The sequence below is a fragment of the Acidovorax lacteus genome, from assembly GCF_039540375.1.
Lineage (GTDB): Bacteria > Pseudomonadota > Gammaproteobacteria > Burkholderiales > Burkholderiaceae_C > Acidovorax_G > Acidovorax_G lacteus.
In genome coordinates this window covers 1-94204 of record NZ_BAABEX010000024.1, presented here as the reverse complement: position 1 = coordinate 94204, position 94204 = coordinate 1, and the positions used below count along the sequence as shown (strand labels likewise).

The window sequence follows — 94204 nt, the reverse complement described above, 5'->3', positions numbered from 1 at the left end:
AGGTGGGCGAGGCCGTGACGCAGATGGACCAGGCCACGCAGCAGAACGCGGCGCTGGTCGAGGAGATGGCAGCGGCCGCGGCCAGCCTCAAGAGCCAGGCCGAAGAACTGGTGGATGCCGTGGCCTTCTTCCGGCTGGACACCACAGGCCATGCGCAGACCGGACTGCCCGCGCCGGTGGCACCCCACGCGCTGGGTATGAACCGTGCGCGGCTGGCCTTGGCTGGGGCACAGAACACAGCCCTGCACTGAGCTGGCCCGGCCGACATCGGCCACTGCCGCCAGGGCCCGCGCGGCGCGGCTCAGTCCTCGGCCGGGCGCGACGGAAAGCGCACGGCAAAGCGCGCGCCGGGCGGCTGCTGACCGGGGTGCGCGTCCTCCAGGCTCACTTCGGCCCCGTGCTGGCGCGCGATCTCGCGCACGATGGGCAGGCCCAGGCCCGAGCCATCGGCTTCACTGCCCAGGGCGCGGTAAAAGGGCTGGAACACGAGTTCGCGCTCGGCCTCGGGCACGCCAGGGCCGGAATCCTCCACCTGCAACAGCAGCATCTGGCCAAAGGTGTCGGGCAGCACGCGCGCCGTGACCACGCCCGGACGGCCCGGCGCAGACGGGGTGTAGTTGATGGCGTTGTCCACGAGGTTGCGCACCAGTTCCTTGAGCAGCGTGGGATTGCCGTCCACCCACACGCCGGGCGCGCCCGGCTCGGCACCGTCGTAGCCCAGATCGATCTGCTTGTCGAGCGCACGCGGTACCGAGTCGCGCACCACGTCGATGACCAGCCGCGCCATGTCGCAGGGCTGGCGCGCGATGCGAATGCCGCCGCCTTCGGCCCGCGCCAGGGCCAGCAACTGGTTGACGGTGTGCGTGGCACGGATGCTGGAGCGTCCGATCTGCTGCAACGAGCGCTTGAGCTCTTCGGTGCTCGTGCCTTCGCGCTGTGCCAGGTCGGCCTGCATGCGCAGCCCGGCCAGTGGTGTCTTGAGCTGGTGGGCGGCGTCGGCCAGAAAGCGCTTTTGCGTGGCCAGCGAATCGTGCAGGCGCGTGAGCAGGTCGTTCACCGACGCCACGAGTGGCGCGACTTCCAGCGGCACGGTGCGATCGTCCAGCGGCGAGAGATCGTCCGGGCTGCGCTCGCGGATGCGCTGCTCCAGCTGGTGCAGCGGCTGGATGCCGCGCGCCAGCGCCAGCCACACCAGCAGCACCGCCAGCGGCAGGATCACGAACTGCGGCAGCATCACGCCCTTGATGATTTCCGTGGCCAGCACGCTGCGCTTTTCGCGCGTTTCGGCCACCTGCACCAGGGCCAGCGGCTGCTGGGCGGTGGGCACGCGCACCCAGATGTAGGCCACACGGATTTCAATGCCGCGCAGCTCGCCGTCGCGCAGGCGGACCTCGCCGGGCTGGGGCTGTTCGTCGGGTGCTGGCGCGGGCAGCTCGCGCTCTCCGGCCAGAAACTCGCCACCCGGCCCGATCACCTGGTAGTACACGGTGTCGGACTCGTCGGCGCGCAGGATTTCACTGGCCGGTTGCGGCAGGTTGAACTGCACCTGCCCCTGCTGCACCACGATGAGCTGCGCCAGCGCATGGGCGTTGTATTCGAGGGCGCGGTCGAACGGCTTGTTGGCCAGGCCCTGGGCCACCAGCCAGGTGAGCGCCAGGCTCACGGGCCACAGCAGCAGCAGCGGCGTGAGCATCCAGTCCAGGATCTCGCCGAACAAAGACCGCTGCTCGCGCTGGAAGATCTTCACGGCAGCGGCTCGGCAATCGGGATCAAGCTGCCTGCTCGTGCTTGCAAATCAAGCACGAACAGCTATTATTTTGATAGCAGATGGCTGCCCCGCGGCCGTACGGGGCGCGGGCGGGCTCAGCCCGGGATCTTCTCAAGGCAGTACCCCAGGCCACGCACGGTGGCGATGCGGATCGGCCCGCCTTCAATTTTTTTGCGCAGGCGGTGGATGTAGACCTCGATGGCGTTGTTGCTGACTTCTTCGCCCCACTCGCACAGGCGTTCGACCAGTTGCTCTTTGCTCACCAGGCGGCCTGCGCGCTGCAGCAGCACTTCGAGCAGGCCCAGTTCGCGCGCCGAGAGTTCGACCATCTTGCCGTCGATGGTGGCCACCCGCCCGGCCTGGTCGTACACCAGCGGGCCGTGCTTGATGGTGCTGCTGGTGCCGCCCATGCCGCGGCGCGTGAGGGCGCGCACGCGGGCTTCGAGCTCCTGCAGCGAAAAGGGCTTGGCCATGTAGTCGTCGGCCCCGAAATCCAGCCCCTTGACGCGCTCTTCCACGCTGTCGGCCGCGGTGAGGATCAGCACCGGCAGCGCCGAACCCCGGCCGCGCAGGCGTTTGAGCACTTCCAGCCCATGCAGGCGCGGCAGGCCCAGGTCGAGGATCAGCAGGTCGAACTCGTTGTTGGTCATCAGGGCCGCGTCGGCCTCGGTGCCGCTGGCCACATGGTCCACCACCGCGCCCGAGCCCCGCAGCGTGCGCAGCAAGCCGTCGGCCAGCACCTGGTCGTCTTCGGCGATGAGGATGCGCATGGGTCGTGTCTCCTGTCATGGAACGCGCAGTCGCTGCTGGCGCTCTCTGACGCGGATTCTAGGCGCTGCGCCCGCGCAGGACGGGCTCAGGGCAGTGGCGCCAGCCCGGCCAGCCGCCGCAGCAGCCAGCCCGCAAACGCACGCCAGGGGCGCGGCGGCCGGTGCAGTCCGGTCGCCAGCAGGTGCAGGGGATGCGTGAACATGGAACGCTCCGAGTCAGCGGCGCAGAACCGTCAGGCCGCCGCCGGCTGCGCGTCGGCCACCGCGGGGGTCGGGTCGGCGCTGCCCGCACGGCTCCAGGCCTTTTCGTGGAAGAAGAAGGCCACCGCCTGCACCGTGGGTTCGAGCAGGCTGAGCGTGAGCGATGCCCACAGGTTGCCCGTGACGGCATAGGCCACCATCGCGGCCACACAGATGTGCACGAGGTAGTAGCTGCCGGTTTTCATGAGCATCCGCTGGTTCTGGCGGGCAACACGGCGAAGGGTGGACATGGCGGGCTCCTCGGTCAACGGGGCCTCCGGGGGTCGGAAGCCGATGTAACGAATGCTAGGCATTCGCATTCACAAAGGCCAATTGACTATCGCAAACCAATAGATAGCAACTATTTAACGCATCTCCATCGACGGTACACAGCCTGCCGGATGCGTGGATACGACAGACGGGGACGCGCACCGAATCCCCGTTGCTATGATGGTCATTCGGCCGCCCACCGGCGGTGCGTCCCTTCTTCCCTTTGTGCGGTTGCGCCGCAGCCCAGGAGCTCAGGAGCAGACATGGCCCTCATGGACTTCATCAAGAAACAGTTCATCGACATCATCCAGTGGACGGAGGACGGCGATGGCACGCTGGCCTGGCGCTTCCCGATGCGGGACATGGAAATCCAGACCGGCGGTACGCTCATCGTGCGCGAGTCGCAGATGGCGGTGTTCGTCAACGAAGGCCAGGTGGCAGACGTGTTCGGCCCGGGCACCTACAAGCTCAGCACCCAGACGCTGCCGGTGCTGACCTATCTGAAGAACTGGGACAAGCTGTTCGAGTCCCCGTTCAAGAGCGACGTGTACTTCTTCAGCACGCGCCAGCAACTCGACCAGAAGTGGGGCACGCCCCAGCCCATCACCATCCGCGACAAGGACTTCGGCGCAGTGCGGCTGCGTGCGTTCGGCAACTACGCCTACCGCATTGCCGACCCCAAGCTCTTCCACACCGAAGTCTCGGGCACGCGCGACCTGTACCCGGTGGCCGACCTCGAAGGCCAGCTGCGCGGCACGGTGCTGCAGCACATCAGCAATGCCATTGCGGCCAGCGGTGTGCCCTTCCTGGACCTGGCTTCCAACCAGATGATGTTTGCCCAGGCACTGGCCCAGGAGCTGGGCCCGGTGTTCGCCAAGCTCGGGCTGGCGCTCGAAAACGTCACGGTGCAGAACGTGTCGCTGCCCGAGGAACTGCAAAAGGTTCTCGACCAGAAGATCGGCATGGGCATGGTCGGCAACGACATGGCCAAGTTCATGCAGTACCAGACCGCCCAGTCGATTCCGAAGTTTGCCGAGGCCAGTGGCGGCGGCAGCGGCATCGCGGGCGACGCCATGGGCCTGGGTGCGGGCGTGGCCCTGGGCCAGGTGCTGGCGCAAAACCTGCAGGCCGGCCTGCAGGGTGGTGGCACGGCGGCACCGGCCGCAGCGGCTGCCGCCCAGGCGGAGCCCGTGGGCGTGCGCCCCGACGAGGTGATGGCCACGCTCGAAAAGCTGGGCGACCTCAAGGCCAAAGGCATCCTCACGCAAGAGGAATTCGACGCCAAGAAGGCCGAGCTGCTCAAGAAGCTGGTCTGAAAACGGTGTAAGCCCGCGCCCCACCGCCGTGCGCTGACCGCGCGCCCGCTGGCCCCGGCCGTGCCGGGCCCGCGGGCGGCACCTCCACCGGCGGCCTGCGGGCTTTACGCCCCTGGTCCATGGCCCAAGACAATTCCCAGCGCGCCTACCGCGCGCCCTGCCCGGGTTGTGGCGCTCCGGTCGAGTTCCGCAGCGCCCAGTCCACGCACGCCGTGTGCGGCTACTGCCAGAGCACGGTGGTGCGCAATGGCGACGTGCTGGCGCGCGTGGGCAAGATGGCCGAGCTCTTCGACGATCACAGCCCACTGCAGCTCATGGCCAGCGGGCGCATCGCGGAGGGTGGCAAGGACACGCCCTTCACCCTGATCGGCCGCCTGCAGTACAAGAGTGAGGCCGGGGTCTGGACCGAATGGGTGGCCTTCCTGCAGGACGGGAGCATGGCCACGCTGGGCGAGGACAATGGCGCCTACGTTTTCACCCGCCCCATCGACCCGGGGCGCGTGCTGCCGGAAGCCGCGCGCTTTCGCCTAGGCACCACCACGGCCATCAACGGCACGCCCTACAGCGTGGCCTACAGCGGCAGCGCCACGCTGATCGCCGCGCAGGGCGAACTGCCCGCGCTGCCCCCACTGGGACAGCCCTTCGACATGGTCGAGCTGAGAAGCGCCGACGGCGACGTGCTCAGCATCGAGTACAGCCGCCAGCCGCCGCAGGTGCAGCGAGGCCGCGCCGTGCGGCTGGAAGACCTGCAGCTCACCGGGCTCAAGGACGAGTCGGTGCGCGAAGGCCAGGGACGCCAGTTCAACTGCCCGCACTGCGGCGCACCGGTGACGGTGCAGCTGTCCACCACCAAGAGCCTGACCTGCGGCTCGTGCCAGAGCGTGATTGCGCTCGACAGCGGTGTGGGCGGCGAGCTGCGCAGCGCGCTGCAGGACGAACCCGTGAGCCCACTGATCCCGCTGGGCCGCGTCGGCCGCCTTGAAGGCGTGGACTGGCAGGTGGTGGGCTTTCAGCACCGCATGGGCGTGGAGCCGGGCGACGACGAGCACTTCGGCTGGGACGAGTACCTGCTCTACCACCGCAAGCGCGGTTTTGCCTTTCTGGTCGACTCGACCGAAGGCTGGAGCATGGTGCGCCCCGCCACCGGCGCGCCGCAGCTGGCGGGCAACGGCCGCACCGCCAAATACCTGGGCCGCACCTACCAGCTGCAGTACACCTACGAAGCCGAAACCACCTACGTGCTCGGCGAGTTCTACTGGCAGGTCGTGCGGGGGCAGAAAACCAGCAACCGCGACTTTGCCAGCGGCAAAAGCCTGCTGTCGCTAGAGCAGTCGCCCAAGGAGATCACCTGGTCGTCCGGCGAGCGGCTCGAAGCCCGCACCGTGGCCGACGCCTTCAAGATCGACAAGCTGCGCAACCCGGCACGCACCGACGACCCGGGCCCCTTCGTAGCGGCCAAGGGTGTGGGCTGCGGCACCCTCATCATCGTGGCCATCGTGCTGCTGTTGCTGGTGATTCTGCTGAGCCGCTGCACACAGTGCGACCCGCGCGTGGAGAATTGCTCGTCCTCGGGCTACCGCAGCTCGGGCGGCTCATACGGCGGCTATTCCTCGGGCGGCGGCGGCCACAAGTAGCGCCCACCGCGCACGCAATCCTGTTCGGAGAACTCCATGACCAAATTCGAATGGCTCCATCCCCTGTCGATCGGCGGCACGCTGCTGTACGCGCTGATGGGCATCGTCATCTTCTGGGTGGCCTTCATCATCATCGACAAGATCACGCCCTACGACCTGTGGCGCGAAATCGTCGAAAAGCAGAACAAGGCGCTGGGCATGGTGGTGGCCGCCATGTGCCTGGGCATCAGCATCATCGTGGCCGCGGCGATCCACTGAGCCCGGCCCGCGCCCCGTGCGCTGCGCCGTCCGGTGACCGGGCGGCCTGCGCCTGCTGCCCATGAGCGATCCCTCCTCCGCGCCCGCTGCAGCGCCTCTGCATCCGATGGCGCCCCCCTCCCCCACCGAGGCGGCGCCCCCCCTGCCCCCGGCAGCCCCCCCGCGGGGCCCCAGCCCCATTGAAGTCGCGCTGCTGGCCAGCGTGTTCGTGGTCGCGGCCTGCGGCCTGCTGTACGAGCTGGCGGCCGGCGCACTCGCGTCCTACGTGCTGGGCGACTCGGTGCTGCAGTTCTCCACCATCATCGGCACCTACCTGTTTGCGATGGGCGTGGGCTCGTGGCTGTCGCGCTACTTCGAGCGGCAGCTGCCCGCACACTTCTGCCGCATCGAACTCATGGTGGCGCTGGTCGGCGGGCTGCTGCCAGCCACGCTGTTCCTGGTGAATGCGTACGCGCCCGGGGCCTTCCGCTTCCTGCTCTACAGCATGGTGATGCTGGTGGGCATGCTCGCAGGGCTGGAGATTCCGCTGGTCATGCGCATCCTCAAGCGCAACGTGGTGCTCAAGGATCTGGTGTCCCAGGTACTGACGTTTGACTACCTGGGCGCGCTGGCGGTGTCGCTCGCGTTTCCACTGCTGCTGGTGCCGCACCTGGGGCTCATCCGCACAGGGCTGCTGTTCGGGCTGCTGAACGCAGTGGTGGCGCTGTGGGCGGTGTGGCTCTTCCGACACGAGCTGCGGCGGCTCAAGGCCCACGTGACAGCCTGCCTGCTGGTGCTGGGCGTCCTGCTGGCCGGCTTTGTGGGGGCCGACGAGATCACCACCCTGGCAGAGGACAAGTTCTACCAGGACCGCATCGTGCTCACGGCCACCTCGCCCTACCAGCGCATCGTGGTCACGCACGGGCGGCTCGGGCACCGGCTGTTTCTCAACGGCAACCTTCAGTTCTCTGAATCCGACGAATACCGCTACCACGAAGCCCTGGTGCATCCGGCCATGGCGGCGCACGGCGCACCGCGCAAGGTGGCGGTGCTGGGCGGCGGCGACGGCATGGCCGTGCGCGAAGTGCTGCGCTACCCGAGCGTGGAGTCGGTCACGCTGGTGGAGCTGGACCCGCACATGACGCGTCTGTTTACCGAACAGCCGCGGCTGGCGCAGCTCAATGGCGGCGCACTGCGCTCGCCCAAGGTGCAGGTGGTCAACACCGACGCATTCCAGTGGCTTCAGCAGACGCAGGACACCTTCGACGTGATCATCGTGGACTTCCCCGATCCGACGAACTTTTCCATCGGCAAGCTCTACACCAACAGCTTTTATGCGTTGCTGGACCAGCGCCTGGCCGCCAGCGGCTATGCGGTGGTGCAGACCACCTCGCCCCTGGTCGCGCGGCGCAGCTACTGGACGGTGGTGACCACCATCGAATCGGTGGGCCTGCGTGCCATGCCGTACCACGCCCATGTGCCCAGCTTTGGCGAGTGGGGCTTCGTGATGGCCAGCCGACGGCCCTGGAGCGCGCCCGATACGTTGCCCGAAGGGCTGCGCTACCTCACACCCCAGGCGCTGGGCCGGCTGTTTGACTTTCCGCTGGACATGCAGCGCGTACCTGCGGAGGTGAACCGCCTGTCCAATCAGGCCCTGGTTCACACCTACGAGCGCGAGTGGGGCCGGGTGACTGGACACTGAGCCCCTCGGTGTCCAGGTCGCAAGGCTTCCGGCAGCGGGTCACCCGGTCAAATGCCAAGGTCCTGCGGGTTCCCGCTAGACTGAGGCAACCACAGGCAACGGCGCTCCTTCACAGGCCTTCACGATGCTGGACCATTTTTTTCTGACCCAGGCTGCAGCGCCTCCATGGCTGTGGGCGGAGCATCAGCCTGGCTTGGTGGCGCTGTCGGTGGCGATGGCGGTGCTGGCATCGGTGCTCGCACTGCAGATGGCCACACTGGCCCGGCGCGCGGACCCGGGCTTGATGCGCCAGATTGCACAAGGCTCCGGCGCGCTGGCACTGGGCGCCGGCATCTGGGCCATGCACTTCATCGGCATGCTCGCCTTCTCGGTGTGCTCTCGAGGCAACTTCGACGCAGGGACAACGGTGGCCTCTATGGTGCCCAGCGTGCTGGCTTCCTGGCTGGCCCTGCAACTGCTGATGCGCGAGCACATCACACGTGCCGCGCTGCTGACCGGAGGCGTGTTTGTGGGTGCGGGCATCGGAGCCATGCACTACATCGGCATGGCGGCCTCGGAATGGATGCCGTTCATGCGGTACGACCCCTGGATGTTCGCCGCCTCGGTGGTGGTGGCGGTGCTTCTGGCCACGCTCGCGCTGTGGGTGCGCTTCGGGTTGGAGAAGGTCGTGCGCTGGTCCCGGCTGCGCCTGAATGCAGCCGCAGGCCTGGTGATGGGTCTGGCGATTTCAGGCATGCACTACACCGGCATGGCGGCACTGCGATTCACGGAAGTCCCAACCGACAACGGCGCGGGCGCAGGGGCTGGGAGCACGCTGGCGATCGGCATCGCTGCCGTCATGGTGGTCATCGGCATGCTGGTGGTGGCCATCAATGTAGGTCTGCGCTACCGGAAGATGTTCCTGCAGGTGCGCCAGAGCGAGTCCCGCCTGCGGGCCATTGCCGATACCGCGGCCGACGGTATCGTGACCATCGACGTGCGCGGCACCATGCTGTCACTCAACCCGGCCGCTGAGCGCATCCTGGGGTGGCGGGCATCCGAGGCGGTAGGCCGCCACGTGGGGATGCTGATGCCAGAACCGGAACGCTCCCGACACGACAGTTTCGTTCAGCGTTTTCTGGCGGGCTCGGGGGTGGGCATTGCGGGCGGCGAAGGCCGGGAGTTGCTGGCGCTGCACCGCGACGGGTCACTGGTGCCTATCCGGCTTTCAGTGGGGCGGGTACAACTGGACGGCGACCCGGTGTTTGTGGGTTTCCTGACCGACCTGCGGCAGCGTCGCGCGATGGAACGAGAGCTGGAGCGCAGCGAGCAGCAATTGCGCTCTCTGATTGGCAACATTCCAGGCGTGACCTTTCGCTGCCAGAACAACGCCAACTGGGACATGCTGTTCATCAGCGATGCTGTCACGACCCTCACGGGGTGGGAGCCTGCGGACTTCCTCAAGGGGAGCATCAACTTCACGCAGCTGACGCACCCCGACGAAGTGGACCGACTGCAGCTGGCCGTATCGGCCGCGATATCCGAGCGACGCTCCTACCATGTGGAGTTCCGAATCACCGATCGGCAGGGGCGGCTGCGATGGGTGTCGGAAAGCGGTCGCCCGGTGCTGGACGACGCAGGCCAGGTCCAGTGGATCGACGGCGTGATCATGGACACGACCGAGCTCAAGCAATACAGCGCCGTCTTTGAGAGCACGGTGCGCGCCATTGATCGCGCGCTCGCCGTGATCGAGTTCGACATGGAAGGCAACGTCCTCACCGCCAACCCCAACTTTCTTGCGCTCATGGGCTATACGCTCGACGAAGTCGTGGGCCAGCCCCACGCCCTGTTCTGCCTGCCCGACTACGCCGGGAGCGAAGCGCATCAGCACCTCTGGCAGCGACTGCGACAGGGTGAGCTGGACGGTGGTGAATACCAGCGCCAGGCCAAGGGCGGCCGCACGGTCTGGATCCAGGCCACCTACAACCCGATCTTCGATGCCGAAGGACGCCCCTTCAAGGTGGTGAAGTTCGCAACCGATCTGAGCCAGCGCCGCGCCATGGAACAGGAACTGCGTACCGCCAAGGACCGTGCGGAGCAGGCCGCCGCAGCCCGCAGCACCTTCCTGGCCAACATGAGCCACGAGATCCGCACGCCCATGAACGCCATCATCGGCTTTACGGAAACCTTGCTGGACTCTGCCCTGGCCCCCGAGCAGCGGCGGCATCTTGGCACCGTGCACCACGCGGCACGCTCCATGCTGCGCCTTCTGAACGATATTCTGGACACGGCGAAGCTGGAGAAAGGGGCCGTGGAGCTGGAAACGGCAGACTTCTCCATCCATGAATCTTGCGAACAGATCCTGGCATCGCTGCGCATCCAGGCGGGTCGCAAGGGGCTGGATCTGCGGTTCGTCTGCAGTGAGACCGTCCCGCCCTATGTGCGGGGCGACGCCATGCGGGTGCAGCAGATTCTGCTCAATCTGCTGGGCAACGCGGTCAAGTTCACCGAAAAAGGGCATATCCTGCTGCGCCTCGACTACCAGGAGGACCTGCTGATCGCCGAAGTCGAAGACACGGGGATTGGCATCGCAGCCGAGCAACTGCAAAAAATCTTCGACCCGTTTGCCCAGGCCGACGCCTCTACGACGCGACGTTTTGGTGGCACCGGGCTGGGTACGACCATCGCACGGCAGCTCGCGGAACTCATGGGAGGCCGTATCGAGGTGCGCAGCACGCCTGGTGCCGGAACGGTGTTCACCGTGCGACTGCCGCTGCCGCGCGGGCAAGCGCCCGACACGCAGCCTTCTGGCACTGGAAGCCTTGCACTGCCTCCACTCCGGGTGCTCGCCGTCGACGACGTGCCGCACAACCTGGAGCTGCTGCAGATTCATCTGGCACGCGGGCAGCATCACGTCACAGTGGCGCGGGATGGCGAAGAGGCCGTACAGGCGTTTCAAGAAGATCGCTTCGACATTGTCCTGATGGATCTTCATATGCCTGGCGTCGACGGACTGGAGGCCACGCGCCGCATCCGAACACTGGAACGCAGCCAGCACCGCAAACCCACCGCAGTGATTGCGCTGTCTGCGAGTGTTCTGGAGCAAGACCGACGCAACGCCAGAGCGGCAGGCATGGATGGTTTTGCCAACAAGCCGCTGGAGCCTGCTCGGCTGATGCAGGAGATTGCCCGGGTGCTGGGGCACGGAGAGTGGGCGACTCCAGCCGAGGGCTCGGCCCAGCAACCAGGGACACCACCAGAGGCGCTCTACCCCACGCCGGCACCAGAGCCCGCAAAGCCCGGCACAGACGCCGTGGACTGGAGTCAGGGCATGCGTTTGTGGGGGGCGATGACACCGCTTCGGGACGCCCTGCAGCGGTTTCTGCGAGACCACGCCTCTGCACCCGCTGCCATGCGGCATCTGCTGGAGACACAAGACCTGGTGGGCCTGCGGAGCCTTGCCCACCGGCTCCATGGGGCAGCTGGCAACCTGGCCATGCCGGGCCTGCGCAGTCTTCTCGGGGCCATCGAAGGCGCCATCGAGCACCGCGACACCTCGGTGCTTGAACCGATGGTTTCGCAGCTAGAACCCGAACTTGTCAGAGTCCGAAAGGCGCTGGAGGCCGAAGTGCGTTCTGCAGCATCTCCAGCACCTGCCGACAGCCCGGCCTTGCAGGCGCTGAGCCCACGCGACCGCGAGGATGCCCTCGAAGCGCTGCGCGCGCTGAGCACTGCGCTCAAGCGGTCCGAGCTGGATGCGGCTCCGCTGCAAACCTTGCTGCAGCTGTTGCCCCCCGATGCGACGCGTCACCTGCAAGACGCACTGGACGCGTTCGATTTCGACACCGCGCTCGTGGTCCTGCAGTCACTCAGTCGTTTGATCGCCCAAGACATGACAGAGCCCACGCCATGACGCTCACGATCGACTCACGCCCACGGTTGCTGCTGGTGGATGACGAACCCACCAACCTGCAGGTGCTGCGCCATGTGCTGCAAGACGGCTACCGTTTGTTGTTTGCCACCGATGGCGAACGCGCCCTGTCCATCGCTCGGGAGCAACGACCCGACCTGATCTTGCTGGACATCATGATGCCCGCACTGGACGGCTACGCCGTGTGCCGTGCGCTCAAGTCGGATGCGGGCACGGCGTCCATCCCCGTGATTTTTGTGACAGCGCTGTCGGATAGCCAGGACGAAGCGGCGGGCTTTGACGTGGGTGCGGTGGACTACATCACCAAGCCCGTCAGTCCCCCGGTGGTTCGCGCACGCGTGCGCACACATCTGTCGCTGGTGCGGCTGGACGAGTTGCGGGAAACCAGGCTCCAGATCGTGCAACGCCTCGGGCGCGCTGCCGAATACAAAGACAACGAAACCGGCACCCATGTCATCCGGATGAGCCACGTTGCGCATGCCCTGGCCATGGCTGCCGGCCTCGGCACACGCTTTGCAGAAGACATCCTCAATGCCGCACCCATGCACGACGTGGGCAAGATCGGCATCCCCGATGCCGTGCTGCGCAAGCCCGGACCTCTGGACGCCGACGAATGGGCGGTGATGCGGCGCCACCCTCAGATCGGCGCCGAGATCATCGGAGATCATCCCTCCGGAGTGCTGCAGATGGCCCGGGACATCGCGGCCGCCCACCACGAAAAGTGGGATGGCAGCGGCTATCCGCATGGACTGCAGGGAGAGCAAATTCCGTTGGCGGCGCGCATCGTCGCCGTGGCGGACGTCTTTGACGCGCTGACATCGCGCCGCCCCTACAAGGCCGCCTGGACGATTGAGCAGGCGCTGGAGCACATCGAGGCCCAGGCGGGCCAGCATTTCGACCCGCGCCTGGTGCCGCTGCTGCGACCCCTGCGACCGCAGCTCGAGGACATTCGCGCGCGCTGGAGCGACTGACCTCCCATGGGAGCCGACCCGCGCCGCCGTGCGCTGCTCACCGCGGGCATGAGCCTGTCGCTGGCCCCTTGGCTCACCGGATGCGACCCCGCCCCACCGGCCCTGACCGGAGGCTTTGCGGGCGCCGACCTGGCCCGCGGCCATGCGCTTCGCGACCTGATGGCATCGGGCGCGCTGCCAGCGCCGGCACGCATCCACCGCGTACGCGCGCTCGTGGCCGGCGGTGGGGTGGCCGGCCTGGCCGCACTGCGTGCGCTGCGCCTGGCCGGCGTGCACGACGCCATGCTGCTGGAGCTGGAAGACACGCCGGGTGGCAATAGCCGGGGCACACAGTTGCAGGGCATGGCCTGCCCGCAGGGCGCGCACTACCTGCCGGTGCCCGGAGATGCGGCCGCCGAAGTGCAGGACCTGCTCGAATCCCTGGGCCTGCGCCAACGCGTGGCCGGCCGTTGGCAGTATGACGAGCGCCACCTGTGCCACAGCCCGCAGGAGCGCCTGCACATGCAGGGCCACTGGCACGAGGGCTTGCTGCCGATGGCCGAAGTGGGAGAGCCCACCCTCGCACAGTACCGCCACTTTGCAGCACGCGTGACAGCGCTGGCGCAGGTCGCACCGTTTCACATGCCCATGCTGACGGCCGCACCGGCGCGGGTCAGCGGCGGCAGTGCGCTGCCTGCGGCACTGCGCACGCTCGATGGCCAGACCTTTGCCCAGTGGCTGGACGCCGAAGGGCTGCACGATGCGCACCTGCGCTGGTACCTCGACTATTGCTGCCGCGACGACTACGGGGCAGGCCTCGCACGCGTGTCGGCATGGGCCGGGCTGCACTACTTTGCCAGCCGCCATGGCTTCCATGCACCGGGCGACGCAGACCCTGCGGGGGGCGAACGCGAGGGCGTGCTCACCTGGCCCGAAGGCAATGGGTGGCTCAGCGCCCGCATGGCCGCGCCCCTCAGTACGGCGGGCCAGGTGCGCAGCGGCTGTAGCGTGCTGCGCATCACCGAGGGGCGGCACCGTGTGCAGGTGGATGCGCTGGACCACGCGAGCGGCCGGGTTGAGCGCTGGGAGGCCGAACGTTGCGTGGTCGCGCTGCCCCTGGCGGTGGCGCAGCGGGTGCTGGCCAGTGCGCCGTCGTTTGTGGCCGCTGCGGCCTCACGCCTGCACACCGCACCCTGGGTGGTCGTCAACCTGGCGCTGTCGGGGCCGCTGGCCGACCGGCCGGGCGCAGCCCCCGCGTGGGACAACGTGCTGTACGCCGACGCCACGCCCGGCGGCCTGGGCTATGTGGATGCAGGCCACCAGCGGCTGGACCCGCGCCCCGCGCCCACGGTGCTGAGCTACTACATCGCGCTGGGCGACGTACCGGGTGCCCGCGCGCAACTCGCCCAGGCACCTTGGCAGCATTGGGTGGACGTGGCCGTGCAGGCACTGGCCGAGCCGCACCCGGACCTGCGCAACCGCCTGACCGGTGCCCTGGTGTGCCGCTACGGCCACGCGATGGCCGTGCCGGTGCCCGGGCTGCTGGGCCATCTGCAAGGTCTGGGTGCCTCGCCGCCGCCCGGCTGGGCCCGTGTGCGACTGGGCGGCGAGCGCCCACGCTGGTTGCCCACACCGCACACCGCGCGGCTCGCGTTTGCGCACAGCGACTGGTCGGGCTACTCGGTGTTTGAAGAGGCGTTCACGCGGGGCCACGTCGCGGGCGCGTGGGCCAGCCGGGCCGAGGCCTGAGCGCTTCGCAGCACCGCAGGTGTCACAGCGCTGCCACGCAGCAACGGCATCGTCACGGCTTTCCGTACTTTGCTGCACCTTCCATGGCCCGTTTCCCTGCCCTTGCCGCCGGCGCTGCGCTTGCAGCAGCCGCCTTGTCTTCCACACCCGCCGGGGCCCAGCAGGCCTACCCCGCCACGCTGGCCGGGCACGCCGTGATGCCCGCCCTCACGCTGCTGGCAGCTCCGCCAGACGCCCCGGCCGACCTGCGCATCAGCGGCAAGTTCACCACCCCGCGCCGCACCGAAGCCGTGGGCACTGTCCCCGGGCTCTCCGGCGGAAGGCCTACCGGCATCGGTCTGCCCTTTCAGGGCCAGCCGGTCCAGGGCCATTCGGGCATCAAGCGCATGGCCGACGGCAGCTACTGGCTGCTGACCGACAACGGTGCCGGGGCCAAGGCCAACTCGCCAGACTTCATGCTGCACCTGAGCCAGTACACGGTGGACTTCAAGACCGGGCAGTTCACGCGGCTCAAGACGGTGTTCCTGCACGACCCCGACAAGAAAGTGCCCTTCCGCATCACGCACGAAGGCACCGACAAGCGCTACCTGACCGGAGCCGACTTCGACCCGGAAAGCTTCCAGTTTGCTGGCGGCGCCCTGTGGATCGGCGAGGAATTCGGCCCCTTCCTCATCAAGGCCGACCTGAACGGCAAGGTGCTCGCGGTGTTCGAAACGCAGGTGGACGGCAAGGTGGTGCGCTCGCCCGACGCGCCCGGCCTGCTGCTGCCCGGCGCACCCGAGGCCAAGCCGCCCACCTTCGAGGTGCGGCGTTCGAAGGGCTTTGAAGGCATGGCGTCGTCGCCCGACGGCAGCAAGCTCTACGCCCTGCTGGAAGGCGCCCTGTGGGACGACAAAGCCCAAGCCTACGAAAGCCTGGCTGGCAAGCAAAGCCTGCGGGTGCTGGAGTTCGATGTGAAAACCGAGCGCTGGACCGGCCGCCACTGGAAGTACGTGCTCGAAGCCAACCACCATGCAATCGGCGACATCAACATGATCGACGCGAACACGGCACTGGTGATTGAGCGCGACAACGGTGAGGGCACAGCCGACAAGGCCTGCCCCGAAGGCCAGAAGCGCAGCGACTGCTTCCATGACCTGGCGAAGTTCAAGCGCGTCTACAAGATCGAGATGAGCGAGGCCAACGTGGGCAACGCTGTCCGCAAGATCGGCTACATCGACCTCATGAACATCCAGGACCCGAAGAGGCTCGCCCGCAAGCCGCTGAACGGCGGCGTGCTCACCTTCCCGTTCTTCACCATCGAGAACGTGGACATCGTGGACGGCACGCACATCGTGGTGGGCAACGACAACAACCTGCCCTTCAGCAGCAGCCGCGAGCCCAACCAGGCCGACGACAACGAACTCATCCTGCTCGAAGTGGGGGAGTTGCTGCGCGCGCGGTGAGGGTACATCCCCCTGAGGCCCTGCGGGCCTCGGTGCCACCGCCGGAGGCGGAGGCTCTTCGGGCACGTCCAAGCCTGCGCAGGCAGGCTTGGAGCCGCGGCCCTCAGCCCCTTCTCTCGAACGGCTGCGCAGTTCGGGAACGGGGACGCAGCCCTCGCAGCGGGACGGCCCTTGCTTGGCTGCTCTGGCTCTTGGGCCGCGCCAGTTGTTGCGGCGGTGACGTAGCCTGCGCTGTTGGGTGCTTGGCTTTGCCGGCCCGGGAGAGCCGCCACATTTCCGTTTGCGCCGTGCGCCACTCTCTCGGGCTGAGCCTGTCGAAGGCGCGCACAGCGCCAGGGCGGGCGCAGCCTGAAGGGCCGTAGGGACTCGGGCCTGGGCCGCGGCCCGCCGCCGCCACGGGTGGCAAAATTCCAGGCTCCGTTCCAACGCGGCTTCTCCGCAGCACGCCACCATGTTCACCGGCATCGTCCAAGCCACGGCAGGCATTGCCGCCATCCACGACCGCGCGGGCCTGCGCACCTTCACGCTCGATTTTCCAGAGGGCTTCTGCCAGGACCTGGCCATTGGCGCGAGCGTGGCCACCGACGGCGTGTGCCTCACGGTCACCGAGATCCTCTCCCCCACGCAGGCCAACTTCGATGTGATGCTGCAGAGCCTGAACATCACCACGCTCGGCAGCTATGTGCAAGGCGACCGTGTGAACGTGGAACGCGCGGCCAAGGACGGGGCCGAGATCGGCGGCCACCCGCTGTCGGGCCATGTCGATTTCACCGGCACGCTCGTCGAGCGCCGCGAGTTCGACAACAACCTTGTGTGGCGCGTGGCCGTGCCCGAGCCGTTTCGGCGCTACGTGTTCGCCAAGGGCTACATCGCCATCCATGGCGCGAGCCTCACGGTGGCCGAGGTGAACCGGCAGGAAGGCTGGTTCGAGGTCTGGCTGATCCCCGAAACACGCCGCGCCACGGTGTTCGAACACAAGCAGGCGGGCGACCGGCTGAACATCGAGATCGAGCGCAGCACGCAGGTGGTGGTGGACACGGTGCGCGAAGCCGTGCAGGAGAGCCTGGGCCGCCTCACGCCCGTGCTCGAAGCACTGCTGAAGGACAAGGGCCTGTCGCTCGACGACCTGGTGCAGCCGCCCAGCCTGCCGCGTGGCTAAGGCCTTCGCACTGGCACACAGCGTGTGAACAGGCCCTGAGCCCTATGGACGCACGGTTCACCGTCCGCCCTCTGACGGCCACCGAACTGCCCGGCCTGCTCGCCGTACAACGTGCCTGCTATGGCGAGGGCTACCTGGAGCCGGCCGAGGTGTTTGCGCGCCGCATTGCCTGCGCCGTGCAATGCTCGCAGGTGGCGATGGCGCAGGGCGTGGTGGTGGCGTATCTGGCCGCCTACCGTTCGCGCCGGGGCAAAGTCACGCCGCTGCACGGAGACTTCGAGGCCACGGCCCAGCCCGACACGCTGTACCTGCACGACATGGCCGTGCATCCCGATTGGGCTGGCCAGGGCCTTGCGCGCGCGCTGCTCGCCCCCGTGTGGGCGCTGGCGCAGCGCGAAGGCCTGGCGCATTCGAGCCTGGTGTCGGTGCAGGGCTCCGAAGCCTACTGGGCCCGCCAGGGCTATGCCGTGGTGGCCCTCGCCGATGCGGAGCAGCGGCAGCGCCTGGCCGGCTACGGACCCGACGCCGTGTACATGGAGCGCAGGCTGTAGCGCCGGGTCCACGGCAGCGCCAGTCTGCGCAGTCCGTCATGGTGCGGACGCGGCCCTTGCGGATAATGCCCGCCATGCCCAACCGCTGGAAACCCAACGTCACCGTGGCCGCGCTCATCGAGCACGAAGGCCGCTTTCTGCTGGTGGAAGAAGACACGGCCGACGGCCTGAAGCTCAACAACCCGGCGGGCCACCTCGACCCCGGCGAATCGCCCGAGCAAGCCTGCGCGCGCGAGGTGCTGGAAGAAACCGCGCACGACTTCGTGCCCCAGGCCCTGGTGGGCGTGTACCTGAACCGCTTCACACGCACCCGCACGGGCGACGACATCACCTACCTGCGCTTTGCATTCGCTGGCCAACTGGGCACGCACCACGCCTGGCGCACGCTGGACGAAGGTATCGTGCGCACCGTGTGGATGACGCCCGACGAGATCCGGGCCTGCGCCGACCGGCACCGCAGCCCGCTGCTGCTGCGCTGCCTGGAGGACTACCTCGCGGGCCGGCGCTTTCCGCTGGAGCTGGTGCGCACCGATCCGTCGGTACTGGCCGCGGCGGGCTGACACAACCCCGGGCCCGCGCCGATGCGCGCACAAAAATACAATCGGGCCATGAGTTCCAGCACCCTGCATCGCGTGGTCGTCGGCCTTTCGGGCGGCGTCGATTCGGCCGTGACGGCCTACCTGCTCAAGCAGCAGGGCCACGAGGTCGTGGGCATCTTCATGAAGAACTGGGAGGACGACGACGATTCCGAGTTCTGCTCCAGCCGCCAGGACTTTCTGGACGCGGCCAGCGTGGCCGACGTGCTGGGCATCGAGATCGAACATGTGAACTTCGCGGCCGACTACCGGGACCGCGTGTTCGCCGAGTTCCTGCGCGAATACCAGGCGGGCCGCACGCCCAACCCCGACGTGCTGTGCAACGCCGAGATCAAGTTCAAGGCCTTCCTGGACCACGCCATGCGCCTGGGGGCCGAGAAGATCGCCACGGGGCACTATGCCCGGGTGCGCCACAACCCGGCCACGGGCTTGCACGAACTGCTCAAGGGCCTGGACCCGAGCAAGGACCAGAGTTATTTTTTGCACCGGCTGAACCAGGCGCAGTTGGCCAAAACCCTGTTCCCCGTGGGCGAGCTGCACAAGACCGAGGTGCGCCGCATCGCTGCCGAGATCGGCCTGCCCAACGCCAAGAAGAAAGATTCGACGGGCATCTGCTTCATCGGCGAGCGGCCGTTCCGCGAGTTCCTGAACCGCTACATCCAGCACGCACCGGGCCGCATCGAGGACGAACGCGGTCGCACGCTGGGCCAGCATGTGGGCCTGTCGTTCTACACGCTGGGCCAGCGCCAGGGCCTGGGCATCGGCGGCGTGAAGGACCCGGGCGCGGGATCGAAAGCGCCGTCTGGCCAGCCGACGCGTGGCGGCGGCGACCACGAGCCTTGGTACGTGGCGCACAAAGACCTGCAACGCAACGTGCTGCAGGTGGTGCAGGGGCACGACCACCCCTGGCTGCTGTCGCACCGCCTGCAGGCGCTGGACGCCAGCTGGATCGCTGGCACACCGCCCGCCCCGGGGGCGTACGCCGCCAAGACGCGCTACCGCCAGCAGGACGCGGCCTGCACCCTGGGCGCCGACGCACAGAACGCAGCCGGCTTTGGCCTGGCGTTTGCCGACGCGCAATGGGCCGTCACCCCGGGCCAGAGCGCCGTGCTGTACGACGGCGACGTGTGCCTGGGCGGCGGCGTGATCGCGCAGGTCGATGCGCCTGCTGGCCAGGCCCCCGTGCCAGCGCCGGTGAAAGTCACCGTCAAGCGCCGCCCGCGGATCGCGGCCACCTGACGCACCCGGCGGGGGCCATGGCCCCGGCGCGGCTGCCACGCAGCTTGCCAGCCGCCATCCCACGCCAGACACCGCCCCTCGGCAGTGCATGCCCGCACCGCCAGGTGCTCTGCCAGTCCACCGCCAATTGCTATTAATTTGATAGCTGCTCGTGCTTGAATTTCAAGCACGAGCAGCCGAAAACACCCACAAAAAAACCCGCACAACGCCAGGCCATGCGGGTTCTGCGATCAGCGCCAGGGCCGCACCCGGCGGCCCCCAGCGGGTCAGAACGGAATGTCGTCGTCCATGTCGTCAAAGCCCGACGCAGCGCGCGGTGCCGGGGCCATGGGCGCGGGGGCCGGGCGCGGCGCGGGTGCCGGGGCCATGGCACGCGGGGCGGGTGCGGCGGCGCGGCGCGGTGCGGGGCTGTCGTAGCCACCGCCGTCGCCAAACGGATCGTCGTAGCCACCCTGGCCACCGCCCCCGCCACCCTGCTGGCCGCCGCCCATGCCCTGGCGGCTGCCCAGCATCTGCATCTGGTCGGCACGGATCTCGGTGCTGTAGCGCTCGGCGCCGGTCTGGTCCGTCCACTTGCGGGTGCGCAGCGAGCCTTCCACGTACACCTGCGAGCCCTTGCGCAGGTACTGGCCCGCAATCTCGGCAAGGCGGCCGTTGAAGACCACGCGGTGCCACTCGGTGGCTTCTTTCATCTCGCCGGTCTGCTTGTCGCGCCACTTGTCGGTGGTGGCAATCGTCACGTTGGCCACCTGGTCGCCGCTCGGGAAGGTGCGCATTTCAGGGTCGCGCCCCAGGTTGCCGACGATGATGACTTTGTTCACGGATGCCATGGTGTGTACCTCTCAAGTTGGGGACGCTCGGCCAGCCGACGCGCCAAAACGCCCGATTGTGCCGCAAGGGCTTGCCAGCGGGCTCAGCCGGACGTGCGGGCGCGGCCCACGGGCCGCAGGCCCCAGCTCAGGGCCAGCCACAGGGCCGACAGCCCCGCCGTGGCCCCGAACAGCACCGCCGGCCCGCCCCACTGCACCAGCGCGCCGCCCAGCGCGCCACCGGCAAACAGGCCCAGCGACTGCAGCGTGTTGTAGCTGCCCAGCGCCGCACCGCGCAGGCTGGCCGGGGCCATGCGCGAGACCAGGCTCGGCTGGCTGGCCTCCAGCGCGTTGAAGCCGCAGAAAAACACAAACAGCAGCCCTCCCAGCAGCCACAGCCCCGCGCCCTGCCCAGCCAGCACCAGCGTGCCAAAGCCCAGTTGCACCAGCAGCACCAGCGCAATCGCCCCCAGCAGGGCCGCGCGCAAATGGCCGCGGCGCTCCAGCGTAAACAGCCCGCCCATGGCCACAAACGACAGCACCACGGCCGGCAGGTACACCTGCCAATGCTGGGCCTTGGCCAGGCCCGCCTGCACCAGCAGCGCGGGCACTGCCACCCACATGGCAATTTGCACCGTGTGCAGCGCAAACACGCCCACGTTCAGGCGCAACAGGTCGGGGTGGCGCCACACGTCGGCCAGGCGGCCGGGGTGGCTGGCACCCGTGTGGGGCGCCTCGGGCGGCACCCACCACATCACCACGGCCATGCCGGCCAGCGCCAGCGCACAGGTCAGACCGAACAGCCCCGCCAGGCCCACGCGGGCCGACAGCACGGGCGCGAGCACCAGCGCCAGGGCAAAGGTCAGCCCGATGCTGCCGCCTACCAGCGCCATGGCCTTGGTGCGCACCGTGTCGCGCGTCTGGTCGGCCAGCAGGGCCGTGACGGCAGCCGACACCGCGCCCGCGCCCTGCAGCGCCCGGCCGATGAGCAGGCCCGTGACGCTGTCGGCCAGGGCCGCCCAGAGGCTGCCAATGGCAAACACGGCCAGCCCCGCCACGATCACACGCTTGCGCCCGAAACGGTCCGACGCCAGGCCCAGCGGCAACTGCAACAGCGCCTGCGTGAGCCCGTACGCGCCCAGCGCCAACCCCACCCAGGCCGGGTCGTCGCCGCCGGGGTAGCGCGCAGCTTCGAGCGCGAACACGGGCAGCACCAGAAACAGGCCCAGCATGCGCAGGGCGAAGATGAGGGCCAGGCTCACGCTGGAGCGGCGCTCCAGCGGTGTCATGGCGCTGCTGGCAGCGGCAGCGGGCGTGGCAGGCGCCGCATGCGGCGCAGAAGTGAGGGAATCCGGCACGGTGGTGCTGACAGGTGGAAGGGGCCAGAGCGATCCGGCGACCCCAGAGCCACAGGAGGGTAAACCCGGGATTTTCCCCGATCCGCGCCCGCCCCGGGCACGCTGGGGCATCCGGGCACTGCGGCACCGCCGCCGCAACGGGCCCTGAGGCCTCGCGCGGCCGCTCAGGCCGGGCGTACGGCCGTCGCGCGTCGCCAGCCCAGCCAGCCCAGCAGGGCGCTCAACAGCGCCAGCGCCCAGGGCGCATCCACCGGAATGGCCACCGCTGCGTCCGCACCGCCCAGGGCCGGCACAAACGGGTCGCGCACCGCACCGACGGCGGGGTCGCCATCGCCCACCCCGTTGTCGGTGATGGAGTAGGTCACGGTGCGCCGGTCTGGGCTGAGCGTGGCACCGCTCCAGGCAAACCAGCTGCTGGCAGCGCCGGGCGTTGCAGGCCCGAACTTCCAGAACGCCACGCCTGTCGGCAGCGGCTCCGGGTACGTGATGGCAATGGTGACGCTGCCCGTACAGCCCACGGAACGGAACTGAAAGCCGCCATGGGGCGCGCTGCGACCACCCGGCAAGGGCGCAGGGGACATGAAGCGGGTATCCGCGCTCACCAGGGTGCAGGTGGCGCCCCCACCGCTGAGCAAGACGTTGGCAAAGCCGCTCATGCCGGGCACGGCGCTGACCACGCCCAATTGCTGGCTGACCTGGAAGCTCCGCGTGACCTGCAGGGCGGGCAAAAAGCTGGCGTTGCCCGCCTGGTCGGCCTGGATGGTGCAAGTGCCCGCCGTCAGAAAAGTGAGCGCACCGCCCGAGGTGATGCTGCACACCGCCGGGGTAGACGAGGTGAAGCTCACCACAAGGCCCGAGCTGGCAGAGGCGGTCAGCGTGGGCGTTGCATTGAAGAACTGCGACGAGGGGGGGTTGAACGTGATGGTCTGCGCACTGCGGGGCGTTGTCGGGGCTGAGGCTGCCGACGCGGGGCCTGTGCCCGCTCCGTTGGTCGCCGTGACGGTGAAGGTGTATGTCTGCCCATTGGTCAGTCCGGACACTCGAATGGGCCATGTCGTACCGGAAGCAGCAATCCCCCCCGGACTGGAGGTGACGGTGTAGTTGGTGATGGGGTCGCCACCACTGCTGGCCGGGACTGCAAACGCGACGAAGGCTTCGCCATCGCCGGCGGTGGCCACCACCGCGGTGGGCGCCCCCGGCGGAACCGGCTGCACAGCGAAGGTGTGCGAAACCCGAGGCGCAGCGCTGTAACTGCTGTTCCCCGGTTGGTCGGCATGGATGGTGCAGTTGCCGGTGGCGACAAAACTCAGCAGCCCCCCGGTGGTGATGGTGCAGACGCCCGCCGACCCCGTGCTGAAGCTCACTGGCAAGCCCGAACTGGCTGTCGCCACCAGCGTGGGGGCGCTGCCGAAACTCTGTGGACCGGGCGCGGCGAAGCTGATGCTCTGCGACGCCAGTGGATAGGCGAACTGCGTGGCGCTGCCCGTGGCACTGGTGCCGCCAGCAGTGGTCACGGTGACGTCCACCGTGCCCACACCTGCGGGGGCCGTGGCCGTGATCTGCGTATCGCTGTCCACAGTGGCTGTCGCCGTGGTCGCGCCGAACCGCACGACCGTCCCCGCTGGATACCCGGAGGCTGTGAAGCCGCTGCCCGTGATCACGACCGTGCTGCCGCCCGCCCCCCCAACGGGCGATAGTCCGCTCACGACCGGCCGCGGGGCAATGCCAAGATCGTCGATGGCAAAAAACCAATCGTGGCTGGAAGTAAAACTCACCCGGTCGACGTCGGTGAGCCCGAGGTCGTAACTCACCAGTTGCGGGGACACGACCGTGAGCGGGAGCGTCACGGTCCGCACCAACACGCCCTCGCGAAAGCCCTGCACCGTCATGCTGGTATTGGCGGGGCTGGGGTTGTAGATGCGCACGCCACTCACACCAAAGCGGTCTCCGGACGTCGCGGCGCGAAAGAACGCCACCGAGGGGGTGCTTGCCCCTCCGTTCTCAGGCAGCGCAAAGCCGCCACGGCCCGCGCAGTTGGTGCATGAGGTGTAGGTGTCGGCCTTGCCGTACACCCAGCCCTGGCCATCGACCGCGGCCGCCCCATCAAATGCGATACCAGCCAGTGCTCCGATCAGGCCCAGCTCAGGGTCGCCGGAGCCGAAATCCACCGAGCCGGGGGTGACAGCCGCCTGTGCGGGCAGTGCGATGGCCAGACAGGCGGCCAGCCACCCAAGACCCAGTCCGCCCCACTGCGACCGCCACGCAACACGATGCCAGCCTTGGCCGCACCAAGCGCTCATACGCAAAAGATGGAAAGCCAGACGGGCCATGACCTGCTCACCCCGCCACAGGGAAGCTGCCGTGCAGGCTGATGCAGAAGTTCAGCGCCAGGCAAGGCTGGGTGTTGTTGTGCATGTGCCCGCCGCCCACGGCCGGGGCCAGCGCGGCCATGGCCATGGGGGTGTCGGGTGTGGCCTGCGCGTAGGTGGGCACAGGGGTAGGCCTGGAGCCGGTCGAGCCGCCTTGTGCCAGCACCGCGCCAACGGGCGAGGACGTTGTGGCGGGCCCGCCTTGGGCCCAGAGCGCATGCTCGTGCGCGGGCAGGTGCTGCGGCAACAGCACCTCCGAGGGCAGACCTGGCGCTGCGCCGAGGTGGCGCGGGCTCAGGTCTGGCCCCTGGCCAACGCCCATGGGCGCCCGGCCCTGCAGGTCGGGCAGCGCAAACTGAACCCGCCCATCGCCCCCAAAGGCTGTACCGATCAGTTGGAACAATGCCGTGTTTTGCGCAACCGGCATCAGTTGCCCGCGGCAAAACGCCCATTGCTGCGGTGCGTAGTCAAAGGCAAACACGCGGATTTCGCCCAGGAAAGAATCGGACATCCAGAAACTCCGGCAAAGGTCAGGCAGGGGCTTGCAAGCCCTGGAGCGCCATGCACCAGCTCAGGACCAGCGACGGCTGCATGTTGGAATGGGGCTGCGACGCGCCGAGGACTTCCACGGAACCGGCGGACATCAGAGCCCCCTGGGGCGTGCCATACACCGGCGTTGCAGGCTGCGCCATGGCAGCGCCTGCGGGCACATGGGTGGCGGCCGCCACACCGGCCCCGAGAAGCGCATGGCTGTGAGACGGCACCTGCGCCTCGGTCAGGGCCACCGCCTCTGCACCGGCAGCAGTGCCGATCTTCAAGCTCATGCCGCCCATCACCTGCCCGAAACCCACCGGTACGCGGCCGCGCAGGTCGGGTATCGCAAAGCGCTGCACGCCGTCGCCGCCGTAGCGGGTGCCCAGCAGCTGGAACAGGGCGGTGTGCTGGGCAATCGGCAGCAGACGTCCGTCGCAAGGCGCCCACCCCTGCGGAATGCGCTGAAACGGAAACACGCGAATCTCGCCAAGATAGGCTTCCATGGACAGGTCTCCTCTTACTGCAGCTGGGGTACAGGCCCGTCCACGCACATGATGAAGCCGAGCACCAGCGAGGGCATGACGTTGTTGTGGCGCTCGCCGCCCGGGTTGGCTTGCACTGTTCCGCGCGCCAGGGCCTGGGCGTTGCGGGACTCTGTGGCATAGAGATTGAAGCCAGCCACCACGGCGGGCAGCAGCCCGCGCGGTGCAGCGCTGACGGCCACCCCGCCCGCATACAAGGCATGGCTGTGGGGCGGCATCTGCTCCACCGTCAGCGCCACCTGCTCGTCGCCCAGCATCTGGCCCATGGCACGGGGGCTCAGCCCCGGTGCCTCTCCCTGCCCAATGGGCAGGCGCCCCCGCAGGTCAGGCAGCGCAAAGGTCTGCTGCCCGTCGCCGCCGTAGGTGGAGCCGATCAGATCAAACAGCGCACGGTTGGGCGCAATCGGCAGCACACGGCCATCGCAGGGCGCCCAGCCCGCAGGAATGATGGTGCTGGCGATCAGGCGAATGTCGCCCAGGAATGCTTCGCTCATGTCAGCCCATCCTTTGTCCAGCAGAAGGCAGACCACGGGGCCTGCGGTCGCGCCTCGCGAAAGCGCGAAGCGCACCCCGCAGCAGACCCGCGTTCCCGGCCTGCCTTGTGGGGCCCGATGCCGTGTCCGGAGCGTCAGCACCCACATGCAGACGCGGAATACGCGCATGCAGAACAGAGGAGGCTCGCCCCACAGCGCCGGGCAGAGAAGACGGGGGTTCAGCGACACAACAGGCAGGCTTTGTCATAGCCGCTACCTTATGAGTCTCGTGGGCTGGTGCACATCCCGCGAACGCGTGACTCAGTGCCAGAGCATCATCACCTGCGGCCCGCGCCGCCTGCGGCTACAACCGACGGCTCCGTGGAGTCGATAGCCCCCGCTGGAGTCGCGGGGCAAAGCCGCATCGCCCAACGGCAACGCGCTCAGCGTGCACGGAGCACGGTCGCTCTGCGCAAGCCCATCCAACCCAGCAGCACACTGAGTCCCACCAATGCCCAGGGCGCATCCACTGGGATGGCCGCGACCGCGTCTGCGCCTGCAAGCGCTGGAACGAAGGGATCGCTGATCGCCCCCACGGCCGAATCGGCGTCTCCCACACCGTTGTCCGTGATGGTGTAGCTCACCGTGCGCCGGTCAGAACTGAGCGTCGCGCCAGTCCATGCGAACCAGCTGCTGGCAGCCCCTGGGCTGGCAGGCCCCCATTTCCAGAACGCCACACCCACCGGCAGCGGATCCGGATAGGACAGCGTCAGCGTCACGCTCCCCAAACACCCGGCGGCGCGGAACTCAAACCCCCCGTGTGGTGCAGCACGCCCCCCAGGCAAGGACGCCGGGGTCATGAAACGCGCGCCTCCCGCCACCAGGGTGCAGGCGGCACCACCGCCGCTGAGCGTGGCGGTCCCGGCTCCCGCCATTCCTGGGACGCTGCCGCTGACCGCGAGCAATCCGGCGACAACAAAGCTGCGTGTGACCTGCGGAGCTGCCAGATACTCGGCATTGCCGGCCTGGTCGGCATGGATGGAGCAGGTACCAGCCGTGTGAAAGGTGAGTACGCCTGCGCCGGTAATGGTGCACACGCTGGGGGTCTCGGAACTGAACGTGACGGGCAGACCCGCGTCCGAGGCCGCTGTCAGAGTGGGATTGGTGCCGAAGTTCTGTGGGCCGGGATTGGCGAAACTGATGTCTTGCGTGCTCTTGGGTGTTACGGCATTCGAGGCCGAAGATGCCGGCCCATCGCCCGCATCGTTCCGAGCGCTCACGGTGAACGTGTAGGTCACTCCATTCGTCAGGCCACTGAGAACCACCGGGGATTGCGTACCGCTCACCGGCGGTACGTGCAGCGGACTGGGCGTGACGGTGTAGTGTGTGATGGAGGCACCACCAGAGCTGACTGGCGGCGCGAACGACACAGAGACCTGGTTGCTCCCAGCCACGGCCATGACCGCGGTGGGCTCCCTGGGCACCACCGCCATGACTTCAAAGGAACGCGACACCCGAGGCGCAGGCAAGAAGCTTGAGTCGCCCGACTGATCGGCGTTGATGGTGCAGGTGCCAGCCCGGTTGAAATTGAGCCGTCCGTACGCCGTGACGCTGCACACGACAGTCGTCGACGAGGTGAAGGTGACTGTCAGACCGGACGTCGACGACACGCCGAGGGAAATGTCCGGGTTTGCCCCGAAGGTTTGTGTCACGGGCTGCGGGAACGTAATGGTCTGCGGGGCTGCGGGAATCACGCTGTTCGACGCCGCAGAGGCGGGGCCTGCGCCCTCAGAATTGATCGCACGGACGGTCAAGGTGTAGGCCAGGCCGTTGGTCAAACCCACGACAGTGAGGGGTGAGCTGGGGCCGGTTTGCGTGGCACCGCCGGGGTTCGCTGTGACGATGTAACCGATGATGGCGGCTCCGCCATCGCTTGCGGGAGGTGTAAAGCTGACGGTGGCCTCGGCATCCCCAGCCGTGGCCAGGCCGATGGCGGGCGCACCTGGCGGGTTCAGCAACGCCACCGCGTGCGACGTGCCAGTGCTGTAAGCAAATGGCCCACTGTTCCCTGCAGCATCTGCGATGTTGGTGAACGCCCTGAGGTTGAGCTTGATGGTGCCGCTGCCCGAGATGGCGCTCACCGTCACCGTCACGCTCGAACCTGAAGCAGCCGACACGGCCGTGATCGTCCCGCTGGCAGAACCTGTGGTGGCCACCATGAAGTCGTCTGTCGAGATGTGGGTCACAGACTCGCTGAAATTGACCGAGAAATCGACGCTGGTGTCGGTGGGCGTTGCACCGCCCATGGGCGCTGTGCTGGTGACAGCCGGATACACGCCGTCGATCATGAGGTTTCGATTGGCGCTCAGCGAGCCAGCACTCCCCGGCGATGGCAGGGTCACAATCGCGTCGTTGTTGGCTGCGTCTCGTATGCTGCCCCCATTCAGCGAAAGCGACTGGCTCGCCACATAGTCCAAATCTGCAGCGGCATCGCCCGGCTGCACGGTGTAGTCGAAGGTGAGGGTGGATGTCCCGCTCCCGCCGGAGTAGTTCACCACACGGTCTACTGCGCCGGTTTCCAGCGTGAGTTGGGGCACACCGCTCACGATGACCGTTTCGTCAAAACTCACCGAGATGCTGATCACGTCGCCGATCTTGTAGAGGCCATTCGCCGCTGCAGAACCGACGCCCACCAGAGCGGGAGCCACAGTGTCTGGGGGTACCGCTGGCCCCACCAAGATATCGTCAATCGCCAGGCTGATATCCGTCGAGCCGTTTTGGTGTGAGATCCTTAACTCGTCCAGAAACTGCCAAGCCGGGCCGCTGACCGTGAGCACCATGCCACGCGTGGCCCCGTTTTGAGGAAACGAGAAATCAAGGCTCGCCCCCGCCACCTCGGCCCCGTCGCGATATCCCTTCAGGCGGTAACCCTGAGCGCCCGCGGAGCGGTTATCCACCGCGATCGAAGTCAGGGAAAACTTCTCGCCACTGGCGGACTTCACCACCGCTGCGGCAATCCCTGGGCCTCCGGGGGTGTAACCGTCCAGCAACACCGCCTTGTCCGATACGTCGTTCGCCAGGAGGGTGTCAGACGATTGGTTGGTTACATGCACCGTAGAGTTGGGATCGATCCCCTCACTGGCAGCCAGGACGAACAGGGTCCAATCACCCAGCGTGCGACTGGCGCCAGGGTCGCCCACGCTGCGCGCCCCATCGGGCAAGAAGGTGGCATCGAAGGTCTCACTGATGACCGCGGCGGCCCTGCCTGGCAGAGCAGACAGCGCCATCAGGACCACCAGGCTCAAGACCAGGCGTGGGCACAAGCGCGGCAGGCGAAGGGTGTTGACGAAACACGACGAAGACCGAAAGCCAGAAAAAGTCAGACACATGGGCGAAAGAGGCATGAGATGCGCGTGGTGGAGGCTTGAATCACCGGATCAAGCCTCCCCAACAGCCGAGCGCGGTGTTTGCGTCGCCGGGATTCGCGAATCCGGCGCCCAACGTTCGTCGGTGCATGGTGCGGGGGACTTGGAGACGCCCGCGAACGTCCTGGGCAACGAGGCAACAGCCGATCAGCCTCTACCCTATCATGGTGGGTTGTCTTGCGCCCAAGCCTCCTGTGACCCAGCCTCGCAACCTCGACCACGCCGCTGCCGGAGCTGCCGACGGCGCCTATCTCGCCCGTGCCCTGCGCGAGCAGCGCATCAGCATCCGAGGTGCGCGCACGCACAACCTCAAGAACATCGACCTCGACATCCCGCGCAACCAGCTCGTGGTGATCACGGGGCTGTCGGGCTCGGGCAAGTCGAGCCTGGCGTTTGACACGCTGTACGCCGAGGGCCAGCGGCGCTATGTGGAGAGCCTGTCGGCCTATGCGCGGCAGTTTCTGGGGCGGCTGGACAAACCCGATGTGGACCTGATTGAAGGGCTGTCGCCCGCCATCAGCATCGAGCAGAAGGCCACCAGCCACAACCCCCGCTCCACTGTGGGCACGGTGACCGAAATCCACGACTACCTGCGCCTGCTGTACGCCCGCGCGGGCACACCCTACTGCCCAGATCATGGCCTGCCACTGGCCGCACAAACCGTGAGCCAGATGGTGGACGCCGTGATGGCGCTGCCCGAAGACACGCGCCTGATGGTGCTGGCCCCCGTGGCGCGCGGCCGCAAGGGCGAGTTTGCCGAGCTGTTTGCCGAGATGCAGGCACGCGGCTATGTGCGCTTTCGTGTCGACGGGCAGGTGCTCGAATACGAAGCGCTGCCCGCGCTCAAGAAGCAGGAGAAGCACGACATCGACGTGGTGATCGACCGCCTGAAAGTGCGGCAGGGGCTGCAGCAGCGCCTGGCCGAAAGCTTTGAGGCCGCGCTGCGCGTGGGAGCCGAGGCCACGGGCGCCGACGGCCATGGCCGCGTGCTCGCGCTGGAGATGGACACCGGCACCGAGCACCTGTTCAGCAGCCGCTTTGCCTGCCCGGTGTGCAGCTATTCGCTGGGCGAGCTGGAGCCGCGGCTGTTCTCCTTCAACTCGCCCCAGGGCGCGTGCCCGGCCTGCGACGGCATCGGCCAGCAAGAGGTGTTTGATGCGGCACGCGTGGTGGCCTTTCCGTCGCTGAGCCTGGCCAGCGGTGCCATCAAGGGCTGGGACCGGCGCAACGGCTACTACTTCGCCATGATCGAAAGCCTGGCGGCGCATTACGGCTTCGACGTGGAGGCACCGTTCGAGTCGCTGCCGGAACGCGCGCAGCACGTGCTGCTGCACGGCTCGGGCACCGAAGAGATCGCGTTCCGCTACGTGCTCGACAGCGGGGCCTCCAAGGGCAAGGCCGTGGTCAAGCAGCACCCGTTTGAAGGCATCCTGCCCAACATGGCACGCCGCTACCGCGAAACCGATTCGGCCGTGGTGCGCGAAGACCTGGCCCGCTACCGCAGCACCCAGCCCTGCGGCGAATGCCACGGCACGCGCCTGCGGCGCGAGGCCCGCCATGTGAAGGTGGGCGAGGGCGCACAGGCCCGGGCGATCTATGAAATCAGCCACGCCACGCTGGCCGACGCGCAGGCCTGGTTTGGCGCGCTGCAGCTGGCCGGAGCCAAGGCCGAAATCGCAGGCAAGGTGGTGCACGAGATCGCCACGCGCCTGCGTTTTTTGAACGACGTGGGCCTGAACTACCTGAGCCTGGACCGCAGCGCCGAGACGCTGTCGGGCGGCGAGGCCCAGCGCATCCGCCTCGCATCGCAGATCGGCTCGGGCCTCACGGGCGTGATGTACGTGCTCGATGAGCCCAGCATCGGGCTGCACCAGCGCGACAACGACCGGCTGATCGCCACGCTGCAGCACCTGCGCGACATTGGCAACAGCGTGATCGTGGTCGAGCACGACGAAGACATGATGCGCGCGGCCGACCACCTGATCGACATGGGCCCGGGCGCGGGCGTGCACGGCGGCCGCGTGATGGCGCAGGGCGACTACGCCGCGCTGCGCGACCACCCGGATTCGCCCACCGGCCAGTACCTCAGCGGCGCGCGCCGCATTGCCGTGCCTGCGCGCCGCACCCCCTGGCTGCCCGTGCGCGGCGACGACGCACCGCCAGCGCTGCCCGTGGCCGAGTCGCGTTTTCCGCAGACCGAGGCCAGCCGCCAGCGCGCCGAACGCAAGGCCCAGCGCCTGGCCGAGCACCGCGCCACGCAGGGCGCGCTGCAGGCGCTGCGTGTGGTGGGAGCCACGGGCAACAACCTCCGGCAGGTCACGGTCGAGATCCCCGTGGGCCTGCTCACCTGCGTGACGGGCGTGTCGGGCTCAGGCAAGAGCACGCTGGTCAACGACACGCTGCACAAGGCCGCGGCGCGCCACATCCACCGCGCGCACGAAGAGCCCGCGCCGCACGAGGCGCTCGAAGGCCTGGAGTATTTCGACAAGGTCATCAACGTGGACCAGTCGCCCATTGGCCGTACGCCGCGCAGCAACCCGGCCACCTACACCGGCCTGTTCACGCCGATCCGCGAGCTCATGGCCGAGACCAACACCGCCAAAGAGCGCGGCTACGGCCCGGGGCGCTTTTCGTTCAACGTGGCCGGCGGCCGCTGCGAAGCCTGCCAGGGCGACGGCGTGGTGAAGGTGGAGATGCACTTTCTGCCCGACGTGTACGTGCCCTGCGACATCTGCCACGGCCAGCGCTACAACCGCGAAACGCTGGAAGTGCAGTGGAAGGGCCGCAACATCGCGCAGGTGCTCGACATGACGGTGGAAGACGCCTACGCGTTCTTCCAGGACGTGCCCACCATCGCGCGCAAGCTGCAGACGCTGCTGGACGTGGGCCTGTCGTACCTGCGGCTCGGGCAGTCGGCCACCACGCTGTCGGGCGGAGAGGCGCAGCGCGTCAAGCTCGCGCAGGAGCTGTCCAAGCGCGACACCGGCCGCACGCTCTACATCCTGGACGAGCCCACCACGGGCCTGCACTTTGCCGACATCGATCTGCTGCTCAAGGTGCTGCACCAGTTGCGCGATGCGGGCAACACCATCGTGGTCATCGAGCACAACCTCGACGTGATCAAGACCGCCGACTGGATCATCGACATGGGCCCCGAAGGCGGCGCAGGCGGCGGCACGGTGGTGGCCCAGGGCACACCCGAGCAGGTGGCCGCGCACCCGGCCAGCCACACTGGCCGCTACCTGGAGCCCTACCTGCGCCGGGCCTGAGGGCGGGCCGCACGACAGCCGCCCGCGCCGGCGCGACAGGCGGGCCGACTACAGCGCGGGGCTTGCGGAATAATGGGTTCATCCCCCGCACCGCTCCGCCGCCGGAGCCCCTGCCCATGCACTCGATCACGCTGCGCTTTCTGGCCCAACAAAGCACGCTGCCCGTGTCGGGCCGCATCCACGGTGGCACGGTGCTGCGCTGGGTGGACGAAGCCGGCTTTGCCTGCGCCACCGCCTGGGCGCGGGGGGCGTGCGTGACGGCGCTCGTGGGCAGCGCCAACTTCGAGCAGCCCATCCACCTGGGCGACCTGGTCGAAGTGCAGGCCCAGCTGGCCTACACCGGCCAGAGCAGCATGAACCTCATTGTCGAGGTGCGCCGCCACCCCGTGACCGGCAGCGAGCCCGTGCGCGTCACGCGCTGCGTGGCCGTTTACACCGCGGTGGACGAGCAGGGCCAGCCCCGCGCCATCGACCGCTGGAGCCCCGAGACGCCCGGCGACATCGCCCTGGCCCAGCGCGTGCGCGCCCACATCGAAGCCGCGCGGGCCGCGCTGTGAACGCGCCCACCCCCGCAACCGGCCGCCCGGCCGGGCTGAGCGCCCGCGACCTGGCCGCCGCCCTGGTGGTGGTGGTGCTCTGGGGCCTGAACTTCGTCGCCATGAAGTGGGGGCTGCGCAGCTTCACGCCGTTCCAGCTGGGGGCGGCGCGCTACCTGTGCGCGGCCCTGCCGCTGGTGCTGCTGGTGCGCCCGCCGCGCGTGCCCTGGCAGGCCGTGGTGCTGTTCGGGCTGTTCCAGGGGCTGGGGCAATTCGGCTTTCTGTTCTGGGGCCTGCGCGTGGGCATGACGGCATCGCTGGCCAGCGTGCTGCTGCAAACCCAGGTGTTCTTCACCGCGCTGTGGGCCTTCGTGCTGCTGCGCGAGCGGCCAGGCGTGCCGCTGCGCATCGGCATGGGCCTGGCGGCGCTGGGCCTGGGCTGTTTTGCCATGGGGCAGATCGCCCCGGCGGGCGGTGCCGTGGCCACCACAGCCGCGGGCCTGCTGCTCACGCTGTGCGCGGCGGCCAGTTGGGCGGCTTCGAACGTGGTGGCGCGGCGCGCACAGCAGCAGGCTCCGGGTTACGACCCGCTGGCCTTCGTGGTCTGGAGCAGCGCCGTGCCCGTGCTGCCCTTTGTGCTGCTGGCCGGGTGGCTGGACCCGGACGCCGCCCGCTGGACGCAGGCCAGCACCTGGGCGGCCGTGCCCTGGCTGGGCTGGGCTTCGGTGGCCTACCTGGGCTGGGTGGCCACCATTGCGGGCTATGCGCTGTGGACGGGCCTGCTCACGCGCCACCCGGCCAACCGCGTGGCCCCGTTCAGCCTGGGTGTGCCCGTGGTGGGGCTGCTGGCCGGCATGGGGCTGCTGGGCGAGACGGTGTCGGCCTGGCAGTGGGCGGGCATTGGCTGGGTGGTGGCGGCGCTGCTGTGTGTCACGCTCGGGCCGCGATGGACAGGGTTTTGGGCCGCTCGTGCTGACAAATCAAGCACGAGCAGCTACTGATTTAATAGCAAGCAGCACCATACCGCCTGCGCGGGCCGCCGGGGCACGGAGTGTTCCAAGCGCGGGCCGATGACCCTGCGCACCGTCTCCGGGTCGGGCACCGGTTGCAGCGTGCGGCCTGGCTGCGGCGCATTGAGGCCCGCAGGCCGGTCGTCCGTGCTCTACGCGGTCGCCCGGTGCGAAGGCACATCAGGGTACACACGGGCCCATCAGCGCACGCCAAGGCGCAAAGCAGCGCACAAGGAGTCAACCGCGCGCACGCGGCCCCGCGCCGAAGCGCCGCGCGGCACAGGGGCCCGGCACCGCGCCGGGCGTGCCTTGCCGGTCTGGTCACCATGCCGCCTGCGCAAGCGCTGGCACTCTGCATGCGGCGGGACGCACAGCCACTCGCCACTCCACCGCCGCAGCGGCGGCTGGCGCTCAGGTGCCCAATTGGCGGTTCATGCTTATTCAACAAGCACGGGCAGCTACGAAATCAATAGCAAATGGAAGAGGCGGACTGGCTCAGGCCACGCCACGTGCCGCTTCGAGCAGCGCGCGCGTGCGCTCGGCCTCGGCGCGTGCGGCCTGGGCAAAGTCGTCGCCCGACGACGCGTACAGGATCGCGCGCGAGGAGTTCACAACGATCGGGCCGTCGGCACGCCAGCCAGCGCGCACCGTGGCCACCGCATCGCCGCCCTGCGCGCCCACGCCCGGAATCAACAGCGGCACCGTGGGCGCCAGGGCGCGCACGCGCTCGATCTCGGCCGGATAGGTGGCCCCCACCACTAGGCCGAGCTGGCCGTTGCGGTTCCACGGGCCCTGGGCCAATCGCGCCACATGCTCGTACAGCCGGGGCTGCCCGTCCACGCTGGCCAGGGTCTGGTTCTGCAGGTCGTCGCCGCCCGGGTTGGAGGTGCGGCACAGCAAAAACGCACCCTTGCCCGGGTATTCGAGGTAGGGCTGCACCGAATCAAAGCCCATGAAGGGCGAGAGCGTCACGGCGTCGGCCCCGTAGCGCTCAAAGGCCTCTTTGGCGTACTGCTCTGCGGTGGAGCCGATGTCACCGCGCTTGGCGTCCAGGATCACCGGCACCTGCGGCGCATGGGTGCGCATGTGCTGCATCAGGCGTTCGAGCTGGTCCTCGGCCCGGTGCGCGGCAAAGTAGGCGATCTGCGGCTTGAAGGCGCACACGAGGTCGGCGGTGGCATCGACGATGGCCGCACAGAAGTCGTAAATGCGGCGCGGATCGCCGCGCATGGCCCCCGGAAAACGGGAAGGCTCCGGGTCCAGCCCCACGCAGAGCATCGAGCGGTTCTGCGCCGTGGCTGCGCGCAACATGTCGAGGAACGTCATGGGGCGCCATTCTAGGCGCGCAGGGGCTGCGCCTCGCTTCGCCCCCCCTTGCGCGTGCTGCGCAGTGCCACGGCCATTACCACTACCAAGGGACACAGGCGCGGACACGGGCTCATCGGGCGGTGGGACCGCGGCCTCGCCCTGCACACCAGACCGCAGCAGGCTGCGCCGCGCAGCGGCGCTTGGCGCTGAGATCCGCCAGCCCAGCCAATGCGCCAATGCGCCAATGCGCCAGTGCGCCTGGGCACTGAGGCAGGCGGCGGCCCTGGCAATGTCAGAACGCCAGAAAGCACAAAGCCGTCGCACGCGACGGCTTTGGTCAGGCGTGGGCGGTGGTGTCACACGCCCGGGGCCAGGGGGTCAGCGCGGCACGGCCAGCAGGCGCTGTACGTCGCGGTCGTTCGGCAAGGCGTAGTCGTGGCCGCGCACAATACGGCTGTCTTCGGTGCGCACGAGCTTGAGGCTCACGTAGGTGAAGTTGGCCGCGGCCGAGTACGTGCCCACCAGCACCATCGACGCGTTCTGGCTGCGCGCGATGTCCTTGACTTCGCGGGACAGCAGCAACTCGCCCGCGCCTTCGCGCACGAACACGTCGCCACGCAGCTTGATCTCACGCACATTGAAGCCGGCCGCCGCCATGTGGCTGGCGTACTGCTCCGACAGCGTGCGGCCCAGCGGGGCCGAGCGGGACAGGTCGTTCACGTTGACCACAGTGGCCACCAGCACGGGGCCACCGCCCAGCACCGACTGGTCAAAACCTGCCACCAGCTTGGCCACTGCATCGCGGTTGGCGCTGATGAAGGGATTGCTCGCGGCTTCTTGGTAGGTGGGCTCGACGCGCACCGGCACATTGTTCGAGGCGCAACCCGTGAGCGCCAAGGCGCCAGCCAGCGCCGTCAGGACGAGGGTGGTTTTCATTGCGAGACAACCTTCATGGGAACGTTGCGGTACGTGGGGCGCATGAACAGCGGAGCGTCAGCGTTCTCCAGGTAGTACACGTCGGTCTTGCGGTCGATGTACTGGCCGCCACGCGTGACGGTGGTGGTCAGGATCAGCTCGGTGTTGGTGGGACCGCCGGAGTTGATGCTGGCGCCGTAGTCGGCGGCAGCGGTCAGGCCCAGCGTGGCCAGCAGTTGGACGTCCAGGTGCTCGTGGCGCAGGCCGTACGCAGCCATGAGGCCAGCCGCGATCATGGTGAACTGACCGGGGATGAAGTGCGGGCGTGCGCTGTTGTGGCGCACCACCTGGGTGTGGTAGGTCACATCCAGCGTCTGGCCGGGGTTCTGCTGCACGGCAGCGCCGTTTTGCACCAGCTGCGTGATCAGGAATTCGCGGAAGCCCAGGTCGAACTGGCTGGGGTTGGCCGGCAGCGCCACATGCAACTGCGTGCCCGGGGCCACACCGGCTTTCTCCAGCGTGGTCATGGTCTGCGCCACCACGTCGCGGGAGACCAGCTCCCAGTGACCGGCCGAGCGCACCTTGGGCTGGACCGTCAGTTCAAAGTTCTCGGCCAGCGGGATTGGCGCACGGTACGCACACCCGGCCAGGGTGGCCACGGCACCGGCCAGGACAGCCCATCTGATTGCTTTTGAAAACGCCATGATTCCCTCCTACACACTGGACAGGCGGAGGATGCACAAGGCGCGCGCGCTCCGCTCGACTGGAGCCGATTCTGGGCGGTTAGCTCAACAAAAACAAGAAAAAATTACGCTAAACGCGCCCCACAGCAGGCGGTTCGTTGTTTTTGTCCACAGTCGGGCGGGGCGCTGCGGCGCTCCGCCCAGACACTGTTGCGGGCTCCAGAAGCCGCTCAGGCGGCTGCCTGGGCGCGGCGCTCCAGAATCTCGAAAGCCGGCAGTTGCTTGCCTTCGAGCACTTCCAGAAACGCGCCGCCGCCTGTCGAGATATAGCCAACCTGCGCCTCGATGCCGTACTTGGCAATCGCCGCCAGGGTGTCGCCTCCACCAGCGATGCTGAAGGCGGGCGATTCGGCGATGGCCTGTGCGAGGGTGCGCGTGCCGTTGGCAAAGGCGTCGAACTCGAACACGCCCACCGGGCCGTTCCAGACGATGGTGCCTGCCGTCTTGAGCTGGGCGGCCAGGCGGGCCGCCGTCTCGGGGCCGATGTCCAGGATCAGATCGTCCTCGGCCACATCGCGGGCGGACTTCACCGTGGCCGGTGCGTCGGCGGCAAAGGTCTTGGCCACCACCACGTCGGTGGGAATCGGCACCTCGGCACCGCGGGCCTTCATGGCGTCCATGACGGCGCGGGCCTCGCCCAGCAGGTCAGGCTCGGCCAGGCTCTTGCCGATGGGCAGGCCTGCGGCCAGCATGAAGGTGTTGGCAATGCCGCCGCCCACGATGAGCTGGTCCACCTTGGACTCCAGGCTTTGCAAAATGGTGAGTTTGGTGGACACCTTGGAGCCCGCCACGATGGCGGCCAGCGGGCGCTGGGGCTGGGCCAGGGCCTTGGTCAGGGCGTCGATCTCGGCCGACAGCAACGGCCCTGCACAGGCCACCGGGGCAAATTGCGCAATGCCATACGTCGTGCCCTCGGCCCGGTGGGCCGTGCCGAACGCATCGTTCACATAGATGTCGCACAGCGCGGCCAGCTTGCGCGCCAGGTCTTCCTTGTTCTTCTTCTCGCCCACGTTCAGGCGGCAGTTTTCCAGCAGCACGACCTGGCCGGGCGCCACCTGCACGCCGTCCACCCAGTTCGCCACCAGCGGCACCTCGCGGCCCAGCAGTTCGGCCAGGCGCTGCGCCACGGGCGCCAGCGAGTCCTCGGGCTTGAACTCGCCTTCCGTGGGACGGCCCAGGTGGCTGGTCACCATCACGGCGGCACCCGCCTCCAGCGCCATGCGGATACAGGGCACCGAGGCGCGGATGCGCGTGTCTTCGGTGATGCGCCCCGCATCGTCTTGCGGAACGTTCAGGTCGGCACGGATGAAGACGCGCTGGCCGCGGGCCTTGCCCTGGGCGCACAGGTCAGAGAAACGGAGGATGTTCATGGCGGGAAGTGGTTGGAGCCGGAAAAAATCGCCCGCCATTGTAGGAGGGCGGCCCGCGCCACCGCGCGCCTACCAGCCCCAGCCGATGTGCAGCGGCAGGTACACCGCCATGCCCACCACGATGGTGCCCAGAATGCCGCGCCGCCAGAAGTAATAGGCGCATGCGCAGGCGACCGCAGGCAGGCGGGCATCCTGCCATGTGGTGAGCACAGCCCCCTGGGCCATGAGGATCTCGGGCGCGATGACCGCCGTGAGGGCGGCCAGCGGCGCGTACTTGAGGCCGCGCTTGAGCCAATCCGGCAGGGGCAGCTCGCGCTCGGGGATCATGAAGAGCGCGCGCGACACCACGGTGATGGCCGCCAGCCCCACGATGGCCACCAGCACCTCGACCCAGTGCGCGTTCATCGGCGGCGCTCCGTCTGCTCCATCAGCAGCCCGGCGGCCACCGCCGCGGCAATGGCCACCAGAATGTTGAGCTTGAGCGGCAGCGCAAAGGCGGCCACTGCGGCCGTGGCCGCCACCGCCGTGGCCACCCAGGTGGCACGGTCGTTGACCATGGACAGAAGCACCCCGAGCAGGGCCAGCACACCGGCGAAGCCAAGCCCCCAGGACAGCGGCACCGCGTTGGCCAGCAAGATGCCCGCAATGGACGGCACCTGCCACGCCACCCAGTTGGTGCTGGCAGCGCCCCAGAAGTACGGCACCTGGCCGGGTGCCGGAGCCTGCTGCGGATAGCGCTTCATGAACGCGACAAAGATCACATCGCCGCTGAAGTACCCGATGGCCAGCCGCTGGCGCAGGGGCAGGTGCGCGAAGTAGCTGCGCCACAGGCTGCTGAAGATCACGAAGCGCAGGTTGACACAGGCCGCAGTGAGCCACACCACCCACAGCGGTGCGCCGACAGCCAACAGCGGTAACACCGCGAGTTGCGCGCTGCCGGCGTACACCAGCAGCGACATGCAGATGGCCAAGGGCACTGGCAGACCGGTCTTGACCATGGCCACGCCCGTGACCAGGCCCCAGGCCGCAATGCCCAGGGAGGTACCGGCCATGTCCTGGATGGCCAGGCGGAAGGCCGGATGGCGAACGGTGGCGCGCACCGCCAGCAGGCTGCTCATGCGCCGGGGGCGGCCACACCGCCCGCAGCGCCCAGCACCATGCCGGGCTGCAGGTCGAAGCCCCGCAAAAAGTCTGCAGCCGCCAGCCGTTTGCCACCCGCCCGCTGCAGCACCGTCAGGCGCAGGGCGCCCTGCCCGCAGGCCACCGTCACGCCGTCGGCGTTCACAGTCAAAATCTGCCCCTCGTGCTTACCCGGCAAGCACGAGCCGCTATCAATTTCAGAGCACCACACCTTGATGACTTCACCGCAGCACTCGGTGCTGGCGCCGGGAAACGGATCGAACGCACGCACCCGGCGGTCGATCACGCTGGCTGGCAGCGACCAGTCGATGCTGCCTTCGGCTTTTTCAATCTTGTGGGCGTAGGTGACGCCCTCTTGTGGCTGGCGCACCGGGCGCAGACCGCCACAGGCCGCAAGCTCCAGCGCCTCGACGATCATCCGCCCACCCAAGGCGGCAAGACGGTCGTGCAGGCTGGCGGTGGTGTCGGTCGGCTCGATCGGCGTCTTCTCGACCAGCAGCATGTCGCCCGTATCCAGGCCGATGTCCATCTGCATGATGGTGATGCCGGTGTCCGCATCGCCCGCCTCAATGGCTCGGTGGATGGGCGCCGCGCCGCGCCAGCGCGGCAGCAGGCTGGCGTGGATGTTCAGGCAGCCGAAGCCACGACGCCCGGAGGAGCCAGCAGCCATGCGGTCCAGCACCCATTGGGGCAACAGCAGGCCGTAGGCGGCCACCACCATCGCGTCGGCGTCGGCCGCCTCCAGCGCCTGCTGCGCGGCGTGGGCGTCGTCTGGATAGCGCCCGTCCAGCCGCAGGCTGCGCGGTTGGGCCACCGGAATTCCGTGTTCCAGCGCGAGTTGTTTGACCGGCGAAGCCTGCAGCTTCATGCCTCGCCCGGCAGGCCGGTCGGGCTGGGTCAGCACCAGCGGCACTTCAAAGCCTGCGGCCAGCAGCCGCTCGAGCGCCACCCGGGCGAATTCAGGAGTACCGGCAAAGACGATGCGCATGGAGCAACCCAAAGATAAAAACGGCGCTGGGGGTGACAGGCGCCACCACTAGTCGCGGGGATCGGCCAGCAACGGCAGTTCGTCGGTGTACAGCATCTGGCGCAGCACCCGCTGACGGTCGAAATGCAGATGCGCCAGGCGCAGGTCATTGACGACCTTGAAGCGGTAGGTCCACACGTCGCCATCGAACCGGGCCACGCGTTCGACGCGGAGCGGAGGACCGAAGCGGTCCAGGGCCTGCGCTTCGGTCAGCTGCCCCGGCAACAGGGCCTCGAAAGCCGCGGCCGTCAACACCTGCTCAATGCGTACCAGACGGCCCGCGGCATCAAACGACAGCGCATGCGCCTCAGACCCGGACGGCAACTGCGAGTAGAGCCAGCGCTCGCCCTCGGGCACGGTGGTTCGCGAAGTTGGCGAGCCCAGCTGGGCCTTCACGGCCGCGTCCGTGGTACCCAGCGGCATGCGGCCCGCGCTGGCACAACCGAGCAGCAGCGCAAGGGCAGCAGCCCCCATCAGCCAGCACGCTTGGCGTGCAGGCCCCGGTATCAAGTGCGACTCTCCCGCTGCTGCTTGAGCAACTTGGTCTTGATCCGGTTGCGCTTCAGGGGCGAGAGGTACTCCACGAACACCTTGCCCAGGAGGTGGTCCATCTCATGCTGGATGCAGACGGCCAGCAAGCCATCCGCCTGGATCGTGCGCTCCTGGCCCTTCTCGTCCAGGGCGCGAACATGCACGGCCGTCGAGCGTTCGACGCCGTCGTATATGCCAGGCACCGACAGACACCCCTCCTCGCCACGCACCGTGTCGGGGCTGGCCCACACGATCTCGGGATTCACCAGCACCATGGGCTGATCCCGCTCTTCGGAGACGTCAATCACGATGAGCCGCTCGTGCACGTCAATCTGGGTAGCCGCAAGCCCGATGCCATGGGCGTCGTACATGGTTTCCAGCATGTCGGCAGCCAGCGCCTGGATGCGGGCGTCCACAGCGACCACCGGACGGGCGACGGTGTGCAGGCGGGGGTCGGGATAACGAAGAATCGGAAGGAGTGCCATGGATCGCGTGTGTAACTGTCGCTATTTTCGCCACTTTTGCGGCAACGCGCCGAGCCTGCCCACCATAATCGTTGCCGAATCAAGGGCTTGAGCAGAGAATCTAAGATGGTTTGTAACGTATCAGCCCGGCTTGCGCGCGCCCTGCGCTCAGGCAAGGTGCCACAGTGAGGGGGCGTTTCGCATGCATCGGACAATCATGAACATGAAGGCATCCACCGCCGCGCCCGGCCGCGCCCTGGGCTATGCAGTGCTGGTGGCAGGGGCCCTCGGCGCGTCCGCCTCGTTCGCACAAAACCTGCCAGTCACGCCCAACCAGCGCAGCACCGCGCAGCAGGTGGCACAGCAAGGCGTTCCGCTGGCAGAGCTGGCGCCCAACGCACCCGACAGCTACACCGTGCAGCGCGGGGATACGCTGTGGGGCATTGCAGGCCTGTACCTCAAGCGTCCCTGGAGATGGCCCGAACTGTGGGGCATGAACCTGCAGGCGATCCCCAACCCGCATCTGATTTTTCCGGGCCAGACGCTGTACCTGGACAAGCAGGGCGGCTACGCCCGGCTGCGCACCTCGGCGCCGGGCGGGTCGCTCGAGACCGTGCGCGTTTCGCCGCGCACCCGCAGCGAAACGCTGGCCGATACGGCCCTGCCTACGCTCAAACCGCACCTGATCGAGCCTTTCCTGGTCGAGCCGCTGGTGGTCGATGCCAACGTGCTGGAGCGCGCGCCACGCATCGTGGCCATGTCCGATGACCGTGTGCTCATGGCGGCGGGCGACCGCGCCTACGTGCGTGGCGACGCTGCGAACCCCTTGCGGCTGGAGTCCGGCGAGCCCCGTGTGTACCGCGTATTCCGCAACGCAGTGGCGTTGCGAGACCCTGAGACCAAGGAGATTCTGGGCTATGAAGCCCAGTACCTGGGCAAGGCGCAGCTGGTCCGGGGTGAGTCTTTTGAGGACACCGTGGGCAAAGACGGCAAGCGCGCCGCCGAATACATCCCGGCCACAGTCGAGTTGCTCGACTCCAAAGAAGAGATCCGTGCGGGCGACCGGCTGCTGCCTGTTCCTTGACGCACCTTTGTCAGCTTTACACCCCGCACACCGTCCACCGATGTGCAGGCCCGCGTCGTGTCTCTCTATGGTGGGTCGGCCGTTGCGTTTGCAGCACAAAACCAGGTGGTGGCCATCAATGTGGGCGAGCAGGACGGCATCGAGCCTGGGCATGTGCTGAACCTGCTCACCAAGGGTGAGCGCATCAAGGACGCAGAAGACCGCGCCATGCTCAAACTGCCGAGCGAGAGCAACGGTTCTGCCATGGTGTTTCGCACCTTCGACAGGGTGTCGTATGCGCTTATTCTCGACGTGCGGAGTACAGGCGTTCGCGTGGGCGACCGGCTCGTCACCCCCGAGTAAATCGCGGCTGTGCCCCCTCGCGCAGCCCCTCAGACGCCGCTATGGAGCAGCAAGAGCTGGCGGACTGGCTTCGCCTCCTGACCACCCACGGCATCGGCCCGGTCAAGGTACGGGCCCTGCTGGCGTGCTTCGGCTTGCCGGAACACATTTTTGCCGCATCGGAAGCCCAGTTGAGAGAGGTCGTGGGCCCGACCCAGGCGCGCGATCTGTGCACAGTGCCCGATGGCTGGGCGGCCCAGTGTGACGCCACGCTGCAGTGGCTCAAGCGCAGCGAGGCCGACGGCATCGGCCGTGACATCGTCACCCTGGCCGACCCGCGCTACCCGCAGCGCCTTTTGGCGACCGAGGACCCCCCGTTGCTGCTGTATGTCATGGGGCCGGCGACGCTCCTTGAAAGCGCCGACCCGTGGGCCACAGGACGGTGCATTGCGATGGTCGGCAGCCGCAACCCAAGCGCCCAGGGGCGAGAGAACGCGCAGGCGTTTGCACACAGCCTGCGCATGTCCGGGGCCTGCATTGTGTCGGGGCTTGCGCTGGGCATTGACGCAGCAGCCCACGCCGGGGCGTTGCAGGATCTCGAATCGAGCCCGCCGCTTGGGCAGCCATCGACCATGGCCATCGTCGGCACCGGCCTGGACCGGGTGTACCCCAGCCGCAACCATGCGCTGGCCCAGCGCATCGCACAGACGGGCTTGCTGGTCAGCGAGTATCCGCTGGGCACGCCGCCCCTGGCCGGAAACTTCCCGCGGCGCAACCGCATCATCGCCGGTCTGTCCGAGGGCACGCTGGTGGTCGAGGCGGCGCTGGCGTCGGGATCGCTCATTACGGCGCGGCTTGCCACCGAACAGGGACGCGATGTCTTTGCCATTCCGGGCTCCATCCACGCACCGCAATCGCGCGGTTGCCACGCGCTGATCAAGCAGGGGGCCAAGCTGGTAGAGACCGCTCAGGACGTGCTGGACGAGTTGCGCTGGGAGGCGTTCGCCGCCGCCCCATGGCATCAGGCACGGCTTGCGGACGGCCCTGCGGGCGACCCGGGTAGCTCCTCAGCCCCCGCTCCCGATGCACTGCAGGACCCTTTGCTGGATGCGCTGGGCTTTGAACCCGCAGATGTCGACACGCTCACCGCGCGCACGGGCTGGTCGGCTTCGCAATTGCAGGTCAGGCTGCTCGAACTGGAACTGGCCGGCGAGGTGGCGCGGCTGCCCGGGGGGCAGTTTCAGCGCACGCTGCGCACCTGAAACGAGTCCTCTATGCCCATCAGCCGAGCAGCCGCTCGGGATTGGCATCCAACTTGGTCAGCGCGTCGCGCGTCGCGCGTACCGTCAGACCCTCTTCGTCCTGCGGCACCAGCAAGCCAGACTGCAAATACGCGGCCAGACGGCGCAATTGGATGAGGTAACTGCTGCCATCGGCAGCGGCAAACAGATGCAATTGCTTGCGCTCGCTGTGCCACACGTACTGCACACGGGCCGAAGAGCCGTTGTGGTCCAGCGTGAACCAATGCCCAGGCTGCAACTCCCGCGCCCAAGCGACCGCACCATCCTCCACCGGCGCACCGTTGTCTGCCACCACATGGATGTTGGACGCATCGATGCCGAGCATCATCTCAATGTTGTCCGCGCTCAGAGGCATGTCGCCCAGCGAGGTATCGCTGATGAAATCTTCCAGGTTGGCCAGTCGCTTGGCCATGGCCTCAATATGTGCCTGCGGGATGGCGGCCGTCTTCGACAAAAAGGCGTCCGCCAGGGTGTCCGTCAGTACCTTGATCTGCGCGTCCTGGTCGCCCCCCGTGACGCCCAGCAACGCCAAGCCCTGGCGCAGGCGCTGGAGCAAGCCCGGCAGGGCCTGGATGACCTGCGCACGGTCACTGCGATGGGGCTTGGCACTCGCAGCCCAGACCAGATCTGCGGCCGCGCGCTTGAGCGCCACCGTTTCGGCATGCTGGGCCCCGTCGCGTACCGCGGACAAGGCCAGAACCTCGGCCCAGGTCTTGAACAGGAAATCACGAATCTCCTCGCGCACCGGCATGTCGCGCAACATGGTGCGCAACTCGATGGTGTACTGGATGGCCAGCGTTTCCTTTTGCTCAACCTGCTGCGCCACGCTCACGATCTTGGAGTTGGCCTGTTTTTCCGTCAGGAATCGCGCCAGGAATTTCTCGAACTCGTCGTACACGAGTTGGAACACCCGCTGCCCGGTCTCGGGATACTGCTCGATCACCTGCACGACCCGGCGGATCTCGGCCTCCAGGGCGCTGCCATTGATGGCCGTGGCATCAAACCCCATGACGCATGCGCCCATGCGATCGATGAGCTTGCGCGCCGGGTGGTCGATGTTGCTGAAAAACTCCGGCTCGGCCAAGGCCACGCGGAGCACCGGCACCTGCAGCCGGGCGAACCAGACGCGTACAGCGGGTGGAATGCGGTCCTCGGCCAGGATGCTCTGGAACATCAGCGCCACCACCTCAATGATGGCTTTCTCGCCTGGGGTTTCGGCCTTCTTCTTGAGTTCGGCCGTGCGCTCGCGAACGATACCTGCCACCTGCACCACTGCCGCCGGGCTGTGGTACTCCTCCACCAGCGTGGCCATGCCGCTGTAAAAAGCATCGGCGCGCGCCACGCCCGCACCGGGCATGGCCAGCGCCTGGGCCAGGGCCGCCGAGGCAGGCGCCGCCTTAGACGCGTCATAGCCAGCGACAGGCTGCGACAGAATGCGCCGCAACTGCCCCATCACGCCCTGCGCGCGCTGGCGCGCCCGGGCAAGCGGCGTTGTGCCTAGCAAAAGACCGCTGGCAGACGGACGGCCAGGCACCATGCCCGGATGCATGCGTGGCAGTGGCAGATATTCGGTGGGCTGCATGGCGCGCGCAGTCGCTGCTGCCAGGGCCTGCTGTGTCTGTGCCAGGGCCTGCGATGCGATGCCGCCCCCCGGAGGCTTCATCCCGGAATGGACGCCACCCGCCCCGCCCCAGCCAGTGACGGCGGCAGATCCGCTGTCCGGCGCACCGGGGGCGCGGCGGACACGTGCGCGCAGGTCCGTTTGGGGCGTGACGCCCTGCTCGACGAAGAAGACGTTGACTTGTTGATAGACGCGCTGCAGCAGGTTGGCAAGTTCGCGCTGCAGAGGATCCACAGCGAGAAGCAGGTCGGAACGTTGCAGGCCGGCCTTGACCCATTGCTCCACCAGCTGCACGCACAGGCTCTCGGCGCGCAGCACATCCTGGGCGTCCAGTTCCTGGCCTTCGATGGCGAGCATGCGCTGGCGCACGGTGTCCCACTGCAGCGCCACCTGTTCGGCCAGCGTAAGGGCCATGCGCGATGCCATGATCTTGTTCTCGACCACGTCATCGCTGAGCAGTTCGAACTGCAAACCTGGAGCGTTCGGGCGAGAAGAAGGCTGCGCCTGTGGCGCGGGAGCGGCACCCAAACGGGCCCGCAGGCCCTGGGCCACACGCTGCATCCAGGCTGTGTGGTGTTGCTGGTACAGCAGCCAGGCATCGCGGCGGGTCTGCATGTCGCGCGCCGTGCCCGTCTGGGCAGCAAGCTCGACAAAATAGTCCTGCAGGGCCTTGTCGAGTGCGGGGAGCGATGCACACACCCCCTCCACGAACCGTGACCGCGCCTCCTGGGCCAGACGGCGGGATGCGGACGAGCCTGGAGGAACGGTCATGCAGCGATATTAGCCGTTACACGGTTGCACCGGCGTTCGGGTCGTTCGGGTCCTCTTCCTTGCGGGTGGCCTTCACGAGGTCTTCGCGCTTCACGCCCAGCCACATCGCAATCGCCGCGGCCACGAACACCGAAGAGTAAATGCCAAACAGGATGCCGATGGTCAGCGCCACCGCGAAGTAGTGCAGGCTCGGCCCACCGAACAGCAGCATGGACAGCACCATGGCCTCGGTCGAGGCGTGGGTGATGATGGTGCGGCTCATCGTGCTGGTGATCGCATGGTCGATCACCTCGGTCGTGCTCATCTTGCGGTATTTGCGGAAGGCTTCGCGAATCCGGTCAAAGATCACGACCGACTCGTTGACCGAGTACCCCAGCACCGCCAGCACGGCAGCCAGCACGGCGAGCGAAAACTCCCACTGGAAGAACGCGAAAAAGCCCAGAATGATCACCACGTCGTGCAGATTGGCGATGATGGCCGCAACGCCGAACTTCCACTCGAAACGGAATGCCAGGTAGATCACGATGCCGATCACCACCATGGCCAGCGCAGTCAGCCCGCCATAGACGAGTTCCTCGCCAATCATCGGACCCACGAATTCGGTCCGCCGCAAGGTCACCTCAGGGTCCACAGCCTTCAGTGCCGACAGCACCTGCTCGCTTTGCTGGGCAGAGGTCACGCCCTTCTGCACAGGCAGGCGGATCATCACGTCCCGCGCAGTGCCGAAGTTCTGCACCTGTACTTCGGCATAGCCCAAGCCCGTGACGGTCTCTCGCACTTTGGCGATGTCCGCTGACTGGGTGTAGGACACCTCCATGACGGTGCCACCGGTGAATTCCACCGACAGGTGCAGCCCGCGCGTGACCAGGAAGAACACGGCCAGGGCAAAAGTGATGAAGGAAATCGCGTTGAAGATCAACGCGTGCTTCATGAACGGAATGTCTTTCTTGATGCGGAAAAACTCCATGATCAGGATCCTTGTGTGGAGTTTTCAGGACGTGTGCCGGAGCGGCAGCACGGGCAATGCGATGGCGCAGCGGTGCATGGCAGTTCCCCGGTTCACTTGCCGGCGTCAGGCGCTGCAACAGCCGCGTCGCCATCGGGTCGCCAAACCTGACCGATGGACACGCTCTTGAGTTTCTTCTGGCGGCCGTACCAGAGGTTCACCAGCCCGCGCGAGAAGAACACGGCCGAGAACATGCTGGTCAGGATGCCCAGACAGTGCACCACCGCAAAGCCCCGGACAGGCCCCGACCCGAAGGTCAGCAGCGCGAGGCCGGCGATCAGGGTGGTCACGTTGGAGTCCAGAATCGTGGCCCATGCACGCTCGTATCCAGCGTAGATCGCCGCTTGAGGCGACGCCCCTGCACGCAGTTCTTCACGGATGCGCTCATTGATCAGCACGTTGGAGTCGATGGCCACACCGATGGCCAGGGCCATGGCCGCAATGCCGGGCAAGGTCAGGGTGGCCTGCAGCATCGACAGGATGGCCACCAGCATGAGCACGTTCACGGCCAGCGCGACGCTCGAGAACACCCCGAACAGCGCGTAGTACACGCACATGAAGGCAGCGATCGCCACGAGCCCCCACACCACGCTGTTGATGCCGCGCTTGATGTTGTCTGCGCCCAGGCTCGGGCCAATGGTGAATTCCTCGATGATTTCCATCGGTGCGGCCAGCGAACCGGCGCGCAGCAGCAGTGCGGTGTCGTTGGCCTCGGTCGTGGTCATGCGACCCGAAATCTGCACGCGACCGCCGCCGATCTCGGTGCGGATCACGGGAGCGGTCACGACCTCGCCCTTGCCCTTTTCAAACAGCACGATGGCCATGCGCTTGCCCACGTTCTCGCGCGTGATGTCGCGGAAGATGCGCGAGCCCTTGGCGTCCAGCGTCAGGTTGACGGTGGGCTCCTGGGTCTGGCTGTCAAAGCCCGGCTGGGCATCGGTCAGGTTCTCGCCGGTGAGCACCACCTGCTTCTTGACAATGATGGGCTGACCATTGCGGTCCAGATAACGCTCGGTGCCGAAGGGCACGGGGCCACGACCGCTTTCTGCGGCACGGCCCTCGGTGCTTTCGTCGACCATGCGCACTTCCAGCGTCGCCGTACGCCCCAGAATGTCCTTGGCCTTGGCCGTGTCCTGCACGCCAGGCAGTTGCACCACGATCCGGTCCAGCCCCTGCTGCTGGATCACCGGCTCGGCCACGCCGAGTTCATTGATCCGGTTGTGCAGCGTGACCATGTTTTGCTTGAGTGCCTGCTCCTGCAGGCGGCGCGTGGCCTCGGGCCTGATGGTGGCGCGCACCTGCAGGTCGGCCCCCTCGCGGGCATCTGCAGCCTGCAGGTCGGGGAACTGGTCCGCGATCAGGTTGCGTGCTGCCGTCTGCGTGGCCTCATCGCGCACACGGATCTCAATGGCCTGGCCGTCGCGGCTCACGCCGCCGTGGCGGATGTTCTTGTCGCGCAGTGCCGTGCGAATGTCGCCGGCAAAACTTTCGGCACGCTTGGTGAGTGCCGCCTGCATGTCCACCTGCAGCATGAAATGCACGCCACCCCGCAGGTCCAGCCCCAGGTACATGGGCTGCGCATGCAGCGACGTCAGCCACGCAGGCGAGCGCGACACCAGGTTCAGCGCCACGATGTACGGCGGGTCGGACGGGTCTGGCACCAGCGCTTTCTGGATGGCGTCCTTGGCCTTGAGCTGGGTGTCGGGCGTGTCGAAGCGCGCACGCACCGAGCTGCCATCGAGCGTGACCATGTCACTCTGGATGCCCGCAGCCTGGAGCGCCTGCTCCACCCGCTGCAGCACGGCAGTGTCCACCTTGATGGTGGCCTTGGCCGACGACACCTGCACCGCAGGCGCTTCGCCAAAGAAGTTGGGCAGGGTGTACAGGGTCGCGATCAGCAGCGTGATCAGCAGGATCGCGTACTTCCAGACCGGATAACGGTTCATGACAGCGCTCTCGTCTCAGGCCTGAGCGGCGCGCGCGCAGACCCGTCTGGGGGTCAGCGCGCGGTACCGGGCCTCGTGGGGAAAATTACTTGATCGTGCCCTTGGGCAGCACCTGCACCACAGCGCTGCGCTGCAACTGCACTTCCACGCCATTCGAAATCTCGACGTGCAGCGTGCCTTCCGACAGGCGCGTCACCTTGCCCAGCAAGCCGCCGGCCGTGGCCACTTCATCGCCCTTGGCCAGCGCGTCGATCATGGCGCGGTGCTCCTTCTGGCGCTTCATCTGGGGGCGGATCATCACGAAGTACAGCACCACGAACATCAGCACCAGCGGCAGCATGCCGGTGAGCGTGGTCATCAGGTCGCCACCACCCGACTGGGCGGCCGGAGCGGTCTGGGCAAAAGCAGAGGAAATCAGCACGGAGAGCTCTCCACAACGGATGAAACGGATACAAAGGCGCCGCGACCCGGTGGGCACCAGGACGCGGCACAGAACAGGACATTGTATGCGCCCACCGGCAAGACCCTGTCCTGCCGGGTGGGATGCGAAAACGGGCCCGCGGCCGCAAGGACGACAGCGCAACACGCGCTGTGCTTGCAGCCGCCGGTCGCGCTCAGGCTGCCTGGCGGGCGACAGTCTGCGCGCTGGCGGCCGGGTTGCGCCAGCGCTCCATCAACGCCGCCCAGCGCGGGCGGGCCGCGGCCAGGTGGCGCTCCTTCACATGGCCGTAGCCGCGGATGTCTTCCGGAATGCGCGCAATCTCGACCGCCAGCGCCAGGTTGTCGGCGGTGAGGCTGCGCAGCAGCTCCTCAATGCAGGCGCGGTACTCGGCGATCAGCGCACGCTCGGTACGGCGCTCCTCGGTGCGGCCAAACGGGTCGAAGGCCGTGCCGCGCAGGCCCTTGAGGCGTGCCAGCAGACCGAACGCCTTGCGCATCCACGGGCCGTACGCCTGTTTGACCAGCTCGCCACGCTCGTTCTTGCGCGCCAGCATCGGCGGCGCCAGGTGGTGCACCACCTTGTAGTCGCCCTCGAACATACCCTCGATCTTGGCGGTGAATGCGGCGTCGGTGTGCAGGCGCGCCACTTCGTACTCGTCCTTGTAGGCCATGAGCTTGAACAGGTAGCGCGCCACGGCTTCGGTCAGGCGCGTGCCGTTGCCCAGTGGCGCCTCGGCGGCCTGCACCTTGGCCACAAAGGCCTGGTACTCGCCCGCGTAGGCCGCGTTCTGGTAGCCGGTCAGGAACTCGACGCGCTTGGCCACCATCTCGGCTAGCGAGGGCTTCTTGACGAAGGCGATCACCTGTGCCGCCTGGTACAGCGCGCGCACGGCCGCCAGATCGTGGGCACAGCGGCGGCCCCATTCAAACGCAGCCTTGTTGTTGTCCACCTGCACGCCATTGAGCTCCATGGCGCGCATCAGCGACGCCAGCGTCAACGGGATGCGGCCCTTCTGCCATGCGTAGCCGAGCATGATGGGGTTGGTGTAGATGCTGTCGCCCAGCAGCTGCACGGCCACCTCTTCGGCGTCGAAGCGGCCCACGCCCTCAGCGCCCACGGCGGCCGCCAGCGCGTCGTCGCACGATGCGCCCGGGAACTGCCAGTTGGGGTTGTTCACGAATGCGGCCGTGGGCGTGCCGTGGCTGTTGAGCGCCACATAGGTGCGGCCCGGCTGCATCACGGCCAGGGTGGCCTTGTTGGCCGCCACGATGGGGTCGCAGCCGATCACGAGGTCGGCCTTGGCCGTGTCCACCTTGGTGGTGTGGATGGCTTCGGGCCGGTTGGCGATCTGGATGTGGCTCCAGGTCGCACCGCCCTTTTGCGCCAGACCCCCGGCGTCCTGCGTGACCACGCCCTTGCCTTCAAGGTGCGCGGCCATGCCCAGCAGCGAGCCGATGGTGATGACCCCGGTGCCGCCCACACCGCCCACCACGATGCCCCAGGCGCTTTCGGCCACGGGCAGCACGGGCTCCGGGATCGACGGCAGCGCCGACAGGTCGCCCTTTTTGTCCTTCTTGGGCTTCTTGAGCTGGCCGCCTTCCACCGTCACAAAGCTCGGGCAGAAGCCGTTGACGCACGAGAAGTCTTTGTTGCAGGTGCTCTGGTTGATGCGGCGCTTGCGGCCGAATTCGGTCTCGACCGGCTCGACCGACAGGCAGTTGGACTTGGTGGAGCAGTCGCCGCAGCCTTCGCAAACCAGGTCGTTGATGACCACCGTCTTGCTCGGCGTGGCCAGCTTGCCGCGCTTGCGGCGGCGGCGCTTTTCGGTGGCGCAGGTCTGGTCGTAGATGATGGCCGTGCAGCCCTTGATCTCGCGGAACTCGCGCTGGATCTTGTCCAGCTCGTCGCGGTGGTGCACCGTCACGCCCTCGGCAAGGGCCACGCCGTCGTACTTGGCAGGCTCGTCGGTCACGATCACGAGCTTGGCCACGCCCTCGGACTTCAGGCTGTTCATGATCTGCAGCACCGAGTGGCCCTCAGGGCGCTCGCCCACGGTCTGGCCGCCCGTCATGGCCACGGCGTCGTTGTAGAGCACCTTGTAGGTGATGTTCACCCCGGCCGCAATGCTCTGGCGGATGGCCAGCAGCCCGCTGTGGAAGTAGGTGCCATCGCCCAGGTTGGCAAAGATATGCTGCTCGGTGGTAAAGGGCTGCTGGCCCACCCAAGGCACGCCTTCGCCACCCATTTGCGTGAAGGTGCTGGTGTTGCGGTCCGGCATCCAGTTGACCATGTAGTGACAGCCAATGCCTGCGACGGCGCGCGAGCCCTCGGGTACGCGCGTACTGGTGTTGTGCGGGCAGCCGCTGCAAAACCAGGGCGCACGGTCGCCGGTGTCGGCCTTTTGCTCGGCCATGGCGCGCTCGCGCGCTTCGATGACGCTGATGCGCGCGTCCATGCGGGCGACCACGTCCTCGGGCACGCCCAGCTTCTTCAGGCGCTTGGCAATCGCCTTGGCGATGATCGCAGGCGTCAGGTCGGCCTTGGCGCGCAGCAGCCAGTTCTGGCTGGGGTTGGCCATGCTCCACTCGCCGCCCGAGTTGTCGCCTTCCACCTCGTCGAACTTGCCCAGCACGTTGGGGCGCACGTCGGCGCGCCAGTTGTAGAGCTCTTCCTTGAGCTGGTATTCAATGACCTGGCGCTTTTCCTCGACCACCAGGATCTCCTGCAGGCCTTCGGCAAACTCGCGCGTGATGGTGGCTTCAAGCGGCCACACCACGTTGACCTTGTGCACGCGGATGCCCAGTCGGCGGCAGGTGTCGTCGTCCAGACCCAGGTCGGCCAGCGCCTGGCGCGTGTCGTTGAAGGCCTTGCCGCTCGCGATGATGCCGAAGCGGTCGTGCGGCCCCTGCACCACGTTGTAGTTCAGGCGGTTGGCCCGCACATAAGCAAGCGCCGCGTACCACTTGTAGTCCATCAGCCGCGCTTCCTGCTCCAGCGGCGGGTCGGGCCAGCGGATGTGCAGGCCGCCCGGCGGCATCTGGAAGTCTTCGGGCAGGATGATCTTCACGCGGTCCGGGTCCAGCGAAATGCTCGACGAGGACTCGACCACCTCCTGGATGGTCTTCATGCCCGACCACACGCCCGAAAAGCGGCTCATCGCAAACGCGTGCAGGCCCATGTCCAGGATTTCCTGCACGCTGCTCGGAAAGAACACCGGCGAGCCGCAGGCCTTGAAGATGTGGTCGCTCTGGTGCGCGGCCGTGCTGCTCTTGCTGATGTGGTCGTCGCCCGCAATCGCAATCACACCGCCATGCCGGGCAGTGCCCGCCATGTTGGCATGTTTGAACACGTCGGAGCAGCGGTCCACGCCTGGGCCCTTGCCGTACCAGATACCGAACACACCGTCGTACTTCTTCTTCTCGGGGTACAGGTCGAGCTGCTGCGTGCCCCAGACGGCGGTGGCGCCCAGCTCTTCGTTCACGCCGGGCTGGAAGACGACGTGGTTCTCGGCCAGGTGCTTCTTGGCCGCCCACAGCGCCTGGTCGTAGGTGCCCAGCGGGCTGCCCCGGTAGCCGCTGATGAAGCCTGCCGTGTTCAGGCCGGCGATGGCATCGCGCTGGCGCTGCAGCATGGGCAGGCGCACCAGGGCCTGCACCCCGCTCATGAAGGCGCGGCCTTCTGACAAGGTGTATTTGTCGTCGAGCGTGACGGTTTCGAGCGCTTTGCGGACGGCGTCGGGCAGCGGGGCGTTCATGGCGTTTGTCTCCTGTGAATCGTGGGGGCGCCGCACCTTGTGGGGCGGCCGGACAGGCGCACGCACCCCGGGTAGGGGCGCGCCTCCAGTATGGCGAGAAGTGTATGCCCACGGCGTGGATATGTCTTTGCTTTTTGTGCCGTGTTTCAGCTATTCTGAGAAAGAATCTTTCCCCAAAAAGGCACTGCGTGAACGAGCTCGACAAATTTGACCTGGCCATCCTGCACGAGCTGCAAACCGATGCCCGCCTGACCAACGCCGAACTGGCCCAGCGCGTGGGCCTGTCGGCCGCGCCCTGCTGGCGGCGCGTACGGGCGCTCGAAGAGGCGGGCTACATCAAGGGCTACCACGCCGAGATCGACCGCCGCCGCATAGGGCTCGGGGTGCTGGCCTTTGTGCGGCTGGATGCCGACCGCAACACCGGCGGCCTGACGCTGGCCATGGAGGAAGCGATCCGGCAGATTCCCGAGGTGGTCTCGTGCCACTACATCAGCGGCACGGGCACGTTCGAGTTGCAGGTGGTGGCGCGCGATCTGGACAGCTTTTCGCAGTTTGCGCGCGACGTGCTGCTGAACCTGCCCAACGTCAAAGACATGCACACCAGCTTCTCGCTGGGCGAAGTCAAGGCCAGCAGCGCGCTGCCGCTGTCGCACCTGGCGCCAGAACCCGCAGGGCGTGCGGCGCGGCCTGCGACCAAGGGTCGATGAGGGAGCGGGCTGCGTCCGATCCGCCGTCCAGCGCTATGCAGTTCATAGCTGCTCGTGCTTGACTTTGCTGGCTCAGGGCCCGAAAAGGCTTGAAATCCGCCTCCTGCGCGCAGGCCTGGACGCGCCGCAGCGCAGCCCCCGTCGCCTTGGCGCGGCAAGGGCACCTGCCCGCAGCCCGCCTCCAACGGCCCTCTTTTGCTACTGATTCAATAGCGGCTCGTGCTTGATTTTGCTGGGCCGCAGGCCGATGGAGCTTGCAGCCCGCCCCGGCCTCAGCGCGGCCACAGCACCCACAGGCGCAGCGGCTGCTTGAGCCGCCCGGCAATGTCGCCCGCCTCGGGGCCCCAGCCGGTGAAGTAGTCGGCCCGCACCGCGCCCACGATGGCGCTGCCCGTGTCCTGCGCCAGCACCAGGCGCTGCAGCGCCGCCTGCGGCCCGGGCGAGGCCAGCCACACGGGCGTGCCGTACGGAATGCTCAGCCGGTCCACCGCAATGGAGCGCCCCGGCGTGAGCGGCACGCCCTGCGCGCCGCGCGGGCCGAACTGCGCATCCAGCGGCGGCAGCGGCTCTTCACGGAAGAACACATAGCGCGGATTGCTCCACAGCAGCTCCTGCGTGCGCTGCGGGTTCTGCGCCAGCCACGCGCGGATGCCGGGCCAGGTGGCGTCGCGCGTCAGGCCCTGGTCAAGCAGCCAGCGGCCCACGCTCTGGTAGGGCTGGTCGTTGGTGCCCGCAAAGGCCACGCGCACCAGCGTCGTGCTGCCGTCGGGCTCGGCAATGCGCAGACGGCCCGAGCCCTGGATGTGCAGCACCAGCGCCTCGATGGGGTCGCGCACCCAGGCAATGGCGCGGCCCTGCAGCGCGGCCTGGGCCTCGGGCAGCGTGTCGATTTGTTGGCGCGTGTACCAGGGCTTGCGCTGGCCAAAACCCGCGGGCAGGCGGTACAGCGGCACGCCAAAGCCGTTGCCAGGCTGGCGCGCCGCGTCCAGGAAGGGCTCGTAGTACGCCGTCAGCAGGCCTTCGGCCGCGCCTTCCAGGGTTTCGACCCGGTACGGCTGCAGCCGCGCCACCATCCAGGCGCGCTGCTCCTCCAGCGTGGCAATGCTGAGCTGGCGCACCTCGGCGCACAGCGCCACAAACGGTGCCACGGGCCGCTCGCAACTGCGGATCCAGGCGTTCCAGGCCTCGTGCAACGCATCGTCCTGAAAGCCCGGCAGCTCGGCCCAGCGCACGGGCACCCAGCGGCTCTTGGGCTGCACGATGGGACCGGGCAAGGGCCGGTCGTCGCCCGCCAGGGGCGCGGCAGCCGGCGCCGGAGGCGGCGGCACAAGTACCCCGGACGAGGAGGGGCTTGGGGCGGGCGGCGTTGAGCACGCGGCCAGCGTTCCTACAATCAGCGCCGTCAATACGCAGCGCAGGAGGGTCGAAGTCATGGGTCTGATTTTGCTTGAAGCCCTGCTGGCGCTCGTGCTGCTGATCGCCATCGTGTGGTGGACCATGTTCTCGGGCCGCAAGAAAGGCGAGCTGCCCGCGCAGGCCGACGACGAGCAGCCGCCGCACAAGGGCTAGGGGCTTTTCACACTGCCTTTGCCAGTGTGAGGGCCCTCTACAGGCTCTGAACGACGCGATCCTGATCCAGCCACCCAGGTGCAGGCCGGCGCCCCATGCGGGCGGTCAGCGCGCGTCGCGCAGCAGGTTGGCCAGCTCCACGGCCGACTTCACCTGCATCTTGTCGAACACGCGGGCGCGGTGCACCTCCACCGTGCGTACGCTGATGTCGAGCTGGTCGGCGATCAGCTTGTTGGGCAGGCCTGCCACCACCAGATCCATCACGTCGCGCTCGCGCTCGGTCAGCTCGGCCAGGCGCTCCTGCACGCCGCTGCGCTGGGCCTGCGCGGCCAGGTGGGCGGCCGAGCGGGCCAGCGCCTGCTCGATGCGGTCCACCAGCGCGTTGTCGGAAAAGGGCTTTTCACAAAAATCGAAGGCGCCGCGCTTGACGGCATCGACCGCGGTGGGCACGTCGGCATGGCCGGTCAGAAAAATCACCGGCATCTGCGCAAGGCTGCCGCGCGCGATCAGCTGGTCGAACAGGGCCAGCCCGCTCATGCCGGGCATGCGCACGTCCAGCAGCAGACAGCAGGGCTGGCGCTGCGGCGCGCGCGTGGCCATGGCCGCCTCGAACGCCTCAGCGCTCTCGAACGATTCACTGGGCAGCCTGCGCGAGCGCAGCAGCCAGGCCAGCGCCTCGCGCACGCTGGCGTCGTCGTCCACGATGAACACGGTGGCGTTGGGCAGGGGTTCCATCAGGCAGAAGGCGCAGGGGCAGTGGGCAGGGTGAAGGTGAATACCGTACCACGGGGCTGCTGGGCGGCGAATCCGAGGTATCCACCATGCTGCTCGACCACAGTGCGGCACAGGCTCAGGCCCAGGCCCATGCCCTCGGTGCGCGTGGTGAAGAAGGGCGTGAACAAGCGCTCGGCCACCGCGGGCGGAATGCCGCCACCCCGATCGGCCACGCTGAACTCCAGCCAGCCGCCCTGCGCTCCGGTGGCCGCGCGGCGCACGCGCAGCTGCAGCACCCGATCGGTGATGGCCGGGTCGTCCATGGCCTGCATGGCATTGCGCGCGAGATTGAGCAGCACCTGCTCGACCATGGTGCGGTCGCACCAGGCCACGGGCAGGTCTGGGGCAAGCTCCGTCTGCACCTGCACGCGCAGCTTGCGCGCCTGCAGGCTCACCAGCGGCAGGATGGCGTCGAGCAGCGCCTGCGCGCTCACGGCCTCGCGCGCCTGGTCGCGGCGGCGCACGAAGTCGTGCACGCTTTTGATGACCTTGCCCGCGCGCTCGGCCTGCCGCGCGATCTGGCGTACGGCCATGGAGACGTCCTGCAAATCGGGCCCCAGCGCCGCGGGCGCCTGGGCGTGGGCCTGCTCCAGCAGGTTGAGCGAGCCGGTCGCGTAGCTGGAGATGGCCGCCAGCGGCTGGTTGAGCTCATGGCTGAGCAGCGAGGCCATCTCGCCCACCGTGGCCAGGCGGGCCGTGGCCTGCAGGCGCTCCTGCGAGGCGCGCGAGAGTTCCTCCACGCGGCGCTGCTCGCTGATGTCGAGGAACGCGCTCATCCAGCCCGTGTGCTGCCCCTGGGCATTGATCAGCGGCGCTTCGATGATGAGCACCGGAAAGCGCGTGCCGTCCTTGCGCATGAACTCCGACTCGAAGCCCTCGCGCGGCGGAATCTCGCCCGCAAAGCGCACCGCCTGGCGACGCCGGTATTCCTCCACACGCTCGGGCGGCCAGTAGGGTGCGGACTGGCTCAGGCCCAGCAGCTCCTGGGCGCTGAAGCCGACCATCTCGCAGAACGCCGGATTCACATAGGTGATACGCCCCTCCAGGTCGCGCGCACGCAGGCCGGTGACCAGCGAGTCCTCCATGGCCTTGCGAAACGCCAGCGCATCGGCCAGGTCGCGCTCGGCACGCAGACGGCGGCGGTTGTCGCGGACCAGCACCACCATCACGGTGACCAGCGCAATCGACATGGCCGTGACCAGCGCGGTGAGCACGTTCGGAAACAGGCTCGGAGGGCTGTGCCAGCCATCGAGCCGTAGCACCAGCGTGTTGCCAGGCAGGTCGAGCAGGTGCTGGGCGGTGAACATGCGCGAGCCGCGCCGCGTGGCCCCCAGCACGGCCAGCCGCGTGCCGTCGGGTTCGGTGAACGACGCCTCCTGGCCGCGCGTGAGGCTCTGCCCGACCAGGTTGGCGAGCATGCTCTGCAGGCTGTAGGTGGCCACCAGATACCCCAGCGACTTGCCCGACTGGCTCAGCGGGAGGCACAGCTCCATCATTTCGGAGCCCAGGCCGTCGCCATGCGGTTGGAAGTAGCTGCCCGAGTACGCGGGCGTGCCCACACGCTTCGCCGTGGCGCAGGCCACGGCCACCTCCGACTGGTTGCTGCCCCGCAGCCGCTGGTCCCAGGCCACCGGCCGGTAGGGCGATTGCGCGTGGGTGCGCAACTCCATCCGGTCGTCGCGCCATTCAATGCGCACCAGTTCGCGGTGCTGGCGCAACATCTCGCCCGCCTGGATCTCCCACGACAGCAGGCTGGGATCTCCGCTGTGCAGGGCCTGCAGGCTCTGCAGGTTGCGTGTGAGGGCGCTGCGCACATCCGACACCGCATCGGCCGCATCACGCTCCATGCGGCTTTGCACTTCGCTGGTTTCGTAGCGCTCGGCCAGCCACACCTGCGTGACCAGCATGGCCAGCACCAGGCCCACCAGTGCCAGCCACAGCGACCAGCGGCGCCACGCGCTGCGCCAGCGCTGCCAACGGCTGCGCGGCCCGGGCAACGGCGGTGGGGGCAGGATGGCGGCGCTCACAGCACGCGGTGGTCCAGGGCCGGCAACTGGCTGCGCACTTCGCGCAGGTGCTGCGCGTCAAGCGCGGCCAGCACCACGCCCTCGCCTTCCGGCTGGCAGCCGAGCACGCTGCCCCAGGGGTCGATGATCTGCGTGTGGCCCCAGGTGCGGCGGCCGTTGTCGTGCAGCCCGCCTTGCGCCGGCGCGGCCACATAGGCGAGGTTTTCAATCGCGCGGGCGCGCAGCAGCACGTCCCAGTGTGCCTGGCCCGTGGTGTGCGTAAAAGCGCTCGGCACCAGCAGCAGTTCGGCACCAGCTTGCGCGTGGGCGCGGTACAGCTCCGGAAACCGCAGGTCGTAACAGACCGAGAGCCCTACGCGCCACGGCCGCCCATTCGCATCAGGCACATCAAACTGCACCGGCGTCTGGCCGGGCTCGATGGTGCGGCCTTCGTCAAAGCGTTCAGCGCCGCGCTCGAAGCGGAACAGATGGATCTTGTCGTAGCGCGCCACACAGCGTCCGTCGGGCGCGAACACCAGGGTGCTGTTGCGCACATGCGCCGGGCTGTCGGCCACCAGCGGCAGCGTGCCACCCACGATCCACAGGCCCAGGCGCTGGGCGGTGGAGGCCAGAAAGTCCTGCATCGGTCCGGCGCCGAACGGCTCGCGCAGCGCCAGCTTGTCGGTGTCGCGGTGGCCCAGCACCGCAAAGTATTCGGGCAGCACGGCCAGCATGGCCCCCTGGTCGGCCGCCTGCTGCAGCAGCGCAGCTGCGCTGGCCAGGTTGCGCGCAGGCTCGGGGGCAGACACCATCTGCAAGGCGGCGACGGTCAGGCTCATGAAGGCTCTCCGGTGCGGGGCGCAGGCTCGGCGGCAGGGGTCGGGCTCGCTGGTGGCGGCGCGGCCACAGGGTTGGCATCTGTGTCGCGCGCACGCCGCGGCACACGCACCACGCGCGGATCGGTCCAGGTGCCGTCGATGCGGAATTCCTGCGTCGCAGCCTCAATCAGCGGGCCGCGCAGGAACACCTGCGCCAAAAAGCTGCCCAGGCCGATCACCGGGTTGATGGCTGTGGCCACCAGCGAGGCTGTCATCGCATTGATCTCGGGCACCACCACCACGCGCAGGTCCTGCGTTTCGCGGTCGATGTCGGCACTGCCCTCCATCAGCACGGCGGCGTTCACGCCCTTCATCTGCAGGTTGTTGGTGGTGGCCAGCCCCCGCTCGATGCGCGTGTCGCCGCGCACGAAGTCGAACGCAAAGCCTTCGCTGAACACATCGCGGAAGTCGAGCGTGAGGCGCCGCGGCAGCGACTGCAGGCTCAGCACCCCCAGCAGCTTGGCCAGCCCCGGGTCGGCCTTGAGGAACTGCCCGGCCTCCAGGTCGAGGTGGATCTGCCCGCTCATGCTGCGGTAGTCCGGGCTCATGGGCGTGCCGATCCAGCCAATCTGTCCTTCCATGCGGCCCTTGCCGCGCCGCATCACGCCGGGCATGCCAAAGCGCGTGAGCAGGTCGCCTGAGTCGCGAATGTCGAGCTTGAAGCTCAGCGCAGTGCGCTTTTCCGTGGCGCGCCCTTCAAGCCCCGCCTGCCCGAGCAAGGCCCAGTTGCCGGTGGCGGTGAGCGTGGCCTCGGGCGTGGCCATGTTGAACTTGGACAGCCGCCATTCGCGCGGGCCGGCATCGCCGCCGCGGTTTTGCGCCTCGATCTCCACACGGCCCAGGCGACGCCCGCGCAGCTCGAAGTCGTCCACCACCAGGTCCAGGGCTGGCAGATCGCCCTGCGGCTGGTCGAGCAAGCCGTCCACATAGTGCGCATCGCTTTGCGGCAGGTTCACGCGCGACAGGCGCGCGTACAGCCGCCCCGCCGCGCCAGGGCGCGGCGCGTCCTGGTATTCGACATAGCCGCTGAACTCTTGGGCGGCCACGCTCGCGCGCCAGGCATCGGCCGTGCGCTGCGCACCCGCGGCCACGTTGCGGAAGGTGCGCCCCTGCGCGGTGAGCGTGCGGGCGCGCAGCGCAAGCGTGGTGGGCCCATAGCCCGAGGCCGCAGCCAGCATGGCGGCCTCGGGCGCAGCGGTGCCCGGGGACGCGGTCGCCGCACCTGATGCCGCGGCCACGCGGGCCAGTACGGCCCGCCACGCGTCCACATCGAGCGCGTTCCACTGCAGGTTGGCCGCAACGCCTTCGACAGGCGCTGGGGGCGATTCGCCCGGCGCAAGCCCCAGGCCAATGGAGCCGCGCAGCACGCGCACGGTGCTGCCATTCCACTCGCGCAGGTACTGGGCAGCGCCTGCGCCAGCCCAATCGAGTTGCACGGTCTCGCGCAGGGGGGCTGCTGCGCCTTGGGGCGCAGCAGCAGCGAGCAGACTCTCGCGCGTGATCTGGGTTTCCAGCCGCACGGGCACGCTGGACTCCGCCGGTTTGCCCAGCGGTGCCGGCAAGGCCAGCGCCATGCCTAGCAGGTTGGTGCTGAGCGACAGCTCGGGATGCCCGCGGCGGAAGTTCAGCGCGAGCGTGTAGGGCGCGCTGCCGCTGGCCAGCCGCGCGAACTGCGCCAGCGCACCCAGCTGGCGCGTTTGCTGCAGCCCTTCGGCCGTGGCCGTGCCCTGCGCGCGGATCTGCACCGTGGGCTCGGTGGCGGGCGCATTGGGGGCCTGCGGGCGCATACCGCCGTCGATGCGCACCTCGCCACCCAGCGCGCGGCCCTGGACGCCTGCCAGCGAAAACCCGGCCTCGGTGAACTGCACCGCTCCGCGCAGGCGGGTCAGCGCAGGCGTCTCGGGTGTGATGCGCAGCTCGTTGCCCGCCATCTGCACGCTGCCCTGCACCCGCGAGCGCGCCAGTTCGCTGATGGGCAGCGACAAGCGCAGTTGCAGGTCTGCGGTGCCGGCGCCCGTGGCCTGCGCCAGGGCGTTGCCCGTCATGGCCGCCAGCGGCGACTGGTTGACCAGCGTGAGCACCTCGCCCAGCGGCCCGCGCGCCTCAGCGCTCACGCCCACCACCGTGTGGTTGAGATCGGGAATACGCGCCTCGACCTTGGACAGTCGCAAACCCGGCGTGTTGGAAAACGCCCCGCTGGCGCCGCGTACCTGCATGGACGAGCGCTCGAAGATCAGCTCCCCCGCCAGCTGGGTGAGCGCGGGCCAACGGGGGCTGCCCTCGGGTAGCAGGCGCGGCGGTACGTAGGCATAGGTCACGTCCTGCACCTTGGCCGCGATGCGGAACTCGCCCTGGCGCGGGTCGTTGAAGGGCAGGTGGTGCAGATCGCCCCGAACCTTGAACTGCACCTGGCTTGCGCGCCCGGCCTGCACGGCGTCGCGCACATAGTGACGGGCGTCGGCAGGAATGGTCAGCGGCAGATAGCGGTGCACACGGGTGCCGTCGGCACGGCTCAGAGTGCCCGAAAGATCAAGCACCCCCGGAAAACGCGACTGTCCGGACCCTGCGGGCACGTCCGCCGTGCGCCATGTGGCGCGGGCCTGGCCCTCGGCATCGGCATTGGCAAACTCCACGTCGCTGGCCTGCACGCTGATGCGCGCCCCATCGACCTGCCAGCGCACCTGCGCCGAAAGCCGGTCGAGCGGGAGCACTGGGTCCTCGAACACGCCGGGCAGCACCAGCGCGCCAGCACGAATGCCCACCGTCGCCTTGCCACCGGCCTGGTTCATGTCGATATCGACCTGCGCGCCCCGCAGGCCGGGCACATGCGCCGCGCGGCCGTTGGCGGGCGCAGCGAGGGCAAAGCCATGCATGCGCCCGCGCAGCTGATACTGCTGCAGCGCATCGAGCGGGCCGCGCCAAGTGGCCTGAATCTCGTCGATCAGGCCCTGAGGGGTGTAGGTGTCGAGCGCGCGATGCACCGTCGCCTCCAGGGGCAATCGGGTCGCGATGCTGGCCAACGCGCCAATGTCCAGCCGGTCGGCCCGGAACTCGCCCTGCGCCGGCTGGCGCCCGGTGGCCTCGGTGTACGTCAGGCGCAGATTGCCTCCGGGCCACACCAGGCCGTCGGCCGTGGTGAACTGCAGGCCCTGGGTGCTGAACTCGAATCCGCCGGCCAGTCGTCGGCCGCCCACGCGCCCCTGCACCACGGACAACGCCAGCGGCTCCAACCCTGCGCCCAGCGTCGCGTTCACATCGGCCAGCGCCAAGTCTGCGGTGCCGCCAACGATGACACCGCGCTGCACATCGGCCCAAGCGCGCAACGCGCCACGGCCGTCCGCCACCTCAACCCCCAAGTCGGCGTGCTGGCGCAGCCGCGAGACGTCCACCCGAGCAAAGTCGGCGTAGAGCTGGCCGCTCCATTGCCGCCAGTCGCCGTCGCGTGCCCGCAGCAAAGGCGCTCGGAATTGGCCGGTGAGCGAGAAGCGGTCGCCCCACTCAGCGGGCGGTGTCGCGTCCACCCGCATCTGGTGTCGCCAGTTGCCGTTGCGCAGCAGCAGCTGCACCTGATTCAGCGCCAGGGGCGGCGCGCCACGCAACTCATCGGTCCAGCGCAGCGTACCGTTGCGGATGATCACCTCTCCTTGGGAGAACAGCCAGTCGGCCAGCGCATTGCTGTCCCCGCCGCCTTGCGCCACTTCCAGCCCGGCCACAAGCAACCGGCCTTGGGCGGTGCGGCGGATGTCCAGCTCGGGCGATTCGACATACAGCTGGTCAAAACCCCAGTGAAGGAGCGAGCGCGGCGACAGCGCCACCACCACGCGCGGCAGCAGCAGCGCCTGGCGCCCTTGCGGGTCGAGCAGGGCCACGTCCAGCAGCTCGAACGACGGGATCAGTCCCTCGGTGCGGGCACTGAGGTTGCCCATGCGCACGGGCACCCCCAATGCGCGTGTGGCCTGGGCTTCCAGCTGCGGGCGAAACTCACCGATACGCGGCACAATCCAGCCGTGTAAAGCAGCCCACGCCGCGGTCAGCAGCAGCCAGAAAGCCAGCAGCAGACCCAGAGACCAACGCGCCAACCCGGCCACGATTCTCAATAGGCGTGTGGGATGCAGCGTCGGTTCGATCATGGTGGGGTGGAATGTGGCAAGAATTATGACCCGCGGCCTTGCAGCGGGTTCACTGCAAATCGCTGTCTGCGTGGGCGTGCCAGCCCCTGTGCCCCATGTCGTCGCCTGCGCTTGACCCTTGCGGCGGACGCCGCGACTGGACGGCGCTGCCGACGGCGCACTCGCGTTTTCTGCAGCGCCTGCAACGGCGCTACGAGGCCGACCTGCAGCTTCTGGCGCCTGGCTGCCCCGACCGCGCGAGCATGGCCCAGGCGCTGGATGCATTGCGGGCACGCGGGCTGGACCTGGGCACGGCCATGCGCATGCTGCGCCAGCTCGTAATGGAGCGGCTGATCCGCCAAGACTGTGAAGCGCAGGCCCCGCTGGCCGACATCACCCGCGCCGTGACCGAACTGGCCGAGCTGGCGCTCGACCGGGCCTGCCAACAGGCGCGTGCGGAGCTGGACGCCCAGCATGGCGCGCCCCGCGGGCCACAGGGCCAGGACGTAGCGCTGTGGATCATCGGCATGGGAAAGCTCGGAGCCCGCGAGCTCAATGTGTCCAGCGACATCGACCTGATCTACGTCTACGAACATGACGGCGAGACCGCCGGCCGCGCCGATGGCCGAGGGGTGATCTCCAATCACGAGTACTTTGGTCGCGCGGTCAAGGCCATCTACCACCTGGTGGGCGACACCACCGAGCACGGTTTTGTCTTCCGGGTGGATCTGGCGCTGCGGCCCAACGGCAACTCAGGCCCTGCAGCCGTGTCACTGGCTGCGCTCGAAGAATACCTGCAGGTGCAGGGCCGCGAATGGGAGCGCTTTGCCTGGCTCAAAAGCCGGGTGGTGGCGCCTCTGGATGCCGTGTCCAGCCCCGCTGTGCAGGGCCTGCGGGCGGTGGTGCTGCCGTTTGTGTTTCGCCGCTATCTCGACTACAGCGTGTTCGAGGCGCTGCGCCTGCTGCACCGCCAGATCCGCGACCATGCCACGCGCCGCAGTGCGGGGCACCCCGAACGCGCCAACGACGTGAAGCTCTCGCGCGGGGGTATCCGCGAGATCGAGTTCACCGTGCAACTGCTGCAGGTGGTGCGCGGCGGGCAGTTTCCAGAGCTGCGCCGCAGGCCCACGCTGGATGCGCTGCAGCGCCTCGCGCAGGCCGGGCTCATGCCGCAGCAGACTGCCGAGGCGCTGGCACGGGCCTATGAGTTCCTGCGCCGCGTGGAGCACCGCATCCAGTACCTGGACGACCAGCAGACCCATGTGCTGCCCACGCGCGATGACGACCTCTGGTGGATTGCCAGCACCCTGGGCTACCCGGACACCTGTGCGTTTTTGCATGCGCTGGACGAGCACCGCGAACTCGTAGCCCAGGAATTTGACACCCTACTCGGCGGCAGCACCAAGCAGTGCTCAGGTGGGGGCTGCGGCGGCCCGCGCGCAGCCGCCACCCCCGTGCCCGAACTCGACACACTCGTCGAGCAGCTTCCGGGCGCATTCCGCGACCGGGTGGCCGAATGGCGCAACCACCCCCGCGTGGCCGCACTGCGCGACGAAGCACGCGCGCGCCTGCTGCGCATCGTGCAGCGCACCGCCCAGTGGCTGGCCGAGGCGCGAGTGACCGAAGACGCCTGCGTGCGCCTGATCAACTGGCTGGAACCCCTGCTGCGCCGCGAAAGCTACCTGGCGCTGCTGCTCGAGCGCCCCTCGGTGCACGAGCAGCTGCTGCACCTGCTGGGCGCTGCGCGCTGGCCGGCGCGCTACCTGCTGCAGCACCCGGGCGTGATCGACGAGCTGGTGGGCGACGCCATGTGGAACGAGCGCTTCACCGCCGCTGAATTCGAGCGCGAACTGGGCCTGCGCCTGGCTTCGCTGCAGTCCACCGCCGAAGACGACGACGAGAACCTGCTGAACCTGCTGCGCCGCGCCCAGCATGCCGAGACCTTCCGCACGCTGGCACGCGACGTGGAAGGCCGCATCACCGTGGAACAGGTGGCCGACGACCTGAGCGCACTGGCCGACAGCGTGCTGCGCGTGACCGCACAGTGGTGCTGGAGCCGGCTGCGCAACCGGCACCGCGAGGCGCCGCAGTTCGCCATCATTGGCTACGGCAAGCTCGGCGGCAAAGAGCTGGGTTACGGCAGCGACCTGGACATCGTGTTCGTGTTCGACGACGAGGACGATCGCGCGCCCGAGGTGTATGCGGCCTTCGTGCGCAAGCTCATCAACTGGCTCACCGTGAAGACGGGCGAAGGCGACCTGTACGAGATCGACACCGCGCTGCGGCCCAATGGCAGCTCGGGCATGCTCGTGACCAGCTTCGAGGCCTTTGCGCGCTACCAGCAGCAACGCGGCAGCAACACCGCCTGGACCTGGGAACACCAGGCCATGACGCGCGCGCGTTTTGTGCTGGGCAGCCCTGCGCTGCAAGCCCGCTTTGACGCGGTGCGCGAAGCCGTGATCACCAGCGAACGCGACCCGGCCGCACTGCGTGCCGAGATTACCGCCATGCGCGAGCGGGTGTGCGCTGCACACCCCACACGGGCCGGGCAGTTTGAAGTCAAGCACAGCCCTGGCGGTATGGTGGACGCCGAGTTTGCCGTGCAATATCTGGTGCTGGCCGAATCTGCCCGCCATCCGGGCCTGCGCGACAACGTGGGCAATATCGCCCTGCTGCAACGTGCCGAAGAATGCGGCCTGCTGCCACCCGGCGTGGGGCACGCCGCCGCCGACGCCTACCGGGAGCTGCGCCGCGTACAGCACCGTGCGCGGCTCGATGAGGTGCCCACCGAAGTCGAGCCCCCGGCCCTGCAGGCCGAGCGCGAAGCCATTCTGACGCTGTGGCGCAGCGTGTTCGGCGCAGAAGCGGTTGATCCGGCCACCGGCAAAGCCCTGCGCTGAGTCGGTTTGTTCCGGTTAATTCAAACAACTGTTTGAATTTGAGGTGTAATGCGGGGCATGAGCTCCCGCACGCCCGTTCGCGTCCTTGCCCCCCCGGCCAGCGCCCCGGCCGCACAGCGCACCGCCCGCAGCGATGGCGAAGACACGCGCGCCCGGCTGCTGCAGGCGGCCTTTGCCCTGTTTGCCGAACGCGGCTACGCCCAGACCTCGGTGCGCGCGATTGCGCAGGCGGCAGGCAGCAACGTGGCGGCGATTGCCTACCACTTTGGCGACAAGGCCGGTCTGTACAGCGCGACCTTTTACGAACCCTTGGGCAGCAGCGGTGCACTGGTGCCGCTGCTGCAGGACCACAGCCGCGCGCTGCCGGATGTGCTGCACGCCTACTTTGCATCCCTGCTCAAGCCGCTGGAGCAGGACGACCTGATACGCCAAGCGATCCGGCTGCACGTGCGCGAACTGCTGGAGCCCACCCACGTGTGGCCTGAGCTGATCGAGCGCGAATGCCGCGGCCCGCACCTGGCGCTGGTGCAGCGGCTGTGCGCGCACCTGGGCCTGCCGCGCGCCGACGACGATCTGCACCGGCTGGTGTTCACGATCCACGGACTCCTCATGCAGATGTGGACCCAGCGCGACGCGCTCGAAGCCGTCGCGCCGCGCCTGGCCCGCCCGGCTGCGGTGAGCGGTTGGGTCGAGCGGCTCACGGGCTTCGCGCTGGCCCTGATCGACAGCGAAACCCTGCGGCGCGGCCTGCCTGCGCCGCTGCTCTTGCCACGGAAGGACCCTGCACCATGACCTCTTGGCTCCGCTGGGGCCTGGCCTGCACACCGCTGGTGCTGGCCGGTTGCGCCCTGACTCCGCCACCCGCCCGGGTGGACACCCCCACCGCCACCGTCTGGCATGCGCCGCTTCCGCATGGCGGCGCGGTGGACGGCCTGGCCGCCTGGTGGGCGCGCTGGAACGATCCGCTGCTGGTGGACTTGATCGAGCGCTCGCAGGCGCTCAGCCCCACGGTGGCGCAGGCCGCGTCGCGCCTTGCCCAGGCCCGCGCAGCGCAGCAGACAGCCCGTGCGGCGCTGGGCCCTACGCTCGACGGGCAGGCCAGCGCCACGCGCGGCTTCAGCGAGCAGCTCGCCCGCGTGGCCACCACGGCGCAAGCGGGTGTGCAGGCGGGCTGGGAGATCGATCTGTGGGGCGGCAACACGGCCGCCGCGCGGGCCGCGGGCGAGCGCCTGGCCGGCGCGCAGGCCCAGTGGCACGAGGCGCGCGTGAGCGTGGCCGCCGAAGTGGCCTTGCAGTACCGCGGCTGGCGCTCGTGCCTGCAGCAGCTGGACGTGGCCGAACGCGACGCAGCCTCGCGCGCCGAAACGGCCCGCCTGTCCGATGCCAGCGAGCGCGCAGGCTTCACGCCCCCGGCCACGGCCGCGCTCGCCCGCGCCAGTGCCGCCGAAGGCCGCGCCCGCGCCGTGCAGCAGCGCATGCAGTGTGAAGTCGATCTCAAGTCGCTGGTCGCGCTGACCGGCATGGAAGAGCCCGCACTGCGGGAGCGCGCGGCCACCGCCCCACCGCTGCCCCCCGAATCGCTGATGGGCCTGGCGTCACTGCCTGCGCAGGTGTTGGCGCAGCGACCAGACGTGTACAGCGCCGAGCGCGACGTGGCGGCGGCCAGCGCCGATGTGGGCACGGCCCAAGCGCAGCGCTATCCGCGGCTGTCGCTGCAAGGCTCCGTGGGCGTGGGTTCCGTGCGCGTGGGCGGTGGCTCGACCGAAGCCACGACCTGGTCGATCGGCCCCCTGGCGCTGCAGCTGCCGCTGTTCGACGGTGGCCGCCGCGCGGCACAGGTCGATGCGGCCCAGGCCCGCTACGACGAAGCTGCAGCCCTGTACCGCGCTCGGGTGCGCCAGGCGGTGGGCGAGGTCGAGCAGGCGCTGGTGCGACTGCAGGCCACCGCCGAGCGTCGCGCCAGTGCCGACGCCGCTGCACAGGGCTACCAGACCTCACTGCAGGCCACCGAGGCACGCTGGCGTGCCGGGCTGGCCAGCCAGGTGGAGCTGGAAGACGCACGCCGCACGGCGCTGGCAGCGCAAAGCGCCTTGGTGGCGCTTCAGCTCGAACGCGAAAGCGCCTGGATTGCGCTGTATCGCGCAGCCGGCGGTGGCTGGGAGCCGCCCGCGGGCGCTGCGCAGACGGCACAGACCCGTACGCCCTGACCCGATGACACCGCAGGCCATGCCTGCCCCTTTGTTGAATGTGCCCCCGGCGGCCCCGCAGGCCGCCCCCACCGAATGGAGCCGATTCCATGCGACTGAACCTCTTGCACAAGACCCCTGCGGCCTGGGCCGCCCTGGCCCTGGTGGCCGCCACCGCCACGGGCGCAGCCCTGCTGGCCAGCCCCACGCGTGCGGCAGGCGACGCTCCCGCGCGCAGCGAAGGCCGCCCTGCCATGACGGTAACGGCCGAGGCGCCCCAGCGCACGGCCCTGGCCCAGCGCCTGACGGCCAACGGCAACCTGGCCGCCTGGCAGGAGGCCATCATCGGCGCTGAGAGCAACGGCCTGCGCCTGACCCATGTGGCCGTGAACGTGGGCGACACCGTGCGCGCTGGTCAGGTGCTGGCCACCTTTGCGGCCGAGACCGTAGAGGCCGAGCTGGCCCAGGCGCGCGCTGCGCTGCTCGAAGCCCAGGCCGCGGCAGCCGAAGCCGCTGCCAACGCCGAACGCGCCCGCACGCTACAGACCACGGGCGCGCTCAGTGCCCAGCAGATCCAGCAGTACGCCACGGCCGAAAAGACCGCGCAGGCACGCGTTGAGGCCGCACAAGCGCAGCTGCGCGTGCAGCAGCTTCGTCTGAAGCACACCGAAGTGCGTGCGCCCGACAGCGGCGTGATCTCGGCCCGTGCGGCCACCGTGGGTGCGGTGGTGGGCGCGGGTACCGAGCTGTTCCGCATGGTGCGCAAGGGCCGCCTCGAATGGCGCGCCGAGGTCACGCAGGCCGAGCTGGGTCGCCTGAAACCCGGCACGCGTGTGGACGTCACGGCCGCCAGTGGTGCCAGCGTGCAGGGCACGGTGCGCATGCTGGCCCCTACGGTGGACCCTCAGACGCGCAATGGCCTGGTGTACGTGGACGTGCCCGAGCACCCGGGGCTGCGCGCGGGCATGTTCGCGCGCGGCGAATTCGCGCTGGGTCAAACCGACGGCATGACGGTGCCGCAAGAGGCGCTGGTGGTGCGCGACGGCTTTGCCTACGTGTTCGTGCTGGGCGACGACCAGCGCGTGCAGCAGCGCAAGGTGCAGCCGGGCCGCCGCGCCGACGGCCGCGTGGAGGTGCTGGGCGGGCTGGAGCCGAACCAGCGCGTGGCCGTGCGCGGCGCGGGCTTCCTGAACGACGGGGACCTGGTGCGCGTCACCACCGCCGATTCAGCACCAAAACAAGCTCCAACCCAGCAAAGTCAAGCACAAGCCGCTACAAAATAAGGAGCAATCGCCATGAATGTTTCCGCATGGTCGATCCGCAACCCCATCCCGGCGCTGATGCTGTTCGTGCTGCTGACCTTCGGCGGCCTGCTGTCCTTCAAGGCCATGAAGGTGCAGAACTTCCCGGACATCGATCTGCCGACCATCTCGGTCACGGTGGCGCTGCCCGGCGCCTCGCCCACGCAGCTGGAAAACGATGTGGCGCGCAAGATCGAAAACAGCATCGCCACGCTGCAGGGGCTCAAGCACATCTACACCAAGGTACAGGACGGCGGGGCCACGATCACGGCCGAGTTCCGCCTGGAGAAACCCACACAAGAGGCGCTGGACGACGTGCGCTCGGCCGTGGCCCGCGTGCGTGGCGACCTGCCGGGTGACGTGCGCGATCCCATCGTCTCGAAGATGGACCTGGCCGCGCAGCCGGTGCTGGCCTTCACCATCCGATCGGTGCCCGCCAGTGCGGATGCGCCGCCGCGGCTCGACGACGAGGCGCTGTCCTGGTTTGTGGACAACGACGTGGCCAAGAAGCTGCTGGCCGTACGCGGCGTGGGCGCGGTCAACCGCGTGGGCGGCGTGGACCGCCAGGTGCATGTGGCGCTCGACCCGCTGAAGCTACAGGCCCTGGGCGCCACCGCCGCCGATATCTCGCGCCAGCTGCGGCAGGTGCAGATCGAAAGCGCGGGCGGCCGCACCGACGTGGGCGGCGCCGAGCAGCCCGTGCGCACGCTGGCCACGGTACAGACGGCGCAGGAGCTGGCCGCGCTGACGCTGGCGCTGCCCGACGGACGCTCCATCCGCCTCGACCAGGTGGCCACGGTGCAGGACACGATTGCCGAGCCCCGCGCGCTGGCCCTGCTCAACGGCAAGCCGGTGGTGGGCTTTGAGGTCGCGCGCAGCAAGGGCGCGAGCGAAGTCGAGGTGGGCGCGGCCGTGCAACAGGCGCTGGCCGAATTGCGCGCACAGCACCCCGACCTGGAGATCACCGAGGCCTTCAATTTCGTGCAGCCCGTGCAGGAGGAATACGACGGCTCCATGCAACTGCTGTACGAGGGCGCGTTCCTCGCGGTGGTGGTGGTGTGGTTCTTCCTGCGCGACTGGCGCGCCACCTTCGTGTCGGCCGTGGCGCTGCCGCTGTCGGTGATTCCGGCCTTTATCGGCATGTACCTGCTGGGCTTTTCCATCAACGTGATCACGCTGCTGGCGCTGTCGCTGGTGGTGGGCATCCTGGTGGACGACGCCATCGTGGAGGTCGAAAACATCGTGCGCCACCTGCGCATGGGCAAAACGCCCCTGCAGGCGGCCATGGAGGCGGCCGACGAGATCGGCCTCGCGGTGATTGCGACCACCTTCACGCTGATCGCGGTGTTTTTGCCCACCGCCTTCATGAGCGGCATTGCGGGCAAGTTCTTCAAGCAGTTTGGCTGGACGGCCGCGCTCGCAGTGTTTGCCAGCCTGGTGGTGGCGCGCATGCTCACGCCCATGATGGCGGCCTACATGCTCAAGCCCATCGTGGACGCCGAGCGCGAGCCGCGCTGGATGCCCACCTACCTGCGCTGGGCCGCCTGGTGCGTGCGCCACCGCGGCATCACCTTCCTGGCCACGGCGGTGTTCTTTGCCGGGTCGCTGGCGCTCATTCCGCTGCTGCCCACGGGCTTCATCCCGCCGGATGACAACTCGCAGACCCAGGTGTACCTGGAGCTGCCCCCGGGCGCCACACTGGCCCAGACGCGCGCCAGCGCCGAAGACGCGCGCCAGCGCATTGCCGCGCTCGACCATGTGCAAAGCGTCTACACCACGATTGGCGGCGGCTCGGCCGGGGCCGACCCGTTCATGGGCGCGGGCACAGCCGAAACCCGCAAGGCCACGCTGACCATCCTGCTCGACCCGCGTGGGGACCGGCCCCGCAAGCAGGTGATCGAAAACCGCATCCGCACCGCGCTGGAGCCGCTGCCCGGCGTGCGCAGCAAGGTCGGCCTGGGTGGGTCGGGCGAGAAGTACGTGCTCGTGCTCACCGGCGACGATCCGCAGGCCCTGTCGCAGGCGGCGCTGGCCGTCGAGAAAGACCTGCGCACGATCCCGGGGCTGGGCAACGTGGCGTCCACGGCCAGCCTGGTGCGCTCCGAGATCGCCGTGCGCCCCGACTTTGCGCGCGCCGCAGACTTGGGCGTGACCAGCGCCGCCATTGCCGAAACCCTGCGCATTGCCACGCTGGGCGACTACGACGTGGCGCTGCCCAAGCTCAACCTGGCTTCGCGCCAGGTGCCCATCGTGGTCAAGCTGCAGGACAGTGCGCGCCAGGACCTGGCCGTGCTGGAGCGTCTGACGGTGCCGGGCGCGCGCGGGCCGGTGCTGCTGTCGCAGGTGGCCACGCTGGAGTTCAGCGCCGGCCCGGCCGTGGTGGACCGCTACGACCGCGCCCGCAACGTGAACTTCGAAATCGAGCTGTCGGGCCTGCCGCTGGGCGAGGTGACCAAGGCGGTCGAGGCGCTGCCGTCGATCCAGAACCTGCCGCCGGGTGTGCGCCAGGTGACGGTGGGCGACGCGGAAGTCATGGGCGAGCTGTTCGCCAGCTTCGGCCTGGCCATGCTCACCGGCGTGCTGTGCATCTACATCGTGCTGGTGCTGCTGTTCAAGGACTTCCTGCACCCGGTCACCATCCTGGCCGCGCTGCCGCTGTCGCTGGGCGGTGCCTTCGTGGGCCTGCTGATGGCGCAAAAGAGCTTCTCCATGCCTTCGCTGATCGGGCTGATCATGCTCATGGGCATTGCGACCAAAAACTCCATCCTGCTGGTGGAGTACGCAATCGTCGCGCGGCGCGAGCAGGGCATGAGCCGCTTCGATGCGCTGATGGACGCCTGCCACAAACGCGCGCGGCCCATCATCATGACCACGCTGGCCATGGGCGCGGGCATGCTGCCGATTGCCGTGGGCTTTGGGGCGGCCGATGCGAGCTTCCGCTCGCCCATGGCTGTGGCGGTGATCGGCGGGCTCATCACCTCGACCTTCTTGAGCCTGCTGGTGATTCCGGCGGTGTTCACCTGGATCGACGACCTGGGCCAATGGCTGCTGCGCTTGGGCCGGCGCATCGGCCACCGGGACGCACCCGTAGAGCCAGCGCCGGCTGTGCCGCCCAAGACAGGTTCGGCGTAATCGGGAAAACTGCGGGGCTTCTGCCCCGCGTTCCTGCCTGCACAGTGCACCCTGGCGTTACATAATCGGCGGGCTCCGCACCGGCCGCCATGAACCTCGTCCCGCTCAACATCGACACGATCCAGATCGGCCAGCCGCTGCCCTTCATGCTGCGCGGCACCGACGGCGTGCTGCTGGCCGGCCGCGGATATGTGATCGGCAGCCGCGAGGAACTCGACAGTCTGGTCGCCCGGGGCCGCCAGCTGTGCGTGGACGTGGACGAGTCGGGCGACAGCCACCGCGCCTACCTGGCGCAGCTGCAGAAGATGCTGATGGCCGACACCTCGCTGGGCGAGCTGGCGGCGGTCAAGATTCCGGTCGCACACCGGGACCGCGAGCGCGAGGAGCGCCAGTCGCTCGACTGGCCCGCGTTGCAGCTGCACGCCACGCGCCTGCTGCGCGCGCCAGACGAGGGCGAGTTTCTGCTCCGGTTCGAGCAACTGCACGAAGAGCTGGTGCGCCGCTGCACCCAGGCACCCGATGCCACGCTGCTCGCGCTGGTGTATTTGTCGACCCAGGAAACGCGCATGTACAGCGCTACCCACGCCATGCTGGTGAGCTGCGCCTGCATGCTGGCCGCGCGCTCGGTGCTGCGCTGGCCCGAGGTGCGCGTGCTGCAGGTGGGCCGTGTGGCGCTGAGCATGAACATCGGCATGACCGAGCTGCAGGACCAGCTCGCCCAGCAGGCACAGCCGCTGACAAGCCGCCAGATTGCCTCGATCCAGCACCACGCTGCACGCTCCGAGGCCGTGCTGCATTCGCTGGGCGTGCAGGACGCCGACTGGCTCGAAGCCGTGCGCTGCCACCACGACCGCAGCCCAGGCCCGCTGGCCGATCGCAGCCCCGCGCAGCAGATGGCCCGCCTGGTGCAGCGCGCCGACGTGTTTGCCGCCCGCCTCGCGCCCCGCGCCAACCGCTGGCCCATGCCCGCCACCGCGGCCATGCAGGCCAGCTACTACGACGAGGAACGCAAGGTGGACGAAGCCGGTGCGGCCCTGGTCAAGGCGCTGGGGGTGTACCCGCCGGGCTCCTTCGTGCGGCTGATCACGCAAGAGGTGGCCGTGGTACTGCGCCGCGGTGCCAGCGCCACCACGCCGCGCGTGGCCGTGGTCATGAACCGCCAGGGCATGGCCACCGGGGAGTTTATTCCGCGCGATACCGCGCTGTCGCAGTGGAAGATTGCCTCGGTGGTAGCGCTCAAGGACGTGCGCGTCAATCTGTCGCTGGAGCGCCTGCTGGCGATGCTTTGAGTTCGCGCCAGGCCTGCACGGCCTGTGGCAGCAAGGCCAGATCCGTGATGGCCTGCACGCCCTCGGGCAAGGCCTTGCGCAAGCGCGGGTGTGCCCCCCCGACCCATAGCACCACATCCGCGGGCAGCCCCGCGCGCAACTGCTGCAGCCCCGCGTGCAGCGCGCGATCAGGCACCAGCGCGGTGCAACTCAGGGCCAGCACATCGGCCCGGTAGGCCTGCACCGCCCGCAGCGCATCGGACACCGGCAACTGCGGCCCCAGCACGATGGCCTCGCTGCCCAGGCTGGCCAGCAGCACCCGCACCATCTGCAGGCCGAGTCCGTGGGGCTCTTGCGGCAGGGTGGTGAGCACGACCCGCGGCCCTCGCAGCGGTGGACCACCGGGCGCTGGCACAGACGCTTGCTGCAGCACAGCCAGCAAGGTCTGGGTGAACAGGTGCTCTTCAAACACCTCCAGCCGACCCTCGATCCAGGCCTGCCCAACGGCTTCGACAGCTGGGGCTGCCGTTTGCACCACGAACGCAGCCGCTCCCTGCACACGCAGCGCCTGCATCAACGCATCTTGCAGAGCCATCGCATCGTGGCGGCGCAGCACCGTCAGCAGGGCCGGTTCCTGCCGATGAACGGGGGCGCAGGCTGCCGGGGTCGGTTGCGCACTGCCGCCCGACGGATCGAGCGCCTGGAGTTCGGTCAGCGGCAAGCCCACGATGTGCCGGGGGCGGTGTCCGGCATCGAGGAGGCGGCGCAACATGCGCAGCTGGTGCACCTGCTCGGTCGGGTACAGCCGCTCACCGGCGGCATCGCGCTGCGGCCGCGGGAATCCGTACCGCCGCTCCCAGACGCGCAGGGTGTCCTTGGGCAGCCCGGTGTCACGCTCCACGGCGGCAATGGGCCAGCCCTGCGAGGGGCCGGCGGAATACTCGGTCATGGGCAGCTCCAGCAAAACAGGCAAGAAAGTTCACCCGCGGTGCATCCAAAGGCGTGCTTGCCGCGTAAACCAATCAGTACAAATTACAACTGCAGTGGACAAAAAATGATGAAGCGGTTAAATTGTCCAGAACAACAGACGGTGGAGGTTGGAATGCCCGGATTCTCTCGTTACTGGCGCCTCGGTAGAACCTGGGGGATGGCCTTGGCGGCTGCCGCATGGCTGCCCGCGGCGCAGGCCAACGCATCGACCGCTCCCGCCCCGGCTGTAGCCGGCAGCGCGGCCGCTTGCCCCGGCGTGCTGCAGCACACCTTCCCACGCCTGCAGGATGAAAAGCCGCAATCGCTGTGCCAGTACGCCGGCAAAGTGCTGCTGGTGGTCAACACGGCCAGCTACTGCGGGTTCACGGGGCAGTACAAGGGCCTGGAAGCGCTGCACGCCAAATACAAAGACCGCGGTTTGGTCGTACTGGGCTTCCCGTCCAATGACTTCTCGCAAGAAACCGGCTCCAACCAGCAGATCGCAGAGTTCTGCGAAAACACCTTCGGCGTGAAGTTTCCGATGTTTGCCAAGAGCCAGGTGACGGGGCCGCAGGCCAGCCCGTTTTTCCGACAGCTGGCCGAAGCGACGGGCACGGCGCCCAAATGGAATTTCCACAAGTACCTGATCGGCCGGGACGGCAAGGTCATCGACAGCTACTCCAGCTTCACTGCGCCCGACAGCCGCGGCCTGGTCCGCGCGATCGAGCAGCAGTTAGCCCTTGCTCCCTCCCGTTGAGGTGCCCCATGCCCCATGCTGTCCCTTTTTCTCAAAATTTTCTGCAGCGCCCCTGGAACTTTCGCAGGGCGCCCTCACTCTTGACCACAACAGGGCGCTGCACACGCCCCACCAGTTTGACGTTGCGAAGCCTTTCGGGCCCCTGTGTCCCGACTGACCTCCTGGAGCGCTTCTCCTCCCTCCCTCTCTTTTTCGTTTCGGGACGCTTCGCAACCTTTTTATTCCGGGCCGCTCCGGCAGGGAGCCGCCCATGAGAGTCGCGATCGTCGGCTCCGGCATCTCGGGCCTGGGAGCTGCCCACCTCCTGAAAGACCACGCGCATGTCACCCTCTACGAGGCGGGTGACTACTTCGGGGGTCATACGCACACCGTAGACGTCACGCTGCCCACGGCCCGCGGCACGGTCACCCACGGCGTGGACACCGGGTTCCTGGTTTTCAACGAACGCACTTACCCCAACCTGATCCGCCTGCTGGCCGAACTGGGCGTGGCAACGGCCAAGTCCGACATGTCGTTCTCGGTGCAGGCGCCGCGCCCCGGGCGCGGGCCGCTGGAGTGGAGCGGCTCCAACCTGTCCACCGTGTTCGCGCAGCGCCGCAATCTCGCAAGCCCCCGCTTTCTGGGCATGCTGATGGATTTGCTGCGCTTCAACCGGCTGTGCACCCGCATTGCCGAAGCGAACGCCGAACAGTCGTTGATGCAGCCGCTGGGCGAGTTCCTGCAGGAGCACCGGTTTGGCGAGGCTTTCCGCGACTGGTACTTCCTGCCCATGCTGGGCTGCATCTGGAGCTGTCCCACCGACCAGATGCTCAAGTTCCCCGTGGCCACCATGATCCGGTTCTGCCACAACCACGGGCTGATCCAGGTGAACGACCGGCCGCAGTGGTGGACGGTGACGGGCGGCGCACGCCACTATGTGGAGCGCATCCTGTCCGGAATTGCCGACAAGCGCCTCTCGACCCCCGTACTGCGCATTGAGCGTGACAACGCGGGCGTGCGCGTGCACACGGCAGGCCTCGTCGAACACTTCGACCATGTGGTGCTGGCCACGCACTCCGACCAATCGCTGGCCCTGTTGGCGGCGCCCACGTTACAGGAGCGCGCCGTGCTGGGGGCGATCCGCTACCAGCCCAACCGCGCGGTCCTGCACACCGACACCTCGGTACTGCCGCAGCAACGTACCGCTTGGGCGGCCTGGAATTACGAACGGGCCGAAGCGTCCGACCGGGAGTCGGCTCAGGTGTGCCTGCATTACTGGCTCAACCAGTTGCAGCCTCTGCCGTTCGAGCAACCGGTGATCGTGTCGCTCAATCCCGTGCGTCCCATCGACCCGGCCACCGTCGTGGGCGAATACGAGTACGCGCATCCGGTCTTCGACCTGCCAGCAATCCGGGCCCAGCAACTGGTCGGCCAGTTGCAGGGCCGCCACCACACCTGGTTCTGCGGCGCCTGGATGGGCTACGGTTTCCATGAAGACGGACTCAAGTCCGGCATGGCCGTCGCTCGTTCGCTGCAGGCCCTTGCGCCCCACACCCTGGCGGAGGCTGCGTGAGCACAGCGGCGGCAGACGTACGCGCCACGGGCCCGCTGCTGGGCTTCGGGCAGGTGCGCCACACGCGGCTGCGCCCTCGGCGGCACGCGTTCGCCTATCCCACGTTTTTCCTGATGCTGCCGATGCGGCGTCTCGCCGCACATTCGGGTGCGCTGGCGGTGAACCGCAGGGGCGCCATCAGCTTTCACGACTGCGATCATGGTGATGGGCGTGGCCCCGAGCAGGGCGGGGCACTCGCGTGGCTGGACGGTCTGCTGCGCGCCGAAGGCATCGACGATGCCACAGGCGAGGTCTGGCTGCACTGCTACCCGCGCGTGCTGGGCTATACATTCAAGCCGGTGAGCTTCTGGTACTGCCATCGACCGGACGGCAGTCTGCGTGCCATCCTGGTCGAGGTGAACAACACGTTCGGCGAGCGGCATTGCTACCTGCTCGACCAGCAGCCGCGCTACGGCCAGGAGCTTGCGGCGCGCAAAGTCTTCCACGTGTCACCGTTTTGCGAGGTCAGTGGCGGCTATCGTTTCCGATTCATGCGCACGCCCGGCAGCCCCGACGCTGCGGCCGGCCGTACAGTGGTGCGCATCGACTACGACGACGACCAAGGCCCGCTGATCCAGACCAGCGTCAGCGGCACGCTCGAACCCGTCACGCCCGCCACCCTGCGCCGAGCGCTCTGGGGCTACCCGGCCATGACGCTGGCCGTGATTGCCCGCATCCACTGGCATGCACTGCAGCTGTGGGCCAAACGCGTGCGCTTCCACCGCAAACCCGAGGCGCCTGCCTCGATCGTGACCCGTTGATCCGTTTTCTGCCCGTCGAGACCGCCATGAACACGACCACCGCCTCCCGTGCCTCCCGCGACTTGCCCCACGACACCCCGGCAGCGGCCCGTACGGCCCTCAAACTCATGGAGCGGCTGCAGCACGGCAGCCTGACCGTGCAACTGCCCGACGGAACCCTTCAGCACTTTGGCCAGGGAGGCGGCCCCGCAGCGGCCATCACGCTCAAGAACTGGAACGTGTGCCAGGCAGCGCTCAAGTCGGGCGATATCGGCTTTGCCGAAAGCTACATCGCAGGCGACTGGACCACGCCGCACCTGACCGATCTGCTCAAGGTGTTTATTGCCAACCGCCAGGAGGTAGAAGGTGTGATCTACGGCACCTGGGCCGGCCGGCTGCTGTACCGCCTGAAACACCTGCTGAACAGGAACACCCGCACCAACAGCCAGAAAAACATCCACGCCCACTACGACCTGGGCAATGCGTTCTACGAGCTGTGGCTGGACGACACCATGAACTACTCGTCGGCCTGGTTCGAAGGTGCGCTCGATGGAGATTTGCGCACGGCCCAGCATGCCAAGGTGCGCCGTGCCCTGCGCATGGCGCAGGTGCAACCGGGCGACCGCGTGCTGGAAATCGGTTGCGGCTGGGGCGCGTTGGCCGAGATGGGAACCAGCGAATTCGGCGCGCACGTGACCGGAGTGACGCTGTCCACCGAGCAACTGGCCTTTGCGCAGGCGCGCATGCAGCGGCTGGGTGTGGCGGCCCAGAGCGACCTGCGGCTGCAGGACTACCGCGACATTGCCGACGGCCCCTACGACGCGATCTGCTCCATCGAAATGATCGAGGCCGTAGGCCGCGAATACTGGCCCACCTATTTCCAGTCTGTCCACAGGCTGCTCAAGTCCGGCGGACGGGCGTGCATCCAGAGCATCGTGATCGACGACAGTCTGTTTGCCCGCTACATCAGCTCGACCGACTTCATTCAGCAGTACATCTTCCCGGGCGGCTGCCTGCCGTGCCCGAGCGAGTTCCGCCGCGAAGCCGCTGCGGCCGGCCTGCGCGTGGAAGACGAGTTCGCGTTTGGCCAGGACTATGCCGAAACCCTCAAGCGCTGGCGCGAGCGCTTTCTGGCACAGCGTCAGCGCATCCTGCAGCTGGGCTTCGACGAGCGCTTTATGCACATCTGGGAGTTCTACCTCGCCTACTGCGAAGCTGCCTTTGCCATGCGCAACATCGACCTGGTGCAGTACACGCTGGTCAAGGACTGAGCACAGGAGTTCGCCATGCACCGAACCGCCCGTCCGCCGTCGGCCGCCCTGGCAGCAGTGGCCCTGGCCTGCGCCCTTGCCGGAATGGCCGCGCACGCCAACGAGGCGCCCAGTGCGCTCGCTGGGGCTCAACTGGCGGGGCAGGGCACGTTGCGCTTCTTCGGCTTCGAGGTGTACCGCGCCCGGCTGTGGGTCCGGCCGGGCTTCGATGCGGCCGACTATGCCGCGCATCCGCTGGCGCTCGAACTGACGTACCTCCGTGACTTCTCCGCCGAGGCGATCGCCAAACGGTCCATCGAGGAAATGCGCCGGGTGGGCCGTTTCTCGCCAGAACAAGGGGCGCGCTGGCAGGCCCAGCTGCAAGCGGCGCTGCCCGATGTGAAGGCAGGCGACCGGCTCACCGGTGTGTACACGCCCGGGGGCAGCGCGGTGTTTGTGATGGGGGGACGCACCATCGGCGAGGTGGCCGACCCCGAGTTCGCACGCCTGTTCTTCGGCATCTGGCTCTCACCGCAAACCTCTGAACCTGCGCTGCGCCAATCCCTGATCGCGTCGGCGCGACCTGCAGGTGCCCCATGAGCCAGACCACGGTCACGCCGGCGGTGCACGGCGCGCGCGCAGGGCTGGCCTATGGCCTGCTGGGGCTGCCGCTGGCGTTTGTGGCCCTGCCGTTGTACGTACTGCTGCCCAACCACTATGCACGCGAGTACGGCATGCCACTGGCGACGCTGGGCACCGTACTGCTGGCTGCACGCCTGCTGGATGCAGGGGTGGATCCGTGGCTGGGCCGCCTGAGCGACCGGTTGTTTGGCCGCTCTGCCAGCTCGGTGCTGCGCATCGGCGCTGGTTCGGCCTTGCTGCTGGCCGCAGGGCTGAGTGCGTTGTTTCTGCCCCCGGAGGCTGCCCAAGCCAGCCCCGGCACGCTGATCGTCTGGGCGCTGGTGACTCTCGTCGTGACCTACCTCGCTTACAGCCAGCTCAGCATTGCCCACCAGGCCTGGGGCGCGCGTCTGGGCGGTGATGAATTGCAGCGCGGGCGCATTGTGGCTTGGCGCGAGGGCGCCGCACTGATTGGCGTGCTCACCGCGTCGGTCTTGCCCAGCCTGTTCGGTTTGCCCGTGATGCTCAGCGTGTTCGCGGCCTCGCTCGCTGTGGGGTGGCTGGCCTGGTGTGGAGCCCCCCGCCCCCCGGCTGCGCCTGGCAGCACGGCCGACACTTCCGCCCTGTGGCGGCCCCTGCAGCGGCCTGCGTTCCGACGGTTGCTACTGGCCTTTGTGCTCAACGGCATTGCGAGCGCCATCCCAGCCACGCTGGTGCTGTTCTTCGTGCAAGACCGGCTACAGGCGGCGCCAGCCCAGGAGTCGTGGTTTCTGGGCGCGTACTTCCTGTGTGCAGCGCTGTCGATTCCCCTGTGGCTGCGTGTGGTGGCCCGCATCGGCCTGGGCCGCACCTGGCTGGCCGGGATGCTGCTGGCCGTGGCAGTGTTCGTCTGGACGCTGAGCCTGGGCACGGGCGACATCGTGCCGTTTCTGGTGGTGTGTGCGCTGTCGGGCGTGGCCCTGGGCACCGACCTGGCTGTGCCCAGCGCCCTGCTGGCCGGGGTGGTGGCCCAGGAAGGCGACCAGGGCCGCCATGAAGGCGCTTACTTTGGCTGGTGGAACTTCGCCACCAAGCTCAACCTGGCACTGGCCGCAGGGCTGGCCCTGCCGCTGCTGCAATGGTGGGGCTACAGCCCCGGCACCCGCACGCCCGAAGGCTTGACCACGCTGACCATGGCCTACGCGCTGCTGCCCTGCCTGCTCAAACTTGCCGCCGCTGCGGCACTCTGGTGGGGGGTGCTGCGCCCCGCGCACACGGCCCTCGCCCCCACTTCCGCCCAAGGCTGAAAACCATGCAAAGACGCTCACTCCTGCTGGCCGCCGCGGCCACTCCTCTGGCGCTGACCGGTTGCGCCAGCCAGAGCCTGTCGGATTACCAGGCCGAGAAACCCGTGCTCGACCTGGCCCGTTACTTCAACGGTACCGTGGACGCCTGGGGCATCTTCCAGGACCGCAGCGGCCGCATCGTGCGCCGCTTCACCGTGGTGATGGACTGCCGCTGGGAAGGAAACCAGGGCGTCCTGGACGAAGCCTTCACCTATTCCGACGGCAGCACGCAACGCCGTATCTGGCGACTCACCAAACATGCCGACGGGCGCTACACCGGCACCGCAGAAGACGTGGTGGGCGAAGCGAGTGGCCAGACTGTGGGCAACGCATTCCGCTGGACCTACACATTGGCGCTGCCGGTGGACGGTACGGTCTACCACGTCGACCTCGACGACTGGATGTATCTGGTGGACGACCGCGTGATGCTCAATCGCGCCACCATGAGCAAGTTTGGCGTGCGGCTCGGCGAGATCACGCTGTCGTTCACCAAGCGCACACCATGAGCCTGAACCCGCCGATCCGCGACTGGCAAGGTCGCCGCGTCTGGCTGATCGGGGCCTCCAGCGGCATCGGCCGGGCCACGGCTGCGCTGCTGCACGCGCGCGGGGCGCAGGTGGTGGTGTCGGCCCGCAATGCAGAGGCGTTGCAGGTCTTTGTGGCGGAGCACCCGGGCAGCCAGGCCCTGCCCTTCGACAGCGCAGACCGTGCGCAGGTGACCGAGGCCGCGGCCCGCGTGCTGGCCCAGGGCGCACCCGACCTGGTGTGCTACTGCGCGGGCCACTACCGGGACCAGCGGGCCACCGAGTTCGACCTGCAGGAAATGCTGCGCCATGAGCAGGTCAATTACCTGGGCGCACTGCACATGCTCGACGCGGTGTTGCCCCCCATGGTGCAAGCAGCGCGTGCGGGCCAGCGTGCCGGACACGTGAGCCTGATCAGCAGCGTGGCAGGTTTCCGCGGGCTGCCCAAGAGTCTGGCCTACGGCCCGACCAAAGCCGCGCTCATCAACCTGGCCGAGGCCTTGTACCTCGATCTGCACGACCTGGGCATGGGCGTGAGCGTGATCAACCCGGGCTTTGTGGCCACGCCCCTCACCGCAGGCAACGACTTCACCATGCCGGCGCTGATCTCGCCCGAAGCCGCGGCGCAGGCCATCGTGCGCGGCTGGGAACAGGGGCAGTTCGAAATCCATTTCCCCAAGCGCTTCACGCGGGTGATGAAGCTGCTGCGGCTCATGCCCTATCGGTGGTACTTTCCGGCCGTGCGCCGCTTCACAGGTCTTTGATGCAATCCAACCTTTCCTCTGCCGACGCCGTCGAGCGCATCGTCGGGTTCTTCGAACACCTGTCCGCTGCCGACCTGGTCCGAATTGGCGAGCTCTACAGCGCCGACGCGCGCTTCAAGGACCCGTTCAACGAGGTGCGCGGCATTCCGGCCATCCAGGGCATCTTCCGCCACATGTTCACGGCACTGGAGCAGCCCCGCTTTGTGGTCACAGGCCGTGTGGTGCAGGGGGACCAGTGCTTTCTGACCTGGGACTTCCTGTTCGCCTTTCGCAGCTACCACCGCGGCGTGACGCAGACGGTGCGCGGAGCCTCGCATCTGGTGCTGGATGCCGACGGCCGCATCACGCTGCACCGCGACTACTGGGACGCCGCCGAGGAACTGTACGAAAAGCTGCCGGTGGTAGGCGGCCTCATGCGCTGGCTCAAGCGCCGCGCGAACCAATAACCACACCAGCCCAGGCACAAAAAAGCCGGCCTTCGGGCCGGCTTTTTTGCCAAGGCCGCAGTGGCTCAGCTCGGTTTTGTGTCGGTGAAGCTCTGGCGCTGCATGAGGCGGTCGAGCAAGCGGCCCAGGTTGGGGTACTCGGTGCGCCAGGCAATCTCGGGAAAGCGGAATTCGAGCCAGCCGAGGGCGCAGCCCACCGCGATGTCCGACAGGCTCAGGTGGATGCCGCTGCAGTAATTCTTGTCGCCCAGCCCCTGGCTCATGGCCTTGAGGCTGTCGTGCACCTTGCGCAGCTGGCGGTCGATCCAGGCCTGACTGCGCTGCTCGGGCGTGCGGCCGGCCCAGGTCGCCTCCAGGCGCGCCAGGATGGCCGCATCCACCAGGCCGTCGGCCAGGGCTTCCCAGGTCTTGACCTCGGCACGCTCGCGCCCGCTGGGAGGGATGAGCTTGCCCACAGGCGACAGCGTGTCGAGGTACTCGACGATCACGCGCGAATCAAACACGGCCTCACCGCCTTCCATCACCAGGCACGGGACCTTGCCCAGCGGATTGGAGGTGCTGATGGTCGTGTCGTCGGCCCAAACGTTTTCCTGGACGAACTGGTAATCGAGCTTTTTCTCGGCCATCACGATGCGCACCTTGCGCACGTAGGGGCTGGCGGAGGAACCGATGAGTTTCATGGAGTGGCTTTCCAGAGCACGGAGCGTGGGACGGAAACTGGCCGCCGATTCTATCGGCACGGCCCTGCACCCGCCTGACGCGAGGGGGATGCCCCCGCCTACAATCGCGGGCCATGAGCCTGTCCACCATCACCGCCCTGTCGCCGCTTGACGGCCGCTATGCCTCCAAACTTGCCGCGCTGCGCCCCATCATGAGCGAGCATGGCTACATGCACCGCCGGGTGCAGGTGGAGGTCGCGTGGTTCATCGCGCTGTCTGACGCCGGCTTTGCCGAATTCAAACCGCTGACCACGGGCGCCCGCGCGTACCTGCTGGGCTTGGTGAAGAACTTCTCAGAAGCCGATTCGGCCGCGATCAAGGAGATCGAAAAGACCACCAACCACGACGTGAAGGCCGTGGAATACTGGATCAAGAGCAAGTTCGAGGCACGGCCCGAATTGATGCGCGCGGCTGAGTTCGTGCACTTCGCCTGCACCAGCGAAGACATCAACAACACCAGCCATGCGCTGCAGATCCGCTCGGGCCGCGACCAGGTGATCCTGCCGGGCCTGGACCGCATCGTGCTCAAGCTGCGCGAGATGGCGCACAACTATGCCGATGTGCCCATGCTCAGCCGCACCCACGGCCAGACGGCCAGCCCCACCACGGTGGGCAAGGAAATGGCCAATGTGCTGGTGCGCCTGAGCGCCGCCTGCGAGCGCATCGCCAGCGTCAAGATCATGGGGAAGATGAATGGCGCCGTGGGCAACTACAACGCCCACCTGTCGGCCTGGCCCGACTTCGACTGGGAAGCCTTCAGCAAGAAGGTGGTGGAGACGCCCGAGCCCCTGGGCCTGGGCCTGACCTTCCAGCCGTATTCGATCCAGATCGAGCCGCACGACTACATGGCCGAGCTGTTTGACGCGGTGGCCCGCGCCAACACCATCCTGATCGACCTGTCGCGCGACATCTGGGGCTATGTGAGCCTGGGCTACTTCAAGCAAAAGCTCAAGGCGGGCGAGATCGGCTCGTCCACCATGCCGCACAAGGTCAACCCCATCGACTTCGAGAACGCCGAAGGCAATCTGGGTCTGGCCAATGCGCTGCTGCGCCACCTGTCGGAGAAGCTGCCCGTCAGCCGCTGGCAGCGCGACCTGACCGACAGCACCGTGCTGCGCAACATCGGCGTGGCGCTGGGCTATGCGGCGCTGGCCTATGCGTCGCTGCTCACCGGCCTGAACAAACTCGAGCTCAACGAAGAAGCGCTGCAGGCCGACCTGGACGCCTCGTGGGAAGTGCTGGCCGAACCCATCCAGACCGTGATGCGCCGTTACGGCGTGCCGGGCGCCTATGAGAAGCTCAAGGAAGTCACCCGCGGCAAGACCGTCACCGCCGAAGCCCTGCACGGCCTGATCCGTTCGCTCGAAATTCCTGAAGCCGAGAAGGAGCGCCTGCTGGCCATGACGCCATCGAGCTACACCGGCAAGGCGGCCGAGCTCGCACGCCGCGTCTGAGCCCGCCATGGCCGGTGCCGCGCACGCCGCCGATGCGGCGCGCCGCAACAACTTTGACGCCCTGCGCCTGCTTGCGGCGCTCTTGGTGATCTGGGGGCATCAGTTCCCGATCCTGGGCCTGCCCACGCCGCTGATCGCGCACAACGAGCCGGGTGCGCTCGGCGTGGTGATGTTCTTCGCCGTCAGCGGCTACCTGGTCACGCAGTCCTGGCGAGCCGACCCGCACCTGGGCCGCTTTGCGCTGCGGCGCGCGCTGCGCATCTGGCCGGGCCTGACGGTGGCCGTGCTGCTGTGCGTGCTGATGCTCGGCCCGCTGGTGACCACGCAGCCGCTCCGAGACTACTTCAGCCACGCGGGCACACGGTTGTACCTCAGCAACCTGTGGCTTGACACCCGCTTTGCGCTGCCCGGGGTGTTTGACAGTCATCCGATCGCCGGTTCGGTGAACGGCCCGCTGTGGACGATTCCGCTGGAAGTCGGCTGTTATGCGGTGCTTGCGCTGGCCGGGGTGGTGGGAGCTGCGCACACGCGCTGGGCGGCCCCCCTGGTGCTGCTGGCGCTGATGGCCGCACTGCAATGGCGCTACAGCCCGCCGCCCGGAGCGCCCATGCCCGCCTGGTCGTTTGGTCTGCAGTACGGCATGGTGTTCGCGCTGGGCAGCACGCTGGCCGTCTGGGCCGATGCGTGGCGTGCCCGCATCCTGCCGGCCACCGTGGCCTGGGTCGGCCTGTGCGTTGCAGTGCACGCCTGGGGCCCCCAGCCGCTGGCAGGGCAGGCCGTGATCCTCGGCCTGGGCGGGCTGGCCGTGCTGCTGGGCCAGGCCTCGTGGCCCGTGGTGCGGCGTGCAGGGCGCTGGGGCGACGTGTCGTACGGTCTGTACATCTATGCCTTCCCGGTGCAGCAGCTGCTGGTGGTCTGGGGTGCGCAGCACTGGGGCTTTGGCTCGGCGCTGGCGGCCACCCTGGTGGGCTCGTTCGCGCTGGCTGCGTTGTCGTGGCACTGGGTGGAACAGCCTGCACTGGCGTTCAAGCCCCGGCGGCCTGCTCCAACGGCGTAGGCCTCAGATCCCCTGTTTTTCGACTCTCTTTGGAGCACGCTGCGGCGTGCACAGCCCATGGCCCTCAAATCCACCATCTTCAAGGCGAACGTCCAGATCGCCGACATCGACCACGGCTACTACGCCGACCACCCGCTGACCCTGGCGCGCCACCCGAGCGAAACCGACGAACGCATGATGGTGCGCCTGGCGGCACTGGCGCTGCAGGCCCACCAGCTGCAGGCGCTGTGCCAGGGCGACGGTACGCTGGCCTTTGGCGCGGGCCTGTCGGACCCGGACGACCCGGACGTCTCGCTGACCGACTTCACCGGCCGCAAGCGCCTGTGGATCGAGGTGGGCCAGCCCGAAGACAAGCCCCTGGCCAAGGCCGCCAGCCGGGCCGATGCGGTGGTGGTGTACGCCTTTCACCATGCAGCCGAGGTGTGGTGGAAGGGCATCGAGACCAAGCTCACGCGGCTCGACAAACTGCAGGTCTGGCGCATCCCGGCCGAGGCCTCGCAAGCGCTGGCGCAACTGGCCGAGCGCAGCATGCAACTGCAGGCCACGGTGCAGGAAGGGGCGCTGACACTCAGCAGCGAACGCGGCAGCGTGCACCTGGAGCCGCTGCGCTGGAAGTGAGTCCGTGCCGCGGACAGCCGCGGATGGCTTGGCATCAAATGGGCTGCTCGTGCTTATTATTCAAGCACAAGCAGCTATCAAATGTATAGCAATTTCAACGCTACGCCCGTCAGTCGTCGCGTGGCATGAAAGCCCCGCAGTGCCAGCACTGCTCAAACCCGCCCTCCACCAGTTCGCCGCAAACGCAGGCCCAGCGGCGCTGCGGCAGGGCCCGCAGGGCGTCGAGCAACGCGCGGGCGCTGGCCAGATGCTCGTCGTGGGTGAGCCAGATTTCGGGCAGGCACTGGTCGGGCGGCAGATGCCCTGCGGCAGCCCCCAGATGCTGGCGCTGGACGCTCGCCTGAAAGCCGGCCTCACAGAGCAGATCGGCCCAGACCGTGGCAATGGCAATGTTGGGGGCTTGGGTCAGGCGCTGCATGGGCGCACGATACGCCGGAGCCAGTGTCGGGGCAAGCCAGCCTGCCGATCTCAGCGACTGGTCGGCACCGCAGGCCCGGAGTCTGCCTGGGCCGCCGGCCTGGGTGCGCTTTCTGCGGCACGCTCGGCATAACGGTTGAAGCGCCACGCACTGTGGTCCAGCGTGATGCGCCGCCAGACGCGGCGCTTTTCTGCTGGACTGAAGGCGGGCCAGTGCTGCACCTCCTCAAAGCTGCGGCCGCAGCCCTTGCAGGTGTCGTCGCCCTGGCTCGTGGAACAGATGGCAATGCACGGCGTATCAGGCGTGGTGGCGTACCAATCCAGCCAGGCGGCACGGGCAGGGGCCGGCAAGCTGTCTTCGTCCGCCTCGTCCTCGTGGTGGTACACCATCAGCGCGTACACCTCGGCCAGCGCCTTGACTTGCGGTGTGAGCCCCCACCCGTCGCCCGTAGGCGCACGCGAGCGCCAATGGTTGATTGCGGCTTCGATGTCGGTGATGTGGATGCCGGCCATGGGGTGCTGCTCAGAAGGGGCGCCGATGATAGCGGCCGCGCCCCACACCCGTCCCGGGCCGGGGCATTGCAGCGAGCAAAAAAAGCCTTCCATGCTATCGCCGCCTCTGTCTTCGTAAGCAATAACCACAACACTTTGAGGCTTGTGCATCGCTATTTCCGGTGTTCCAATGGGGGCTTCGAAGGGGAGTAGCTCCCTCTCTGCGGCCGCCCCGCCCAGCCGGGCCTTGTGGCCACAGGGTTCGGCACTGTCGTCAGTACGAAGCCCAGCGGCTTCCGGCGGTCCGGGCAAGGCAAGACCTTCAGGTTCCGCGCCGAGCAAGACCTTCGGTTGGGCCTGCTGTCGGCCTGGTCGAAGAACGTCTGCCTCCTTCAGGCAGATGGCAAGGCCTCCGATACGGCAGGTGCACTCCACCACTACCACGTACCGGAACGGAATTTGCCCATGGAAATGTTCTCCACCCAATGGCTGACGGCCCTGCTGGCCATCGTCCTGATCGACCTCGTCCTGGCGGGCGACAACGCCATCGTGATCGCGCTGGCAGCCCGCGGACTGCCCAAGCACCTGCAGAAAAAAGCCATCGTCTGGGGCACTGTGGGCGCCATCGTCGTGCGCTCGGCCATGACCGTCGCGGTGGTCTGGCTGCTCAAGATTCCCGGCCTGATGCTGGTCGGCGGTCTTGGTCTGCTGTGGATCGCGTACAAACTGCTCGCGGAAGACGACGACGGCGAAGAGCACGGCAGCGCGGGTGCGACCACGTTTTGGGGCGCCATGAAGACCATCGTGATCGCAGACGCGCTCATGGGCATCGACAACGTGCTGGGCGTGGCCGGCGCAGCCCAGGGCTCTTTTGACCTGGTGGTGATCGGCCTGCTGATCAGCGTGCCCATCGTGGTGTTCGGCAGCACCATGGTGCTCAAGCTTGTCGAGCGCTTCCCCGTCATCATCCAGCTGGGGGCTGCAGTCCTGGCCTTTACGGCGGGCAAGATGATCGTCAATGAAAACTTGCTGGGCGCATTCTTCAAGGGCCCGGACACCCTGAGTCAGGTGGCCTACTGGGGCGTGATCATGCTGGCCATCATCGGTGTGCTGGCAGCAGGTTGGCTGCACAACCGGCGTCGCACCGGCGAAGCCAGCGCCTGATGGACCATGCCGCATGATGCCGCGCCCGGTGGTGGGTGCGGCGGACCATGCGGCCGGTCACTTCACACGCTGATCAACCAGCTGGCTGCGCACCCCTGCGCGGATCGCAGCCCGGCGACTGAGCGCTTCGACTGCCCGCACCATCGCGCTTACAGGCAGTGCCCCCACGCCGCGTAAGCACTGCTGTCCGTGCTGGGCCCGACGTTTCGGGGCTGGATCGGATTCTGAGCCCGCCCGCACGAATCCGCGGTGGCTGCCGCGGTACGCTCGCGAGCCCGTTGCCCCCAAAGACCCCCGGCCCAAGTCGTGCGGCGGCCGCTGGAACGGACCATGACAGCCGACGGAACGTCGCCCCAGCCCATCTGGTCGCGGTGCTATCCTGCGTGCATGCGAATTCTTCTGAAATGGCTGCTGAGTGCAGCGGCACTGTTGTTCGTCGCTTACGTGTACGACGGCGTGGAAGTCCAGACCTTCACGGCAGCCCTGATCGCTGCAGCAGTGATCGGGCTGTTCAACGCAGTGCTGCGCCCCGTTCTGGTGGTCTTGACGCTGCCGGTCACGATCGTGACGATCGGCCTCTTCCTTTTCGTGATCAATGCCCTGATGTTCTGGGCAGCCGCCGGGGTTCTGGACGGTTTCCAAGTGGCCGACTTCTGGGCAGCGCTTATCGGCTCGCTGATCTACTCAGTGCTGGGACTGGTGATCGAATCAGCGCTCGGCGGCCTGTTCCCGAAGCGCTGATTCCACGGCCCGGAGGCGGGTGTCGATGATGGACGCCTCGACGTAGTCAGTGCTGGAGCGGGCCAGATCCTGCCCCGCCTTCAACCGGTCAACGGCAGCCGCGTAGTCGTAGCGCGCTGCATGGGCCTCCGCTTCGGCACGCACCGCACGGAGCGTTTGCCCCATGGCCTGCCGGGCAATAGCCAGCCGGTGCCAAGCGGTGGCATCGCGCGGATGCTGGCTCACCCAAAGCTGCAAGGCGTCCGCCGCCTCGGCCGCACGGCCCGCCTGCAGCAACGCCTGCGCGCGCAGCAGGGTCTCAGGCCGCGCGCCGCCTTCGGCTGACAGCAGGGCCAGCGCGGCATCTGGTTGTCCAGCCGCCAACTCTACCTCGGCCGCCAGCAGGCGGACCTGGCGCTGCAAGGCTGTGTCCTGCCCCGCAAGCGCGCGCAGTGGCACCACCCCCTGACGGGCTCCTGCCACCTCACGCAACTGAATGCGACTGAGCACAGCGGCGTACCACGCCCCTATCTGTCGTGCTGGCGGCTGCTGCGCAAAACCAGGACTCGACGGCTCTGCCGCCCACTGTCGCCACTGGTCAACGCCACCTTGAGCGAGCACCCTGGCACGAGCCGACATGATGGCAGCCTCAGGCTGGTACTGCCCGGAAGGCGCAGTCCGCGCGTCGGCAGGCAGCCGGGCCTGCATGTCAGCCATGCGCTGCGTGGTCAACGGATGACTCCGTAGATAGGGCCAACTGCCGTTGTCGTTGAGGCGGTTGGCCTGCTGCAGCTTGTCGAACATGCTCACGAAGCCAAGGGGCGAGAAACCGGCAGGCTCCATCAAGGTGTAGCCGATGCGGTCTGCCTCCCGTTCCATGTCGCGGGAGAAGTTCAGCTGGTTCTGAATGGCCAGCGCCTGACCACCCACGATCAGCGCCTGCGTCGCGCCTGGATTCTTGCTGGCTGCGAGTGCGCCAAGCACCATCGCGCCCAGTAACAAGGGGGTCTGTCTGTTCTGCTGTGTAATCAGGCGGGAGATATGGCGCTGAGTGACATGGCTGAGCTCATGTGCCAACACCGACGCCAGTTCATCGCGCGACGTGACCACGGCCACTAGGCCGAGGTGCAGACCCAAAAAACCACCAGGCAGGGCGAACGCGTTGACACTGCGATCACGCCCCAAGAGGATTTCCCAGGCGAAGCGCTCGTAGAGCTCGTCCGACAACTCGCCGCGCGCTCGCGCTGTCGCGAGCAGTGGCCGCCAAATCCCCTGAACATAATCGGCCATCACCGGATCGTCCAGGTAGTCGGGATCGCGGTACAGCTCGCGTGCGATGCGGTCACCCAGGCGGCGTTCATCTCCAGGGGTCAGTTCTGCGGCATCGCCCAGACTGGGGAGTGGGGACCCAGTCCCCGCACCTGAAGGCGTTGCTGCGGTCGCAGCCCCTCCAGGGCCAGCGACCGCGACACAGAGGTACGCAGCTATCGCTGCGACGCCCAGCCGCTGGCGAAGCCGCTGAGCGCATGACTCGAGCAAGGAGTATGGCGTCAAGACAAGGCGCCTCGTCAATAGGGGTCCACTGGGACAAAACGAAGCGGACGCAATGTTTGAGGGTCTAACAGCGCAGTCCAGATAGCGGAACGCCCGTGCACTGGCAGGTAGCGCAGTGTGTCCACAGAAAGACCCGTTGCCTGGGCCGCATCTGTCAGCAATCCCGCAAAGCTTGGCTGACGTCCAATCAACTCAGACAAGGGCTGGGATGTCTCCAAGATCTCCGTGCGGGAGGCTTCGTAGGATTGCCATAGGTCGGCACGCGCGGGCAGCGAGGCACCGGACAATGCAGCAAGCGTCGCCTCCATCTGCTCGCTGGAGGAGCGGAATGGGCGCAATGCCAGAAGGGTAGGCCCGGTCCAGGGGAGCGACTGCAAGGCGGGCTCCGCCTTGGCAAGCATTTCAGGGTCGACGTCGCTCGCATGTACAACACTCAGGCGCTGGTACTCGAACACCAAATGAACCGGCCTTGCAACGGATACTGTCCACAGCCCGTAGCACAGGGCGGCCAACTGAAGAGCCCCGACAATCGATAGATCCACTACCAGCTCGCGCCTTGGCTTCTTGTCGTTGAACACCACCAGGGTGATCAGCGGCCCCATAACGACATCTACCGCGACGACGAGCAAGAACAGGGATCGGCCTCCCGACAACTCTCGGTAGGGATACGGATACCAGAGTCCGAATACCAGTACCGCCGCCAGCGCAGCGACGATCAAGCTGACTCCCAAATGCACGCCGCTAGCTCGCAGGCGACGGTTCGATGAATGCATGGCCGTATGATGCCTTCGAAAAAGAATTGTTCAACGCAGAGCGCCTCGGTGGCGACTTTTCGCTATGCCTACCCTCACCCATTTTGATGCTCAGGGCCAAGCCCACATGGTCGACGTTTCCACAAAGCCGTCGACACACCGGATCGCGGTTGCTGAGGGCCACATCTGCATGGAGCCAGCAACCCTAGAACTGATTGAGTCCGGCACGGCCAAGAAAGGCGATGTTCTGGGCATTGCACGGATTGCAGGTATTCAGGCTGCCAAGAAGACCAGTGATCTCATTCCGCTGTGTCACCCGCTTGCCTTGACGCGGGTTGCGGTGGAGTTCCAGATTTTTCATCCCGCAACAGTTTCCACTAGGGAGCCTGCCGTCGTATCTTGCACTGCGACTGTAGAAACTTTAGGCCCCACAGGGGTTGAGATGGAAGCGCTGACGGCGGTGCAAATCGCCTTGCTCACCATCTACGACATGTGCAAAGCTGTGGACCGAGACATGTGCATCCAAAACGTACGCCTGCTGAAAAAGCAGGGGGGAAAGTCCGGAAGGTTTGACGCCAAATAGCTCACCCGCTGGGCCTTGCCCAGCTAGTTGGGCAACCTTGATACAGCGCGATTTCGAACGGATGCGGGGGTGTGAAAAGAGGCCTCCGCTATCGCCCATGGCAAGCTTGGCAAACCCCACGCGCGCGCGGCCACCCCACCCAGCGGTTTCTCAACGAGCCTGTCCGCTAGGCGTACCGCTGGGCGGAGCCGAGGTACTGGGCCGAGGCCACTCATCGAGCAAACCACGGCACGCTTTCTCACTGAGCAGCCAGCAGGCTCGAATAGCCCAGGCTTGGGCTTCAGCCTCATGACCGTTGAGACGATGAGCGCCAATCACCTTACGCAAGGCAAGCGGCGAAGTGTTGTACAGCATCAGCGCTTCCCAGTGGGCGATTTCTCGTGCCGACATGCCGGCCTTTGGCATGCTCCGCGACAGGGCAATAGCATCAGGCCAATCCGTGAGCAGAAGCGTCTGGGGCGGCGTCTCATCATGCCCCGTGCCCACCCGTGCGACCTGAAAACGTAGCTCTGTGAAGGCTTGTTCGATCTTTAGGTAGTCCTGCGCGATGACCACCAAGAGAGAGCCGAGGCTTATTAGCAAAGCCAGCACGGCGGCCCAATGCACCCTGAAGAGACCGCGACCGCCTCGCTGAGCCTGACCGGACAGGGCTCCAGCAAGCGCGAAAAAGGGCCACAGGAAATACCCATAATGCAAAGGAAATTCCAGCATTGCATGGACCAGGAATACCAACAAGGCGCTCAACACGATCAAGGCTTCTGCACTGCGAATGCCCCGAGCTGTCCGGAACAGCCAAACACCGGCACACACGCACAGCAGCAGTGCCAACGGCCATCCGGCCCACAATGCCAAGTCCAGAATGAGATTGTGGCTTTGCTCGAAATAAGTATTTCCCAGCTTGTGCTGGTAGCCTTCAAAGACTTCAAAGTACCCAGCATTGGAGCGCCCCACGCCATAGCCCCACCAGGGACTTTCCAAGCTAGCCTCCAGGGACATCTGCCAAAGAGACCATCGCAGCTCACCGGCAGAGCGTTCTAGCAGCGTCAGCGGCATATGCAGGCCCAGAGCCGAAGCCAGCACTGGCTTCGCAGCCAAGAGGAGCAGATAAACACCCAAAACGCCCTGTACCGCCCGCACCTCCTTCTGGGACAAACAACTGGGCCTCATCAGGGTCACCGCTGCCGTGGCAAGGGCCAGCGTCAACATGGCGGTGCGCGATTCGGTCAACGCAATGCCCCATACCAACCAAGCG

75 protein-coding genes and 2 pseudogenes are annotated in these 94204 nt (G+C 67.7%); 41 read left to right on the top strand and 36 right to left on the bottom strand.

The features are described from left to right. Nucleotides 1–251 (top strand): annotated as a pseudogene (locus ABD866_RS11275) (hypothetical protein); the annotation flags it as partial. Nucleotides 252–301: 50 nt separating this feature from the next. On the opposite strand, the gene ABD866_RS11270 reads toward ABD866_RS11275, so the two are convergent. From ABD866_RS11270 to ABD866_RS11260, 3 genes are all read right to left on the bottom strand, one after another. Beyond that, nucleotides 302–1747, bottom strand: coding sequence for a sensor histidine kinase (locus tag ABD866_RS11270; protein ID WP_345064806.1), 1446 nt, complete (start codon nt 1745–1747; stop codon nt 302–304). Between the two features lie 116 nt (nt 1748–1863). Continuing rightward, complete coding sequence (locus tag ABD866_RS11265) at nt 1864–2538, bottom strand: response regulator (RefSeq protein WP_345064803.1); 675 nt, start codon at nt 2536–2538, stop codon at nt 1864–1866. 233 nt (nt 2539–2771) lie between these two features. Further along, nucleotides 2772–3029 (bottom strand): DUF2061 domain-containing protein, encoded by a 258-nt coding sequence (locus tag ABD866_RS11260; RefSeq protein ID WP_345064800.1) that lies wholly within the window; start codon nt 3027–3029, stop codon nt 2772–2774. A gap of 282 nt (nt 3030–3311) precedes the next feature. Here ABD866_RS11260 and ABD866_RS11255 point away from each other — a divergent pair, with 282 nt between their 5' ends. From ABD866_RS11255 to mnmA, 12 genes are all read left to right on the top strand, one after another. Beyond that, nucleotides 3312–4364, top strand: a complete 1053-nt coding sequence (locus ABD866_RS11255) for an SPFH domain-containing protein (RefSeq protein WP_345064797.1) — start codon at nt 3312–3314, stop codon at nt 4362–4364. Nucleotides 4365–4483: 119 nt separating this feature from the next. Further along, complete coding sequence (locus ABD866_RS11250) at nt 4484–5998, top strand: DUF4178 domain-containing protein (protein WP_345064794.1); 1515 nt, start codon at nt 4484–4486, stop codon at nt 5996–5998. 36 nt (nt 5999–6034) lie between these two features. After that, nucleotides 6035–6256 (top strand): DUF350 domain-containing protein, encoded by a 222-nt coding sequence (locus ABD866_RS11245; protein ID WP_345064791.1) that lies wholly within the window; start codon nt 6035–6037, stop codon nt 6254–6256. A gap of 106 nt (nt 6257–6362) precedes the next feature. Continuing rightward, complete coding sequence (locus ABD866_RS11240; protein WP_345065036.1) at nt 6363–7937, top strand: polyamine aminopropyltransferase; 1575 nt, start codon at nt 6363–6365, stop codon at nt 7935–7937. Nucleotides 7938–8061: 124 nt separating this feature from the next. Continuing rightward, on the top strand, nt 8062–11829 hold the full coding sequence (locus ABD866_RS11235; RefSeq protein WP_345064789.1) for a PAS domain S-box protein: 3768 nt from the start codon (nt 8062–8064) through the stop codon (nt 11827–11829). Next, nucleotides 11826–12818, top strand: coding sequence for a response regulator (locus tag ABD866_RS11230; protein WP_345064786.1), 993 nt, complete (start codon nt 11826–11828; stop codon nt 12816–12818). The genes ABD866_RS11235 and ABD866_RS11230 overlap by 4 nt, the downstream gene beginning before the upstream one ends. A gap of 6 nt (nt 12819–12824) precedes the next feature. Further along, complete coding sequence (locus ABD866_RS11225; RefSeq protein ID WP_425549583.1) at nt 12825–14546, top strand: NAD(P)-binding protein; 1722 nt, start codon at nt 12825–12827, stop codon at nt 14544–14546. A gap of 83 nt (nt 14547–14629) precedes the next feature. Next, nucleotides 14630–15991, top strand: a complete 1362-nt coding sequence (locus ABD866_RS11220; protein WP_345064783.1) for an esterase-like activity of phytase family protein — start codon at nt 14630–14632, stop codon at nt 15989–15991. Between the two features lie 451 nt (nt 15992–16442). Then, nucleotides 16443–17150, top strand: a complete 708-nt coding sequence (locus ABD866_RS11215; RefSeq protein WP_345064780.1) for a riboflavin synthase subunit alpha — start codon at nt 16443–16445, stop codon at nt 17148–17150. A gap of 44 nt (nt 17151–17194) precedes the next feature. Then, nucleotides 17195–17701 (top strand): GNAT family N-acetyltransferase, encoded by a 507-nt coding sequence (locus ABD866_RS11210; protein ID WP_345064777.1) that lies wholly within the window; start codon nt 17195–17197, stop codon nt 17699–17701. A 74-nt stretch (nt 17702–17775) separates the two neighbouring features. Beyond that, nucleotides 17776–18261 (top strand): NUDIX hydrolase, encoded by a 486-nt coding sequence (locus ABD866_RS11205; RefSeq protein WP_345064774.1) that lies wholly within the window; start codon nt 17776–17778, stop codon nt 18259–18261. 48 nt (nt 18262–18309) lie between these two features. After that, nucleotides 18310–19536 carry a tRNA 2-thiouridine(34) synthase MnmA gene (gene mnmA / locus ABD866_RS11200; protein WP_345064771.1) on the top strand — a complete coding sequence of 409 codons (1227 nt, stop codon included), beginning with the start codon at nt 18310–18312 and terminating at the stop codon, nt 19534–19536. A 266-nt stretch (nt 19537–19802) separates the two neighbouring features. Here mnmA and ssb read toward each other — a convergent pair whose 3' ends face one another. The 7 genes from ssb to ABD866_RS11165 all read right to left on the bottom strand — a co-directional run bounded on the left by ssb (nt 19803) and on the right by ABD866_RS11165 (nt 29025). Next, nucleotides 19803–20366 (bottom strand): single-stranded DNA-binding protein, encoded by a 564-nt coding sequence (gene ssb, locus ABD866_RS11195; protein ID WP_345064768.1) that lies wholly within the window; start codon nt 20364–20366, stop codon nt 19803–19805. 83 nt (nt 20367–20449) lie between these two features. Beyond that, nucleotides 20450–21634 (bottom strand): MFS transporter, encoded by a 1185-nt coding sequence (locus ABD866_RS11190; RefSeq protein WP_345065030.1) that lies wholly within the window; start codon nt 21632–21634, stop codon nt 20450–20452. A gap of 233 nt (nt 21635–21867) precedes the next feature. After that, nucleotides 21868–24003: a choice-of-anchor U domain-containing protein gene (locus ABD866_RS11185; protein ID WP_345064765.1), complete on the bottom strand. Its 2136-nt coding sequence runs from the start codon at nt 24001–24003 to the stop codon at nt 21868–21870. A gap of 37 nt (nt 24004–24040) precedes the next feature. Beyond that, on the bottom strand, nt 24041–24583 hold the full coding sequence (locus ABD866_RS11180; RefSeq protein ID WP_345064762.1) for a phage tail protein: 543 nt from the start codon (nt 24581–24583) through the stop codon (nt 24041–24043). 19 nt (nt 24584–24602) lie between these two features. Beyond that, entirely contained in the window at nt 24603–25109 is a 507-nt protein-coding gene (locus tag ABD866_RS11175) for a phage tail protein (RefSeq protein ID WP_345064759.1), read from the bottom strand. A gap of 14 nt (nt 25110–25123) precedes the next feature. Beyond that, a complete protein-coding gene (locus ABD866_RS11170; protein ID WP_345064756.1) occupies nt 25124–25642 on the bottom strand; it encodes a phage tail protein in 519 nt (172 codons plus the stop codon). Between the two features lie 422 nt (nt 25643–26064). After that, a complete protein-coding gene (locus ABD866_RS11165; protein ID WP_345064754.1) occupies nt 26065–29025 on the bottom strand; it encodes a fibronectin type III domain-containing protein in 2961 nt (986 codons plus the stop codon). A gap of 185 nt (nt 29026–29210) precedes the next feature. Here ABD866_RS11165 and uvrA point away from each other — a divergent pair, with 185 nt between their 5' ends. The 3 genes from uvrA (at nt 29211) to ABD866_RS11150 (ending at nt 33852) form a co-directional block, all read left to right on the top strand. Next, a complete protein-coding gene (uvrA, locus tag ABD866_RS11160; protein ID WP_345064751.1) occupies nt 29211–32315 on the top strand; it encodes an excinuclease ABC subunit UvrA in 3105 nt (1034 codons plus the stop codon). A gap of 116 nt (nt 32316–32431) precedes the next feature. After that, nucleotides 32432–32872, top strand: a complete 441-nt coding sequence (locus ABD866_RS11155) for an acyl-CoA thioesterase (protein ID WP_345064749.1) — start codon at nt 32432–32434, stop codon at nt 32870–32872. Next, entirely contained in the window at nt 32869–33852 is a 984-nt protein-coding gene (locus ABD866_RS11150; RefSeq protein ID WP_345064746.1) for an EamA family transporter, read from the top strand. Before ABD866_RS11155 ends, ABD866_RS11150 begins: the two co-directional genes overlap by 4 nt. A gap of 504 nt (nt 33853–34356) precedes the next feature. On the opposite strand, the gene pyrF is transcribed toward ABD866_RS11150, so the two are convergent. From pyrF to def, 9 genes are all read right to left on the bottom strand, one after another. Continuing rightward, nucleotides 34357–35187, bottom strand: a complete 831-nt coding sequence (gene pyrF / locus ABD866_RS11145; protein WP_345064744.1) for an orotidine-5'-phosphate decarboxylase — start codon at nt 35185–35187, stop codon at nt 34357–34359. Between the two features lie 360 nt (nt 35188–35547). After that, complete coding sequence (locus ABD866_RS11140; RefSeq protein WP_345064741.1) at nt 35548–36105, bottom strand: FlgO family outer membrane protein; 558 nt, start codon at nt 36103–36105, stop codon at nt 35548–35550. Further along, a complete protein-coding gene (locus ABD866_RS11135; RefSeq protein WP_345064738.1) occupies nt 36102–36788 on the bottom strand; it encodes a hypothetical protein in 687 nt (228 codons plus the stop codon). Before ABD866_RS11135 ends, ABD866_RS11140 begins: the two co-directional genes overlap by 4 nt. Before the next feature lie 209 nt (nt 36789–36997). Beyond that, a complete protein-coding gene (locus ABD866_RS11130; RefSeq protein WP_345064734.1) occupies nt 36998–38197 on the bottom strand; it encodes a phosphoglycerate kinase in 1200 nt (399 codons plus the stop codon). 69 nt (nt 38198–38266) lie between these two features. Beyond that, on the bottom strand, nt 38267–38602 hold the full coding sequence (locus tag ABD866_RS11125) for an AzlD domain-containing protein (protein WP_345064731.1): 336 nt from the start codon (nt 38600–38602) through the stop codon (nt 38267–38269). Then, nucleotides 38599–39315, bottom strand: a complete 717-nt coding sequence (locus ABD866_RS11120) for an AzlC family ABC transporter permease (protein ID WP_345064728.1) — start codon at nt 39313–39315, stop codon at nt 38599–38601. Before ABD866_RS11120 ends, ABD866_RS11125 begins: the two co-directional genes overlap by 4 nt. Then, on the bottom strand, nt 39312–40325 hold the full coding sequence (fmt, locus tag ABD866_RS11115) for a methionyl-tRNA formyltransferase (protein ID WP_345064725.1): 1014 nt from the start codon (nt 40323–40325) through the stop codon (nt 39312–39314). Before fmt ends, ABD866_RS11120 begins: the two co-directional genes overlap by 4 nt. 48 nt (nt 40326–40373) lie before the next feature. Beyond that, nucleotides 40374–40838: a hypothetical protein gene (locus ABD866_RS11110; protein ID WP_345064722.1), complete on the bottom strand. Its 465-nt coding sequence runs from the start codon at nt 40836–40838 to the stop codon at nt 40374–40376. 32 nt (nt 40839–40870) lie between these two features. Continuing rightward, a complete protein-coding gene (def, locus tag ABD866_RS11105; protein WP_345064719.1) occupies nt 40871–41380 on the bottom strand; it encodes a peptide deformylase in 510 nt (169 codons plus the stop codon). Nucleotides 41381–41582: 202 nt separating this feature from the next. Between def and ABD866_RS11100 the strand changes: the two are divergent. Beyond that, nucleotides 41583–42785 (top strand): annotated as a pseudogene (locus ABD866_RS11100) (LysM peptidoglycan-binding domain-containing protein). 41 nt (nt 42786–42826) lie between these two features. Next, complete coding sequence (gene dprA, locus ABD866_RS11095; protein WP_345064716.1) at nt 42827–44026, top strand: DNA-processing protein DprA; 1200 nt, start codon at nt 42827–42829, stop codon at nt 44024–44026. A gap of 19 nt (nt 44027–44045) precedes the next feature. Here the strand turns inward: dprA and ABD866_RS11090 are convergent, their stop codons facing one another. From ABD866_RS11090 to ABD866_RS11070, 5 genes are all read right to left on the bottom strand, one after another. After that, complete coding sequence (locus tag ABD866_RS11090) at nt 44046–46457, bottom strand: DUF1631 family protein (RefSeq protein WP_345064714.1); 2412 nt, start codon at nt 46455–46457, stop codon at nt 44046–44048. 16 nt (nt 46458–46473) lie between these two features. Further along, nucleotides 46474–47424, bottom strand: a complete 951-nt coding sequence (secF, locus tag ABD866_RS11085; RefSeq protein ID WP_345064711.1) for a protein translocase subunit SecF — start codon at nt 47422–47424, stop codon at nt 46474–46476. Between the two features lie 92 nt (nt 47425–47516). Next, a complete protein-coding gene (secD, locus tag ABD866_RS11080) occupies nt 47517–49409 on the bottom strand; it encodes a protein translocase subunit SecD (RefSeq protein WP_345064709.1) in 1893 nt (630 codons plus the stop codon). 85 nt (nt 49410–49494) lie between these two features. After that, nucleotides 49495–49830 (bottom strand): preprotein translocase subunit YajC, encoded by a 336-nt coding sequence (gene yajC / locus ABD866_RS11075; RefSeq protein WP_345064706.1) that lies wholly within the window; start codon nt 49828–49830, stop codon nt 49495–49497. Between the two features lie 193 nt (nt 49831–50023). Then, on the bottom strand, nt 50024–53605 hold the full coding sequence (locus ABD866_RS11070) for an indolepyruvate ferredoxin oxidoreductase family protein (RefSeq protein ID WP_345064703.1): 3582 nt from the start codon (nt 53603–53605) through the stop codon (nt 50024–50026). Between the two features lie 188 nt (nt 53606–53793). On the opposite strand from ABD866_RS11070, the gene ABD866_RS11065 reads away from it, so the two are divergent. Next, nucleotides 53794–54312, top strand: a complete 519-nt coding sequence (locus ABD866_RS11065; RefSeq protein ID WP_345064700.1) for an Lrp/AsnC family transcriptional regulator — start codon at nt 53794–53796, stop codon at nt 54310–54312. A 272-nt stretch (nt 54313–54584) separates the two neighbouring features. On the opposite strand, the gene mltA is transcribed toward ABD866_RS11065, so the two are convergent. Then, a complete protein-coding gene (gene mltA / locus ABD866_RS11060) occupies nt 54585–55811 on the bottom strand; it encodes a murein transglycosylase A (RefSeq protein ID WP_425549582.1) in 1227 nt (408 codons plus the stop codon). Between mltA and ABD866_RS11055 the strand changes: the two genes are divergently transcribed. Continuing rightward, on the top strand, nt 55744–55881 hold the full coding sequence (locus tag ABD866_RS11055) for a hypothetical protein (protein WP_345064694.1): 138 nt from the start codon (nt 55744–55746) through the stop codon (nt 55879–55881). The two genes, mltA and ABD866_RS11055, sit on opposite strands and share 68 nt — an antisense overlap. Nucleotides 55882–55986: 105 nt before the next feature. On the opposite strand, the gene ABD866_RS11050 is transcribed toward ABD866_RS11055, so the two are convergent. Genes ABD866_RS11050 through ABD866_RS11035 form a run of 4 tightly spaced genes read right to left on the bottom strand, consistent with a single transcriptional unit; the run spans nt 55987 to nt 63669 of the window. After that, nucleotides 55987–56616 (bottom strand): response regulator transcription factor, encoded by a 630-nt coding sequence (locus ABD866_RS11050; RefSeq protein ID WP_345064691.1) that lies wholly within the window; start codon nt 56614–56616, stop codon nt 55987–55989. After that, nucleotides 56616–58682 carry a two-component system sensor histidine kinase NtrB gene (locus ABD866_RS11045; RefSeq protein ID WP_345064688.1) on the bottom strand — a complete coding sequence of 689 codons (2067 nt, stop codon included), beginning with the start codon at nt 58680–58682 and terminating at the stop codon, nt 56616–56618. The genes ABD866_RS11050 and ABD866_RS11045 overlap by 1 nt, the downstream gene beginning before the upstream one ends. Beyond that, a complete protein-coding gene (locus tag ABD866_RS11040) occupies nt 58679–59494 on the bottom strand; it encodes a carbon-nitrogen hydrolase family protein (protein ID WP_345065028.1) in 816 nt (271 codons plus the stop codon). The genes ABD866_RS11045 and ABD866_RS11040 overlap by 4 nt, the downstream gene beginning before the upstream one ends. A 2-nt stretch (nt 59495–59496) precedes the next feature. Then, on the bottom strand, nt 59497–63669 hold the full coding sequence (locus tag ABD866_RS11035; protein ID WP_345064685.1) for a YhdP family protein: 4173 nt from the start codon (nt 63667–63669) through the stop codon (nt 59497–59499). Between the two features lie 95 nt (nt 63670–63764). On the opposite strand from ABD866_RS11035, the gene glnE reads away from it, so the two are divergent. The 6 genes from glnE (at nt 63765) to ABD866_RS11005 (ending at nt 74456) form a co-directional block, all read left to right on the top strand. Continuing rightward, complete coding sequence (gene glnE, locus ABD866_RS11030) at nt 63765–66548, top strand: bifunctional [glutamate--ammonia ligase]-adenylyl-L-tyrosine phosphorylase/[glutamate--ammonia-ligase] adenylyltransferase (RefSeq protein ID WP_345064682.1); 2784 nt, start codon at nt 63765–63767, stop codon at nt 66546–66548. A gap of 57 nt (nt 66549–66605) precedes the next feature. After that, nucleotides 66606–67340, top strand: coding sequence for a CerR family C-terminal domain-containing protein (locus ABD866_RS11025; RefSeq protein ID WP_345064679.1), 735 nt, complete (start codon nt 66606–66608; stop codon nt 67338–67340). Continuing rightward, on the top strand, nt 67337–68755 hold the full coding sequence (locus ABD866_RS11020) for an efflux transporter outer membrane subunit (protein WP_345064676.1): 1419 nt from the start codon (nt 67337–67339) through the stop codon (nt 68753–68755). Before ABD866_RS11025 ends, ABD866_RS11020 begins: the two co-directional genes overlap by 4 nt. Before the next feature lie 89 nt (nt 68756–68844). Then, a complete protein-coding gene (locus ABD866_RS11015) occupies nt 68845–70017 on the top strand; it encodes an efflux RND transporter periplasmic adaptor subunit (RefSeq protein WP_345064673.1) in 1173 nt (390 codons plus the stop codon). Between the two features lie 12 nt (nt 70018–70029). Next, the gene (locus ABD866_RS11010) at nt 70030–73167 is read left to right on the top strand and encodes an efflux RND transporter permease subunit (protein WP_345064670.1); all 3138 of its coding nucleotides are present in this window, start codon (nt 70030–70032) and stop codon (nt 73165–73167) included. A gap of 89 nt (nt 73168–73256) precedes the next feature. After that, a complete protein-coding gene (locus ABD866_RS11005) occupies nt 73257–74456 on the top strand; it encodes an HD-GYP domain-containing protein (RefSeq protein ID WP_345064667.1) in 1200 nt (399 codons plus the stop codon). Here ABD866_RS11005 and ABD866_RS11000 read toward each other — a convergent pair. After that, the gene (locus ABD866_RS11000) at nt 74419–75384 is read right to left on the bottom strand and encodes a MerR family transcriptional regulator (protein WP_345064664.1); all 966 of its coding nucleotides are present in this window, start codon (nt 75382–75384) and stop codon (nt 74419–74421) included. The genes ABD866_RS11005 and ABD866_RS11000 overlap by 38 nt on opposite strands. 198 nt (nt 75385–75582) lie before the next feature. Between ABD866_RS11000 and ABD866_RS10995 the strand changes: the two genes are divergently transcribed. From ABD866_RS10995 to ABD866_RS10955, 9 genes are all read left to right on the top strand, one after another. Then, nucleotides 75583–76161: a glutathione peroxidase gene (locus tag ABD866_RS10995; RefSeq protein ID WP_345064661.1), complete on the top strand. Its 579-nt coding sequence runs from the start codon at nt 75583–75585 to the stop codon at nt 76159–76161. A gap of 250 nt (nt 76162–76411) precedes the next feature. Continuing rightward, nucleotides 76412–77713, top strand: coding sequence for an NAD(P)/FAD-dependent oxidoreductase (locus tag ABD866_RS10990; protein WP_345064658.1), 1302 nt, complete (start codon nt 76412–76414; stop codon nt 77711–77713). Continuing rightward, a complete protein-coding gene (locus ABD866_RS10985; protein ID WP_345064656.1) occupies nt 77710–78513 on the top strand; it encodes a DUF1365 domain-containing protein in 804 nt (267 codons plus the stop codon). Before ABD866_RS10990 ends, ABD866_RS10985 begins: the two co-directional genes overlap by 4 nt. 26 nt (nt 78514–78539) lie before the next feature. After that, nucleotides 78540–79763: a class I SAM-dependent methyltransferase gene (locus tag ABD866_RS10980; protein ID WP_345064653.1), complete on the top strand. Its 1224-nt coding sequence runs from the start codon at nt 78540–78542 to the stop codon at nt 79761–79763. 15 nt (nt 79764–79778) lie between these two features. Continuing rightward, nucleotides 79779–80342: a chalcone isomerase family protein gene (locus ABD866_RS10975; protein WP_425549581.1), complete on the top strand. Its 564-nt coding sequence runs from the start codon at nt 79779–79781 to the stop codon at nt 80340–80342. After that, on the top strand, nt 80339–81649 hold the full coding sequence (locus ABD866_RS10970; RefSeq protein ID WP_345064651.1) for an MFS transporter: 1311 nt from the start codon (nt 80339–80341) through the stop codon (nt 81647–81649). The genes ABD866_RS10975 and ABD866_RS10970 overlap by 4 nt, the downstream gene beginning before the upstream one ends. A 5-nt stretch (nt 81650–81654) precedes the next feature. Beyond that, nucleotides 81655–82194 (top strand): DUF3833 domain-containing protein, encoded by a 540-nt coding sequence (locus tag ABD866_RS10965; protein WP_345064648.1) that lies wholly within the window; start codon nt 81655–81657, stop codon nt 82192–82194. Next, nucleotides 82191–82976, top strand: a complete 786-nt coding sequence (locus ABD866_RS10960; protein ID WP_345064645.1) for an SDR family NAD(P)-dependent oxidoreductase — start codon at nt 82191–82193, stop codon at nt 82974–82976. Before ABD866_RS10965 ends, ABD866_RS10960 begins: the two co-directional genes overlap by 4 nt. Beyond that, complete coding sequence (locus ABD866_RS10955; RefSeq protein WP_345064641.1) at nt 82976–83422, top strand: nuclear transport factor 2 family protein; 447 nt, start codon at nt 82976–82978, stop codon at nt 83420–83422. The genes ABD866_RS10960 and ABD866_RS10955 overlap by 1 nt, the downstream gene beginning before the upstream one ends. A 65-nt stretch (nt 83423–83487) precedes the next feature. Here ABD866_RS10955 and ABD866_RS10950 read toward each other — a convergent pair whose 3' ends face one another. Beyond that, on the bottom strand, nt 83488–84102 hold the full coding sequence (locus tag ABD866_RS10950) for a glutathione S-transferase N-terminal domain-containing protein (protein WP_345064638.1): 615 nt from the start codon (nt 84100–84102) through the stop codon (nt 83488–83490). Nucleotides 84103–84215: 113 nt separating this feature from the next. On the opposite strand from ABD866_RS10950, the gene purB reads away from it, so the two are divergent. The 3 genes from purB to ABD866_RS10935 are packed head-to-tail and all read left to right on the top strand — an operon-like array spanning nt 84216 to nt 87270. Next, nucleotides 84216–85595: an adenylosuccinate lyase gene (gene purB / locus ABD866_RS10945; protein ID WP_345064635.1), complete on the top strand. Its 1380-nt coding sequence runs from the start codon at nt 84216–84218 to the stop codon at nt 85593–85595. Nucleotides 85596–85602: 7 nt separating this feature from the next. After that, on the top strand, nt 85603–86652 hold the full coding sequence (locus ABD866_RS10940) for an acyltransferase family protein (protein ID WP_345064632.1): 1050 nt from the start codon (nt 85603–85605) through the stop codon (nt 86650–86652). Nucleotides 86653–86709: 57 nt separating this feature from the next. Then, on the top strand, nt 86710–87270 hold the full coding sequence (locus ABD866_RS10935; RefSeq protein WP_345064624.1) for a YaeQ family protein: 561 nt from the start codon (nt 86710–86712) through the stop codon (nt 87268–87270). A 109-nt stretch (nt 87271–87379) separates the two neighbouring features. Here ABD866_RS10935 and ABD866_RS10930 read toward each other — a convergent pair whose 3' ends face one another. Beyond that, nucleotides 87380–87688, bottom strand: a complete 309-nt coding sequence (locus ABD866_RS10930) for a putative signal transducing protein (RefSeq protein ID WP_345064620.1) — start codon at nt 87686–87688, stop codon at nt 87380–87382. Nucleotides 87689–87738: 50 nt separating this feature from the next. After that, entirely contained in the window at nt 87739–88200 is a 462-nt protein-coding gene (locus ABD866_RS10925) for a DUF3717 domain-containing protein (protein ID WP_345064616.1), read from the bottom strand. Nucleotides 88201–88644: 444 nt separating this feature from the next. Here ABD866_RS10925 and ABD866_RS10920 point away from each other — a divergent pair, with 444 nt between their 5' ends. Together ABD866_RS10920 and ABD866_RS10915 are read left to right on the top strand one after the other, a co-directional pair. Next, nucleotides 88645–89343 carry a TerC family protein gene (locus ABD866_RS10920; protein WP_345064614.1) on the top strand — a complete coding sequence of 233 codons (699 nt, stop codon included), beginning with the start codon at nt 88645–88647 and terminating at the stop codon, nt 89341–89343. A gap of 387 nt (nt 89344–89730) precedes the next feature. Next, nucleotides 89731–90084: a phage holin family protein gene (locus ABD866_RS10915; RefSeq protein ID WP_345064612.1), complete on the top strand. Its 354-nt coding sequence runs from the start codon at nt 89731–89733 to the stop codon at nt 90082–90084. Here the strand turns inward: ABD866_RS10915 and ABD866_RS10910 are convergent. Both ABD866_RS10910 and tfpZ read right to left on the bottom strand, forming a co-directional pair. Next, entirely contained in the window at nt 90052–91566 is a 1515-nt protein-coding gene (locus ABD866_RS10910) for a M48 family metalloprotease (protein WP_425549585.1), read from the bottom strand. The two genes, ABD866_RS10915 and ABD866_RS10910, sit on opposite strands and share 33 nt — an antisense overlap. Before the next feature lie 65 nt (nt 91567–91631). Next, on the bottom strand, nt 91632–92390 hold the full coding sequence (tfpZ, locus tag ABD866_RS10905) for a TfpX/TfpZ family type IV pilin accessory protein (protein WP_345064610.1): 759 nt from the start codon (nt 92388–92390) through the stop codon (nt 91632–91634). A 64-nt stretch (nt 92391–92454) separates the two neighbouring features. On the opposite strand from tfpZ, the gene moaC reads away from it, so the two are divergent. Then, nucleotides 92455–92952, top strand: a complete 498-nt coding sequence (gene moaC, locus ABD866_RS10900) for a cyclic pyranopterin monophosphate synthase MoaC (protein ID WP_345064598.1) — start codon at nt 92455–92457, stop codon at nt 92950–92952. Nucleotides 92953–93102: 150 nt separating this feature from the next. Here moaC and ABD866_RS10895 read toward each other — a convergent pair. After that, nucleotides 93103–94204: PglL family O-oligosaccharyltransferase (locus tag ABD866_RS10895; protein WP_345064596.1), on the bottom strand; the 1102-nt coding region annotated here is incomplete at its 5' end.

Coding starts and splice junctions, on each gene's coding strand:
- ABD866_RS11260 (WP_345064800.1), bottom strand. CDS start 3,029: ATGTCCACCCTTCGCCGTGTTGCCCGCCAGAACCAGCGGATGCTCATG.
- glnE (WP_345064682.1), top strand. CDS start 63,765: ATGTCGTCGCCTGCGCTTGACCCTTGCGGCGGACGCCGCGACTGGACG.
- ABD866_RS10940 (WP_345064632.1), top strand. CDS start 85,603: ATGGCCGGTGCCGCGCACGCCGCCGATGCGGCGCGCCGCAACAACTTT.
- ABD866_RS10955 (WP_345064641.1), top strand. CDS start 82,976: ATGCAATCCAACCTTTCCTCTGCCGACGCCGTCGAGCGCATCGTCGGG.
- ABD866_RS10915 (WP_345064612.1), top strand. CDS start 89,731: ATGCGAATTCTTCTGAAATGGCTGCTGAGTGCAGCGGCACTGTTGTTC.
- ABD866_RS11140 (WP_345064741.1), bottom strand. CDS start 36,105: ATGAAAACCACCCTCGTCCTGACGGCGCTGGCTGGCGCCTTGGCGCTC.
- ABD866_RS11230 (WP_345064786.1), top strand. CDS start 11,826: ATGACGCTCACGATCGACTCACGCCCACGGTTGCTGCTGGTGGATGAC.
- ABD866_RS11220 (WP_345064783.1), top strand. CDS start 14,630: ATGGCCCGTTTCCCTGCCCTTGCCGCCGGCGCTGCGCTTGCAGCAGCC.
- ABD866_RS10930 (WP_345064620.1), bottom strand. CDS start 87,688: ATGCAGCGCCTGACCCAAGCCCCCAACATTGCCATTGCCACGGTCTGG.
- ABD866_RS11135 (WP_345064738.1), bottom strand. CDS start 36,788: ATGGCGTTTTCAAAAGCAATCAGATGGGCTGTCCTGGCCGGTGCCGTG.
- ABD866_RS11125 (WP_345064731.1), bottom strand. CDS start 38,602: ATGAACGCGCACTGGGTCGAGGTGCTGGTGGCCATCGTGGGGCTGGCG.
- moaC (WP_345064598.1), top strand. CDS start 92,455: ATGCCTACCCTCACCCATTTTGATGCTCAGGGCCAAGCCCACATGGTC.
- ABD866_RS11205 (WP_345064774.1), top strand. CDS start 17,776: ATGCCCAACCGCTGGAAACCCAACGTCACCGTGGCCGCGCTCATCGAG.
- ABD866_RS11175 (WP_345064759.1), bottom strand. CDS start 25,109: ATGGAAGCCTATCTTGGCGAGATTCGCGTGTTTCCGTTTCAGCGCATT.
- mnmA (WP_345064771.1), top strand. CDS start 18,310: ATGAGTTCCAGCACCCTGCATCGCGTGGTCGTCGGCCTTTCGGGCGGC.
- ABD866_RS10970 (WP_345064651.1), top strand. CDS start 80,339: ATGAGCCAGACCACGGTCACGCCGGCGGTGCACGGCGCGCGCGCAGGG.
- ABD866_RS11110 (WP_345064722.1), bottom strand. CDS start 40,838: ATGGGGGCTGCTGCCCTTGCGCTGCTGCTCGGTTGTGCCAGCGCGGGC.
- dprA (WP_345064716.1), top strand. CDS start 42,827: ATGGAGCAGCAAGAGCTGGCGGACTGGCTTCGCCTCCTGACCACCCAC.
- ABD866_RS11120 (WP_345064728.1), bottom strand. CDS start 39,315: ATGAGCAGCCTGCTGGCGGTGCGCGCCACCGTTCGCCATCCGGCCTTC.
- ABD866_RS10935 (WP_345064624.1), top strand. CDS start 86,710: ATGGCCCTCAAATCCACCATCTTCAAGGCGAACGTCCAGATCGCCGAC.
- ABD866_RS10920 (WP_345064614.1), top strand. CDS start 88,645: ATGGAAATGTTCTCCACCCAATGGCTGACGGCCCTGCTGGCCATCGTC.
- tfpZ (WP_345064610.1), bottom strand. CDS start 92,390: ATGCATTCATCGAACCGTCGCCTGCGAGCTAGCGGCGTGCATTTGGGA.
- ABD866_RS11210 (WP_345064777.1), top strand. CDS start 17,195: ATGGACGCACGGTTCACCGTCCGCCCTCTGACGGCCACCGAACTGCCC.
- ABD866_RS11235 (WP_345064789.1), top strand. CDS start 8,062: ATGCTGGACCATTTTTTTCTGACCCAGGCTGCAGCGCCTCCATGGCTG.
- ABD866_RS11010 (WP_345064670.1), top strand. CDS start 70,030: ATGAATGTTTCCGCATGGTCGATCCGCAACCCCATCCCGGCGCTGATG.
- fmt (WP_345064725.1), bottom strand. CDS start 40,325: ATGCGCATCGTCTTTGCCGGTACTCCTGAATTCGCCCGGGTGGCGCTC.
- ABD866_RS11055 (WP_345064694.1), top strand. CDS start 55,744: ATGGGTCTGATTTTGCTTGAAGCCCTGCTGGCGCTCGTGCTGCTGATC.
- ssb (WP_345064768.1), bottom strand. CDS start 20,366: ATGGCATCCGTGAACAAAGTCATCATCGTCGGCAACCTGGGGCGCGAC.
- pyrF (WP_345064744.1), bottom strand. CDS start 35,187: ATGACGTTCCTCGACATGTTGCGCGCAGCCACGGCGCAGAACCGCTCG.
- ABD866_RS10990 (WP_345064658.1), top strand. CDS start 76,412: ATGAGAGTCGCGATCGTCGGCTCCGGCATCTCGGGCCTGGGAGCTGCC.
- ABD866_RS11025 (WP_345064679.1), top strand. CDS start 66,606: ATGAGCTCCCGCACGCCCGTTCGCGTCCTTGCCCCCCCGGCCAGCGCC.
- ABD866_RS11070 (WP_345064703.1), bottom strand. CDS start 53,605: ATGAACGCCCCGCTGCCCGACGCCGTCCGCAAAGCGCTCGAAACCGTC.
- ABD866_RS10975 (WP_425549581.1), top strand. CDS start 79,779: ATGCACCGAACCGCCCGTCCGCCGTCGGCCGCCCTGGCAGCAGTGGCC.
- ABD866_RS11180 (WP_345064762.1), bottom strand. CDS start 24,583: ATGTCCGATTCTTTCCTGGGCGAAATCCGCGTGTTTGCCTTTGACTAC.
- ABD866_RS10950 (WP_345064638.1), bottom strand. CDS start 84,102: ATGAAACTCATCGGTTCCTCCGCCAGCCCCTACGTGCGCAAGGTGCGC.
- ABD866_RS10980 (WP_345064653.1), top strand. CDS start 78,540: ATGAACACGACCACCGCCTCCCGTGCCTCCCGCGACTTGCCCCACGAC.
- ABD866_RS11170 (WP_345064756.1), bottom strand. CDS start 25,642: ATGAGCGAAGCATTCCTGGGCGACATTCGCCTGATCGCCAGCACCATC.
- ABD866_RS11190 (WP_345065030.1), bottom strand. CDS start 21,634: ATGACACCGCTGGAGCGCCGCTCCAGCGTGAGCCTGGCCCTCATCTTC.
- ABD866_RS11240 (WP_345065036.1), top strand. CDS start 6,363: ATGGCGCCCCCCTCCCCCACCGAGGCGGCGCCCCCCCTGCCCCCGGCA.
- def (WP_345064719.1), bottom strand. CDS start 41,380: ATGGCACTCCTTCCGATTCTTCGTTATCCCGACCCCCGCCTGCACACC.
- ABD866_RS11255 (WP_345064797.1), top strand. CDS start 3,312: ATGGCCCTCATGGACTTCATCAAGAAACAGTTCATCGACATCATCCAG.
- ABD866_RS11250 (WP_345064794.1), top strand. CDS start 4,484: ATGGCCCAAGACAATTCCCAGCGCGCCTACCGCGCGCCCTGCCCGGGT.
- ABD866_RS11090 (WP_345064714.1), bottom strand. CDS start 46,457: ATGACCGTTCCTCCAGGCTCGTCCGCATCCCGCCGTCTGGCCCAGGAG.
- secD (WP_345064709.1), bottom strand. CDS start 49,409: ATGAACCGTTATCCGGTCTGGAAGTACGCGATCCTGCTGATCACGCTG.
- ABD866_RS11225 (WP_425549583.1), top strand. CDS start 12,825: ATGGGAGCCGACCCGCGCCGCCGTGCGCTGCTCACCGCGGGCATGAGC.
- ABD866_RS11050 (WP_345064691.1), bottom strand. CDS start 56,616: ATGGAACCCCTGCCCAACGCCACCGTGTTCATCGTGGACGACGACGCC.
- ABD866_RS11015 (WP_345064673.1), top strand. CDS start 68,845: ATGCGACTGAACCTCTTGCACAAGACCCCTGCGGCCTGGGCCGCCCTG.
- uvrA (WP_345064751.1), top strand. CDS start 29,211: ATGGTGGGTTGTCTTGCGCCCAAGCCTCCTGTGACCCAGCCTCGCAAC.
- ABD866_RS11245 (WP_345064791.1), top strand. CDS start 6,035: ATGACCAAATTCGAATGGCTCCATCCCCTGTCGATCGGCGGCACGCTG.
- ABD866_RS11005 (WP_345064667.1), top strand. CDS start 73,257: ATGAACCTCGTCCCGCTCAACATCGACACGATCCAGATCGGCCAGCCG.
- ABD866_RS11020 (WP_345064676.1), top strand. CDS start 67,337: ATGACCTCTTGGCTCCGCTGGGGCCTGGCCTGCACACCGCTGGTGCTG.
- ABD866_RS11155 (WP_345064749.1), top strand. CDS start 32,432: ATGCACTCGATCACGCTGCGCTTTCTGGCCCAACAAAGCACGCTGCCC.
- ABD866_RS11265 (WP_345064803.1), bottom strand. CDS start 2,538: ATGCGCATCCTCATCGCCGAAGACGACCAGGTGCTGGCCGACGGCTTG.
- ABD866_RS10960 (WP_345064645.1), top strand. CDS start 82,191: ATGAGCCTGAACCCGCCGATCCGCGACTGGCAAGGTCGCCGCGTCTGG.
- ABD866_RS11035 (WP_345064685.1), bottom strand. CDS start 63,669: ATGATCGAACCGACGCTGCATCCCACACGCCTATTGAGAATCGTGGCC.
- ABD866_RS11185 (WP_345064765.1), bottom strand. CDS start 24,003: ATGAGCGCTTGGTGCGGCCAAGGCTGGCATCGTGTTGCGTGGCGGTCG.
- mltA (WP_425549582.1), bottom strand. CDS start 55,811: ATGGTCCACCACACGATGGCGATCAGCAGCACGAGCGCCAGCAGGGCT.
- ABD866_RS11215 (WP_345064780.1), top strand. CDS start 16,443: ATGTTCACCGGCATCGTCCAAGCCACGGCAGGCATTGCCGCCATCCAC.
- ABD866_RS11130 (WP_345064734.1), bottom strand. CDS start 38,197: ATGAACATCCTCCGTTTCTCTGACCTGTGCGCCCAGGGCAAGGCCCGC.
- ABD866_RS10995 (WP_345064661.1), top strand. CDS start 75,583: ATGGCCTTGGCGGCTGCCGCATGGCTGCCCGCGGCGCAGGCCAACGCA.
- ABD866_RS11000 (WP_345064664.1), bottom strand. CDS start 75,384: ATGACCGAGTATTCCGCCGGCCCCTCGCAGGGCTGGCCCATTGCCGCC.
- purB (WP_345064635.1), top strand. CDS start 84,216: ATGAGCCTGTCCACCATCACCGCCCTGTCGCCGCTTGACGGCCGCTAT.
- secF (WP_345064711.1), bottom strand. CDS start 47,424: ATGGAGTTTTTCCGCATCAAGAAAGACATTCCGTTCATGAAGCACGCG.
- ABD866_RS11165 (WP_345064754.1), bottom strand. CDS start 29,025: ATGCCTCTTTCGCCCATGTGTCTGACTTTTTCTGGCTTTCGGTCTTCG.
- ABD866_RS10965 (WP_345064648.1), top strand. CDS start 81,655: ATGCAAAGACGCTCACTCCTGCTGGCCGCCGCGGCCACTCCTCTGGCG.
- ABD866_RS10925 (WP_345064616.1), bottom strand. CDS start 88,200: ATGGCCGGCATCCACATCACCGACATCGAAGCCGCAATCAACCATTGG.